Source organism: Ruegeria sp. AP11, assembly GCF_056535865.1.
Genome location: NZ_JBQFJB010000003.1, coordinates 1 through 115,343, shown reverse-complemented (window position 1 = coordinate 115,343; position 115,343 = coordinate 1). Strand labels below are relative to the sequence as shown.

Sequence of the window (115,343 nt, the reverse complement as noted above, 5' to 3'; positions counted from 1 at the left end):
TGTCGCTTGGAAAATCGTCACAGTATTCGTGGCCGCCGAAGGGCAACAAACATGATTGACACGAAATTGGCCGTTGCCGTGAAAGCTCTCGCGCGAGTGGGAGGATTTCGTGAAGCAGCCGCAGCTGCCGGGGTTTCGCCAGCCACATTGTCCCGTCGGATTTCGCAGGCGGAGGATTATGCAGGAAAACGTCTATTCGAACGCAGCCGAAACGGAACCACTCTGACTGATGCGGGTCAAAAATTTCTTCAACTTCTTTCCGATTTGGACACGGCGGGAAATGCCTTTGAACGCGGCGTCGCGGCTTTGCGCAACGAAGGTGGAGACCTTCTTGCAATTGGGTGTGGGCCACTCACGACGCGAACCATTATTTCCCCCAGCCTCGAAAAACTCCTTTCTGAGATGCCAGACCTGCGGGTCCGGATCGATGTGAGGGCCACCAAAGAGCCGCTCGAAGCTCTGCGCGGCGGCCGCATTGACATTGCCGTATGCGACCTTACCCATACACCGGACTTGAGTGACCTTGAGATCCAGGTAGCACACCGCCGGCCCGTTTCATTCTGGGCGCGACCAGAGCATCCTATTCACGCAGAAGCACCGATACCTTTAGACAAACTCTTTCGACAGCCTCTAATGGCACCGTTTTTGCATAAGCATTGGCGGGCAACGTTTGCAGAAATCCTTGGAGGTGATGACCAAGCTTGGGAGCTTGCGGAGCGACTCCCTCAGATCGAATGCGACGATTATGGGATCCTCATCGATTTGGCGTGCCGATGCGACATTGTTTGTGGCGGTATGACAGACGCGTTTGCGGAACATGCAAAACTTGATCGCCTTAAGCAGGTTGCTACTCAGACTGAAATTCAATGGAATATCTGTTTCGCGCGTCGAAGAAACCACCGCTTTGACTCTTTGGATGTGCTTTGGCGGATATTACGGACGGAATTCGGGGAGTGAATCGACTATCCAGATCGATATCTTTGAGACGGACTGCAAGAACCGCACCTTAGCGATCGCCTAACAGATTACACCAGCATGGCGCCAAGAGACGTGAAATTGCCTGGCTGACCGAAACCATGCAAGCTTCTTGTAAGATAAGTTGGAACCGTGCAAACCGCCTAGAACGATATGAGTTTCTATCTTACTAAGCCAAAATCATCTACAGACCTCATCGAAACCAGCGAAACAGTATTTTGAGATTGTTCAAACTCTTCAAAGCAAATCGAGACTGCAATCTGACACGGCTTCTTCCCGTCCGGCGTTTGGATCGTTCGCGCGAGCGTCCAGCCGGGATATCTGAGGCACCCCAATCCGCCATCTTGCTTGAATGTGAGGTCGGCAATTACAACGAAATTCTGAGGGCTCGTCAGGAGCAATTTTGTGAAACCCCTGGATGCTTCGGTGGTCCAAACCAATGAGTGCCGCTACCAGCTACGCTCTGGCGGCCTATTTTTTGGCTCATATCGGCGTTGCTATTTGGGCAAGAGCGAAGCGCCGCCGAACGATCGAGAGCTATTATCTCGCTGACCGCGATATCGGCATGTTTGCCCTGACGGCCACCCTCGTTGCCTCCGCCGTGAATGCGCTCGCAGTCACTGGAACCCCAGCACTATTCTACACTGGCGGTGTTCTGTTCTCGCAGATGTTTGTAGCAGTTTTAGTGACGTCAACACTCGTTTGGTCCTTTGGACCAATGATCGCCAAGCAAGGACGCCAAGGTGGAATTGTCACCCAGGCGGAGTATTTCGGTCGTCACTACGGATCCCGCAATGTTCAATTATTGGCCGCCCTGCTCGGACTTCTGTCGCTGCTCCCGTTCCTGGCCGCGCAGATTGTCGGCGTCGGCAAAATTCTCGCCGGAGTTTCCGGCGGTCAAATACCGTTTGAAACTGGAGTGATAAGTTGTGCGCTCGCTATTGCGATCTACGTTTTTTTTGGCGGTGCAAGAGCCGTTGTCGCGAGCGATGTTCTGCAGGGCATCATCATCCTTATATTCTTACTTGCCGCCGCTTTTGTTTTGATCAGTGCGCAGGGGGGAGTATTTGAGGTGCTCACCCAAATTAGCCTGTCAATGCCTGACAAACTTGTATTCTCCGCAAGCAATTTACCGCCCTTTATAGATAACTGTCTGTCCTGGTCATTTGCGTTCTTTCTCTGGCCGCACATGTTCCAGCGCTTGTTGATGGCGCGAAAGGAAACCCAGATCCAGTACGTCGCTACCATGAGTTGTCTGTCCTACTTCGTTGTCGTACTTTGCATTCTGGCTGCCGCGATGGCCTCGACAGTGCACTTTGGCGATGTTCAAATTGATCCGGATCGCCTGGTACCGGCCGCGTTGAGTGCGCTATGGCCCGTCGGTGGAACTATTCTTATCGTCGCTATTCTTGCTCTCGCCATGAGCACGATTGACAGCATTGTATTGACGTCCGGATCAATCTTGTCGCGCGATTTCCTGTCACAAACAACCCAGTCTGGCGACGAAGTGCATAATACCACGATTTCGCGAGTTCTGGTTTTGCTCATTATGGCCCTGGCGATTTCGATTGCTGTGACTGAGTTCGGTACTCGAACGGTCCTTCCCTTGGTCACCTTAAGCGCATCGATCGCGACACTGGCGCTGTGGCCATTGCTCGGTACCGTTTGGCCAAAAGTGAGCACCACGGGCGTTATCCTCACGCAAGTCAGCGGGCTGCTAGCCATGATCTATGTTTTTGCAACTGGGAACAGTCCGTTTCAGCCGCTTGGTTCGGCATCCACAGCGTTTATTGTCTCGGCTGCGGTGTTTTTGGCGACGACGCTGGTCTTTCCTCGAAAAGGATACACTTAGATGAAAGGGTGTATTGCACCCGCTTTCCTACTTTAGTGAATTTTGCGACAAAGCCTCAATGAGGTGCGGGATTCCCATACTGGCAAAACAGTGGTGCTTGTCTATGCATGGGACAATGGGCAAGTAAATGTTGCATCTGACGGTGGGCTGAAGGTGGTAGAGCTTTCCCCCACAGCGCGCCTTCGTCTTTGAGAAATTGGTCCCGAGGATAGAAAGATTGCCTTGAGATCGCAGAACTCAAGATAATTTAGCCTATACGCGGCTCAAGTATCGTTCACGTCACACGCGGGCTATATCCCGAACCTGGATTGCTTAAGGATGCATCTACCCCTTCAGAACCATATCTGCCGAGTGACCAGTGAAACATCGTATGTGATAGGAAGCATCCCCAAGAAATCGAGGATCGCGTCAACTTGACCGTTGACAGTTCGAATATTCGAAATGGCGGCGCATTTGGTTGAGCATTCAGTTTTCAGATGTTCCGATTCACCGGCCATCTCAACAAATACATGATGCCTACTCAATAGATTGACACCACCCCTGCCCTGCGTTTCGGTCGATGAAGTGTTGATAACGATATCGGCTGCCCGGATGTTGTCAGTACCCACCCGAAATGTCGTAGACAGCCCCTGTTTGGACAATTTGGATACGAGGGTCTCGGCCTTCTCAACCTGACAGTCCGACACCGAGACCTCAGCCGCTCCGGCCTGTGCCACAGCATGTGCAACCGCGGCTCCAGCGCGCCCACATCCGAAAATATGAATTGCGCTCTCTTGTACGATTACACCAGTTCGCCAGAGTTCGCGCACCAACGCTTTGCCATCTGTCACGTCAGCAACCCAAGCCCCGTCAGCTTCGACCCGTACGATATTTGCCGCCCCCACAAATTCCGCAGATTCCGAGATGTGATCGACATACTCCAGCACAGTAGCATCATGCGGCTCCGTGATTACGAGACCCGCCCAATTACGCAAATGCCGAAATCCCTCGAGCACCCTGCGCAGACCGTCGGGATGGACATCCGCTGGAATGAAGAGTGTGTTATGACCAAACTGTGCTGCCCGGTCGCTTAGCAAGACTGGATAGTCGGTCTCGGAGACGGGGTTGCCGAATACCGGCACAATGAGCGTCTCGCTCGAAACACTTAGTCGTGTCGTTTCAGTATCCATTGTCCCCCCACGGACAAGTACTGCCCTCGGAACCTGCTATTTCGGCGGCGCTATACATTTCGTCAGCTGATCGCATTCATTCCGTCCTTTGCGTCAATCTGACTGTCGGTTTGAACGTGAACCGATTTGATCTCCACATGGCGTTTAACGTGGATTTCAATTCCCGTGTTCGTTGCTCGGATGATCAGCACAGACCGGAGTCTTTGACACAATCTGTCACGAAGTTTGCGCCAAAACCGTCGCTTTCAATTACGATCCTTCTACATGTGGATTACGCGCCTATAGGCATCCAGCACGCTTTCATGCATCATTTCAGACAGTGTCGGGTGCGGGAAGACAGTATTCATCAAGTCTTCTTCCGTGGTCTCCAACTGGCGGCCCACCACGTAACCCTGGATCAGTTCCGTCACTTCTGCACCTATCATATGGGCACCCAGCAACTCATCGGTCTTGGCGTCGAAGACTGTTTTGATCAGACCTTCCGGCTCACCCAAAGCAATCGCCTTGCCGTTGCCGATGAAGGGGAAGCGTCCAACCTTTATGTCGTATCCCAGTTCCTTGGCTTTAGCTTCGGTGTAACCCACCGACGCGACCTGTGGCTGACAATAGGTGCAGCCCGCGATACTTTCGGGTTTGACCGGGTGCGCATGCTGGCCCGCGATCAGGTCGGCCACCATCACGCCTTCGTGGCTGGCTTTGTGCGCCAGCCAGGGGGCGCCCGCGATGTCGCCGATAGCGTAGAGACCCTCGACCCCAGTGCGGCAGTATTCATCCGTCACAACATGGGTCCGGTCGATTTTCACGCCCAGAGCCTCGAGCCCAAGGTTTTCGACATTGCCAACGATACCAACGGAGGAAATCACGGTGTCGAAATCGTGTTTCTCGACTTTACCTTTGACCTCGATATGCGCGGTGACTTTGCCTTTGGCGCGGTCTAACTGCTTGACCATCGCCTTTTCCATGATGGTCATGCCCTGCTTGGTGAAAGCCTTCTTGGCAAGCGCACTGATTTCAGCGTCTTCGACCGGAAGCACGCGGTCCATCACTTCAACCACAGTCGTATCAGCGCCCAAAGTGTTGTAGAAGCTGGCGAATTCAATGCCGATTGCACCCGACCCGATGACCAGAAGTTTCTTGGGCATCCGTGACGGCTGTAGCGCGTGTTTATATGTCCAGACCAGATCACCGTCGGCTTCGAGCCCCGGCAGCTCGCGCGCCCTTGCACCGGTGGCCAGAACAATGTTTTTGGCAGTCAGTTCCTCAGAGCCTTTGTCGGTTTTGACGCTGACCTTGCCCTTGGCAGGGATCGTGGCCTCACCCATCACCACGGTTACTTTGTTTTTCTTCAGCAGATGCCCGATGCCAACCGAGAGTTGCCCCGCAATCCCCCGAGAGCGCTTAACCACCGCGTCCAGATCATACCCGATCTTGTCCGCCTTCAGACCGAAATCCTTGGCACGTTCCATCAGGTGAAACACTTCGGAAGAGCGCAGCAGCGCCTTGGTCGGGATACAGCCCCAGTTCAGGCAAATGCCCCCCAGATGCTCGCGTTCGACAACGGCCGTTTTCAGACCCAGCTGTGCCGCGCGGATAGCCGCAACATAGCCGCCCGGACCAGCGCCGATTACGATCAAATCATAGGAATTAGACGACATCTTTGACTCCGTGATGTCTAGGATTGAGCCGCCTAAACAGCCGTACCCAAGTAGTTAGGTGAAAGATTTCAGTTTGCTATGTCGAGCGTGACCTTCACCGCCTGTGTCGGCTCTTTCCCCAACTCATACGCCTCAGCCGCCTGATCCAAATCGAACACATGCGTTTGGATCGGTGACAGGTCCAGCCCCGTCCGACCGAGGAAGCGAATGGCACCGGGCCAGACGCCCGGCGATCCGATGCAGCCGTTTACTTTCAAGTCCTTGATCTGGATGAGTCCAAGCTCTACAGAAAATTTCTGACCAATATTGATACCGACCATGGACACCCGTCCCTCCGGGCGCGCGTAGTCAAACACATTGGCGAGCGACGACGCGTGGCCTGCGGCCTCAATCACCAGATCGGCCCCGCCATTGGTCAGTTCCTGCACTGCCTCAACAGGGTTGCCGTCGGTTGGGTCGACCGCCGCATCCGCACCGAGTTTCAATGCCGTCTCGCGTCGCAACGGAATCGGATCGACAACGATCACGCGCGCGCCCATGCCAATCGCCGCGGCCGCTGAAACCAGACCGATTGTTCCACCACCAGACACGACGACGGTTTCGCTGGCGTTTGTACCGCCTCCCCGCAGGACCGCATAATAGCCGCAGGTGAATGGTTCGATTAGAGCGCCCTTGGCATCGTCAACTTCGTCCGGCAATTTGTGAAGCCACTCGGGGCGGGCTTTGAAATACTCCCGGTCCGCGCCGTTCATCGAGAACCCGAAATGGTGAATGCGCTCCGGCGTATTGATCACACATTCGCCAACGACGCGGTCACCCGGTGCAAATCCTGTTACGTTTTTGCCAACTTCAACTACCTCGCCGACCCACTCATGGCCCGGAACAACGGGATAGCTGATCGGTATGATGTATTGCCCAGCCAAAAGCTCGTAGTCCGAGTGGCAAATGCCGACCTTTCGCGTTTTGACCAGAACCGTGTTGGCGTCAATCTCGGGAACGGGTTGAGAGGAAACGACAAGCTTTTTGGGTTCTTCGAATACAAGTGCTTTCATCGTTGAATTTGTCATGCGATTTCCTCGATCATTCCACTTTGTGCCGATTTGAAAACGCTCTCGAGCAGCGCGATGTTGTTGACCAGATGGTCAGATGTAATTGGGTAGGGTTCTTTACCTTCGACCGCGTGGGCAAAGGCGATCAGGTTGAACTTCACCGCTTCTGCTGTTGGGATTTCCTCCACCGTAATTGGAGAATCCACCAGTCCTTTGGTGACCACCCAACCATCTGGTGCTTCTACATGAGCCTTATCGCGGATTTCGACCCAGCCCTTTGATCCGTAGACCGCAAAACGCGAGACGAATGGATTTGCCAGCGAAGCTGAGACATATGACGTACCGCCATTTTTGAACTTTACGAAGGCCGCCACGGTGTCGCCCTGCGGTAGGTCGGTAGAGAGGTTTTCGCAATGGCACAGAACGCTTTCCGCCTCACCGAGCAGTCGCACCGACAAATCCAGCAGGTGAATACCGGTGGCGGTCATTCCACCAGCTGGGGCCTGATCGGCCTTGAGGCGCCAGTTGTCTCGATCAAGAGACACGAACTTATCGTGGCTGAAATTGGCCTCTATCTGATGGACACGCCCCAAGTCACCTGAATCCGCCATGGCAAGCAATTCCGCCATTGCAGGTTCGAAGCGACGCTCATGGCCCATGCCCAGAACCAAACCCGCATCCTTGCATAGGCGCACGGCCTTTTCAGCCCCAGCTTTCGTGAGGGCCAGCGGCTTTTCACAAAAGATGTGTTTACCGGCAGCGACCGCCTGTTCGATCTGCTGTTCATGCAGCGAATGCGGCGTCGCCAAAACGACCGCCTCGACCTCTGGGTCGTTGAGTGCATCCGCGTAGTCCGTCGTGACAAACAACTCCTTTTCGCGCGCGAATCCTTTCACTGCACTGAGGTTTGGTTCTACCGCGCGCACAATCTCAATCTCATCTGGCGCGGCTTGCAGGACAGAAACCATTTTCTGCCCCCACCAACCCAGTCCGATCATGGCGATTTTGACGGTCATGTTGTTTCCTTTCCAATCGGAGCCGGGATGATCCGATTTTTTACAAGCGCCTCGAAGACGTCAAAGAACGAGCGAGCACTGTTTTGATAAGAACAAAACCCGGCCTGACGGCTATTGCGCATATCGTTGAAGCATTCGATCTCGCGCCCCAGATCAGCGTCCGTGTGCCACCAAGAGGCCAGCTTGACCGCAGAATGATCCTGGAGCGCGTGTTTGCTCACAATCCGGGGCCACACTTCGCCTGCGTCCTCCATTTGGGATTCCAACGGAGTGACATGGTCGGGTGCGCCTGCATCTTCGAGCCCGAACCAGTCCGCGATACGGCCCCACATCCACTCCCACCGGAACAGATCTCCGTTCACTACGTTGTAGACAGTGTTTGCCGCGACCGGTGTTGTCGCAGACCATTCTAGATGTTGGGCCAGCAAGCGGGCATCAGTGATGTCTGCTACAGCATGGTACTGTGCCTTCGATCCGGGGAACAGAAACGGCCGTCCTGTTTCCGCACAGATCGACGCGTAAACCGCCAGCGTAACGGCCATGTTCATTGCATTCCCAAGCGTGTAGCCAATCATCGTGTGCGGGCGATGGACCGACCATGTGAAGCCGCGTTTTTTTGCGGTGTCGAAAATTTCGTCTTCCTGTTCGTAATAAAAGTTCTCACCCGGCAATCTGGGCTGGTCTTCCAGAAACGGGGTGTAAGGTCGACCCTGCGCATAGGCTTCGAATGGCCCCAGATAATGCTTGGTTCCGGTCACCAGAGCGACGTGCTTTAATGGGGATTTCTTTAGCCCGTTCAGCGTGTTGCGCACCATCGCTCGGTTCACCCGACAGTTTTCTGCCTCCGTTTGCTGTCTTGACCATGTGCAGAAAAAGACATGAGTGACATCGGTCAGCTCAGACAGCAGCGCCACACTGGTTGTTTCATCCGTCAAATCCGCGGCGAGGGGCATGTCGACGCCAGACACGTCCTTTCCCCCACGAGACAAACCGTAAACATGCCAGCCTGCGGATTGGCTCAGGCGAGCAGCCAGATTGCTACCGGACAGGCCGGTAGCGCCTATGATCAGGGCTGTCCGGGTCATGTTTCAACGAGTATCTTGAGGTGTTCACCGCCTGGGTCCAAAAGGGCCTCGAACCCTTTTTCAACCACGTCATCTGCATCGATCCGACCAGTGATCACTTTTTCCACGGGCAGCTTTCCGGCGGCGATCAATCCCGCAAGACGAGGCCAGACATAAGTTGGGTAGCACCATGTCGCTTCGACGCTGATATCCTTAAGCGCCCAAAGCATAGCATCAATGCTCGCGGGTTTCATGTGAAGCCCCACCTGAACAACCTTGCCGCCTCTGCGCACCGCGTCGACGCATGTGTTCAGCGATACTTCCAGCCCAACACATTCCAGCGCGACGTCGACGCCAACATGGTCCTCGGTCAAATCTCTGGCGACATCGCCCGCCTTTTCGGCTGCCGGATCAACTACGATCACAGTGGGATCGATCTGTTGGATGATCCGCCGCCGGTTTGGATTCGGTTCAGAGACGATGATCAGGCTTGCTCCGGCAGCGCGGGCACAAATCACCGTCAAGGCACCGATCGGTCCGGCGCCCGAAATCAACACGGTCGATCCCGCGCCGATCTGGCCGCGATCAACCCCATACATTGCGACCGCAGCTGGCTCGATCATGGCGGCTTGATCATCAGACACCGCATCCGGCACAGGCTGTGCGCAATAGCCCGGCAGCACCGCCTGTTCGGCCATACCACCCCAGGCCCAACTGAGGCCGACACATGCCATTTTGTCACTCAGATGGTATTGACCACGCCGACCGAAATAGTCGTCCCGAGGCGAAATCAGTGGCTGAGCGGAAATCCTGTCTCCGGGTTTCACGTGGCTGACATTGCTACCGACGGCTTCGACCACCGCGACGAATTCGTGGCCCAGAATCTGAGGGTTCGTGGCCCCTGTAAACACATGCGGCGTTTCCGGGGTCACAATGGGGCCTGCGATGTATTCGTGCAAATCGGTTCCACAAATCCCGCAGGCCCCTGGTCGCACCAGCACTTCGTCAGCGGCCAGATTGCTGTCGGGCGCGGGCACCTCTTCTACGCGGATATCCTTGGCGTTATGAAAGCGGACGGCACGCATATCTTGTCTCCTTATTGCGCTGTATAGCCGCCATCTACGGCCAGGCTTGCTCCTGTCACAAAGCGGGCCTCGTCTGAGGCGAGGAACAAAACACAGTTGGCCACATCAACCGGCTCTCCCAGACAGAGTGGATGAAGCTTGCCCATCATGTCGAGGTAAGCTTGTTTGCCATCGGGATAGGTTTCCGCCGCCTGCATAAAGATTTCGGTCATGGTCGAGCCGGGATGCACAGTGTTCACCCGGATGCCATGGCGCGCGTAACACATCGCGTCGGTTTTGGTCATCGACAGGATTGCGCCTTTGGTGGCGTGATACGGTGGCAAGTCGTCGTTGCCGATCAGGCCGTAGATCGACGAGAAATTGACGATTGCGCCCTTCTTTTGCTCCATCATCGGTCGAACACCGTACTTGGTGCACAGGAACGAGCCTTTGACGTTCACATCAAAGACCTTATCCCATTCTTCGGCTTCGACCTCATGGGCAAATTTGTTCACGCCGGTGATCGCCGCGCAGTTCACCAAAATGTCGAGCCGTCCATGCTTGGCAATCACCTCATCAATGGCCGATTGCACGTTCTCTTCGTTGGTGACATCAACCTTGATGAAGTCAACATCCAACCCCCTGCCCTGAAGTTTTTCAGCATGGGCCTGCCCGGCTTCCTCGATCACGTCAAAGATCGTGACCTTTGCGCCTTCTTCAGCCAGTCGCGTTACCGTGGCTCCACCTATCCCACGCGAACCACCAGTAACGATGGCGATTTGGTCTTGTGTACGTCCCACTGTCATTTTCCTTCTATTCAGATCAGAACCATGCCGCCGTCGATCATGACGGTTTGGCCGGTCATATAGTCAGAGGCTGAGGAGGCCAGGAACGTTGTCGTTCCCACGATATCGGCTGGAACGGCAGCATGACCCAACAGAATGGATTCCGAGAACCCGTCGATCGCTTCGTTTTCTTTTTCGGTGACGCCCCGTTCGATGAACTCGCGGTCCAGCTGCTCCCACAGCTCGGTTTTGACGACCCCGGGTCCAAATGCATTCACTGTGATTTTGTGCTCGGCGAGAGCACGTGCCGCGGCCTGAGTGAGCGCGGCAACCGCGAATTTCGAGGCACAGTAGTGAGCAAAGAGCGGATAGCCCTGTTTCGCGGCAATCGATGCCGTATTGATGATCTTGCCTGGCGAACCCTGTGCGATGAATTGCCGGGCCGCTTCCTGCGTACCGATCAACACACCCTTGCCGTTCACATCCATGATGCGCTGCCAGTCGTCCTCAACGATTTCCATGAACGGGCAGGTCTGACTGATCCCGGCATTGTTGAAGATGACGTCAAGCTTGCCGAACGCCGCCACTGCTGCGCCGATCATTGCGCGGGTGGATGCCCGGTCGGCCACATTGACGCCGACACCTATGGCCCCATGACCAATCTTGGCGGCTACCTCTTTAGCGGCCTCTTCGTTTAGATCCGCAACGCAGACCTGTGCGCCTTTCTCAGCCAGGTCCTTTGCGATCCCGGCCCCTATTCCACGACCTGCGCCGGTCACGATGATCGATTTACCTGTAACGTCGTTACCCATGTCTTCCTCCTGGCGCTTCAAGCGCCGCGTTTGACGTAGAAGGCGGCCGCGATGACAATCACGATGCCTTTGATGATGATCTGAAACTGAACCGGCATTCCGAACAGCAGAACTGCGTTGAACACGACGATTAGGATAGCGGCACCAACCAGGCCGCCCAGAATGCTGCCGCGTCCGCCAGACAGGGCAATACCTCCCATGACGGCTGCCACGATGGAGTCCAGCTCGAACCCGCGGCCAACCCAGTTGTCCACGATGCCGACGAACCCTGACAGGACCAGTCCGGCAATGGCAGCAAGACCACCCGAGATAACATAGCAGATGATGGTGACCCGGTCGGCATTGATCCCGACCAGCCGCGCGACCTTGGGATTCCCACCGGTGATATAGACCTGCCGGCCAAAGGTCGACTTATGCAGCACGACCGAGAAGATGACGGCGAGGATTGCCAAAATGAGCACGTTGTAGGGCAGCCCTAAGAAGGTCTCGGCACCGATGATACGGAAGAAATGCGGTACATTCCCGGACGGTGCGCCTTGCGTGTAAGCAAACCGTAACCCTTGCAGAACGATCATGGTCGCAAGCGTGGCAAGAAACGGGGATACGTCGCGCTTGGTAACCAACAGGCCATTGATCAAACCAGTGCACAGCCCGATACCCAATGCGATCAGAATGATGGGTATGACATCCCCGGGCTGGCCGTTGAAGGCCGTGGCAACAACTGCCGCGGTCGCCATGATAGAGGCCACTGACAGGTCCAGACCGCGCACAAGGATCACAAAAGCCTGACCAATCACGACGATACCAAGCGGCGCCGCTTGCAAAAGCATGTTCGAGATGTTGTTGCCCGACAGAAAGGCCGGAGACACAATGCCCGACACTACGATCAGGGCGACAAGCGCCAGATGAATACCGTAGCGGGCGCCAAGTTCCTTTATTGCCTTGGATTTCTGGTTTGCGGTCGACATTTCAGCGTTCACGGCTTGTTGCATCACACAGCCCTCTTTTTCTCGACATAAACGGACACGGCCAGAATGATGATCAGACCCTGGATGATAAGCTGATAGTGCGTGGAAATATCCATGAAATTCAGCAGGTTATTTAAAAGCGAGATCAGGTAGACTCCGAACAGAGTCCCGATGACACCACCGCGACCTCCGGTCAGAAGGGTGCCTCCGACCACCACCGGAGTGATCGACGCAAGCGTGTAGTTTTGCCCGGTGTAGACATTGCCTACCCCGAACCGACCAACAAGGTAGATCGCAGTCAGTGCGCAACAGAAGCCGGAAAACGCATAGACAAAGACAAGCACGCGCTTGCGTGGAAGTCCCATCAGGCGGGCACCGGCCTCATCGTCGCCAACGGCATAGATAAACCGGCCAAACGGTACATACCGAAGGAACAGAGCCACCAGAATGAACAGGACAATCGTGAAAACCGCACCTACCGGAAGCCCGGCAACCCGTCCGTAGGCGACAAAGTCAAATTCTAAGGGAACCGAACCTGCCGGTCCCAGAGTATACAGCAGCGTAACCCCCTGCAGCAGTGCACCCATGCCAAGGGTGACGATCAGCGGATGTACCTTCAGCCAGATAACAGTCAGCCCGTTCAGACTTCCGATAGCTGCGCCCAGTACCATGATGCCCAGACACACCGGAAGAACCCGCGTCGCTTCGCCGTCAATCGTGCCGGACAGGAGCACGCTCAGCAGGCTGATCATCGAGCCAACCGACAGATCGATCCCTGCTGTCAGCACCGCCATTGTCTGCCCAAGGCTAACCAATGCCAGCCCGGTTGACTGTTCAAACACGTTCAACAGGTTCGATGCAGAGCTGAATCTGCCGGAAATGAATGCGCCAAACAGGAACAGTAGAACCAACAAGCCAATGACAACCAGCAGGCCAGACTGACGTTTGGTGAAAAAGTTGTAAGAGCGATAAGCAAGTTCCGTCATGTTTCGTCCTCCCTCACGCTGCTTCCTGCTGGGTTGCCAGCTGCATGATTGCTTCTTCTGAGAGTTCCTCTTTCGATAACTCTCCGGTGACGATGCCTTCTCGCATCACAACGACCCGGTCCGACATTCCGACAACTTCGGGCAGCTCGGATGAGATCATCAGGATCGCGATCCCCTTGGCCGCCAGTTCCCGCATAATCCGGTAAATCTCGGTTTTTGCACCGACATCGACACCCCGAGTAGGTTCATCCAGGATCAGGACCTTGGAGCAAGTGCGCGCCCAACGCGCGACGATGACCTTTTGCTGGTTGCCGCCTGACATCGTTGCTACCGGGTTGCGCGGCCCGCGACAGGCAATCTGATACTCTTCGATTTCCTGTTCCGCGATTTTGAATTCTTTGGTGAAATTGATGAGACCGGATTGTGTGACCGAACCCAAATCAGAGGCCGTCACATTCGCGGCGACATCCAGTTGCATTGCCAGCCCCTGCCCTTTGCGATCCTCGGTCACGAGACCGATGCCCATTTTAATCGCCAATGCAGGATTCATCTGAGAATAGGTTTCGCCGTCGATCTCAACGGTCCCGGACTTGAGAGGCAGACCACCAAAGATGCCCATCGCCAACTCCGTACGCCCGGCACCAACCATCCCGGCCAACGCGGTGATCTCACCAGCTCTCAGTTCGATACTGGCATTGTGAACCCGCCCATTCACTGAAATGTTCTGAGCACGCAGAACAACGTCACCGGCAGGCGCATCGTCTTCCTTGATAGGGAACAGTTCGGACATATCACGGCCAACCATCAAGGCGATCAGTTGGTCCCGGTCGATCTCGTCGATTTTCTTACTATCCACGAACTGACCGTCTTTCAGAACGGTGACCCGGTCGCAGATCTCAAAGATTTCTTCCAACCGGTGCGAAATATAGATGATGGCCACGCCATCCGCTTTTAAAGCCTCGAGACGTTTGAACAGCAGCTCAACCTCGTGACCCGAGATCACGGCAGTTGGTTCGTCCAGGATAAGCAATTTAACCTTGTGAACCATCGCCTTGGCAATTTCGACCATCTGTTGGTCAGCGACCGTCAGTTCGGACACAAGCTGATCGGGGTCGATGTCGACGCCAAGGCGTTGCAAAAGCTCACGCGCGTCCCGGCGTGTCTGCGGATAATCAATCAGACCCAGCCCATTCCGGCGTTCATTTCCCAAAAAGATGTTCTCGGCGACCGAGAGATGCGGGAATAGAACAAATTCCTGATAGATGACATGAATTCCGGCGTCTTTGGCATCGCCTGGCGCGGTCCAGTGAATGATTTCCCCGTCGAACTCGATCTGACCTTCATCGGGCTGGTAAACCCCGGCAATCGTTTTGGTCAGCGTCGACTTGCCGGCCCCGTTTTCACCGAGCAGCCCGTGGATCTCACCGGCACGGACATCAAGATCGACTTGGTCCAACGCTTTAACGCCCGGGAATGATTTGGATATGGAAGTGAGTGTCAGCATGTCTGGCCTCAGCTGTGGGTTGGACAGGGTCCTTCAGGACCCCGTCCGGTTTGAGTGGTTAAGGCTTACTTGGGATAGTCGACGGAGTAGGTCGTCGGGTCATAGTCCTGCCCCATACCGCCGGTAACCAGCATGTCCGGTGCGCCGTTCGGCACGACAAGGTCGGTCAGACGCAGGTTGGTTTGAATAGAAGGCGTATTGTGACCTTCGGACACGGCGATCTGAGCGTTGATTTCATAGATGCAAGGCACCGGTGCACCAGCCAGAACGTCCAGTGCGACACCGACCGAAATTCCGCCCATCGCCGGAGGATAACCGACCTCAAGCATCGGGATGCCGTGTTCGATCGCCATTTGCAGCGGCCCGTTCACATCCGCTGTAGTATGTGGGGGAATATTTTCGGGTGCCCACCCCGCTTCGAGGAACGCCTCGACCGAGCCCGGCGTTTGCAGACCATGCGCAGACCACACGGCATGTATGTCATCACCGTACTTGGCAATCATGCCCTGCATGACCTGTTTGCCCTTCACAGGCGACCAGTCGGAGTAGACAGTTTCCAGAATATTGATGCCAGGATACTGCGCGAACACTTCACGCGCGGGTTTTTCGCGGTTTTCCGAAGGGCTGGATCCGGCCTGGCCGGCCAGCATCACAACATTCCCTTCACCATCCAACTTTTCCACAATCCACTGTGCAAAGAGCCGTCCCATCATCGCGTCCGACGCGGTTACGAAGGTCACGAAATTGTCCGAGGCAATCCGGCGGTCCATCATGACCACAGGGATTCCGCGCTGCATGGCGCGGGAAACGGCGGGGTCCAAAGCCTGTTGTGTGTTTGCAGAAACGATCAGCAGATCCACACCCCGAGAAATCAGATCCTGAATATCAGCGACCTGTTTTGCATCGTCATGTCCAGCGTCAGTGATGATAAGTTTTTCGATCTGATCACTATGCTCGGCGGCGGCAGTCATGACCGAGTGCTGCATGACGACGCGCCAGCTGTCCCCAAGACCGGCGTTCGAGAACCCGATCGTGTAGGGACCTTCTTTTTTATATTGCGAGGTATCGTTGAAACATACCTCAACATCGGGATTGTACAGATATGTGCGCGGCGCGCCGGTATAGACATCGGCTGCGACTGCGGTTGCGGCGATAGAAGCCACGGCCATCGCCGCCGCAATTTTAAAGGTTCTCATCGGGTTCTCCTCCAACTTCAGACGTGCCAGGCCGCAATTTTGAAGCCCTCCCCATTCCGCTTTGCCCCAACCTGGGTGGCTCTCAGAATCGGCACATGGGTGCATGAAAAAAGGTTACGACTTGGAAGGGTTCGAATGGCTCCGAAGTTATCCGCATTGGATATTGGCGGCATGTCGCCGGACAGCGCGATTGCCCCGGTATTGTAAGGCATCCACAAAAATCAAAACCGCATCGCGCCGGGAGCGGGCGCGATGCGGTATACCCGTGATCGTAGGCGCAATAACGTCTTCGAACCGGGTGAAAAAAGTCAGGACAGGATAGTCAGCGGCGCTTCGACATAACGTTTGAAAGCTGTAAGAAGCTCTGCGCCAACTGCACCGTCCACCATTCGGTGATCAACGGATAGAGACACCGTCATAACGGTTGCAACCTCTACCTGTTCGCCTCGAACAACCGGGCGGCGCGTGCCTGCGCCGACAGCAAGGATAGTCCCTTGCGGTGGGTTGATCACCGCATCAAACGAGTCCACACCAAACATACCCAGATTGGATACCGAAGTAGTCCCACCCTGGAACTCTTCCGGCGTAAGTTTGCGCGCCCGGGCCCGTGCGGCAAGGTCCTTCATTTCCGACGAAATGGCTGAGATGCTTTTTCCCTGGGCGTCCCGAATGATCGGCGTGATCAACCCGCCGTCGATCGCGACCGCAACGGCGACGTCAACGGCCCGGTGACGCAACACATTGCCGTCTGCCCAAGTGACATTAGCATCCGGTACTTCTGCCAGAGCCAGAGCAAGCGCCTTTATCACCAGATCGTTGACCGAAATCTTAAAGGACGGAGTTTCCTCTACTTTCGGTGCTGCCGCATTGAGTTGCGACCGCAGCGCCAACAACGCATCCAGTTCAACGTCCGCCCGCAAGTAGAAATGGGGAACGGTTTGCTTGGCCTCGGTCAATCGCCGTGCGATCGTTCGGCGCATAGAGTCCAGTTCGACAACGTCATAGCTGCCTTCAGGATATAGGTCTGAAACCTGCGTTGTTTCAGACGTGGCTGGTTCTTTCCGAGGTGGTGCTTGTTTAAGTTGCTTTAACGCATTCTCGACATCCAGCCGAACGATCCGCCCCTTGGGACCTGTGCCTAAGACACCCGAAAGATCCAGCCCACCTTCTGCAGCGATCCGTTTCGCCAGAGGTGACGCAAAAACCCGGCTATTTGATTGAACCGCCTTAGATGCGATGTCTGGATTTGGTTCTGGGGCGTCCGGCAAACTGACAATTTCAGCCTGTGGTTTAGGCTTATTTTGACTTGGCAGTTCAATGCCTGATGCGTCTTCACCGTCTTCGGCGATTATGGCTATCAGTGTACTGACAGCCACGTTTTCAGTCCCTGCGGGCACCAGGATTTTCGCAACGGTCCCAGCATCTGTCGCCTCGAACTCCATCGTCGCTTTGTCAGTTTCGATTTCGGCGAGTATGTCACCTGGGCTCACTTGCTCCCCTTCGGAAACAAGCCAGGAGGCGATCGTTCCTTCTTCCATCGTCGGGGACAGAGACGGCATTGTGATTTCAATGGGCATGGTTTTACCTGTTCATTCGGAAGGGTTTACCGGGTTCCAAAGGCGTCGGTCGGTGGTCATTTCATACCCTTTGCCATCTGGAAAACTCACAAGTTCCAGTTGCATCCCCCAAGGTGCAAGAAAGTACACCCAGGTCTGCCCCGCTGATGGTCCTTGATGGCGCACCACGGGTTCGCCCAATATTTCGACATCGTGGTCGCGCAACCAATTCAACGATTCTTGGAAGTCATCGGTATAAAAGGCCAGATGGTGTCCGCCGATGTCACTGTTTTTTAGTTGGGCCTTCCGTTGGTCCGGTGCTTCGTATTCAAAAATCTCAAAATTCGGCCCATGCCCACAGCGAAAGAAACGGAGTTTCTTCATCACTGTACGGGGGTGGACGTTCAACTGACGCGACATCCAATCGTCATCGAACTGGAACGGACCGAGATCGTAGAATGCCTCGCACCCCAACACGTCGACGAAAAAACGAGTTGCCTGTTCAAGATCCGGCACGGTAAAGCCAACATGCTCAACCCCGCGCAGCCCCGGCATCCTGTTTGGTCTGCCATCAGCCATGTCAAACCCCGACCAAGGCCCCACGGCCCGTATCGATCATCATCTGTTTCAATCTGACTTCGACCTCAGGGGCCATCGCAAAGGCTGCCCGCTCTAGCACCTTTGACACACTGGGAGAGCTTTCGCCGCCATGCACCCGCTGGACGGGTTGATCAAGATGGTCAAAGTACCGACGCTGCAATTCGTCAGTCAACATCGCACCATAAGAAACGGTCAACGGACTTTGCTCGACAACCACCACATTGTTGGTTTTGCGGATGCTTTCACCGATGGTCTCCCAATCGATACCTGCACGATCCAGAGAGCGTAAATCGATGATCTCGGCGTCCAGCCCAAGTGCCTCGGCCGCCTTGCGGGATTCTTCGACCATGGCTGAGTATGTCAGGATGGTCATCGCACTGCCTTCCCGCACCACCTTGGCCTTTCCAAGTGGTATGAAATAGTCATAGTCCTCGACCGGCCCGAGCATCTTTTGCGTGTATAAACCCACATGTTCGATCACCAGAACGGGGTCGTCGCAGCCCAAAGCACTGTTCATCAACCCGACGTAGTCGAACGCGGTGGAGGGCGCGACGATGCGCCAGCCCGGCCACTGAGCAAACAACCCAGCCGGATCCATCGAGTGCTGCGACCCGTATCCGGTTCCGATCGCGATCTTGGTACGGAACACGATTGGCATCGCGGTATCGCCGCCAAACATGTGCCGGGCCTTGCCGATCTGGTTGAACAACTGATCCGCCGCGACCAGCGCAAAATCGGGATACATCAGTTCGACAACCGGACGGTATTTACCAGACATAGCTACGCCACCGGCCAGCCCGCTAAATCCTGCCTCGGCTATGGGAGTTGGAATGATCCGGTCCGGATATTTTTCGGCAAGTCCCTTTGTGGCACCATTGGTTCCACCCTTCAGGCGGTGAATGTCCTCGCCCAGACAAAAGATTCGGTCATCTTCGGCCATGCGCCGGTTCATAACTTCGGCGACGGCATCCACATATCTGACAGGTGCCAACGTACCCGAGAATTCTTCTTGTTCTTCGAAGCGTTTGCCGTCCAATTCACTCAAATCTCCACGCAATCCTGCGTCGCGCATTGCGGTATCTGGCCACAGAGCTTCGATAACAGTGCGTTTATTGCCATCCTCAACCGTCAGCGCCGAGGCCGCCAGTTGCATCGCGGACTTGGCACGCGTGGCCAATGTGGCGTCACCGTCATCGTCCAGCCATCCACGTGTTTTTAAACCGTCCAGCATCACCAAAATTGGATCGCGTTTGCGCCAAGTGGCTTCGTCTTCTTTGCTGCGGTATCCGAAGGCACTGGCTGGAACGCCGCCCCCATGATGGAAAAAGCGATAGAGCACGGCTTCGATAACCGTCGGCCCTTTGCCCGAGCGCATGATATCCAAAGCGCGTTCAGTCGCGACGCGGACCGCGACTGGGTCCATGCCGTCAACCCGGAAGGACGGGATGCCAAAAGCCAAACCGCGAGATGAGACCCGAGTTTCGCGCGTTTCTTCTTCGACCGTGGTCGCCACGGCAAACCCGTTGTTTTCAATGAAAAAGCAGACAGGCAAGTCCCAAAGCGCTGCCAGGTTCATTGCCTCTGGGACCGAGCCGATATGTGCGCTGCCCTCGCCGAAATAGGAAAACACCGCTTCGTCGGTGCCGCAGCGTTTTTTGGTCCACGCGGCCCCGGTTGCAAATGGCACGCCACCACCAACAATAGCGTTGGTGCCCAACGCGCCAGCCTCTTCCCAACGCAAATGCATCGAGCCGCCGCGACCTTTACAATAGCCTTGTGCCAGCCCCATGATTTCAGCCAAGGATTTCTGCAACAACTGCAGAATGTCGCCTGACAAATCGGTCGTCAGCGGATCGACGTGACCGGGATCAAGATATGCCAAAGCCTTAGCGACAAACTGGTGATGGCCTCGATGGGACCCGGTGACCTGATCTCCTGGCTTCAAGGGTGAGATCGATCCGATCGCGCCACCCTCTTGCCCGATCGAGCTGTGTGCAGGACCGTGGATCAACCCCTGTGCATCCATTTCCAGCACCATCTCTTCGAAAGCGCGCACAAGATGCAGATGGTTGTGCATCTTGATCGCTTCGGCTTTGCCGAGCTTGTCCCAGTCGGCTTCGGTGGCGGTGATATCCACCCAGTCGACCATCGGTTTGATTTTCGTTGTTCTCGGCATTGTGCTCTACTCCGCGGGCAAAGGTCAGGCGTTCAGCCCGCCCATGCACAGGTATTTCGTCTCAACAAATTCCTCGATTCCGTAGTGCGCGCCTTCCCGTCCCACGCCGCTTTCCTTGATCCCGCCAAACGGCGCGACCTCGGTCGAGATGATGCCTTCGTTAATCCCGACCATGCCGTATTCAAGCGCTTCGGCGACACGCCAGATCCGGCCGATATCACGGGAATAGAAATAGGCGGCCAGGCCGAATTCAGTGTCGTTGGCCAGCTTGATTGCCTCTTCTTCGCTGTCGAATGTGAAAATCGGTGCCAGCGGCCCAAAAGTCTCTTCCCGCGCGACGGCCATATCCGTTGTGACACCGGTCAAGACTGTCGGTTGAAAGAAAGACCCGCCCAACGTGTGGCGCGCGCCACCTGCGGCGACCGAAGCACCTTTCGAGCGCGCATCGGCAATGTGCTCTTCGACTTTCTCAACCGCCGCCAGATCGATCAATGGCCCCTGCTGCGCACCTTCGGCGAACCCGTCCCCGACAACCAGTTCATTCACACGCGTCACCAAACTTTCGACAAATGCATCATGGACGTTGCGTTGCACCAGGATGCGATTGGTGCAAACACAGGTCTGCCCGGTATTTCGGTATTTCGACGCGATGGCCCCTTCCACAGCAGCGTCGATATCCGCGTCATCAAACACGATAAACGGCGCGTTGCCACCCAGCTCCATCGAGACTTTCTTCACGGTATCGGCGCTTTGCCGCATGAGCACCTTTCCGATGTCCGTCGATCCCGTAAACGTCACCTTTTGTACAGTCGGATTGGCCGTCAGCTCGCCGCCGATTGCGCGTGCTGATCCTGTTACGACATTCAACACGCCATCCGGGACACCAGCCTCTTGTGCAAGTGCCGCAATCGCCAGGGCAGAAAACGGTGTGGCGGAAGCGGGCTTGACGACACAGGTGCAGCCTGCGGCCAAAGCCGGCCCGACTTTGCGCGTGATCATGGCAATGGGAAAGTTCCAAGGTGTAATGGCCGCAACAACCCCAACCGCTTGTTTCACAACAACAATACGCCGGTCTTCCCAAGGGCTAGGGATGACATCGCCATATATGCGCTTACCCTCTTCCGCGAACCATTCGATAAAACTGGCGCCATAAGCCACTTCGCCCCGCGACTCGGCCAGCGGTTTGCCCTGCTCTGCAGTCATGATCGCTGCGAGGTCTTCAGTATGCTCGATGATCAGTTGGTACCAGCGACGCAGGATTGCGGCGCGATCCTTGGCCGTGCGGCCCTGCCAATCCGTCAAAGCCGATTGAGCCGCCGAGACCGCCTCACGCGTTTCCTCGACCCCGAAATTCGGCACCGCGCCCAAAACTGCACCGGTTGACGGGTTGTCTACGGAAACCACTCCACCAGCCCCGGCGGGTCGCCATTGGCCGCCGATCAGACAAGCGTGCTTCATGAGGTCTGGATTCAGGGTCATGCCGCCGTCTCCCTGTCGGCACGAAGGGTTGTGCCTGCGCGTTGCGTGGCCAGTTCGACGTATTTGAAGAAGTCCATCTCGCCATCGCCATCGGCGATTAGTTCGCTCCAACCTTCGCGGACCTGAGCGGCCAGCGGCATTGGAACTGCAGATTGACGGCCGGCCTCCAGTATCAGATCGAAATCCTTAGCCATCTGAGTGACTTCGAATGCTGGTGAGTAATCCCGCGCCTTCAACGCATCCAGCTTGTAGCCAACCAATGGCGACGCAATGGCGCTTGCGCCTATCACATCCAGCATGGTTGCCCGATCGACCCCGTTTTTCAGCCCAAGCGCCAAGGCTTCGCCCATCATGGCAGCAGTGAACCCCACCATCATGTTGATCGACAGCTTCAGAACCCGTGCTTGCTCATGACTTCCAACATAGAACTGACGTGCACTCATCGCCTTCAGGACGTCGAGACAGTCGTGAAAGGCCCCCTTCGGTCCCGACGCCATAACGGTCAGAGTTCCAGCCTCTGCTAGAGCCACCGACCCGGAAACCGGGGCCCGAAGATATCGCACACCGTAGCCTTCCGCCGCGTCGGCAATGTCTTGCGATACGGGCGGAGATACTGTGCTCATATCAACAAGGATAGTTCCTGCGCGCATCTCTTTCAGAGCGCCATTGTCGCCCAATAGCACCTGTTGCAAAGCACAGTCGTCCGACAGCATGGTAAACAGCATGTCCGACTGAGCGGCCAACACGCTGGCCTTGGATGCCAATGCGGCACCCGCGTTCAGAACGGGTTTGCCCTTGTCAGGGCTTCTGTTGAACACGGTCACATTGGCGCCGGCCCGGCACAGGTTGATTGCCATCGGAGCGCCCATTTTACCGAGCCCGATCCAGCCTATTCGCGTTGTCATATTTGCCTCTCGGACCCTGTACCCAATCCCGGGTTCAGGGTTTCATCAGGTGTTAGTCTTCCCAGGTTTTACCGAAACGCGGCTGCGTCGTGTTTTCGGCCTGCGGGAAAACGCGGTGATTGTTGAAATGAGATTCGCTGTGGCGGATACCCGGCAGCATGTCGTGCCCGGACCAATATTGGCGACCACAAACCAAGAGCTCTTCGGCGGGGAATTTCGAGATGACTTCGACCCCGTCTTTGGTTACGACCATTTCTTCTTCAATGCGGGCTGCATGGTGGCTGCCTTTGGCGGGCCAGAAAGTTTCAAGCGCGAAGACCATACCTTCCTGAATAACCTCCGGATGGTCGATCGAGACCAAGCGGCTGATAACCGGTCGTTCCCAGATTCCCAGGCCAAGCCCGTGGCCATATTGCAAGCCGAATGCGGCTTCTTCATTCGGAAACCCGAACTCTTCGGCTTTTGGCCAGACCTTTGCGACTTCTCCGGTGGTCACGCCGGGTTTGATCATTGCGATCGCCTGATCGAGGTAGTCGCGGCATCGCTTATAGGCATCCTGCATTTCACGGCTTGCACTACCCACCGCGAAGGTCCGGTAGTAACAGGTCCGGTATCCCATGTAGCTGTGTAGAATATCGAAGTAAGCCGGGTCGCCTGGGCGCAATGCCCGGTCCGAGAAGACATGCGGGTGTGGGCTGCATCGCTCGCCCGAAATCGCGTTCACTCCCTCGACGTATTCCGATCCGTTATTGTAGAGAAAGTTCGACGCAATCCCGACAAGTTCGTTTTCGCGAACACCGGGGCGGATGGCGCGGTAGATCTCCTCGTAAGTGAAATCCACCATGGCCGAGGCGTGGGTCAGCAGGCTTATCTCATCCCGCGTCTTGATAACGCGCGCATCCTGCATAAGCCATTGGCAATCGACGACTTTCACGCCACGCTCCTGCAGTGCGAACATGATGGGAGGTTCGACAAGGTCGATCCCAAGTGGTTCGTTCTTCAAACCGTGCTTTTCCAGCTCGCGAACAATCTTGTCAGCGGTTTCTTCAGCCCGACCCATGTTTGGCGTCATGGCGCCCCGTAACAAGGGGATACCCGCGCGGGACCGCTCTTCGCCTCCCATCCAGTCGCAATGCAGCGCATGGTGTTTTGCAGCGGATCCGAAGTCCCAAAGGATCGGTTCACCGCCGCGCGGCAGCAGCGTCCAGCGAGACACCTTGTCCTGTGCCCAGGTACCAATATGAGTGCCTGTGATATAGCGCACATTGGTCATGTCGAAACACAACAACGCACCCATTTCCGACTGCTCGAGCTTCTCTTTTACGCGGGCGAGGCGTTCAGTCCTCAACCGATCAAAATTGATGCGGTTTTCCCAATCCACGGCCATGGTGCCATAGGTCTCAATCGCCATTTCGCGCCTCTCTCTCACTATCTTTCATGATGGGATCACAGGTCAGAAACCGAGATCCGCTTTTGGGCGAATGACCCCCGGAACAAACAGACTCTCAGGGATCGTTTTCTATGATTCCCAATATTGCAGAGGGGTGCCGGACGATGTGTGATGATGATATCCAATTTCGATATTCATCACGCCGCGACTGAAAGTGCTGCACCCAAATTTGTGAAAACACAGGAAATCTGCAATACGCGGTCCTGCCCTCAACCTGAGCTCGCCCACATAGTGAAGCCAATCCGACATGGATTTCAGTCAAGACAAAGCACCTGCACGACCGCAAAGCTCTTTGCCTGTGACCACTGATCTTGGTCCGTTCTGTCGCCCGAATAGCCTACGATTTCGGGGACCACATAATTTCGTCGGATGTGGCTTCATAAGCCAGACCGCCCTGATAGCTGACCAGTTCAAGCTGCATGCCCCATGGTGCCAGGAAATAGACCCAGGTCAGACCTTTACTAGGGCCCTGCTCCATGTAACTCGCTTCGCCCTGAAACCGCACACCATGAGATTTGAGATAGGCGACCGCCGCGTCCATATCTTCAACATAAAACGCAAGATGATGCCCGCCATGGTCGCTGTTTTTCGGCAACTCTTCCCGCTGATCGGGCGACGAATATTCAAATATCTCGAAGGCAGGTCCGTTGCGGCATTTGAGCATGCGAAGGGTTTCGATGACCGCGCGCGGATGGACGTTCAGATGCTCCGTCATCCAGTCGTCATCCGCCACAAATGGCCCGACTTCGAACAGTTCAACGCATCCGATCACATCGACAAAGAACCGGGTTGCCTCCTCGATATCGGGAACGGTGAAACCGATATGGTCACTTCCTGCGAGACCTGGAATTCCTTTACTCATGTCACTGCCTTTCCCCTAAACGGTTTCTGCCTTAGCAGGGACCGGGGCCGCATCTGCGATCAGACCCTCGTGCTTCAATTCCACCCACAGATCATCGGGAATGTCTGCTTTCAGAGCGGTAATATTCTGTTCGAACCGTTCGGGGCGTCCGGCCCCGACGGGGATGCTGGAAACGATCGGATGTGCTGCTGAAAACTGGATTGCTGCCGTCGAGAGAGGCACATTGTGCCGGTCACAAACCGCCTTCAACGCCTGCGCCCGCTTCAACCAGTATTCGCCGGTCTCATGATCTGCAGGTGCGCGCACGCCGTGGTCCAGAACATTGGCGCGCCAGTTTTCATCCAGCGGCACGTAGTCAAACGACGCGCCCTCGACTGGAGTGTTCAGGACGCCGGAATTGTAAACGCCGCCAATCAGAATGGTTGTGCCACGCTTTTCGCAGATCGGGAACAGTTCGGTCAGCGCCGAATGATCCAAGAGCGTATATCGCCCAGCCAGCAGAAACACGTCCATATCCACCTCAGCCGCCATCCGCGCCAGCGCTGGGTTTTGGTTCATGCCCGCCCCGATGGCGGACACCGTCCCTTCGGATCTCAGTTTATCGAGAGCCTTGTAGCATCCGCCAAGGGCTTCATCGAGGTGCTCATCGGCGTCATGGATCAGCAACATATCAAACCGGTCCAATCCGGTCCGTTCAAGGCTGTGTTCTACCGAACGCATGACACCGTCATACGAAAAATCGAAATGGTAAATCCGGGGCGGAGCGCCCTTCCAAAACTCGTCATCGCTCGTTGGTTCGCTGTTGTCGGGATCGTCTTCGACGATACGACCGACCTTAGTCGAAATCACAAACGACTCTTTGGGCTTGTAGGCCAGATAGCGTCCCAGCCGTTCTTCCGACATGCCCATGCCATACATCGGTGCCGTATCAAAGGTACGCAGCCCGGCATCCCAGGCGGCATCGAGTACCTTTACGGCGTCCTCTTCCGACAGGCGACGCGGCCAACCGCCGATCTGGACGGTGCCCAGGCCAAGGAGGTTGGTCTTGAGCTTTGTGCGTCCGATCTGGCGCAATTCAGTTGGGTCGAATGGCATGGCGTTGTCCTCCTCAATAAAGAAAGGGCGAGCTCCAAAGGCTCGCCCGAAATGGATTTATTTGGGGTAGTCCGCGTTGAACGTCGTGGGGTCATAATCCGGACCCAGGCCTGTTGACAGGATCAGATCGTTCGGTCGGTCAAGCCGGGCGTAGTCTTCCATCCAGATGTCTGCCTTGACGGACTCGGTTTCGTCACCTTCGGTGATCGAAATCTGTGCGTTCACTTCGTATTGCTTGGGAACTGGTTTGCCGGCCAGCACGTCCAATGCCACATTGACGGATGCGCCCCCCATAGCCGGCGGGTAGTCAAAATTGATTGCCTTGACGTCATGCTCGACCGCCTGCTTTACACAGCCGTTGAGATCCGAGCAGGTGATCGGGGGAATGCTTCCGTCCTCCCACCCGGCTTCGACAAACGCCTCCAACGCCCCCGAGCCTTGCAAACCACTGTCAGACCAGACGCCGTGTATGTCCTTGCCGTATTTCTGGATCAGCGCGGCCATGACCTGCTTGCCCTTTGCCGGGCTCCAGTCGGTGTATTGCAGGTCGATTACATTGATATCTGGGAATTCAGCGAACACCTGTTTGGCAACCGAGATCCGGATTTCGGCCGGGCTGGCCCCCGCGATGCCGCCCAGCATGACGACATTTCCTTTGCCGCCGAGTGTTTCAGCCATCCATTGGGCCTCGAACCGGCCAAGTGCGTGGTCTGAGGCAGTTACGAACGAGATGAAGTTGTCCGAGGTCACCCGGCGATCGACCATAACCACCGGCACACCGCTGCGCATTGCACGGGTCACAACGGGGTCCAATGCTTCGGATTGGGCTGCCGACACGATCAGGATATCGACATCACGTTGCAGCAGATCCTGAATGTCAGACACTTGCTTTGAGGGATCATCGTTTGCGTCGGTGATGATCAGTTTCTCGATCAGATCACTGTTGTCCGCCGCGGCTTGCTGGATCGAATGCAGCATCCCGACCCGCCAGATATTTGAAATCGAAGCATTCGAGAAACCGACGACATAGGGCGGTTCCTTGGCGTATTCTGACGTGTCCACATACTCGATGTCCCGGTTCGACCACAGCAATGTGCGGGGTTTGCCCGCATACCCCGCGCTGTCCTCGGCGACGGCTGTGTTTGCGGCAGGCAAACTCATCAAAAGTGCTAAGGATGCCGTGGCGAGCGTCTTCATGGGCGAATGCGATTTCATGGTGTCTCCTCCTGAGTGGTCACGGCAGCCGAACAAGGCTTTCGTGAAGCTGCGAGTATTGTTGGAGACGTTTGTTGAAACCGGGCGACAAAGATATCCGCATGGGATTTTCTCGTTCCGAAACGACGAGAAACCGAGACACGCGAAGGGCTTGCTGCACCTGCGCTGAACTTGCCTGAAATGGATATATTTGCCGTCCGCGTGACTGGCTTCGACCGGTATCAAGTGTTCAACAGAAGGAGATACCATGACCCGCATCGTGATTCTGGGCGGCGGTTTCGCAGGTTTGTTTGCCGCGAAATCGCTTGCGAAACATCTGGGAAAATCCGCTGAAATCGAACTGATCAGCGACCAGAATTTCTTCGTGTTTCAACCGCTGCTACCCGAGGTTGCGGCGGGTTCAATCACTGCGGCACATGCCATTTCCTCGCTCCGCGGGCTGTTGAAACACGTCAAGACAAGGAAGGCTCGGGTTCATTCCATCGATTTCGAAGCAAAGACTGTGACCGTGTTTCAAGGTGTCCAAAGGCGCCCGACACAAGTAGCTTATGATCAGCTTGTCATAGCCCTCGGGCAATCTACGGACTTGTCCCGAACACCCGGTCTATCGGACCACGCGCTTGCGATGAAAACGCTGGCAGATGCGAGCAGATTGCGGGCGCATGTCATAGAGAAACTGGAGCACGCCGACATCACGCAACTGCCCGAAGTCAAGCAAGACGCCCTTACTTTCTGCGTCATCGGTGGCGGGTTTTCCGGAGTTGAAACCGTAGGCGAGATCAAAGAACTTATTGACCGATCACTGAAATATTACCCCTCTATCGATCCATCAGAGGTTCAAGTCATTTTGCTGGAATATGCAGACAATATTCTCAACGAACTGCCCCCGCGCCTGCGCCAGTACGCGGCCCAAAAGCTGGCCGCGCGCGACATCAAGGTCTGTACGTCAACCGGGGTTGCCAGTGCCACCGGTACGGCAATCGTAACAACAAACAATGACGTTATCGGCACACGGACAGTTATTGCGACCATCGGCAATGCACCTTCTGGCGTCGTTCGTGGAATGAATGTCCGCTGCGAACGCGGCAAGATCGTAGTTGACCGTTCGCTCGCGGTTGCAGGCGTTCCGGATGTCTGGGCCTTGGGCGATTGCGCATTGGTTCCCTTGGTCGAAGATGCGAGCGCGCCGAATGAATTTGCGCCACCTACGGCCCAGTTTGCAGTGCGTGAGGCACGGACAGTGGCGGAAAACATCCGCAGAAAACTGGCCGGACAGCAGCCCAGTCTGTTCCGCTACAAATCAAAGGGGGCAATGGCGTCTTTGGGTGGCAAACGGGGTGTAGCCGAGGTTATGGGCCTGACGCTGACCGGGTTTCCCGCATGGCTGCTGTGGCGCGGCTTCTACCTGTCCTTTCTACCCGGAACATCTGCAAAACTGAAAGTCTTTCTGAATTGGGTATTGGACGGTCTGATGCCTCGAAGCATTGTTCAGGATGTTAAGCCCGAGACCAGCCATACCAAAATTCTACACTACCGGGCCGGCGACCGCATTTTCGAAGCAGGCAATCGGGCGGACGGTTTTTACACCATCATCAGTGGCCGGGTGGAAGTTTGCATGAAAGATGACGAAACCAACGAACTGAACACCCGCGAGATCGCAGCTGGTGGGCATTTCGGCGAAAGATTGATACTTGGAGAAAGCCGCCGCGCTGGTACTGTCCGCGCACTCGACGCCACCGAGGTTTTGGTGATGGATCGCAAGGAATTCCTTAGGCTGGCCTCGGCATTCCCAGCGTTTCAGGATTATTTCCGGTCCTATTTTAAAGACACCTACAACATCGATTGGACCCCAACCGCACCGAATCAATAGCGCCCGTTCTCCTGCATGACGCGGTCCACTTCCTCCTGCGCCAGCGCCAAAGCCTCCTTGTCCGAGAGCTCTCCAGACAGGGCCTCATGTATGCGCTCACCAAGAATATTCTCGATCGAGCGGTACTCAGGAATGGGCGGGCGCTGCCACATGCACAGCATACCCCGTTGCGACAACCTGTCGACAAAACGAACAATGGGTGAGGCTGCAGCGGCTTCTGGGTCAGCGGCCACTGAAAACCGAGGTGCAACCGGCAGCCCGTTTGTGACATGTTTCTTCATGGCTTCGGGCGAGGCCATCCAAGCGATAGCCTCGAACGCTAGTTTGGCACGTGATGTGGAAAGGTTGGCCGGAATGCCTAACAGAAAACCTCCAGTGGGATTGGCGCTCATCCCCATGGGTCCCTTGGGCTGTGGTATCAATTCAGCACGCCTTTTCACCATGGAGCCAATGTCGTATTCGAAACGAGCAGCGCGCATGGTCCAGCAATAGGCCATCGCCACCTCACCTACAAGAAACGCCTCTATCCGGCGGTTCCAATCCATTTCGAGAACATCCGGAGGTGAAATTTCGACCAGCCGATGCATGTAATCAAGAACCAGCTGTCCTTCTTCGCAGTCAATTCTAGGCCGGAAATTGTTGCCCGAGAGGTCAGCCCAATTGTGATATCGACGCGCACGCGGGATGTTGAGAATGGGAGCGTTGCAGCATCCCATCAGGATCATGAAGCTTGAGGCGACGGGCATTCCTTTTGCTGCGTTCCACGCGACACCGTAAAAACCGCGGGATGGGTCCTGTAGCTTCCGGCCGGTTTCGATAACTTGCTCGAACGTTCGGGGGTATTTCAGCTCATACTCGGAGAACAAGTCTTTGCGTACCGCCATCGCTTCAGTCGTGACGTAGATTGGAATGCCATATTGTTTATTTCCCCAAGTCCCAGATGCCCAAACCGCCGGGTGGAAATCCATGACGCGGATGTTGGTTTCTTCAATGAATTCATCCAGTGGCAAGAGTAAATTTTTTTCTGCAAATTCACCCAGCCAGGGCATGTTCAGAGCGACTACATCAAATTCAGATTTGGGCAGAAATTGGTGCAGGCGTTCGTGCAGGTCGGGCAGAAAGTGCAACGAGAAGCTCTTTCTGGACCCCAGATTGTTTCGATAATCCGCCCACATGTTACGCATGGCCGAGAAGTAATTATCGTTGTGCAACAAGAACTTCAGTTCCTGACCACACTCGGCCAGTTGAGATTGCAATGGCGGTGGCGGCAATATGTCCCGCGCAAAATCTGCGCCGCCAAAGTAGAATTCATCCGCATTTCCCACGCCGGTTAGCCCAACTGTTTCGGCCAGCAATGACTTGACCTTGACAACATAGTCGACAAATGCCGAATACATCTCCGGGCTGGGCTGCAGGTAAAAGGATTTGCCTGTTGTCGAGCGCGCGACCTTTACGATCTGCCCATCTTCAATCATAGCGTGAATGCGCCGCTGGGCCGTTCCATAAGGCACTTCCGCCGCATCGATCAGCATTGAAATCGTGACCGGTTCACCCTTTAGGTAAGACGTCACCAAGAAAGAGGTCAGATTCCAGGATGGATCCCCAGGTCCACCCCGTACCAACTCATTGAACGGTGCCCTGGTTCGGGACAGGAACCTGATGATCCTTATAACCTCATGGTCCGTGATATCCGACTTGAGATTCGAGACAGGCACCGCGACTCTCCAAAAAAACGCCAGCAATGCGTCGGCGCCAAGTCCTGGGAGGAATTTTCAGCTGTACGCCGCGTCGCTGTTCACAACATCATATCAAAGTTCTGACGAATTGGGCGCACTGAATATCCATTATGGATTTTCTTGCTTGCAATATGATGCACCGGCAGTGCAGCAGATGATCCGCATTTTGTTGTGAAATGCGTTTGTCCTTCGGCTTACTTTACGAATGCCAAACGAGACCGATCGAGCGTCAATGTTACGGCGATGATGACGATCAGCCCGGTCACAACCGTCTGCCAGTAGTGGTGAACACCAATGACGTTAAGACCGTTCTTGAGCACCGCAATGACGAGAACGCCAAGAATGGTGCGATGAACGCCGCCCGCACCGCCCGACAGGGCTGTGCCGCCCATCACAACGGCCGCAATGGATTCCAGTAGAAGGTCATCGCCCATACGCGCTGTTCCAGTCGATGTTCGCGCGACGAGTAAGGCACCCGCGACGCCACATAGGACCCCGGCCACGACAAAAGCTGTGATCTTTACCCGTGTGACATTTACACCCGACAATTTCGCGGTCGTGCTGCCCGCACCGATTGCATAGAGTTGACGCCCGAAATGGCTTCTGGCTCCGATTATCGATGCGATAGCAAATAGGATGAGCGCCCAGATACCCGCATTGGGAATACGCCAGACCATTTTCCCTGATGACAGCCAGGTGAACTCTGGAACTCTGAACACGATGTTGGCACCGCCGGATAAGGTCACGGCAACGCCGCCAAATATGATCATGGTGCCAAGCGTCACGATGAAACTGGGCAATCGTCCGAATACGACAAGCGAGCCATTGATAAGTCCGCATACCCCGCCAATCACGGCGGCAGCCAGAACGGTTTCAACTGCCCCAAACCCGGCACTTTTGAGCAGTAAGGCGCTGACGATTGCGGTCAGCGTCACAACCGAACCTACAGACAAATCGATCGACCCCATTAGAATGACATAGGTGGCACCGGTCGCAACCAGCAGAAGAACCGCGGACTGGCGCATCAGGTTGAACACGTTAATCCAGGACGCAAATCTTGGATTGACCGTGTAAAAAACAAAAACGAGCAGCAGGAGAAGTACGACCGAGGCGACAATGGATTGTGCCCCGCGGTCGTGTTTCAGATTTTGCCAAAAGTCGGCCAACTGTGCTCTCCTTTTCGTTAAACGCTCAAACCATCTGAGCAACCAAATCGTGTTCGGTCGGTTTCGCGTCGACCGGAGCAGGCGTCTCGGCTACAATCTCACCTTCTCGCAAGATCAGAATCCGGTTCGATAGGCCGATCAATTCCAGCAAGTCATCCGTGACCAGCAGGATCGCCACACCACGTTCCGTCAGATCACGCAACAGAGTGTAGATCTCTTCCTTTGCCCCGACATCCACACCACGGGTGGGGTTATCCAGAACCAGAATATCGACTTCACGCGCCAGCCATTTTGCTAGAACCACCTTTTGCTGATTGCCGCCGGACAGGAATTGAAGAAGCTGCCGAGGCCCGGATGTGCGAATATGCAGCGCCTCGATGAACTTGCGTGCCAGCCGGCGTTCTCGTCGCCAAGACAGAAAGCCCGGCACAGCCGAAATCTTGTCCAGCAACGGCAAAGAGACGTTTGCTTCGACGGACATGTAAGGAATGATGCCTTCGGATTTTCTTTCTTTCGGAACGTAGCCGAGGTTCTTGTTCATCACTGCGCTCAAGCGATTCCGCAGGGGCAGGATGTCACCATGAATCTCCACCTCCCCCTCCGTTGGAAAGGGTTCAAATCCTGTAATCGCGCGCACCACTTGTTCTTTCCCGCATCCGACGATGCCACCAAGACCAACAATCTCACCGGGGCGGACGTCGAAACTGACGCCTGAATTCGTCAGGCCGTGGCCAGATAGGTCCCGAACCGAGATGCAGGGCGCTGCGCTGCCATCAACGTCCCGCTGGAGGTCCTCCTTGTAGTATTCCTCGTCGCGTTCGCGGCCGACCATGATCTGGTGCAGCGTGTCTTCGGTCAGACCGTCATCCCGTGCCTCGCCGACATGGCGGCCATCCTTTAGAACGATCACGCGATCACAGAGTTCCAGATACTCAGACAAGCGATGGGTGATCAGCACAAAAGACGCCCGATCCTTGAACCGCCGAACCGCTTCGAACAGAAGCTTTATTTCAGCTTCGCCAATGGCCGCTGTCGGCTCATCGAGCAGGATGATCGGATGCGCAATGTCAAAATACTCGGCGAGAACGAAGGCCTTTGCAATCTCTATCATCTGCCGGTCGTAGAACCCGAACTCACTGACAGGGCGCCGAGGGTTGATATGCGCCAGGTTCATCCAGCGTAGTTCTTTTTCCGCCAGATGGATCATTCGCTCCGTGTCGACCATGTGCCCAAGGTGTCTAAAATTACGCTCAAGAGACAAAAACATGTTCTCATAGACCGTCAGACCGGGGATTAGAGCTTGCTCTTGAAAAACCATGGAAACTCCAGCCCGAACCGCATCCGTGTAACGTGTCGGCTTGTAGGGTTCGCCAGACAGTGTCATCTGCCCCTGATCAGGCGGATGAATCCCCGCGATCATCTTGAGCGTGGTCGACTTGCCCGCCCCATTCTCACCGGCGATGCCAACAATCTCGTTCTTGTGGATGTCGAAACTCAATCCGCTCAGAACGGTGGTGCCGCTGAAGGTTTTTGAGGCGCCCCGAAGGCTGAAGATGACAGAGTGGTCGCCCATTATTTCACATCCTGCGATGACGTACGTTTCTGCATCAAAAGAACCGCAGCGATGATGATCGTACCGTTGACAATTTCCTGCACATACGGGTGCAACGCGACCACGTTCATGCCATTGCTAAGGATCGAAATGACCGCGACGCCCAGTAGTGTTAGATGGATGCCGCCGACACCACCCGAGATCGCCGTACCGCCAACAACGACGGCGGTGATCGACTCGAGCATCATGAAATTGCCCATGGTTGCGGTGGCCGTGCCCAACCGCGACGCCAGCAAGACGCCTGCAGTACCAGCCAGAAGCGCCGACAGGGTAAAAGCCTGGATCTTCACATGGTCCACCTTGACACCGACCAGCGTCGCCACGGACTCGTCCGAGCCGATGGCCAGCGTCATTCGTCCGAACCGAGTGCGCCGGGCGATATGAACGAGGGCCAGAAAGATTGCGGCGGCCAAGATCAGGAGGTTGGGTACACCCAGGATCAGTGTGCCATTGGCAAGAGCCTGGAAACTTTCGCTGCGGATCGCGATAGAGGTTCCATCCGAAATGAAGAGGATGACACCCACCAGCGATGTTGCCGTGCCCAGAGTCACAAGGATCGAGGGGATGCGTAGATAAACGAAAAACAGCCCATTGATCAAACCGACCACCGCTGCCCCGATGAGCGCAACCGGTATGGCCCAAAACCCAAATGCCGGAAGAAGACTGGCACACAGCATGCCCGAAAGCGTGGCCACGGCACCAACTGACAAGTCGATCGACCCCATTAGGATGACGAAGGCAGCGCCGCCGGACACGACAAGCAAGATCGCGGCAGAAACAAAAATATTCTGGATGTTCGCCGCGCCAAGGAAGTTCGAATTCAGATACCCAAAGACAGCGATCTGGACGCATAGGAACCCCAACGCAGCTACGCGCTGGTACGACAGGTTCGTGGTCAGCCAGTGCGGTGCTGAACGTTTTTCCATTGAGGTGCCATGGGTCATGAGCTTGTTCTACTCTGCGCGATTTGGTGGATTGATCGGCGGGCCCAGTCGGAAGACCGGCCCGCCGAAACTGGCTGAGGGAGGTCAGCCGCCGATCTTGGACTTGTAGTGATCGGCATACATCTGGCGAATCTCGTCGAGATCGCCCGCATTCACAGCGTCTGTGTAAGCCGCTGGCAAGTCGTAACCATCTGGCATCGGATCAGTTTTCCACATGTGATTGACGTCGATGGGCCAGACCTCGTGCTGTGGGTCCCAGTCATCAGGATGCAGAACACGCGACATTCGACGCCAGTCAAAGGGTAGCGGACCGCCGTCATTGGCCAGCCAGTTCTGGTAGGTTTCGACATTCTCGGCCGTCAGAACTGTCGCGCCCGTGAACATCATTCGCTCAAGTGCGGTCGGTTCGAACCCGTTGGCGATGTCCCATGCCCGAACAAGTGCAAACCCCGCTTGCCATTGCGGCGTGAAGGCGGCAGTGGCGAACATGCGGCCTTCTTTGATCAGCTCCAACGTTTCGGCATTACCATCCAATCCTACGATCGGAACCGAGATTCCGGCGTCTTCCAAGGCTTGCATCGCGCCCACGCCGACCGAGTCATTCTGCCCGAAGACTCCGTCAATCTGAGCATGAGCGACCACCAGATCCTCCATGATACGACGGCTGTCGATCTGGTTCCATTGGCCAGGTTCGCGCGCGATCAATTCGATTTCGGGATATTCCGCCAGCGCCATGTCCACGCCGCGTGTCCGCGCGATGTCTGCCGACGATCCGGGTGAGCCTGTCAGGTGGACCAGTTTACCCTTACCGCCCATGGCGTCGAACAGCGCTTTAGCCACCTGATAGGCGTTGTCGACGCCGTCAGGCGCAAAGAATGTGCCGTAGGAATAGTCGTCACCGTTATCCAAAGGATGGAACCACGGAAGCGCGTCCCAAACGCCGACATAAACCGCACCATTTTTCTGAGCCAGTTCAGCGATCTTCGGCACGTTGCCCGTGTTCTGCGCATTACCGAAGAACAGCTTCACGCCCGATGCAAGCTGCGCCTCGTAAACCTCGATTTGCTTGGCTGCATCGCCGCCATCTGTCAGAATGCGGTACTCGAGCCCCAGCGCTTCAGCGGCTTGCTGGGCCCCTTGGTCCCAGTTCGAAAAATACTCGTTTTCCAGACTGGTTACCTCGCTGACAACGACGTCCTGCGCCACAGCGACCGTCGTTGTCAGCGCCACCACCGATGCGGCAGCGTATGTCAGTAGTTTCTTCATGGTCTCCTCCTCGTTGGATTTGTGATCCTCACCAGATCATCTGACCGCCGGACACGTTTGCCGAAACGGCGGTGATGTTTTCAGCCCGATCAGACGCCAGAAACGCGACAGCTTCGCCGATATCCTCTGGCAATTGCGGACGCTTGAAGGGGATGCCTTCTACGAACTCGGCCCAGGCTTCGTCGCGAGTGATGCCTTTGTTTTCCGAAAGCTGTTGCAGAAGCGGGTCCCACAGCGGAGTGCGAACCACGCCGGGGCAGACGCAGTTGACGTTGATGTTGTGCGGTGCAAGCTCTTTCGCCATCGACTGGGTCAACCCGACAACCGCGAATTTCGACGCGCAGTAATGCGCAAAGAACGGGATCGCTTCCTTGCCCACCATCGAGGCGATATTCACGATCTTCCCGTATTTGCGCTCAATCATATGGTCGAGAAACGGCTTGATCGTCAGAAAGACTCCCTTAGCGTTCACGTTGTTCACACGATCCCATTCCTCTGCGTCCAACTCGGTCAGCGGCACGCTTTTGGAAACGCCGGCATTGGTCACGATGATGTCGATATGCCCGTATTCCGTGATCGCCCGTTCGGCGATCTCTTCGCAGGAATTTGGATCTGTGACGTTCTGTGATAGCACCAGAACTGTGCCACCGTCCTTACGGATCAGATCCGCCGTTTCTTCCGCGCCTGCGGTATCCATGTCGGTGAGCACAAGCTTTGCGCCATGCTTTGCCATCGTCACTGCGATCCCCCGACCGATACCTTTGCCCGCGCCGGTGATAACAGCGTGTTTGCCAATCAGATCCATGCCGATTTCCTCCAAAATTGAAAGGACCGCCCTGCCCGGTCCCTGGCTTTCCAAAAGTGTAGAGATCGGAATTTTTCGGATGGAAGATCTTTTGTTCATTTCGAACATTTCGGCATTTCGCAGCGCATGATTAGGTGGCGAAAGCGTAATTTAGAGAAAAATAAATATAAAAATCAGCATTTTATAAAATTGCATCCCTCAAAAAGCATTTGAGCGAAACAGGATTAGTGCCCGTTTCTGTCTAGATAAGACAGGATTTTATCCTGCGCTTGCTTCAACGCTTGCCGATCCGAAATTTCGCCGGTCATGGCGTCGTGAACCACTTCACCTAGGACGCTCTCGATAACCGAATAATGAGTGACCGGCGGGCGCTGCCAGGTGTAGAGCATCCCGCGCTGCGCCATTCGATCCACGAAGCGTACAATAGGTGAACAAGCAGCTGCTTCGGGGTCTGCCGCTACACTGAACCGCGGGGCAACGGGAAACCCGTTCTTCACGTGACGCTTCATGGCTTCGGGAGAGGCCATCCAAGCAATGGCGTCAAAGGCAAGCTGCGCTCGTTCCTCACAAAGGTTCTTAGGTATACTCAGCAGGAATCCACCAATCGGGTTTGCTTGCATTCCACCGGGGCCCTTGGGCATCGGAAGATAAGCAACACGACGCTTGACGTGAGACTTAAGGTCATATTCAAACCGCGCGGCACGCATACTCCACGCATAGGCCATGGACACACGTCCGGACATGAAACAACGAATTCTTTCATTCGGCCCCATAGTCAGAATGTCCGGGGGTGAGTAGGCAATTAAGTCGTGCATATACTCGAGAACCGCATACCCTTCGTCACAATCGATGCTTGGCCAAGCACTTTCGCCGTCAAGATCCCACCATGCGTAATATCGCCGACCTTTAGGAACATTGACGACCGGGCGTCCCATACAGCCCATCAAGTTCATAAAGGTGTGGGCAACCGGCATCCCACGCGCAGCATTCCAGGCGATCCCCCAGAACTCACGATCCGGCGCGTGCAGTTTCTTTGCGGCCTCCAGTGTCCCGGAAAAGGTCGTAGGATAATCCAAGCCGACATCCGAAAAGACGTCGTTGCGCACGGCAAGAACCTCGACTGTGCAGTAGATCGGGACCCCGAATTGCCGGTTTTTCCAGGCACCTGTGGACCACACAGCCGGGTGGTAATCGAAAGAGTTCAGGTTCCCTTCGGATATGAATTCATCCAGAGATATGATCGCGTCTCGCTCAACGAACTCTCCGAGCCAGGGCATGTTTACAACAACGATGTCATAGGGCGCATCCGGCTGCCGTACTGCGCTGTCGAGGCGTGAATACAGCTGAGGCAGCTGCAACAGATCAAAGTCGCCTTTGGATGCAAGTTTGGTTCTGAAGTCAGACCACATATGCTGCATTGACTGGAAATAGTTGTCGTCGTGCAGAAGAAACCGAAGCCCCTTTGTTGTCAGTTCCTCGTTGGTGTGAAGCGATCTAGGCGGCATCAGATCGTTGATTTCCGCTGCGCCACCAAAATAATAGTCGTCCTGATCCTCATCCTTGGCCCTGAAGCCCATCGACGTTGAGATCACGCCCTTCACCGACCGGACATACCTTTCGAACTCTGAAAGGAGCTTTGATGTCGGCAAAAGATAATCGGATTTTGCGCCCTGTGCTTTGGGCCTGCGCTTGATTTGACCCAGAGCTTCCAGCTCTTTTATCCGGCGGTGGCCGGTCGTATAGGGCAGCCCGGAACTGGCGATGAGTTCGGTGGCCGTCATCGGTCGGTTCGACAAATGCGCCATAACCAGATGCGACAGAAGATTCCAAGCCGAGTTTGGCTCTGCGCCCTGCACAGACCCTTCAAAACACTCCCCCAACTCTTTTACGAGTTTCAGAAGCCTTGCTGTTTCATGAGCATTCACGATGCAACCGTTTGTGGTCCAAGAACAGTTTTCTTGCCCGTGGAAGTTTACGCAATCAGTCAGCCGTCAATCCCAAAGACTTATTCAAATTGGACATTCCAAATTGTACAGATGGCCCGTCGTTGGTCCATGTACTGTGGATCGCCGGATATCCTCATTGGATAAAATTGCTGCTCTGCGAACCCCCGGTTTCTGATTGCATGCCTCTGTCGAGACAACAGTTCGACGCGGAGGAGGAAGCAATGAACCCAAAGAAAATGAGTCGTCGCATGCTGCTGAAACACAGCGTTGTGGCAAGTGGTGCAATGCTGGCAGCACCAGCGCTAATGACCAAAACCGCATGGGGATCGGACGACAAGATCACTGTCCTGAACACTTTCCCTACGCTTGCGAATGAATACTGGCAAGGTTGGGACGCGGGTGCCAAACAGGCCTGTGCGCAATTGGGGCTGGACTATATCTCACAGACCTACGCGGACTCGGTTGAAAAGCAGATCGCACAGATCGAACAGGCGCCTTCGCTGGGGGTCAACGCGGTGGTGACCTTTGCGCAGAACGCAGAGATCATGAAGGCGCTGGCGGCCGTAGCTTCAAATGTCGGCATCAAAATTGCCAATGCACACTCGACTGCCGCCTGGGTTCATCCGATGGATGCGCAATTCCACGGAGCCTATCTGCTGTATAGCCAACCAGATAACATTCGGGGCACCGGAGCGATGGCACAGGCCTTGTTCGACCATATGGGGAACGAAGGTCACGTCATGTATGTTGCCGGTCTGCCAGGCAATTTCTCGGCTGACAGCCGCGCCGCCGGCGTCTATTCAGCACTGGCAAACAATCCCGGCATCAACATGATTGCCGAACAAAATGGCGGCGAAAACCGGGTTGCTGCACGACCGGTGGTCGAAAACATGCTGACCGCCAACCCCAATGTCGGGGCAATTGTCTCTTACAACGCAGACACTGCTATAGCTGTGCTGGACGTTCTGCGCGAACGGGGGCTGACGGGCAAGATCGTCACCGGCGGGATTGATGCGACCGGCGAAATGCTGACGCGCGTTCGTGATGATGAAAGCGCACTGGGCTCGGTGTCGATCAACGCACCGTTTATGACCGGTTATTCGGTTGTACGGCTCGTTGACGATCTAGAAGGCGTCGAGACCGATCCGCTGGAACGGATGCAATATTTCGACTCGCTCTTTGTGGACACCCCCGAGGCTGCCTCAAAATATCTCGAACTGATGGATGTGTCCAAGGAGTTGCCCTTCGACTTCAAGTCGATGTCACGGGCAGCAAATGGCGATGACTGGACCATTCCCTGGGGCGTTGAAATCATCGACCCAACTGACTTTTGGAGCAAGATCGACAGTATGAACGCAACCAAGCCCAGCGACTTTTCGGTCCCTGCCGAGGTTCAGGCATCGATTGACGCGGGTAATGTCGGAAAGCTCAACACGATGTATCGTAACCACTTTGCAGCGGGCGCTATCAGCCAGGTCGTGGATTTAACACAATCGAAAAAGACCGTTCTGCAGTCCTGATCACTCAGACGCAGCATCAGGTGGACCGGCCGCGGCCGGTCCCCTTCCCCTGTTAGGAAGTGCCAATGACCAATTCTCTGATAAAGCTGGAAGGCATCACGAAGTCTTACCCCGGCGTTCGTGCCCTCGATTGCGTGAGCTTTGAGATCGGCCTTGGGGAAACACTGGGCTTCGTTGGTGAAAACGGGGCCGGCAAAAGCACGCTGATGGACATTTTGTCCGGGATTCAATCCCCTTCTGCCGGCAAGTACCTTTTGCACGGTGAACCAGTTGAGTTCACCACGCCGACACAAGCTACAAGCGCCGGAGTATTCCGCGTCCATCAAGAGCAGGCGCTGATCTCGGTCTATCCAGTTTTTCAGAACATGTTCCTGGGTCTCGAACAGCATTTCGTACGCCGTGGTGTCATGCAGTTTTCTGAAATGCGGAAACGCGCTGAACACGTTCTGAGAAAACTCGGTGTCGATATCAATGCCTCTGCGATCACCGGCACATTGAACTTCGGCACGCGCCAGATCGTGGAAATTGCCCGCGTGATCGCGCAATCGGAGCTGTTGAATATCAGAAATCCGTTGGTGCTTTTGGATGAGCCGACGGCCTCAATATCCGGGCGCGAGCTTGATGTTTTTTATCGCATCGTTGATCTGCTGAAATCGAAATTCAAAGCCTCAATTCTATTCGTATCGCACCGCTTGGAAGAGGTGTTGCGGATTTCAGATCGCGTGCTCGTGCTAAAGGACGGAAAAGTTGTTGCGGACGATCTGACCAGCCCAACCGAAGGCCAATTGCACAGGTTAATGGTGGGGCGGGAAAGGGTCGAAGACTTTTACTCGACCGACCGGCAGGTTGCGGTGTTTGGTGATATCGTCCTTAAAGTTACGAACTTCAGTTCGGATCGTTTTCGGGACGTGTCCTTCGAATTGAGGTCGGGAGAAATTCTCGGCGTCGGAGGCTTGGTGCAATCCGGAAAAACTGAGCTAGGCCGCGCTATTTTTGGCGTCGAGACTTCAACAGGTTCGATAGCAATCTGCGGCACCGAAGCCTCAGGCCTGACCGCGGATGCGCGTATTGAACTGGGGTCCGGTTACATACCATTAAACCGGCACCTGGACGGCGTGATGCTGGGTCAGTCGATCGAGGCCAACATATTGCTGCCCTCGCTGAATTCGTTCGAATGGTATGGCGCTCTCAATCGCAAGGCCATGCGCGCTGCGGGTCGCAGAGAAAGCAAGCGGTTTCGCGTTAAAGCACCCGAAACTCACTCTTTGGTTAAAAGCCTGAGCGGCGGCAACCAACAGAAGATCGTGTTGGCCAAGTGGTTGGCAAAGAACCCGAAAGTGCTTGTGGTCGACAACCCAACCCGTGGCGTCGATGCCGGCGCCAAAGAAGAAATCTACGGGTTTCTGCGCGACTTCGCGGAGGCCGGAGGCGCAATTCTGATGATTTCCGACGATTTGGTTGAATTGATCGAGATGTCGAACAGCATCCTGTTTCTCGCCGAAGGCCGTCTTTCGAATGCGGTGCCAGCGCCAAAAGAAAACAAGCCCAGTGAACACGACGTAATCCACATGATGTTCTGACCGTGTGCGCCGCGGCAGCCAAGGACCAAAACTATGCAAAACTTCCGAAACATTGGCAGATTTACCCCGATCATCGCCGCCGTCGCCCTGATTGCTTTTTTTGGCGTCATGCATGAGGCATTTCTGACCTGGCCCAACCTATGGAATATCGTGCGGCAGTCATCGGTTCTGCTAGTTGCGGCCATGGGAACAACTTTCGTTATTCTCATCGGTGCAATTGATCTGAGTGTCGGAGCGATCATGACGCTGTCGGCGATCTCAACCATCACGTTGATCCCGGTAATGGGAGAATCCGCTATTCTGGTCGGTCTGGTTGCCGGAGCCACCTGCGGGGCCTTCAATGGAATCCTGAATGCGGTTTTGAAACTGCCCAGCTTTCTGGTGACCCTCGGATCGTTGTTTATTTTCGAAAGTATCGGCCTGATCATTTCCAGTGGTCGCCCTCTTCCCTGGTCCACCCCGATCTCAAGCGCGCTCGCGGGTGGTGTTGTATGGGGGACCATCCCCAAGATCGGCTTCTGGGCGATCGCTATTCTGCTGATTTGCGCCTTTGTCGCCAGGTACACCCGGTTCGGGCAGTATATATACGCGGTCGGCGACAACGAGCGGACCGCAAGGATGTCGGGTATCAACACGGTACGCCTGAAAATACTGGTGTTCGTGGTTGCTGGGATTATTGCCGCGATTGCGGGTATCCTGCTTGGGATTCGCACCTTTTCGGCCTCGCCGGGAATGGGGGACAGCTTTCTTCTGGATACAATCGCTGCCGTGGTTCTGGGCGGGACGCTCTTATCTGGCGGAGTCGGTGGTCCGCTACGTACGGTGTTCGGCGTGCTCGTGATCGTCGTGTTGGCAAACGGAATGACGTTGTTGCAGGTCGACCCCTTTTTCCAAGTGGGCATCCGCGGTGCGGTCGTGATCCTGGCAGTCTTGATTACCATGCAACGCGGTTCCCCAGATGAAGTTGTCAAGTAACCAAATGCAGGCTTGAGTCTGTGCGAACAGAAAGTTCAACCACGATACGGAGGTTAAAATGGTTAAGAACCTGAATATTTTTTCGCTTGAAGGTAGGATCGCAGTCGTCACCGGTGCTGCCCGCGGGATTGGTGAAGCGATCAGCTGCCAACTTGGTGAAATGGGTGCCCATGTCGTCATGGCCGACCTGCTTGATCTCGTCGACGAGACCGCATCGAAACTCGCCGACGAGGGGCTGTCGACCGAAGGCGAGCGGATTGACGTGACCTCCAGTCAGTCGGTGCAGGATCTGGCAGATCGTGTGAAAGCGAAACACGGCAGGGTCGATATCGTCGTTGCCAATGCGGGTGTGGCTTATGAAAGCTCCACCGAAGATCACAGCGATGAGGACTGGCGCCGTGTGATGGCAATTAACCTGGACGGTGTGTTCTTCGTGGCCCGCGCATTCGGAAACATCATGTTGGATCAGGGCAAAGGATCGATTGTCGCGATTTCATCGATCGCCGGGGTCAAGGCCGTGCGTCCAGAGCTTCACATTGGATATGACGTCACAAAGGCTGGTGTCGCACATTTCTGCAAGGTCGCTGGAGTCGAATGGGCAGCGCGCGGTGTTCGGGTGAACGCTGTTGGGCCGGGTTACACCAACACTGAAATGCTTCAAAAGGTTGGGATAGAGCAGCCCGAGGTTATGGCGCGGTGGATCGACGATATTCCGATGAGTCGCCTCCTTGAACCTGCCGAAATCGCCCAAGCGGTTGCCTTCCTAGCCTCAGACGCGGCAAGTGGGATCACCGGTCAGCTTCTTATGGCGGATGCGGGGTATTCTGCAGCTTGAGGCGCAATTGGGATCAAAGCGTGTGAAATACAGAGGCACGCTTGTCAATTGGAGAGTCATGACGATTGCCTGTGCTGCTTGCAAAGGTATTGGGCGCAAAACCGAATCCTGAGGTTGCCTGACAAGAAAATACTCAGCGTCGCACTAGTACCGAGTGACAGAAGTGACGTTTGACGTCTTCTCCAAACCCTCCATGGCACTTCCGAAATTTTTCACTGCGTAGATCGAATACAAAATGTCGATCATCTGAAGTTGCGCAATTTTGGAAACCATAGACTCATGGTAGTCTGCCGTGCCTGTCGCCCCTGTAACCGTTGGTGTGAACAGTTTGATATCTGAGTATTTCACAATGGGGCTATCAGTGAAGCTCGTTATACACAGCGTTCTTGCGCCTTGTTCTCGTGCGGCTTTGAGTGCATCTACAGTCGAAATTGTGCGACCGGAATTAGAAATACCAATCGCCAGGTTGTGGGGGCCAAGCGTTGCTGTCGAAATCTGACGAACACCTAGATCGCGAAAGAACTGACAGCTCTTACCGACGCGCATGAACCGCATCAATGCGTTTTCGACGCAAATCATGGACGAGCCCATGGCGAAAAACGAAAGCGTATCTGCTTCCTCAATTGCCGCAACTGCAGCCTCAAATTGTCCAGAATGCGACCCTGCCATCGTGTCCTGAACAGTCATGGCATAACGCGCGGATACCTTATCGATGATCGCTTTTGAATCGTCCGTTTCGGAGATATCTTCATAGACGTGGCGGTCTGTTCCGGAGGTCTCGGTTGCCTGAGACTGCGACAGTTCTTCTGCAATCAGGATTTTGAACTGCTGGAAACTCGACACATCAATTTCCCGCACGAAACGGGTAACTGTGGATTCCGACACGTCGCAGATTGTCGCCAATTCTTTGATCGACATCGACTTCACTTTTTCCGGTTTTTTCAGAACCTGTTCAGCGATACGGCGCAAGGCCGGGTTGAGATACGCAGACATATAGCGAATCCGGCTCAATATCCCGGTTGAGTGCACACCATCCATGTGATCGTCCTTATTCGGTTCCATTCTTTCCTCATGCCGGACTTTGCTGTCGAACATGTAGCACGAAAGAAAATTTTATTGCATCCTCATTTATTCCAAGGAGAAACAGACAAATCTGCTATCTCCATGTGTGATTTGACAACAGCGTGGGCCGAAGTGGCGGCGTCTTTCGCGTCGAGCCAACCCTTACGCCACAGGCTGACCCCTCCAACCAGGTCGGGGCCGAGGACTTCGGACGAGAAGCTTTCAACGGTAAAATCGCCGGAATAACCCACATCTGCTAGGGCGCGGAAATATACACTCCAATTAAAATTGCCGGTCCCGAGAAGGCCACGATGGTTTTCCGCGACATGGGCGTAACCCAAAAGATCGGCGTTCCGCGAGATAACAGACGGCATATCCGCTTCTTCAATGTTCATGTGGAACGTATCCATATGAATAAACATGTTGGCCGCACCGATTGACCGGATCATATCACCAGCCTGGTCCAGACTGTTGATCATGTTTGATTCATATCGATTTACCGGCTCGAGCCCGAGCTTGACACCCAGGTTGCCCGCCATTTTATCCAGACGTGCCAATGCTGCCATAACAGCGGCTCTTTGCGCATTGGTTGGCGGCGCTGTGTAGTTGTTGAAGGCCGCGTAAGTGATCCCACTGACCGCCGGCACGCAGAGGTCGCTTGCTATTTGCAGGCAGCGTGCAACGGTTGCTTCACCGGCTTTGGCAATTTCTGGATTGGTGCTGGAAATATCCGCACCCTGACTAAGGGCCATACCAAGTCGCAACTCAAGCCCAGCGTCTTTGACGACCTGACCCGTCATTCCGGTATCCAGCGCCTCGGGATCAAAAATCAGCACCTCAAACAGATCATAACCGATCTCGGCCGCAATACCTGTTGCCCGCTGCGCGGTTTCCTCGGTCCAAGTGTCTCCGAAAACAAGACTATGAATGCCAATCTTGCTCATATTTTTCCCTTACCCAAAAATCGACCGGATTGTACCGCCGTCGGCCCGATGGCAGACCCCGTTCATCGCCGCATTTGTGGCCAGTTGCAGAACGCCGCGCCCATGCATTGCTGGGTCAATTAGTTTTTGCGGCAGATTGCCGGGCTGTACATCACGGTAGAAGTCTTTTAAAGCAGCATCGACCGTAGTGCCCTGATCACTAGCCAAACCTTCGAAGTAGCCCATCACCGACTCCGTTGCGGTTGTGCCAGGCATGTAACTCGTCACACGCACATCAGTGCCGCGTGTTAATTCGGATAACGAACGGCTGAGACCAAGCATCGCAGATTTTGTAGTGGAATAGGGCACCATATTACCGATCGACCGGATTGCGGCTTCGGAAGCAATGAAAACGATGCTTCCGGAGTTCCGATCTAGCATATCACTCAGCACCAAACGGCTGATCCGGACAGAGGTCATGATGTTGTGATCAAAATACTCCATCCAACGGTCATCGCTGACCTCGAAAAAGTCGTTCACATCGAACACGCCAATGTTATTCACCAAGAACTCCACAGCTCCATGTGCTTTGGCGAACTCAAATAGATCCGCTGCCCCTTTGGCATTGCGTAAATCGGCAACAACTCCGTGCGCACGTTCACCAATCTCGGCGCAGGCAGAGTCCAGCTTCGACTGCGTCCGACCGTTGATGATGACGATGGCACCCTCGTCGTGGAAGGTCTGGGCGATTGCCCTGCCAATTCCAGTTGCACCGCCTGTCACGATGACGACTTTTCCTTTAACCCCGAAATCCATGGCTTACACTTCCTTTGTCTTGGCATTCAAAAACCCAGCGATCGATGCACCTATTCGACTCCGCCAGACATCTACACCGACGGCGACCAGAATGATCAGACCGATAGTCAAGCTTTGCATCGAGGTGGTAACCGCATTTAGGTTAAGGCCGTTTTGCACCACGATGATGATCAGCGCTCCGATCAAAGTTGAGATCACGCGCCCCCTGCCCCCGGCCAAGCTGGCGCCACCAACCACGGCCGCCGCAATCGCCTGCAATTCAATCAAGGTGCCATAATTCGGTGAGCCTGAGTTCAAACGTGATGAAAGAAGCACTGCACCAACCGCCGCACAGAGCGCCGCAAACACAAATGCGATCAACCGCACACGGGCAACATTGATCCCTGAGAGTCGAGCCGCAGATTCATTCCCACCAACCGCATAGATCTCTCTTCCCAACCGGGTGTGCTCCATGATGATTGTGAAAAGCGCATAGGCGCCGACTACGTAATAGAATGGCAGCGGCAAGCCCAGGAAAGTGCCATAGAATACTTCGCGCAATTCCGGTGACAGTGAGAAGGCTGGAGTGCCACCATTTAGGGTTAGGGCAAGACCCTTGAACGCTGATAGTCCGGCAAGGGTTACAATGAATGCTGGAATACCGACATAGGCCACGAGAATTCCGTTGATGACGCCCAGGCCACAGCCGATCAGCAAAGTAAGAGGAATCGCAACCCAAAGCGAGAGCCCATAGGTCTTGATGAAAACCGCAAGGCACATGGTAAGCAGCGCAATCATCGAGCCAGGTGACAGATCAATACCACCGGTGATGATTACAATGGTCGACCCAATTGCCACAATTGACAGGATGGACACTTGCAACGCGATATTACGAAAGTTTTGCGGCTCTAAAAATGTGGGCGTGGTCGCTGCTACGATCACCACAATCAGTAGCAGTGCGATTAGTGGCCCAACGAACTCCTGACGTGCCAGACGTCCAAGAAAACTTGTCTCACTCATGTCATTCCTCCTTAGGCCGCATCATGGGTCAGTTCCTGTGCGGATGCCTGAACCAGATGGGTGTGTGTCACGCGCGCTGCAGGCATGGTTTCGACGAGGGAACCTTCGCGGATGATGCCGATACGATCGGACATCGCGATCAGCTCGTTATGATCCGAGCTGATAAGGATCACGGCGTATCCACGCGCTGTCAGCGCATTGATCAGATTGTAAACGGCAATTTTGGCACCGATATCGATGCCCTGAGTTGGCTCATCCAGGATTAGCACCCGGCTGTCGGCAAAGAGCCACCGAGCGATGACGATCTTTTGCTGATTGCCACCTGAGAGCAAATTGACGAATTTCCTGGCCGCTGCAGGCGAGATCTCGAGCTGATCGATGTAGTCTTGTGCGACGTCTGCCTCAGTGCGTTTTTTTAACAGAAACTGGCCGCGGATTTTGTCCAGCGCCGCTGCGGTCATATTGGGTCCGCCATTGAAGTTGAAGAAAAGCCCGTCGAACTTGCGGTTCTCCGGTACCAACGCCAATCCTGCGCGAATTGCATCCTGCGGGTTGCGGATCCGCAGTGTCTTCCCGTCGATACTAATCTTGCCGCTTGTCAACGGATCAACGCCAAAGATTGCGCGGGCAATTTCAGTCCGTCCAGATCCGATGACGCCGCCCAATCCATAGACTTCTCCTGCATGCACATCAAAACTGACGTCTCTCACGCCGTTATCCGTCGACAGGTTCCGCGCGGAAAATAGAACGGTGTTGGTCGCATTGTTCTGTTTGGGATAGTGTTCGTCGATATCCTCTCCCACCATCTTGGAAACGATCTCATCGACGTCCAGATTGGTACCATTGGCGGTTGAGACGACCTTGCCATCCTTCAAAATCGTGGCTGAGTCGACCAATGAAACCACCTCATCCAACCTGTGGGAGATATAAAGGATCGACACGCCGCGATCCTTCATGCGCCGTAAAAGGTGATGGAGAGCGACAATCTCTTGCTCGCCGAGCGCGGTGGATGGTTCATCCAGAATGAGCAGCGTTGCATCTATAGAGATCGCTTTGGCGATTTCAACCAATTGCTGCTCGGCCACTGACAATGTTCCAACAGTGCGATCCGGAGCAATTGCGATATCGAGCGAACCCAAGACCTCAGCCGCTTCACGTTTCATGCGTGGCCAGTCGACCAACGGCCCCCGCCGTGGATAACGACCAAGAAATATATTTTCTGCCACTGTCAACATAGGGGCGAGAGAGAACTCTTGAAATACGGTCGCAACGCCTTGCCCCCTTGCTTGGATTGGACTGGTGAGTTGGACCACATCGCCGCGCCTGCGGATCGTACCGGCGTCTGGCTGATGCACGCCGGACAGAATCTTGATCAGCGTCGACTTACCACAGCCGTTTTCGCCTAGTAGCGCATGAATCTCACCTGCATGCAGGCGGATCGAGATTCCGTCATTCGCGCGAACACCCGGAAAAGTTTTGGTGATCCCTTCGAGTTCCCAAAGTGGGGATTGATCTTGCATTGGAAGCCTCCTTCAAAAAACGGGGGCGGTTTCCCGCCCCCGACCCAGTTGGGGAGGTATCAATAATCCTTGGACGGCAGGGGGAAGAGGTCTTCAGGTGCTTGCAGAACCTGAACTGCATTGCCTTCATGCACGATCCGTGTCGGCGTATTCACATATCCGCCCTCGCTCTTCCCTTCGATAAGGTCGAGCACAAAGCAGGCTGCCTTGCGGCCCATGATGACGGGCGAAGTATCAGACGTGGCCGTCATACCTCCCGCCGCAATGTCCTCAAGCGCGCCTGTATCGCCGTCGTAACCCAGAATGGAGATATCATCCCGACCAAGAGCTTGGGTGGCCAAGACAGCGCCCAAAGCCATGTAGTCGTTCGAGGCGTAGATCACTTCGACCCCAGGATTTGCCTGGATCAGGTCCATCGCCGCAGTGTTGCCCTTTTCGACGCTCCAGCCACCATTGATGCGCGCGACGAGCTCCCAGTTAGTGCCTTCGATTCCGTCGGTAAAACCACCGGCCCGTTCAGTCGCCAGATATCCCGGCTCGCCGTCGAGCACACCGACCTTACGCGCTGCGCCATCGGCCTGCTCCATGGCCCAATCGGCCAAGGCGTGATTTACAGCCCGCTGGTTTACACCAACAACGCCATGTACCGGTGTCGGAAAGTCCGGGATGTCAGAGTTTATGATCACGACGGCCTTGCCAGCGTTTACCGCCTCTTCAACCAGCGGCGCCAACGCACTTTCGTCAAAGCTGATCAGGATAATGGCATCGACATCGTCGCGGGCCGTCACATCCTGCAGCATGCCCATTTGACCTGCCAGATCACCTCCGGAATAGGGCGACAACAAGAAGCTATCAACTCCGTCGCGTGTTTCGGTGACGTCAGTGATGCCTTCGCCGAGCGCGATGTGGTAGTTAAATTCGGTTCCCATCGGCAGATAGGCGATCGTAATTCCGTCTTGGTCATTCTGGATCGTACCGGTTGCGGCTTGCGCACCATCGTTCAGGGCCGTGGGGGCCGCATAGTCACACATGTCTTCGGCCCAAGCACCACCTGCGATGCCCACAAAAGCAACACTCGTCAGCAAGGTCTGTCTCAGGTTCATGTCGTTCTCCTCCAGTTGAACTTTGATCTCGCCTTCTGGCGATTCCCTTCACCAGATTTCGTAAAATTCTGTTCCATTAGTCATAGTTTGTAAAGAATTTCTTTCGTTTTAGAGATGAATAAAATCAAATTCTCTTTGCGAGTTGAACACAAGCAGTTGATATTTCTGCGAAACACTTTTCAAACTCTGCCTCGCCAAAATCATATGGGTCGGCAATATCGTGGCGTTGACCTGGGCGGATCAAGTCACCAAGTCTCAAAATACGTGCCGTTGCATCCACAGGTGCGATCTCGGCAAGCGCGGTACAATTGTCCGCGTCCATCGCCAGGATCAGGTCGATGTCACGAAAGTCCGCAGAAGTGATTTGCCGGGCGCGCTGCCTCGTTAGGTCCAACCCATGAGTTTTCGCGATATTGATCGAGCGTTTGTCTGGCGCACACCCCACATTCCAATTCTTGATCGCCGCGCTGTCCACAACCCAGTCCGAACGATGCTTCAACAAATCTGCCAAAATGCCCTCTGCCATCGGCGACCTGCAAATGTTGCCGCGGCAAATCGCCAGGATCTTTCGAGGTGTCCCGGCTGACTTGGAGCTCACAACATAACGTTTCCCCAATTCCACAAGACGCACACGCGAACAGTCAGCGTTTTTGCTCAGCCATTTTTGTCCAACGTCTCGGTCGAGTGTGTTGAAGTCGAACAGATCTAAATGGTGCCCCAGCATGGCCCCTGCCCCAATCTCCTCGGTTAACGCAACAGCCTCTTCCAAAGTGAGGTTTCCGGGCACACCATTGCTTGCGCGGACTTTATCGCGGCCGTTCACAGGTAAGAGGGCAAGATCAACCAAGAGAGGAGCAACCGATTCAACCAGCCCTGGAAAAGGAATGGTATCTCCGGAATGCCAGATCGTCGCGTCTGGACCTCTCAGGGCGTAGCCCAGAAAATGCGCGTTCCCCTGGCCGTCGCGGCTCAACGTTTCATGAGCCGCTGGCGTAGCAAACAACGTCACGCCGCCCAAATCCAACCACTCTCCGTCATTGACGGCAACCAAACGATCTTTCGAAACTCCACGTTCCGTGGCGCGCGCTATGTCCGATCTGGGCACCACGACCTTCGCCTCCGGGTTTGCCGCAAGGAGCGGAGGAATAGTGCCCGGGTCCATATGATCGGTGTGTCCGTGGGTGCAAAGTAGCCAATCAATGCCTTCCAAATCACCCGGTCCAACAGGAGCTTGGGTCATTCGGATATGTGGGAATTTTTTTCCCTTGTATTTTTCTGCCAGCGAATCCGACAGATAAGCGTCGATAACAATCCGCAACCCACCCATTTCGATCAGGAAACCCGCCTGCCCCAACCACCAGACAGCTGCCCCCGAGCTTGGGCTGCCCAGTGTCTCGGGAGAGGGCCAAAGATCGCCACTGACACTCATTGCTTCAAAACTTTCAGCAAATTGTATACGGCGGCTTCTGTGGCGCGCGTAACGCTCTCCTCAGTGAACCCACCGGCATGAGGAGTCATGATCACTCGGTCGTGCGACAAGAGGCTGGATGGCTCTGGAGGTTCTTCCCGGAACACATCCGTCGCAAGACATGAGACTTTCTCGCTCTCTAATCCCGCCAGAACCGCCTCGTCGTCAAGGAGTTCAGCCCGCGCGGTATTGATGATCAGGACGCCGGACTTCAAACGTGCAATGACGCTGGCATCGATCACAGGCTTTTCCGAGGACGGGCAATGCAAAGTAATGGCGTCCGACTTCTCAAAAATTTCATCCTGAGACGCCAGCCGAAAGCCTTCCGGTAAAAAACCTTGTGGAGGATAGGGATCATGTCCCAGGACCTTCATTCCCAAACCGATGGCAATACGCGCCACGGTCTGGCCGATGGCACCGCAGCCAATGACACCCAGCACGCGGCCTTCGGCTTCGACCCCTTTGCGGCGTTCCCACTTGCCCTGATGCAGCATGGCGTCGGACCATGGCACATGACGGAACCCCGCCAACATGAGCGCAATGGCAAGCTCTGCCACGCCGCGCGCATTGGTTCCTGCGGCGCGTTCAATGGCAATCCCGTGGCGTTGGGCAGCGGCCAGGTCGATGTTGTTCACGCCAACTCCGTTGCGGCTGATCACGCGCAATCCGTCTGCCTGATCAAGAACCCGAGCCGGAATCGGCTCCACTCCGGCCAGCCAGCCGACGCAACCCGGCACTGAAGACAACAGCGCATCCTCGGAAGGTGTCTGCCCCGGTGCGGGAAAGACAAGCTCATATCCCTGATCAGTCAGCAAAGACAAAGCGGGATGGCCCGCGTCCGAAAGCGAGCGCGGCGTGATTGCAATTTTAGATGTCATCTGAATACCTTGGAGGCTATCCTTGCCAGCGCGGATTATCGATCAGCGTGGGTTTGCCATCGCGTTCCACCAGCAGTTTACGGAAACCCTTGGTTTCGATCGTCCCATAGTCGTGACCGGCGTGCCCCGGGAAGGCGAAGAACATCACAAGGTCCTCGCTGTCAGAAATGTTGATTGATCGATGCGCCCAGCGACCCGGCACGTAAACCGCATCGCCTTTCTTCATCTCACGCCATTCGACCCTGCCTTCAGGTGTTTCCATCATCATTCCACCATTGCCGGAGAGGCAGTAGTATACTTCCGCAGTGTCCAGCACGGTATGGAAGTGACCCTTGGTCATGTAGTATTCCTCACCGATTTTGCCCGGACGGATACGGGTGGTGCCATAGGCGACATTGCCGCTGGTCTCCGGTACGCCCATGTCAAAATATTCATAGACCATGGCATCATCTTCCGTGACCGCTGCGTTAAAGGCGTCCTCGTCAGCAAAATAGCCCTTGAGGGTCGACAAAGGGCGTGCAATCGGCTCTGCGGTTTTGGACGCGCCAGTCTCGACGTCGAAATCAAACAATGTGGGTGTCATGTTGTTCATGGAATAGTCCTTTCAGGAAGTCGCTTCTTTTGCGATCCGGCTCAGCTCGTCAAAAGCCGGTCCGGACATGGGGATATCGATGTCGAAAACCTCGGCGATGACGCGGGTCCAGCCATGGATGAAATAGACCCAGCCATCGACCACGGTGAGGTTTTTGGCCTTTGCCTGTGCGTTCGCCTGATCAAGGAAAACCAGATCACCGCGATAGTTGAATTCCCAGATCAGAGCGTCCTCGGGGTAGCTCACCGCATCTGAGACAGGTGACCCGGGGCCGTCTTTGCCAAGCCCAGTGGCGTTGATCACCATTGAGCCTTTCGGCAATTCCGAGACAACCAAATCGGCTTCTGATGGGGTCGGAGCCAGCCGGTATTCGATTGGAATGCTGAACCCGATATTGCCATGAACGGTGCGCATTTCATCGAGGCTGGCGTCGCGCCGGGCGGTGACGATGATTTTACCTGGCACATCGCCGCTTTCTGCGGCTTTGTTATGTAGATAAAGCGTTAGAGCCAGCGACGAACCGCCGGACCCAAGTATGAGCATTTCACCACCGGTTTGTACCCAATGACCGTCTGCAACAATCGCTTCATACGCCGCTCCGGCACTGATGGGATCCTTTGCATGGCCCGTCAGCCGGTCACCCCGTTTCGAGATCGATGAAATCTCGTGTAATGTCTGTGCATAAGGATCAAGGTCATCAAACAGATCGCGCGAGGCTTTCAGAAGATTGACCTTATGGGTCGTCACAAGCGCCCCAAGCGACAATGGATCCGACTTGATAAAAGAAACAGCACCGCGATAAGCGTCGTGGTCCGAGTTCGGCGCAAAGTCGATGCCCTTAAGTTCGGCGTTCAACCCCAAATGCTCTGCCCAAGCAGGAAACACCTTCATGATGGACGATTTGGTTGTGGTCACGCCGATGAAGTACATCGTTCGGCGCGTTGCAACGGCGTAGTTGGTCATTGTTTTTCCTATTCGTGTTCGGCCCAGTCGCGCGATCGCTCAACGGCACGGGTCCAACCCGCGTACAGCTTGTCGGCTTGCGTCCGGTCCATCTGTGGATCGAATTGTCTGTCCAGTGTGAATGTCGCGCGTAGATCGTCCTTGGTTTCCCAGAACCCCACTGCGAGCCCTGCCAGAAACGCGGCGCCGCGTGCCGTGGTGTCGACGATTTTGGGTCGGAGCACCGAGACATCCAGCATGTCGGCCTGAAACTGCATGACGAAATTATTCATGGCCGCGCCCCCGTCGACCTTCAGGTCGGCAAGCGTGATCCCTGTGTCCTTCTCCATGCAGGTGATGACGTCTCGGATCTGGTAGGCCATGCTTTCCAGCGACGCCCGCACGATGTGATCGCGGTTGGCCCCTCGAGTGATGCCAACAATCGTGCCCCGCGCATATTGGTCCCAATGCGGCGCCGAAAGGCCTGTGAATGCCGGAACAACATAAACACCATTTGTGTCATCAACGTTGTTTGCCGAGACTTCACTCTCGGCGGCGTTGTGAAGGATTTTCATTTCGTCGCGAAGCCATTGAATGACCGAGCCGACGGTAAAGAGCAGACCTTCGACCGCGTATTGAGTTTTGCCATTCACGCGACAGGCAACTGTCGTCAGCAGGCCGTTCTCGGAGTATTTCACCTCCTCGCCGACGTTCATCATTAGTGAACCACCGGTGCCGTAGGTCGCCTTGACCATGCCCGGCTCAAAACAGGCCTGCCCAAAGAGCGCGCCTTGTTGATCCCCGATGGCAGAGGCAACCGGGATCTCCGCACCGTCAAAGACATTCGGATGTGTGGTTCCATACACTTCAGAGCTGTCTTTTATATCCGGCAATATCGCGCGCGGCACCCGCAATTCGCGCATCAAATCCTCGTCCCATTCACAGGTCCGGATATCCATCAGCTGCGTCCGGGACGCATTCGAGACATCCGTGGCATGCACTCCACCGGTGAGCTTCCAGATCAACCAACTGTCGATGGTGCCTGCAGCCAATTCGCCCCGTTCGGCCCGCTCCCGCGCGCCTTCCACGTTGTCGAGGATCCAGGCAATTTTGGTTCCTGAAAAATAGGCGTCCACAACAAGTCCGGTCTTTTCACGGATTGCTTCCTCAAGCCCCTGCGCCTTGAGCCCGTCACACACGTCTGCCGTGCGGCGATCCTGCCAAACCAGGGCATTGTAAATGGGACGGCTGGTTTTGCGGTCCCAGATCACCACGGTTTCGCGTTGGTTGGTTATCCCAATGGAGGCAATCTCTGCTGGATTGGCATTAGCCGACTTCATGGCTTCCTGAATGACCGCCAGCTGCGTTGTCCAAATCTCGCGAGGATCATGTTCAACCCAACCCGGTTGAGGGTAAATCTGACGAAATTCCTGCTGACCGATGGCCGCGATTTCCCCGGCTTTGTCAAATAGAATGGCGCGGGCGCTTGACGTCCCTTCGTCCAGTGCCAGCACATATTTCTTGTCAGTCATATCGCCCTCCCTCGCTCTTGCCTTCACGTGTTCGGCTTGAACAGAATCTTGTGATAAGGCCCAAAGCTACGATCTTTCAGTTTGCGAAAGATCTCTGGCGCTTCATCCAGAGAAGCTCGATGCGTGATCAGCGGCTCAACATCCAGACGCCCAGCTTCAAGCAAACCCATGATATCGAACCACTCTTTGCCCGGAAACGGCACAGAGTAAGAATTCCACGAGCCAATCACTTCAACCTCTTCGCGCACAACTTTGTCGAACGCCGCTTTGGAGAAAGTTACATCCCCATAGGCCGTCCCATAGAGCACGACTTTGCCCTGTTTCGCGCAGCACAGGATAGACAAGTCTCGCCCTGCGTCATTCCCGGCCGCTTCCAGCGCCAGTGCAACGCCCCGGCCCTTTGTCGCCTGCTTGATTGCCGCAAGCGCATCAGTCTGAGCAGGATTGATGCAGACGTCCGCTCCGACCCGTCGCGCCAGTTCGAGCTTTTCCTCATCAACATCCACGGCAATCAGGGGCTGCGCGCCGGACAGCTTGGCGAACTGAAGGGCAAAATACCCGAGCGCACCGCATCCCACGACAACCACGGCATCGCCCAGACTTAGGTCCACCTTATGGATACCATGAAGGATAATGGCCGCCGGTTCGATGGTCGCAGCGACCTCAAGGCTGACATTGTCCGGAACCTTTAGGACATTTTGTGCAGGGGCCTTAAGATATTGCGCAAAAGCGCCATCGGTACGAGAGCCCAGGAAGTTGTAATTCTCGCACAAGGAGTAGTTCCCACGCGCGCAGTCATCACAGGTCCCGCAGGGCATCAACGGTGCAACGGCAACTTTGTCCCCAGGCTTCAGATGCGAGACCTCGGTACCGATCTCTTCCACGACCCCTGCGAATTCGTGCCCTGGTATCGTTGGGAAACTATATGTCCCCGTGACCATAACGCGACCGATATCTGAGCCGCAGATGCCACAGGCAGCCACCTTGACGAGTACCTCGTTGTCTCCCAAGTCCTTGGGAACCGGAACGTCTTCAACCCGAAGATCAGCCGGGGCGTGGAGAACTGCAGCCTTCATCATGCGCTTGCCTCTTGCGGAAGAATGAGTGTTTTCATGCCCTTGCCGGTCAGTGCGTGATCGAAACCCGCGATGACGTCATTCATGCCGAAACGATGGGACACGATGGATGTCACGTCGATCTGATTACTTTCGACCAGCTTTAACGAGCGTGCGTAGTCCTCGACGCTGGACCCGGTGCTGCCCAGAAGAGTCAGCCCCCAATAGTGCACCTTGTTGGTATCCAGTTCGACTGTGCTGCCTTTGGTCAGCCCAGAGAAGAAGTTCATCCGCCCGTATCGGGCCAGCAATCCCAGGGCGAGGCCCTGAAGCTCTGGCGCGGGCGCGCAGGTCAGCGCCACATCAACACCATGCCCGCCGGTTACACGCATCACCTCATCATGTACATCAACATCGGAAGAGTTCACGGTATCCGTGGCCCCCTGCCCCGCGATTTCCTGCAACCGGCTGTCGCGACGCCCCACGACAATGACTTGCCGGGCACCGTAGGATTTTGCCAGTTGCAAAAAGAGCGCGGCGATCGGCCCGGTGCCCAGGATCAGCACGCGATCTTCAGGTGTGACGTGCAGATCTTTCCAGGCATTGAAACAACATGACAGCGGCTCGACCAAGGCGGCAGCTTCATAGTCAAGACTGCGAGGAATTTCGAAGAGGTTGCCACCGTAAAGCGCGGCCGGCGTCACAATCATGTATTGCTGAAAACCGCCGTCGATGTTGATACCAAAGGCATCGTATTTCGGGCACATATTGTTCAGCCCTTTGCGGCACATGTCGCAACGCCCGCAGCCGATATTGGGCACAACCGAGACACGCTGACCAACCTTCCAATGGGCAACATGATCGCCAACCGCCACAATGTCCCCCGCAAGCTCGTGACCCAGAACGCGTGTTTCATCAGGGCCGACCCGGAAATGGCCACCGCGCACAATCTTCAGATCGGTGCCGCAAATCGATGCGGCATGCACCTTGACCAACACTTCCTCAGTGCTGATTGCAGGCATCTCGCGCTCATCGAGCGTGACCGTGCCGACCCCTTTGAAAACAGCCGCCTTCACTTGTTCAGACCTCCATCCCGTAGCGGTGCACCTTGTGCGTGGGATAGAGCGAGATTGTCGGGATCGTGACGTCGGGTGTACGTGTCGCAACGTAGAGTGCCAACCAGCCTACGTTTTCCACGTCGATGCACGAGGCATGGATGCCTTCCTTCAGCTCTTTCTCGTCCAGCCAACCGTCTGTGTAGGCCTTCAAGTCACCGTCATAGAGACCCTTGTCGATGATCTCGGTCATCGGAGTTTTCACATGGCTCGGGTTCAGTACCGTGACACCGATATTCTTCTTCTCACCATCCAACAGGATGTTCTTCGAGAAACCTATCATACCGTGCTTGGAAGCTCGGTAAGGGCTGTGGCCGGGTCCCGATGCAACTCGGGTTGAAGACGATCCCATGTTAATGATGCGTCCGCCGCCCTGCGGTTCCATGTAGATGAAAGCCTCGCGGCAGCAGAGGAACACGGCCGTCAGGTTTGGCCCGATGGTCTTGTTCCATTCCTCCAGCGTCACTTCGTTCAGCGGAGGCGCCAGGCTGTCGCGCCCGGCCGAATTGACCAGGACATCGATCTTGCCCCACTTTTCATGCACTTGTTTGAAAAACGCGCGGACCGTCTCTTCTTCTGTGACATCAGCGTAGATTGGCAGAACATCCCCGCCTTCGGCTGCGATTTCCTTAGCGACGCGATCAAGACGTTCCTTATCAAAATCCACCATCGCAATTTTGCATCCGGCGTCTGCATAGACGCGGGCCACCTCTTCTCCGATCCCCGAAGCCGCGCCGGTGATGATGCTGACCTTGCCCTCAAGCGTCATTGGAGCGCGTCTGCCATTTCCATTTATCGACATGATGTTTCCTTTTCTTGAAGAACTTGAACTCTGTTCACGCAGCACGAGCAGCGCTTAAGGCTGCGGCCGTCAAATTTTTGATTTCGTCAAATTTCCCGGCGGCGATCAGCTCGGGATCAACCATCCAGGATCCACCGCAAGCAACCACTTGCGATATCCCAAGGTAGTCCGACACATTCCCCGCGTTGACGCCCCCGGTGGGAACGAACCGCATGTCGCCATAGGGCCCCGTCAACGCTTTGAGGAATGGAACTCCGCCCGTTGGTCCGGCGGGGAAGAATTTGACAACTTTCAACCCGTGCGACATTGCCTGCTCGACACCGGTTGGATTGTTGATCCCCGGAACAATCGGAATTCCCTTGGATTGCGCGTGGCGGACAACGTCAGGGTTGAACCCTGGGGTCACGATGAAAGTTGCGCCCGCCTCGGCGGCGGCATCCAACTGATCTACGTTCGTGACCGTACCTGCCCCCAAAAGGATCTCCGGGACGGCTTGTGCGATGGCGTGTATGGAATCCTTAGCCGCTGCTGTTCGAAAAGTGACTTCTGCGACGTCCAACCCACCCGCAAGCAAAGCTTTGGCCAGCGGCACGGCATCTTCAGCTCTCTCCAGGACTACCACAGGCAAAAGCCGTGCTGCGTTGATGCGCTGGATGATGTCTTGCTCTGTCACCGTTCTTGTCTCCATCGAATGAAACGCGATTCTTTTCACAGTCAGTTTATCGCGCAAAATTTTATTCTGCAATAAACTTGAAGAAATTATTTTCCTACCTTGTGTCGGCCTCGAAACTTACTTCCCCCGCCGTGCTCGGCGTACAGAACGCCAACCATCGGAAACAACAACAGAAATCAGAACTGAGCCAACGACAACCTTTTGCCATTCCGCAGCAACCTCAAATAGGTTGAATGCGTTATTGACCAGCGTGATGAACAACACACCCAAAACAGACCCAAGCACCGAGCCGCGCCCTCCGGCGATGCTGGCTCCGCCTACGAGACAGGCAATGATGATCTGCAACTCCACGCCAGAGCCAATATGACGACTGGCCAAACCGGTTCGCGCGGCGATGAACATACCGGCTATCGCGGCCAAAACGCCGCACAAAACGAAACCTGCCAACTGAAGTCGACGCACCGGTATACCCAATGACCGCGCCGCATCCGGATTGTCACCAGCAAGATAGAGGCGGCGCCCAATCGGATGGCGGCGCAATATGACATCTGCGCCAAGCGCCAAGACAATCGCCAGAAGGAGAATAATGTGAAGCGGTCCGATATGCAGCGATCCAAACGCATAAAAGCCTGGATCAACCTCGGGACTTGACACATACATCCAAGGCTGTGGACGACCGCCTCCGATCATCAGGTCAACCAAACCACGCAGTACATACAGCGCCCCAAGGGTCACAATCAAAGGGTTCAACCCGACATAAGACACCAACACGCCGTTGAATACTCCGACAATTGCTCCAACACCGACACCGCCGATCATGGCCATTTGCCAAGGCAGACCCGCAGAAAGAAGCCATGTCGCCACGAGACCGGCCAAAGCCATTGTGGCTCCGATCGACAGGTCGAATGTGCCGGTCACAAAAAGCACTGTCATGCCAATTGCCAGAAGGACCATTGGTCCAATGCTGGTTTGCAGGGAGGCGAGGTTGTTCGCGTTCAGGAAAAAGGGACTGCCAAACACCAAAACCAGAAGAAGCACTGCAACCACAATACCGGCTGTCACCTCGGGCTGTGCAAGCAAGCGGCTTAGCGTTATTGATTGTGCGGGAACAGTCTTGGGTGTCGCCACTGCTTCAGCAGACATCACGCGCCCTCCTTCTTGTTCATGATCATGTCGACCAACACTGCGCAAATAAGCAGCACACCAATGGCGACCTGCTGGGCAAGCGGGTTGACGTTGTACATGACGAGGCCATTCAGGATCAGCGCAAGAAAGAGCAGGCCCAGCACCGAGCCTCCGACACCTCCACGCCCTCCGTACAGACTGGCACCCCCCAAGATGGCTGCCGTGACATAAGTGAATTCCAGGCCAACACCCATATCGGTGCTCGCATGGGTCAAACGAGATGCGGTCAAAACTCCTCCGACCCCGGCGAAGAAGGCCGACGCAACAAACGCCCAAAGCTTGAATGCGTCAGTTCGGATACCATAGATGCGCGCCGTCTCTGGATTTTCACCAACCAGATACATCTTGCGGAACAGCGATGAGCGCAGTTGCAGGAACACTAGGACGGCAAGCGCAAAACCCGCGACAATGATTGTTGCATTTATTCCGAACCAACGGGTCTTTGCCAAGAGCCTAAAGTCTCGCGGATAAACGCCCCCAACCAAATCGGTGGCCAGGACACCGACGACCCCTTGAACAAGGATCAAAGTGCCGATTGTTAACATCAAGGAATTGACTTTGAACCGGGTTACCAGAAAACCATTGGCAAACCCGACAGCGGTTGCAACGCATAGCGCCAGAAAGATCGCGGGATAAAGGTCCAGCCCCCCTACCTTGAGCAGCCAGCCCGTCAGTGTTCCGGCTAGCGCATAGACGGCACCAACCGACAGATCAATCTCCCCCAACACCATCACATAGGTGAACCCAAGAATCGCGATCGCATCGATGGAAAGCGCAAAAGCCAGAGAGTATAGATTATTATAGGCCGAAAACTGAGCCTTTGTGATCGCAAGGAAGACAAACAGCAAAAGCACCACAGCAACAAGGATACCGCCAGAGGCAGCAATTCCTCGAAAATTGAAAGGTACGCTCATCGATTGATCAGTCGCAGCCATGTCTCTTCCTTTCAGTGAACGGCGCTGCCAGCGGCCAGTGTCATCGCGCTATCTTCGGTGATTTCATCGCCAATCAATTCGCCGACTATGCGATTGCTCCGCAAGACGATCACGCGGTCGCAGAGGCTCACGAGTTCTGGAAGTTCGGAGGAAAACACCATCACGCTGGTGCCGTTTTCGGCCAACTCAATCAACTTGCGGTGCATCTCGGCTTTGGCACCAACGTCTACGCCTCTGGTTGGTTCATTGACGATCACCACATCTGGATCCGGCGTCAGACAAGCGGCCATCATCACCTTCTGCTGATTGCCGCCGCTAAGCGATGCAGGCGTGCTGGCCAACCCACCAGACTTGATTTCAAATCGGTCCGAATACGCACGGGATGTATCTTGCACCTTCGCGCGCCGGATCAACCCCATACGGCTGAGCCGAGACAGGACAGGCGCGGTAATGTTGTCCGTCAATGCCCGGTATTTAAACAACCCGGATTCAGAGCGGTCTGGCGATAAGTAGGTGACCCCTGCGTCGATCATCTTGAGCGGCGCAGGGTTGGGAACGACGTTTTCCTTCACGTGCAGAGTTCCCGCGGCTGGAGCATCAAGCCCAAAGAGAAGGCGGGAAAGCTCACTCGCCCCCGAACCTTCCAGACCAAAAACGCCCAAGACCTCTCCCTGGTGCAAATCCAGAGTCACGTCGTTGAGGCCGCCAACACCTGACAACCCTTTGGCGCCAAAGGCGACGATGTCCCGGTTTGCGCCGCTTGACGCACGGCGCCTATGCAGCTCGCCCATGTCACGCCCAACCATGCGTTGCACCAAGTCCGCCTCGGTCAGACCCGCGTTCTCCAGCGTCTCAATGTACTCTCCGTCTCGCAGCACGGTTATCCGATCACTGATCTCGAGGACTTCCGGGATCCGGTGCGAGACAAACAAAACACTTTTACCTTCCGCCCGCAGTGACTTGATGAGATCTAATAGAGTTTCCGTTTCCTGCGCATTCAGGCTGGACGTTGGCTCATCAAGAATGATCAGGCGGCGGCTCTCAGAAATGGTCCGGAGGATCTCTACAATCTGCTTCTGCCCGGTAGTCAGTGAGGACATCAGCTGATCCGGCGCAATATTCAAATTGAAAAGATTGAGCTTGGCGGTTGCAAATTCATTCAGTGCCTTTCGGTTTACAAAACCGGCCCGGTTGCGTGTAGGCAAGTCGGGGGCGAGGTTCTCAGCGACGGTCAAGCCATTGAAGATCGCCAGCTCCTGGTGAACCATCGCGATACCGAGATCATCAGAAACGGCTGGAGAGAACCGCGTCAGCGTTTGACCGGCCACAACCACCTCGCCCTTCGAAGGGGCGGTCTCACCTCGCACCACGCGCATTGTCGTGCTTTTGCCCGCCCCGTTCTCGCCAAGGAGCGCGTGGACTTCACCGGCGCGTATGGAGAAACTCACATCCTTCAGCGCCTGAACCGGCCCGTAGGACTTGGACACATGCCTGAGTTCGACAAGATCTGGCATCTTTTCCTCCGCGAAGCAGGGCTTGGTCCCACGCGCTGGCAACTTCCTGCGCGCAGGACTTGTTCTCCTCAGTCGTACTGGGGGATGTTCTCATGCATGAACGACTCAACGTTCTCTGCATTGATGACCTGGGCACCCATGTAGATGACCTCGGGTGCCGAGGTGACGCCGGATGCTGTATTGTCTGCCGAGATCGGTACACCGGCCAAACCAACATTCGCATCGTTGAAAGCTTCGAGGATTTGGATCGCCATGAAGCTTTCCAATGCGGTCTTGTTAATGATCGAGCTATCGATCACACCATCCGCGATACACTCAAGAACCGGAGCTTCCCGATCGTTGACCACCACCGCGAGGTCAGCGATATCAAGACCAAGTTCCTCTGCCGCCAGACATATTCCGGTGCCCGATGAAGCGTCGAAGCCAACGATGGCGTCGATGTCCTCATAGGTGTTGAAGATCGCCTTGCCAGCTTCAATAGCATCTGCCGTATTGGCTTTGTCGTCAACGCGCCCGGCTTCCTGCCAATTGGAATTGGCGGTGACGTAATCGGTAAAGCCCGTGATCTTTGCGTCAGTGTTGGACGCGCCCCAGTTCCCACTTGCAACATAAGCACCTTCGGTTCCAGCGAGACGGATCAACTCTTTGGCCTGTTCCACACCGGATTGATAGTTGTCCAAACCAATAAAGGTCATCGCGCCGTGGTCGTCGACGGTCGCTTCGATAACAACGACGGGAATGCCTTGGTCCATCGCTCGTTTGATTGCAGGAACCGCACCTGGCTCCCAAAGCGATGTAATGATCCCATCAGGTTCTTTGGCGATCGCTTGCTCGACTGCTTCGGCATGACCTGCAGGATCCCAGCCCTGGGGGCCGGTTGTGCGGATCTCCACACCGAACTTATCGGCCGCATAGCGCATGCCAAGATGGTTATCGAGCAGATAAGGGTGACCCAGAAGTTGGGATGCATAGTAATAGACACGATCTTCAGCAAACGCGGAACTTGCCGCAACAATGACCGTTCCTCCGATCACGGCAGCCTTGAGCAAAGTCGAAAGTTTCATGGACTCCTCCCTTCGAAGAAATTATTTTCACGATTCCTTATTAGCATCGCATGAAATTTTATTGCAAGATAAATCTGTAGAATCTTATGAAATTGCAAGGCTCGCTTTGTGGCATTGATCTGCGGATGAGCCACGGACTGCATTAGCCGATGTCAGTGGCCGACCGCAGCCATGGCGTCAAATATGCGACGACGGTCGCTACTCGAGCGCAATCGAAGAAACGCCCGACTCGGAATTCCTGGCGTACGGGTGAGACTAAAATACAGGTTCGCGGCAAGTGGATGTATCGCTACCGAGCGGTCGACAAGGCAGGAAACACACTTGATTTTATGCTTTCTGAACGACGAAACGGCCCTGCAGCGAATAGATTCTTTGCCAAAGAGCTGTGGTCAAACGGCACTCCAAGCAATACCGTGGTCGATAAGAGCGATGCCAACGCAGCGGGAATTTCCTAGCACCACGACGTCTGGTGTTCGGCTGTATACCGAGATCGTCGGATAAGTGCGCCCGGTAAGACGGTGACTTTTGCCGTTCCAAAAGTTTGCGACAAATCCTCACTCGAATGCGCAACATAAACAAGTGGTTTGGCGACTATCTGTCACTGTACCCTAATTAATCAGATTCTGCGGATTGGGCGCACTATCGTCGGGTTTTGTACCCTTAATTCTAATATATCCACAGATTACACCGCGAGCGATCAGTCGCTGCTCCGCGCTGAATAGTGGGGCTATGCCTGCTGACATGCAACCGAAGAAGTGGAGGTTGTCCACAGGTCCGACAGTCTGGCAATTAAGGGGGCAATATTGGAATTAAGGGTACAATATGAAGAATAAGGGCGCAAAACCCTATTGATATCGTTGGAGAATTTCAGACGAGATTCCGATCAATTAGGGTACAACGACACGACCAGAGGTGCGTATTTGACGATCCATCGGTTTAGCGTGGCGTGATCTACCTTAACGCCACGCTCGGCCAGGATTTCTTCCAAGTCACGGTACGACACCGAATAGCGCAGATAGAAGAACACCGCGTGCAAAATCACGTCCCTTGGGAAATGAGCGCCTTTGAATGTGATTGTCACTGCTCGCCTCGTTCGAAATCCGAGACGCCAGTAACACGGAGGCGACGGGGCCGAAAGTTTGCGACAAAGCCTGTTCGAGTGCGCGCAACCAGAAATGCACTCGACCCGAGAGGTGGAAGCAAAGTTTGCGACAAAACCACCCCTTACCCTCTCTGCGCGCAAAAAACAATGATTTTGCACGTTACTTTTGCTACATACTCAAATTGCTATTATATCCGATAAGTATCCCTTATCATGTCTGATTGATTTTGCCGGGAAATGGGCACAATACTGCAATCGCACCTGTCGGTTTTCCTTAACTACTGGACTCGCGACTGCATTGGTCCAAAACCCGTAGACTCCTGCCCTGCCCGACACTCTGCTTCCGAAGAATCTGATCTGCCCGTCGCCGCAGCGCTTTAGCTGTGACCGGTTGGCCTTGAGCCGTCAAATCTGTGCGGGCTTGCGCAAGGGCCTCCCCTACGCGGTCCTTCAGCCCGTCGAGAACAGAGACCGGCTGCGGAGGTTTTGGTGTCACCATGGCTGTGTGCGCCGGTGCGATACGCACCTTACCCTTGGTCGGAGCCGCCTCGCGCACCGCCAAGACCGGCATATCGGCCAGCACAACGTTTTGTTCCGAGGCCGCGATTGCACAGGCTTCCAAGGCCGCCCGCCAGTCTCGAACAGATGTGCCTGCCGCAAGGTGATGTCCGTATTGCCCGGCCAGTTGCCCCAGCGCGGCCCAATCCAGAGCCCCGGTCATCGCCCGGACCCGTGTCCGATCAGGGTCCGACACGATCTTCACGATACGCCGATGGATCGAGGCCAGGCACGCCATTGCCCTGGGATCGACCGGATCAACCGGGGTGACGCGGTGGGGCGTGGCACAGCGGGCACAACAGGTAAGTGACAGGCCGGTCACAGGCAAGGGCTCCTGGCAGTGGCTGCACGCCCGCTCAAGCCACACGTGATGCGTCAGGCACACCGGACCGCCCATGCGCCAGTGCAGCGGCCATAGCGGCGTGGCCGTGGCCAGGCACAGGGGACAAAAGCGCCGGGTGCCATCTAACAACCGGAATGGCCCGATCCGCCATGGAGCAGCTGTGACCCGAAGCCGATCCGCAAGCCTGGGCGCCTCCTCGACCCACGGCAACACCATCGCAGATAACCGCGCAACATCGATGCCAGTGCACCGGGCCAGCGCCTCCAGATGGGCGTGATCGGGTCGATCGCTATCTGCGGGGCCGTTTTGCTGGCCCATCCACCACCACATGCGCCGTTCCGTCCCAAAATACAGCGCCTCCAGCTGACTCAACCAGCCCGAAAGGCTTTCTCCGGCCCGAGGCGTAGGGACAAATGGCAATTTGTCAGGCAAGGGCCTGCCATTCCCCCGCAGCTGCGGCTTCGAGACCCTGTAACGTAATACGCTCTTCACCCCCGACCGCTGCCGCCGCAGCCGTCGTCAGCAGATGGAACACATCCCCCGTGATACCGCCCGACAGGGCCACAAGCGCCCGCATCACAGCCCTGTCCTGCACCGGGCTTGGGGCGCGCAACGGCATTGCGGCCACTATACTGCACACCAGATCCGCGAATGCCTCATTGTCGCGCCAGACCCGCAGGCCATGCTTGTCAAACCGGCTGTCGACCTGGGTATCCAGCTTCAGAACATGCAAGGAGGCATCGGTGCCAAAGGCGATCACGGGCATTTCGAGCTCATTGGCCAGAAACTTGATCAGGTTCAGCAGCGCCTGAACATCCCGCACCCCCGACGCCCCCACATGCTGGAACTCATCCAGCAGAAGCGCTGCCGGCTGCAGGTGCCGCAACAGCCGAAGGGCGGCAATCTCGATCTGGTCCAGCGTGTCCCGCGGGCGCGCAGGGGCGCCCAGCCGATCCAGAAGATGTGCGTAAAACCGCCGCTCATCAGGTCGGGCCGGCAGTTGCATCGACACCAGCGGATGCGGCCTGTCGCTGCCAGGCACCGCAAAGCCGTCCGCATGATCCCGTTCCAGTTTGCGCCGGATCAGGGTTTTTCCCATGCCGGACGGCCCATGGATCAACAGCGAGCGCATCCGGGACACCCTGGGCCGCTGCAGCAACTCCTCGACTCGCCGCACTGTCTGCATCGCCAACGGGTAGCTCACCCAACGATCAGACCGGATAATCCGCCTGCGCTCCGCGTCGCCCAGAGCCGCCAGCGGGCGTATTGCGGGCGGTAAATGCGAAAAAGATGCGTTCATGTCCTCACCAGAGTTCGGAATCGTAGATTTTCGGCACATAATCCGGGTCCGGCGGATCGGTCTCAGCCCCGGATACTGGCGCGCCCAGCCCTTCATGTGCATCGGTTCGGCGCTGTTCAGCACGCCGCGCCGCCCGGCTCTTTCCGGATGCGGCCGACACCAGGTGGCGACCTGCCTCAATGGCGTCGAACACGGCAGCCTCATTTGCCGTTCCCTGCCCTGCCTCGCGCAACGCAGCAAGGGCCGCCCGGTGCTCCCAAAGGGTGATTGGTGGGCGATCCGCATGTTTGGTGGTTAACCGCTCCAACCGCCCTTCCGGCGTCTCAAGCCAGACACAGGACAAATCCCGGGGATCATAGCGCACCGGCAGTTTGCCGGGCTTTGACGCCGCCCAGACCGCCATTTCCGGATGCCAATAGGCGATATTGAACAACTGCAGGCCGTCGCGGCGTGGTGTGCGGTACGCGAAGGGCAGGAAATCGAGCAACAACCGGTCCGGATCTTTTGGAGTTCTGGGCACCCACCCTGTTGCCTCGGCCGCTCTCCAGGCGCTCAACGGCGTGCGTCCAAGCGCCGTATGTACCCGGTTGTGGTAGACACCGGTGATCCGGCCTGCGAGCCAGGTTTCCAGCTCAGCGCGCGTCATGACGGCTCGGGCCTCGCTTTCATACGCCCCTTTTTCGACCGGGTTAGAGAACGTCGTGCCTGGCAACAGATGGCATTCGGTCATCAATGTGCCCATCAAGCGCTCGATATGGCCACCCCACCAGGGCGCACCCGGCGGGCGGAAATCCAACGCCATACCGTATTGTTCGCACCCCCGTTTCAATGCAACAGCCCGAAACTCTGCCGCATTGTCGAGCTTGATCGTGTCAAAAAGCCCTGTACAGGGCCAAATATGTGCGAGATTGCGCGCGGCCAGCCACTCCGCCTTGTCCCCGACGGCCTGTGCAATGACCAGGGCCACCGACAGGCGGGATGGTGGGTCCAGAGAGACAACAAATCCCAGCACCATGCGGGTGGCAACATCCAGGACCAACGTCAGCCAGGGTCGGCCGATCGGTTTGCGCCGAACATCATCGACCAGTTGGACATCAACAAGCGTGTGATCAATCTGCACGACACTGAGGGGCATAGTGGCCTGGAGAGACCCTCTGGACGGCCCAACCTTTGACTGAGCAGCCCTATACCCCTCCCGTGCCCGTGTCAGTCTGACCTGATTCAGGCACAAGGCACGGGTTCTGACCGCCTTCAAACTCGGTGGTTTCAAACCCTGCGCCCGGCAGAGCCTTGAAATCTCCCGATGTACAGCAGACAGGACAGGCTTTTGTCGCGACCCATAAAACCGGTCCAGCTGATCGGCGATGATGACCTCAACCGCATCCGAGAGCAAACGATGCCCCTTTGGACGACCGCCTTTTGCAGGGACCAGTGACACCGTCCGGGGATCTTCCGAATATCTGTTCAGCAGCCGGTACACCCAGGCCACGGAGAGGTTCAGACGTCGGGCCGCCCGTGCAACCTCGGCCCGGTTGCCCCGTCGCTGACTCAGGGAGCGGATTTCCCGCTCACGGCGCACGGCCTCCGCCCAACGGGCTTCGTCAATCGCCTCAACACCACCCATTCGTCTCCGCCGCGCTGAAATCTGCCATTTTGTAAACAAGTATTGGCACAAATCCAGCGTGAGTCTACACTTAAAGGACCAGCACAGCACAAGGCCAACCATGAAAAATGGTCTCAACAAGCAAGAGCAGTCTACAGGTTTGGGAAAATCGACACATGAAGCCCCCTGCGCCCTATCTCCCCGCCGCCTCCCCTGCCCTGTCCGCAGACGATCAGGAGGCGCTCACCGATCTTTACATCCGCGGCACGCCACCCAATACGTTGCGCGCCTACGAGCGAGATCTGCTCTACATCACCGCCTGGGCCAATGTGGCCTTCAAGAAGCCGCTTGAATGGCCCGAGCGCCAGGATATCGCGTTGGCCTTCATTCTCGATCATGCCCGAGATCTTAATGACGCCGCGCCCGAGGACCGCGCGCGCCAAGCCGCAGAGGCACTGATCGCTAAGGGCTTACGCAAGTCTCTCGCCTGCCCGGCCCCCTCGACGCTGGACCGGCGCATTGCCTCATGGCTGGCCTTTCACCGGATGAAAAACCTCGCCTCCCCGTTTGACGCGCCGCAGGTGAAGCAGGCCCGTGCCAAGGCGCGCCGGGCTGCAGCCCGGCCCCAGGCCCCGAAATCGCAGCACCCGATCACCCGCGATATTCTCGAACAGCTATTGGCCACGTGCCGCGGCTCCCGTCGGGATTGCCGGGATCGGGCGCTGCTGATGTTGGGGTGGGCGTCAGGTGGCCGTCGCCGGTCTGAGATTACCGGGCTGATGCGCGCGGATGTCTCTCTCAAGGAATTCGACAAAACCGGGCTTGTCTGGATTGCGCTGCTGGAAACCAAGAGCACAGCCAAGGGCGAGACGCCGCGGCTGGTGTTGAAGGGCCGCGCAGCCCAGGCGCTGGTGCATTGGATCGAGGTGGGAGGTATCAGCGACGGCCCCTTGTTCCGGCCGATTTCAAAAGCCGACCGGGTATTGAAACGCCGCCTCAGCCCCGATGCGATCGCGCAGATCGTGAAACACCGGCTAAAACTGGCGGGGCTGCCAGAAGACTTTGCCTCGCCCCACGGGCTGCGTTCAGGGTTTCTGACCCAGGCTGCGCTGGATGGCGCACCGGTCCAGGCCGCCATGCGCCTGTCCCTGCACCGCTCGCTCGCACAAGCGCAGAAATACTACGATGATGTCGATATCGCAGAAAACCCGGCGACCGATCTGTTGGGGTGAGAGAACGCGTGGTTTCGCGGCGAAACTAACCGATCTGATCGGCAAGCTTTTCCAGCAATGTCTCGACGGTTCTGCGGTCGAGACTGCGGCCCTCCAACAGAATGCGCACTTCCTCAGGTGCGACTTCAGCGCTTAGCGTTCCGCCCTTTTGAAGCGACACAGGATCAAGGCGCTCAACCAGTCGCGGGCGGCCCCCGCGTGCCTTGTCGCGCGGTTTGTCGAGCGTTGCCTTCACTGCACTTTCCAGCAGCTTCCACTCCGACCGAGCATCAAACACCTCGGCTCGGTCCAACGCGTCTCGCAAACGGGGTTGAGCGCCGTTGCGCAAACCTGCGGCGAGTTGCAGACCGGCTTTTTCTGTCAATTCGGTCGGATACTGAAGCATATCACCCAATGCTTCGTGGACCATTGCAAAGCTGCGCACCTTGGATCGCTTGGCCTTGGAGGCAGTCGAGAACAGCGTGTTGACCGCGTCTTCTACCGAGTCGAAAACCCCCTGCCCTGCGGCCAGCACAGCGATGCGCCCCCTCTCGTAGTGGCTGAGGTTGGAGCGGAGCTCATTCTCTTCCACCATCGAGACATAGGCCGTCTGCCCTGCCCCGGCATCACGCACGAAAGCCGGAATTTCCACAAACCGGGGATCGGTCATGGACAGGCGTCGAAAGGCCTCATACCTGCGATATCCGGAGATCAGGCCATAGCCGTCCTCCAGCCTGGCCACTTCGACCGGCGCGCGCAACCCGTGCACGCGCACGGAATCGATCAGTTCAACCAGTGCCTCTTCTTCGACATCCAGCCGATCACGCCGGATATGATCCGGCTCGATCTGGTCCAGCGGTATCTTCTGCGCCACCAGCCCGTCGCTCCGGGCCGCGCGCCAGCGTTCTGCGTCGCCTTGATCTTGCGCCAATGCTGCGCGGTCGGTGACGGCGGTCATTCCGGACAATGCCGCGGCCTCGCCGGCGACCTGCGCAATTGGCGGCGTAGTGGCACCGGTTTCAAAAGGGTTGGCTTGCGGTTTCGCGGCGAAACCGGCCTCGAGTTCCTTAAGCTCGGACGCATCCGGTGCTGTCAGTCTTCTGCGTTTAGCCATTTGCCTGTTCCTCCATCTGCGCGTCGCGCCACCAGCAGCCGATCAGCAATTCCTTGAACTCGGCATAGGTTCTGTCGAATGTTTCACGGCCGCGCACATAGGTTTCGCGGTTGAACTCGCGATAGTCCGCCTCGTAGATCCCGTTGACCTGTTCGCCCGCCTGCCCGACCAGCGCGGTGTAATCCTGACGGTACGCATTCATGAAATCCCCGAAATAGGCCTGGATGACATTGGCCATATCGGTCTGCTGGCTGGCATCGAAGCGGGTAATGATCGCCCGCACTACATCCCATTCGAACTTCATCTCAGGTAAACCCGCAGCCCGTTGCGCCGCATTTTCACCGTCTTCGATACTGGCGAAGGTCGAATAGAGCATGTCAAAGAATCGCCCTGTCGAGTCGAACTCCAGGAAAGACGCCCCCAAAGGGACCAGCAGGATATCCGCAGCCGCAAGGGCGTTGATGGTCAGGTAGCCGAGGGCAGGGGGCGTATCCAGGAATATGACATCGTACTCGTCCAGAACGCCGTCATCGTTCAGGAAATTGGTCAGCCCGTCCCACAGAGGCCAGCTGCGCAACCCCATGCGCCAGACGGGGATCTGGAATTCGGCCCAATAGAGGTTCAGCTGCGCGCCGATCAGGTCGATATTCGGCCAGTGGGTTTTCTGGATCACGTCCCGGGGCAGGGTGGTCAACGCCTCGCGTAGGGTTTCGTCCAGGGGTATTTCCGGTTGATCCGCAGCCGCGCGAACCGTGTTCTCCTGCTGCACCGCATGGGCGTAATCCTTGGCGATCAGGGGAAACACGGTTTGCCATTCATCCGCAACTTTACCGCCCAGAATCGAGGTCATCGAGCCCTGGCTGTCCAGGTCGATCACCAGCACCTTGTACCCGTCCAAAGCGGCGGACATGGCCAGATGCGCTGCAGTGCTGGTCTTGCCGACCCCGCCTTTGAAATTAGCAACCGAGACCACCTTGGCGGGCAGCCCTTCGGGCCGATAGGGCAGGTACTCTTTGGTGCTGACCCCTTCGCTGGCGAAATACTGACGCAGGGCCAGAACTTCTTCCAGCGTAAACCACTTGGACCCGCCTTCCCCCTCGCCCTGCGGCAGATCCGGGTTGGCTTTCAACACACGCCGGAGATGCGCCGGGGCGACCGGGATGAGGTATTTGGTGATCTCCCATGTGGAAAATCTGCGCAGTCGTTTTTCCCCGTCCGGGGCGTATCCACGCCGGGCCAGATCATCACGCCCCTTGGCGCAAAACGCCGCCGCTTTTGCGAATCGCTGGGTGCCGATAGGGTCGGGCAAACGGCTGGCTGCTGCCTTGGGATCGAGGTTCAGATACGGGGGCAGGCTGGGTTGCGTTGGTTTGTTCACTGTCGATGCCTCAGAGTATGTTCGCCTTATCAGCGTATATTCCTCAAACTAACGTACATTGTTTGGTTCGGCTATCCTTGATCGCAGATTTTATGGGATTTCTGGGCGGTCTGATTCGGTTTCGCGGCGAAACCAATCAAAATCCAAAGAAAATATAGCAACAAAGAGTTTGGAATCTTTAAGAGTCTTTAAAAACTTTGGATCCTATTTATCTCACAAAAACATAAAGGTAACCCTGTTTGGGTGCCTGAATACAGGCTGATAAGGACCCGGATGCAGGATGAAAGGTACCCGTCTGCAGGTTCAATGGAACCCGTCAACAGGAACAAGGGACCCGATTCTCGGGAGGACTCTGGGAGGCTCGAATGGAGTCTAATTCACCGGTTTTTTGCCCGATTGACTCATTTTGACTCCGCTATCTGCGATGTATTGTGGCCATCAAATAGGTAAACGGGCTGTTCTGCCGTTTAAGGTACCTGTCTACGGGACGCGGTATATCCTGTAATTGGGCACCCGATAGGAATTGAAATGCGGGTACCTTTCGTGGCACATATATACAAACGAGCAGTCAGGCAGGGCAATGCCGGAAACCCAGGTCGATATGGATCAGCTCTCGGGCGCGCTTCGCCGCGAGACGGTTAAGAAGAATGTCGCCGCTATTCATATCAGCGGCAAACTCACTCTGTTGCAGCGCAAGCTGTCCAATGTTCTGCTGCTGAATGCCTATGACACCTTAACCTCGGCCACTACCCATACGATCGATGCCCGGACGCTGGCGATGATGGTGGGCTATAACTCGAACGATTTCGACACGCTCCGGTCCAGCCTGCGCGCTTTGGCCGAAACCGTGGCCGAATGGGACATGCTGGATGAAGAAGGGCGGCAGGAATGGGGGGTGTCGTCGCTTCTCAGCTTTGCCAAGCTCAAGAATGGTATCTGCGAATACGCGTATTCTCCGGCGCTGGCGCAAAAGCTGTTCGACCCGAAAATCTATGCGCTGATCAACGTGCATATTCAGCGCAATTTCAGCTCGGGGCATGGGTTAGCGCTCTACGAAAACTGCTATCGCTTTGTGCGCACCGGATCGACCGGTTGGTGGACGTTGGATGTCTTTCGCAAGCTGATGGGTGTGGATGGTAGCGACTATTACGGCAGCTTCAAACACCTGAACGCCAAGATTATCAAACCGGCCGTGACCGAGGTGAACAAAAGCTCGGACATCGTGATCGAGCCTGAATTCCGCAAAAAGGGCAGGGCGGTCGCCGATCTTCGCTTTCTGATCCGCGAGAACCCGCAGATGGCGATGTTCCAGATCGATGACAGTGACGGGGTGCGCAACCTGCAGGTTTACAAAACGCTGCGAAAGCAGGGCGTCGCGGATCGTCTGGCACGGCAATGGATTGCTGAACATGGCGAGGACTATGTGCAGCAAAAGCTCGACTATATGACCGAGCGGCAGCGGGATGTTAAGTCGGCGGTCGGGTATCTGTCTGCGGCACTGCGCGATGATTACCAGGCGCCTGACACGCCCGAGCCGGTGGAGCCAAGCCCTGAAACTCTGGAAGCGGCCCGTAAACGGGCAGAGACCAAGGCGCGCGAGGATCAGGCCTATGCGGCCCGCGTGGCAGAGCGCACCGAGCGGGCTCGGAAACTGGCTGTTGTTGAAGATCTGGTTTCGCGGCGAAACCCGACCCAGCGCGATGCGGACAAGAGGTTGTTTTTGTCTGGCCTGACTGACGATCTGGATCGCGAACACTTCCGCGCGCATGGGTGGAGGTCGGCATTGAACGCAACGGCGATTTTCGCGTTCTGGGAAGAGCTGGAACCGGGTGTATTCGAAGACCATGGATAGTTTGAAACAGCTTTGAAACATGGGCTGTGTTTCAAAGTGGCAACAAAGGCCGATATTCGAAAAAATCTCACCCTGTCTACTGAAAGAACCCACGAAAAAAGTGCATGTGTTGTGATGGTGAAGTTCAAGTATTGCTTTCAGTTTGCAGGGTCTTCGATTTCAGTTGGTCGGATGTTGACTTTCAATTGGTCGGTGCCGTACTTTCAATCGGACGAGAAGAAGTCATTCGAACATGTATCCAAGATTTGCTAAAACCAGAATAGAAGAAGCGTTGTCTGACACGCGTGTTGTTCTGATCTCCGGACCTCGACAGTCTGGCAAAACAACCCTGGCAACAGAAATCGCCTCTGACAAAGCTCCCTTTCTAACATTGGACGATGCGACTGTGTTGCAATCAGCTATAGATGATCCTGCCGGTTTTGTTCGCGGGTTGGACCGGGCGGTTATCGATGAGATTCAGCGAGCCCCAGACCTCCTTCTGGCAATCAAAAAAACGGTGGATGATGACAAAAGGGCAGGGAGGTTTCTGCTGACCGGTTCCGCCAACCTAATGACCATTCCCAAGGTCGCGGACTCTCTTGCCGGGAGAATGGAAATTGTCCGTCTCCTACCTCTCAGCCAGACGGAAATCCTTGAAACGAAATCGGGCTTTATCGACCGGGCATTCGAAGCCAAAGCCCCTGTCGTAGACCAGCCGGTCATTGGCGATGAACTTGTTGAGACAGTTCTTTCCGGTGGCTACCCTGAGGCTCTTGGACGGAAAAGATGGGGGCGAAAGCAGGATTGGTACCATGATTATCTTGATGCGATTGTACAACGAGACGTTCGCGATGTGGCCCAGATCGAACAGCTCGCAATCATGCCAAAACTACTGGCAGTTCTGGCAGAGCATTCTGGTCAACTGGTCAATTACTCAGGGATCGGTGCTGCCATAGGTCTGAATCACGTAACCACTCAGAAATACGTGCGGGTTTTTGAAAACCTTTTTCTCGTGCACAGTTTGCAGCCGTGGTTCACCAATCGCCTGAAGCGGCTGACCAAGTCCCCCAAGTTGCACTTCCTGGATGCAGGCCTTTTGGCGGCCATGCGCAGCATTACGCCGGGCACCGTCAAAAGGACAAGACACCCTTCGGGTCGATCCTCGAAACATTTGTGTTCAGCGAGTTGCGCAAGATTGCCACCTGGAGCGAGCAAAGATGCACGTTCTCGCACTTCCGCGATAAAGACAGAAACGAGGTGGATATCGTTCTCGAAAACAGGCGTGGCGAGATCGTTGGGATTGAGGTGAAGTCATCTGCAACAGTTACTTCCAGCGACTTTTCCGGGATGCGTAGATTGGCACAGGCTTGCGGTGACAAATTCATCCAGGGATTCGTTCTCTTCGACCACGATCAGGTTATACCCTTCGCGGACAACATGTTCGCAGTTCCAATTTCCAGCCTTTGGGCAACGAGTTGATGGACGCGCAAAGCCAAGGAATGGCAGGGGCCTATGAGCAGCCTCATCTGACTGGTCCAAATTGATTGTTAGTGCACGGTTGGCCTTGGTTTCATCAGCACAATTGCTTGCCGCTATGGGCATCAGTTAAGAAGGTTGTTTATGCCTGTGACATAGGTGTGGAGGAAACCCCAAGTCGGTACTGGCACCATATGGTAGACGCCCACTGATAGGTACACAGCTAACAGCGGAAAGTAGACCGAAGTACGAACTTCTCCTCCCACAGTCGGATCACCTTGTTGTTTTGCCAGTGCGAAGACGACGAAAAGCAGCGCAAAGATTTGAATAGATACCCATCGCCCCCAATCCGCGCCTAGCAGATACAAGGGCAGAAATGCAGCGAAGCTCAACGCCAGGGCAAATACCGCACTGGAGTTAGAAACGTGCTTACGCAAAAGCCAAATCAGCGACCCGAAAAGAAATGAAACCCACAGTGCCGCAAGTCCAAAATTCTTAACTCCACCAAATATTGCTACGAGATTCTGTCCTTCATTGACAACGGATCGAAAGTCCAGTTCCAGCCAGGCGATTGCGCCCCCGCAAATTTCTTGTTTCACACCGGTTGCCACTAAACGCTGGCATATCGGGCTCACATCCGAAACGCTCACATTGAGAAGCGAAAAGATTGTTACGGCGGCGGTTATTAGCCCCAATGTGCCAATCCAGACATAAGCCTTACCACGCTCAAGAAGTAACCAAAGAACGACTGCCGCAGGAACAACAAAGGCGGCGTTGGCTTCGTGGAATGAGATAGCAATGCCAAGCAGCAAGGCTGAGGATGCCAGGCAAATATTTGATGGTGGAGCTCTTCTTGGGAGCAGCAATGGTAAGAAAACCAGGTAACCGAGCCACTCCTTTCGAAACGGTGCATCCGGGTCGGTTACCCAAAAAACGACAAGCGCCGGGCTTAGCAACGCAAGCGTTAAGCCATCAGTCAAGCCTCTTGAAACTGCGAGGTAGAGGAGCCCGCACAAAAGTAAGACAAGCATTCCGAATTGAGCGAAGCCGAGCAGATAAACGGGACCGATGCCTGTGAGTTCACTAAGAAACAGAAAGGTCTCACCCGAAATACCGCGTCTGACTGGACCAGCGGCAAAGTTTATCAGCCAATCCCCTTGCAGGTAGTAGTGACCACCATCTCGAATAGTTTTGTAGTGCCGCCACGCAATGTAAACAAAGGATGAGATATATACGCCAAACAGTAGCAGGGCATTGAGTGCTGGCTTTTTCATCTCACACCTTAAAAGGCTTTTCGCCAAGCGCATTTGGGAAAAACCTAAAACCAAATCAAACTGGACGTAACAAAAGCTTGGCTAGTCAAATTGTCAAGTTAGGTCGGATAGTCTGGGGCATTCGAAGTTCGTTGAGACAACAACAGCTTAGATAGTGCATCATTGTTCAAGGAAGTGCGGTATTTCCCGGTATTGATCGGCTTCCAGAAACTCAGATTTGGGCATGACTCCCTGCTAAATCCACTCGATGGAGTTTGGCATGAAGCTCCGTGTGAGGTGGTCAAAATTGACGTGCAATAGAACTGAGAAACATGTTGCCGATGACCGAAGAAGCTCAATCTGGTACCGTATCGACAGGAATCTTTGGTTAATCGATGGACTATTGGACAGATACAATGGAACAGTGGGCTGGAGCCACAATAGGTTTGATTTCAGTTCTTGGCTTGGCATCAACTTCACTCGCGGAAAATGTAACGCTAGACCAACTGCATGTGTCGGACCTGCCCTTTGTATCGTATTCTTGGGGGTCCCATGCTGGCCCGATGCCCGAGGGAAATAGTGTTCTGAGCTTATCTGATATGATGGTCCGCTCAGTTGGCGTCGATGTTTGGTATGGGCAATCCCATGACTTGGTCATTATTTCGGGCAGAATAAATTCACAAACTGATAGCGCAATAGAATTTAGCGTCCCCCTTGATACAGGCGAAGACTTCTCTCCACTCGGATTTGACGGCGTCAACGTCCAGATTGATATCAACGAAGAAACTCGAACTTGCGGGCCGAGTATTGACCCAAAATTACTTGAACCCAGTGATTTCGAGTTTGCAACGGCCCGAGTTACGACAGACACAGGAATAGCAACAGATTTGCGTATTGGTCCACTGTTGGTTGCGCCATTGGGTTCAAGCATCGATCCGGCTTGTAGTCCCTAGCTGTGCACGGTCATCTCGACTTCTATTCTGGATACGCGGGAACTGGCATCGATATTGTTGGGTATTCAGGGGCTAACTACACTCTGCCAGATTCACGCCCCTGCATGCTCCACTTGCCGTGCCAGTGCTATCAGCCGCTTACGCTCAGCCAATAGTGCTTTTGCACCCTCAGATTACCGAGCATAAGAACCGCAGAGGCAAGGTGATCAAGCGCACGCACTCGATCCCTAACTCGTTGCCCGAAGTCCAAAATAACAATTTAGTGGATTAAGGCTTCAACTGGCATAGTCCACACAAATCTGAACTGGAACCCTTGCTCTAAGCGCATGATGCATACCTTCTACATCTTTGAAACTTGCCCGTTCTGTGTGCGTACCCGCATTTTGGCTGGCTGGAAACGGCTGTCGCCTGAGCTCATCTATGTTTCACCGGGCCGTATTCCGCCCGAACTGGAGGGCCGAGTCGATAGGCTGACTGTTCCCATTCTGGTCGATGGTGAAACGCTGATCCAGGACAGCAACGAAATCATTCGTCACTTTGACACGATGGGAACCCGGATACTGCCCTCATATGGCACAAGTCCGGAACTGGAAGAATGGCGCGCATCCTTTGCTGCGCCACTCAACGCGCTCTGTTATCCACGGATGCCACACTTGAACCTGCCGGAGCTGACATCCCCTGAAGTTAAGGCCTTCTTTGAAAGAGCTATGCCAGAGCGGATTGGAATGACGTTTTCGGATGCGTTCGCGGAGACACAGCGGTTCGTGTGTGAAGTCGAGACCGCATTGCCAGAGGCAGAATCTTTTTTGACAGGCATCAACATAAGTTTTGACACTGTGGGGTCGACTCCGGCTCAGTGCAGAATAGGGCGCTAAGAGCTTCTAGCCCCGTTGACCCTTCGCTGCACGATGCTCGAACTTGTGAGATGCGGACAAAGGGTGCTTTCGCGATTGCGGCCCAAAAGGCTGCTTTGAGTTTTCTGGCACTCAGAGATGAGAGTCAGAACGTTCCTTTAACCAAGTCATAACTTCGGCAACGGCCCGGTTCGTTCTCACGGTTCGCGGCATGAGGACGTAGAAGTCTCTTCCACCGGCTTCCCATGTCTTGCCCACCTCTACGAGGCGACTGGTTTCGAGGTCATGAGCCACCAGAAAGCGGCTTACCAACGCTACACCTTGCCCGGCGATGGCCGCATCAACTGCGAGTGACGTCTGGCTCAGGCGAAGGCTACGCGGTGCCTGTTCACTCATCCCCAAATACTCAAGATACCTCGGCCAAAGATGATGGGTGTCATGTATTTTCGGCAGCTTGGGCAGAGCTTCTGGATCGGGAGGGTTGCGTCCATCGCCTGCGAGTGATGGCGCAGCCACTGCGACCAGAGATTGCTTGAACAACAATGTAGCGTCCAGCGACGCGCCAAATGGCGGCGATCCTTGACGCACCGCAAGGTCGATCCCGTCGCTGTGGAAGCTGGACACCTTCTCCGTGGCCAATATCCGCAAATCAATGCTCGGATGAGTTTCAGTGAAGTCCGGAAGATTGGGGATCAGCCATTTCGCCGCAAAGGTAGGGGTGACACTGATGATAACCTTGTGCGGCTCCGGCTTCAGTTCGGCTGTTGCGGATCTCAGGTCCGCGAACACTGCCGCAATCCGGCTGTGAAAGCTGCGCCCGACCGACGTGAACGCCAGACCCTTCGGCACCCGCTCAAACAGGGTTAGTTCCAGATGCGCTTCGAGCTGGCGAACATGCTGCGCAACAGCCCCTTGCGTCACGCCCAACTCATCGGCGGCAGCACGAAAGCTAAGACGACGGCCAGCAGCATCAAAGGCACGTAAACCATTGAGAGGAGGGAGTTCGGTCATATCGCAATAGTATTTCTATTGTCATAAAGCATCAATTCTCAATCGCACTCCAGCCAGTTGTCCACAATAATGGCTCCAAACATAGAAGGATTCCAGAGATGTCAGTAGAAAAAGTAGCTCTCATTACGGCAGGTGGCAGCGGCATGGGAGCAGATGCAGCACGCAAATTGGCGCAGGACGGGTTTAAGGTCGGTATCTTGTCGTCTTCCGGAAAGGGGGAGGCTCTCGGCGTTGAACTCGGCGGCTTTGGCGTTACGGGTTCCAATCTCGACAGCGATGCGCTGACTGCGTTGGTCGAGGGGGCGACGGATCGCTGGGGCCGCGTCGACGTCTTGGTGAACTCTGCTGGTCACGGACCAAAAGGTCCGGTCCTGGAGATAAGCGACGAGGATTGGCACCAAGGCATGGAAGTCTACCTTATGAATGTGATCCGCCCGACCAGGCTGGTCACACCCGTGATGCAAGCGCAGGGCAGCGGGGCAATCATCAACATTTCGACCTTTGCGGCGTTCGAACCTGATCCGCTCTTTCCTACATCTGGTGTCTTCAGGGCCGGGCTTGCTGCATTCACCAAGCTGTATTCTGACAAATATGCGGCAGAAAACATCCGTATAAACAATGTTCTTCCAGGCTTCATCGACAGCCTGCCGGAAACCGAAGATCGCAAAGCGCGTATCCCAATGGGGCGCTATGGATATGCCGCTGAAGTTTCCTCCCTGATTTCATGGCTCGCCTCGGAACAAGGCGGTTACATGACCGGTCAAAACCTGCGCGTCGATGGAGGATTGACCCGTGCCGTCTGACACCATTGTCATTGCGACATCCCGTGAACGCCTCATCTTTGCGGTCAAATGGGGCGCATCGGCCATTCAAATCCTGGGATATACCGCCACAGGATTTGGATGGACGCCTTGGAACCTTTACCTTTTCCTTGTCGGTGTTCTGGGATGGTTTGCCGTTGGCGCACTATGGAATGACAAGGCATTGATGTTGGTTCACCTTGTGGCTCTTGGCGCAATGTTTGCGGGCATGACAAGCAGCTGACGTAGCATAGCGGCCATTGGTTCCCGGCGCAGCATCGGTAAAATGGCTCTCTGGCCGATTTCGCCGCATGCTGGATGAATGTCCGGTGTTGCCGCCGCGCCAGGTTTCATGGGTTTTCCGCTTTCATCTTCCGCCATCTGTATTCGCCGGTCAGGATAATATGCGCCCATCCAAGGGGTGAGATGTGCGCAAGGAGATAGGCGGGTGTTTCCAATCCGGCTTTTTCCCGTGCGATGACCGCAGACCCGAGTTGCTTGGTGTTCCAGTAGATGATGATGGCGGTGAGCAGGTTCAATCCGGCGATCCGGAAGTGTTGGCCCTCTGTGGTGCGATCTCTGATTTCTCCCTGCCTGCCGATCCGAAGAGCACTTTTCAAGGCATGATGCGCCTCGCCTTTGTTAAGGCCAATATTGGCGCGACGCTGCATATCGGTATCGAGCGACCATTCGATGATGAACAGTGTGCGCTCGATACGCCCGATCTCCCGAAGGGCGATGGCCAGATCATGTTGCCGTGGCCGTGCCGCCAGTTTCTTCAAAAGTTGGCTTGGCTGCATCCTGCCAGAGAGCATGGTCGCAATGCAGCGCAGCACATCTGGCCAGTTTGCGATAATCGTATTTTCTCGGATTTTGTCGCCCACCAAGCCCTTCAGCTCAGTCGGGACACTGCGCCGATCAAAGACATGCAACCGTTTAGACGGTAAATCCCTGATGCGCGGGATAAACAGATACCCGAGAAGCGAGGTCGCAGCAAAAACAAGATCTGTGAAGCCGCCCGTGTCGGCATATTGCTCTTTGATCTGTTTTCCCGTTGGGTTCATCAGCAAGCCATCCAGGATGTAGGGTGCTTCGTTCACCGTTGCCGGGATGACCTGCGTGGCGAAGGGGCCATATTGATCTGATACATGGGTATAGGCTTTCAGGCCAGGTTCGTGACCGTACTTCGCATTGATCAGATTCATCGCTTCGCCCTGTCGCGTGGTGGGGAAGAATTGCCCATCACTGGAAGCGGTTTCACCGGCACCCCAGTATTTGGCCATTGGCAACTGTGCCTGCGCTTCGATCACAATGGCCAATGCCCGATTGATGGCCTCGCTTTCCACATGCCAGTTCGAGAGCCGTGCCAACTGAGTAAAGCTGTGCGTGCTGCTGGCCCCGGCCATTTTGCTCAAGCCGAGATTCAGGCCCTCTGCCAGAATGACATTCAAAAGGCCAAGCCTGTCTTTGCACGGTGCCCCGGTGCGCAGATGGGTGAAGGCATCAGTGAACCCGTGTCATTGTCCACGTCCATAAGGATGTCCGTGATCCGCACCTCCGGCAGGCGGCGATAAAGATCAAGGATGAGGCTATCGGCCTCAGCGGGTACATCAGCTTCAAGCCGGTCAACGCGCAATCTGCCATCCTCGATAACACCGCCGGGAAGGCTTCCGTTTTTGACTGCCATCGCAAGCCTGTGCAGCCCGTCTTCCAGGCGTTGTTTTCGATCTGCGATCCAGACTTCCGGTTCCAATGGCATCGACAAGCCCATGGTCTGCGCGGCCTCGACCGGAACCAAAGCCTGTTTCATATCAGAATAGCGGCGCGAGTGGGCAAGCCAAACATCCCCGGATCTGAAGGCTTCGCGCAGATGGAACAATACCGCAACGACCCATAGTCGGTCTCGATTGCTTTCTGGATTCCGCAAGTGACTTCGCCATTTCGACTGTGGCTGAAGAAAGGGCGCAGAGCGGCTTGGAATATCGCGCTTGGCGCGGATCACATCGGTCGCCGCCAGCAACGGCTCAGCCACACTGGCCCCCGCGATGTCCAATGCTGCCAGCATGCGTGGGGCATAGAGCTTGAACCGATGATAGCCCTGCTCGACATAGCCCAGTGCATCCGCCTTGACGGTCTTACCGAGTGCCCCCGCCGTTGCGACGAGGCGTTCCAGAGCATCCCAGCCACAGGATGCATCTACGGCACTGGCGACAGCCACCTCATCACCTTTGGTCAACAACAATGTCGTGCCCAAAGCCTCAAACCCGGCCAAGGTCGCTGCGATCTCCGATTGCGCGTCGGTAACACGGGCGTCGCAAATTCTCTTTGCTTCCCGCCAGATTGATCCAACGATCCGGTCATGGGTTTCGACTACGGTATCAGCGATGGCGGCTGACCATTCCACAATGCAGGTGGCAAGAATGGCCAAACGGCGATCACTGGTGATGTCCCGCAGCCCATCTGTAAAATAGCGCTCCCCCTGACGACGCAATTGCGCGACCCGGTGCGCCGGAATGTCGTCCAGGACAGCTGGTGGCAACCCAATCCGTTGAAGAAACTCCAGCCGGTCAAGCTGACGGTTGATGTCGGCAGAATTTTTTCCGACCTCGAACTGCCGCAGCCAGATGAAACGGCTGACTCGCGCATCCACCTCTTCGCTGAGCAAACAATCAAGGCGTGCGCGCATTTCTGCGTCGAGCTGAGCCGTAATGCGAGCCTCTACCCTGCGTTCAGCTGCAACCAACGCATCCGCGCAGTAACGCTCTATGACCGATATACCGGGCAGAATGATCTGCCGTCTGCGGCATTCTTCCACGAACTCTCTCACCAGAAACTCGCTGGACTGCGCCGCTTCAGCATTCTGATCCAGCCATTTCCGCATTTTCTTGGCGCGCTTGCCGGAGAACATCTTGAACCCGTACATCTTGCGCAGAGCTTCCAGATGTTCCCGGCGGGTCTTCTCCCGTGCGGCATATGGCAGGAGATCATCCGGCTTCAGTCCGAGTTGCGCGGCCACAAAACGGGAAACCGGCTCCGGGATCACCTCGCCAGACTTGAGCAAGCGACCTGGATACCGGAAGGCACAAAGTTGAAGCGCAAAGCCAACTTGGTTTTCTGGCCGTCGCCGTGTGCGGATGTGCTCAATGTCTTCATCATCCAGGGTGTAATGCCGAAGCAACGCCATCTCGTCTGTTGGAAGATCAAAAAGCGCCGCGCGTTGTCGCGCGGTCAGAACCGCTCGGTGTGCCATCGGATTGTACTTTCTTTATGAAATGGGGTCTTTGAAAGTAGACATATTGAGACCGTCCGCTTGCCATGTCTTTTTCAATGTCTCAATATGGCGGTCGCACAATTCCTTAACTTATATGAGACCCAATGGCCAAAGTCGGATATGCCCGTGTCAGCTCAGTCGGACAATCCCTGGACGTGCAGCGGGAAAAGCTGAGTGACTGCGACAAACTGTTTGAAGAAAAGCGCAGCGGCACCACCGACGCCCGACCTCAGCTCAAAGAATGCCTGAATTACGTCCGCGATGGTGACCAGCTCATCGTGACCCGGATCGACCGTCTGGCTCGATCCACCTTGCATCTCTGCCAGATTGCCGAGACCTTGCGGGATAAAGGCGTCGATCTCGTCGTCCTTGATCAGAACATCGACACATCCGATGCCACTGGACGGCTTTTGTTCAATATGCTTGGGGCCATCGGCCAGTTTGAGACCGAGATCCGCGCAGAGCGGCAAATGGACGGGATCAAGAAGGCGAAGGATCGAGGTGTTCAGTTCGGAAAGCGCCCCGCGCTTACTGATGATCAGATCATAGAACTGCGCGACAAACGCGCAAGTGGCACTCTGATCAAGGACCTCATGGCGGAATACAGCCTCTCGAAGGCCACCATCTACCGCTATCTCACCGAAAACGAAGGCTGAGCGCGACGACAGTACCCCGATCCGGGTTTTTCGCCTGTGAGCAAGATGTGCGCCCACCCGAGCGGCGAGATGTGGGCTAGAAGCTCTTAGCGCCCTATTCTGCACTGAGCCGGAGTCGACCCCAACTTGGGTGCAACCGCGATCAAAGATTGCGGATCAGGTATCTCTGAATTGGCTAAAACGTGCTGCTTCGTCTTTGACAAGACCTCAGGCGTAAGTTTCACATAATTTCAACTACGCGCCATTTGGTGGCTGACTTGCAAGCTTCAAGTTAGGTTGAAGCGGATGCGAGTTTCGAAATTGTTTTGCATGTGTGCCGCAAAACAGGATTATGCATGATTTATTTGAAAGGCTGCCACTTCTCGAAAAAAGCGGTTTTTACGCTGTCTACTTCCAATTCCGATATACGGTGTCTTACTGAAGCCTAGAGGAGATTAAAGAATCCAATTCTCAGTATCTCAGCAAAAGCTACCCAATCTTTGATCTAGACTTTGCTCGCCACAAATGCCTGGGCGATGGTGCACATCTTTTCCCTGGCCGCCATTCGGTCCATGTCATTTGGAAAGCTTTGTTCAATCACAGTTTCAATCTGAGTCATTGCTTCGTCCCGGTTGAGCCCGCCAATCTGCAAACCGCAGCGCATCCATAACCCGTCAATCAGCAAGCTGACTGTATGCGCGGTAACATGGGCCTTTGCCGCTTCTGCCCCGGTCTCCTTCAGCGCTGAATAGAGGTTGCTGTGCAGGCGGTGATAAATCGCGTTTTGCAGGCGTTGAAATTGGGGGTTGTGCGGAACCTCGGCACACATGGCAATCCATCCATGCGCGACCTCTGGTCTGAAGGTGGTAGGAGAGAAATTCGCTTCGATAATTGCATAGAAGCGTTCCCAGGGCGTCGCTGCCAAAGACAGGAAGGCGACCGCCTCTTTGCGCAGCGTAGCATTAGCACGGCGCATGGCGGTTTCGATGAGGGCCTGTTTGTTCGAAAAATAGTGCAGCACGCTGGCCTTGGAGGCGCCGGTATGTTCGGCGACACGCTGCAAGGTCGTGCCTTGCATACCGTGTAAGGACAGCACTTCGAATGCTGCGGCAGCGAATTCTTCACGGCGAATTTCGGCAATGCTTTTACGTCCCATTGGGCCCTCTTTTGACCGAGAATAGATTTAGTTGACTCTGCGGTCAATTTAAACGTATGGTCTGTTTATTGACTATAGGGTCAGTATAAAGACCACTGGGAGGAATTACGAATGCAAATGACACTCCGCAGCGCAACCATGGCCTCCGTACTGGCCGTTTGCGCCCATCAAGCCGCCGCCAATTGTGACACTGTGCGTATGGCCGAGCCAGGCTGGACCGATCTGGCCCTGACAACCGGTGTCGCGAGTACCGTGCTGGAGGGTTTGGGATATACGCCGGAAAGCGATGTTCTGGGTATTCCAGTGATCTATGAATCAATGGTCGGCAAGGATCTGGATGTATTCCTGGGCTACTGGGACCCGGCGATGGAAACCTATTATCAGGCCTATCGCGATACCGGCGACATCGAGACGGTGCACCAGAATCTGGAAGGCGCGAAATTCACCTTTGCGGTACCGAAATACGTCTACGAAGCGGGCGTGACCGATTTTTCACATCTGGTGGAAAACGCCGACAAGTTCGACAGCCAGATGTACGGGATCGAACCCGGTTCGAACGACATCATGCTGGACATCGTAGGCAAGGACGCCTTCGGTCTGGGCAGCTGGAAAGTCGTCGAAAGCTCGGAACAGGGCATGCTGGCACAGGTCAAGAAGAACCAGCGCAAAGAAGACTGGATCGTGTTCCTGGCATGGGCGCCGCACCCGATGAACACCCAGTTTGAAATCGAGTACCTGACCGGTGGCGACGAATTCTATGGCCCGAACTTCGGTGGCGCAACCGTGCATACCCAAGTGCGTAAGGGCTATCTGGAAGAGTGCCCGAATATCGGCAAGCTGGTAACCCAGATGACCTTCGACATCCCGATGGAAAGCGAAGGCATGGGCTATATCCTGGAAGATGGCATGGACCCGAACGAGGCTGGTGCCGCGCTTCTGAAGGCGCATCCCGAGTATCTGGACGCTTGGCTTGATGGCGTGACCACCTTGGATGGCAGCAGCGGTCTGGACGCAGTCCGGGCGCATCTGGGCCTGTAATCAAAGCGGGGTGAGCGATGCCTATCCAACAGACAATCGCCGGAAACTGCCCCATCTATGTCGAGATGCACGGCGACAAAGCCGCGCCGTGCATCGTGATGATCCTCGGGCTGGGAATGCAGCTGCCGGAATGGCCCCAGGGCCTGATTGACAGCCTGGCCCGGGACTTTCACGTCGTTTGCGTCGAAAACCGCGATATGGGGCGGTCTGGTCGGGCAGGGCCGGATATCGACCCCGAAGCCTTCAGACTGCTGGAATCGCAGCCAACCGTACACCGCTCCCCCTACACGCTGTTCGACATGCGCGACGATGTCCTGCGCTGCGTCGATGCCCTGGGCGTTGATCAATTTGCCGCGGTTGGGTTTTCCATGGGGGGCATGATCGCCCAGCTGGTCGCAGCCAAGCTTGGTTCGCGCGTCACCGGGTTGGCACAGATCTGCAGCAGCGCAGGCGAGGCAGAAATCCCAGCGCCGCCCGGTGCATGGGACCGTTTTAAGCGCACCGCGCGCCCGTTCGTATCTGAAACCGAATTTGTCGATTGGCTGACCGATGACCTCATCTGGTGGTCCGATCCGACACCGCTGACCAAAGAAGACGCCCGCGCGACGGCGCTGGACATGATCCAGGGCGGGTTCTCGTCCGGGGGATATGCCCGGCAGTTGCTTGCGCTCAATGGGTCCGGCGACCGGACGCCCGAACTAAAGTCGATCACGGCACCAACCCTGATCGTCGCCGGTGCGCAGGACCGCTGCGTGATGCCCGAAAGCTCGTATCAGGCGCATGCGCTTATCGCCAATTCCGAATTCGTACTGTGCGAAGACATGGGCCATGCCCTGGATCCGCAGGCCATCAAATATCTCGAAAACTGGCTGAGGAAGACACTTGACCCTCAGGACCAGCAAACAACGGCACATGCAGGAGGGAGGACCTGAAATGGAGTGGTTGGAATCCTATAAAATTCCGATTGGGAAATGGGCAAAGATCTTTGTCGAATGGCTGACCGATAACTTTTTCTGGTTTTTCGATGGCCTTTCCGCAGTTCTTGAGGGGATCATCCTCGCCCTGCTCTGGTTGCTGCAAGCACCAAACACCTTTGTGGTGATCGCGGTTATAACCGCGCTGTCCTGGCTGGTTCGGAAATCCATCGGCTTTACCCTGTTCACGGCGCTTGGGCTGCTGCTGATCGTCAACCAGGGATACTGGGTCGAAACGACTGAAACTCTGGCGTTGGTCTTTGCTGCTGCCGTGGTCTGCATGGGGCTGGGCGTGCCGCTTGGCATTGCCGCCGCTCGCAAACCCTGGCTGTACCGGATCATGGAACCCATCCTGGACCTGATGCAGACGATCCCCACATTCGTCTACCTGATCCCGGCGCTGATCCTGTTCGGTCTGGGTATGGTGCCCGGCCTGATCGCCACGGTGATCTTTGCCATACCCGCTCCGATCCGTCTGACCCATCTGGGGATCACCTCGACGCCCACGTCACTGATCGAAGCCGGCAAGGCCTTTGGGTCGACCCCGCTGCAGCTGATGTGGAAGGTGGAACTGCCTTATGCGCTGCCACAGATCATGGCCGGTCTGACGCAGACCATCATGCTGTCACTGTCCATGGTGGTGATCGCCGCCCTTGTGGGAGCCGACGGCTTGGGTGTTCCGACGCTGCGGGCGCTGAATTCGGTCAATATCGCCAAAGGGTTCGAAGTCGGCATCGCAATCGTTCTGGTCGCCATCATCTTCGACCGGATGTTCAAAAGAGGGAGCCCGTGACCGATGACTGACACAATGGTACGTTTCGACAACGTGAACATCGTCTTTGGCAATGAACCGAAGACCGCCCTGCCGATGATGGACAAGGGGATGTCGCGCGCGGAAATTCAGGAACAGACCGGACAGGTTCTGGGCGTTCATGATTGCTCAATCGATATCAAGAACGGCGAGATTCTGGTGCTTATGGGCCTGTCGGGATCCGGTAAATCAACCCTGCTGCGGGCGGTAAACGGGTTGAACCCGGTGGTGCGCGGCAAAGTTGAGGTCAACACCGGAAACGGCCTGGTGGATATCGTGCAGGCCAACGAAAAGGCTCTGCGCGGAATTCGCCGGGATCGCGTTGCCATGGTCTTTCAGCAATTCGGGCTGCTGCCCTGGCGCACTGTGATCGACAATGTCGCCTATGGGCTTGAGGTCGCTGGTGTCGACAAAGACGAGCGTCTGCGACGCGCCCGCGAACAGCTGGAACTGGTGCATCTTGAGGATTGGGCCGACCGCAAGGTTCAGGAACTGTCCGGCGGCATGCAACAGCGTGTGGGCCTGGCCCGCGCCTTTGCCACCGAAGCGCCGATCCTGCTGATGGACGAGCCGTTCTCGGCCCTTGATCCGCTGATCCGCAACAAGCTTCAGGATGAATTGCTGGAGTTTCAGCAAAAGCTGGGCCGTACGATTGTTTTCGTCAGCCACGATCTGGATGAGGCGCTGAAAATTGGGTCTCGCATTGCCATCATGGAAGGCGGTCGCATCGTGCAATGTGCGGAACCTCAGGACATCGTCCTGAATCCCGCGACGCCGTATGTCGCCGAGTTTGTGGCCCATATGAACCCGCTGAACGTCTTGCGCGCGATGGAGATCATGATTGAGCATTCCGGCCCCGTTCCTGCGGACGCCCGGGTTATCGCTGACACGACGCCCCTAAAGGACATCATTTCGATGCTCATAGAAGAGCAAAGCGAAATCATTGTTCTGGGGGCGGACGGGCCAATCGGCAAGATTGACGTCAAGGCCGCGCTGAGCTGCCTGTTGCGCACACAACAGGCCGAAGTCGCGGCGTAACAACCGGCGCCGGGGGCTATCTCTCTGGCGTCGCTGACCAATTTGCATCGGAGGTGTCGACCATGATCGCGCAACCCACTGCCAGCCATTTCGTCAATGGGGCTTATGTCGAGGACGAAAGCGGAGAGGCGCTGGATGTCATCTATCCGGCAACCGGCGGGGTGATTGCCAATCTGCACGAAGCATCGGCCGAACTCGTTGATCGCACCATTGCACAGGCGCGGGCAGCACAAAAGGACTGGGCTGCGATGTCCGGCGCCGAGCGCGGGCGCATCCTGCGCCGGGCCGCCGACATCATGCGCACGCGCAATCACGAATTGTCAGTGCTAGAAACCTATGACACTGGCAAGCCGCTGCAGGAAACCACTGTCGCAGATGCCACGTCGGGGGCCGATGCGCTGGAATACTTCGGCGGGCTGGCCGCCAGCCTGACCGGCGAACATATCCAGCTGGGCGAAGACTGGGTCTATACGCGGCGCGAGCCGCTGGGCCTGTGCGTTGGTATCGGCGCCTGGAACTACCCCACCCAGATCGCCTGCTGGAAAGCCGCGCCCGCGCTGGCCTGTGGCAATGCGGTGATCTTCAAACCGTCCGAGGAAACCCCGCTATGCGCGCTGAAAGTGGCCGAAATCCTGATCGAGGCGGGCCTGCCCGCTGGCCTGTTCAACGTGTTGCAGGGCCGGGGCGAGATCGGCGCGGCGCTGGTCACGGATCCCAGGGTGGACAAGGTCTCGCTGACCGGGTCGGTCCCGACCGGGCGCAAAGTCTATGCCGCCGCCGCCGAAGGCATGAAACATGTCACCATGGAGCTGGGCGGCAAGTCACCGATGATCGTTTTCGACGACGCTGATCTGGAAGAGGCCGTCAGCGGTGCCATTCTGGGGAATTTCTATTCCTCAGGTCAGGTCTGTTCCAACGGCACCCGCGTGTTCGTGCAGAACGGCATCAAAGAGGCGTTTCTGGCCCGCCTGCAAGAACGGCTGGCCGGTGCCATCATCGGCGACCCGCAGGATGAGGCGACGAATTTCGGCCCTCTGGTCAGCGCCCGTCAGCTTGAGATTTCGCTCAGCTACATTGCCTCGGGCAAGGAAGAAGGCGCACGGCTGGTCTGTGGCGGCGAGCGGATCGACAAACCGGGCAACTGGATCACGCCTGCGGTTTTCGCCGATGTCAAAGACGACATGAAAATCGCCCGGGAAGAGATTTTCGGACCCGTGATGGCAGTGCTGGATTTCGACACCGAAGACGAGGTGATCACCCGCGCCAACGCCACCGATTTCGGTCTGGCCGCCGGGGTGTTCACCAATGACCTCAAGCGCGGTCACCGTGTGATCGCCCAGCTTGAAGCCGGCAGCTGCTTTCTCAATTCCTATAACGATGCCCCGGTCGAAGCGCCGTTTGGCGGCGTCAAGCAATCAGGCGTGGGCCGGGAAAACTCGAAGGCCGCGATCGAACATTACAGCCAGGTCAAGTCGGTCTATGTCCGCATGACCTCGCTCGAAGCACCGTTCTAAGGAGGATTCCATGGAGGCAGATTTTGTCATAGTTGGTGCAGGGTCGGCGGGATGCGCCATGGCGTACCGCCTGTCCGAGGCCGGATCATCCGTGATCGTCATCGAATATGGTGGCACCGATGCGGGCCCGTTCATCCAGATGCCCGCGGCCCTGTCTTATCCGATGAACATGTCGATCTATGATTGGGGCTTTTCGTCCGAGCCCGAGCCACATCTTGGCGGGCGCGAACTGGCCTGCCCGCGCGGCAAGGTGATCGGGGGATCGTCGTCGATCAACGGGATGGTCTATGTCCGGGGCCATGCCAAGGATTTTGATCACTGGGCCGACAGCGGCGCTGCGGGCTGGAGCTATGCCGACGTCCTGCCCTATTTCAAGCGGATGGAAAACTGGCATGACGGCGGCCATGGCGGCGACCCAGAATGGCGCGGCAATGACGGCCCCTTGCATGTCACCCGCGGCCCGCGAAAGAACCCGCTGTTCCACGCCTTTGTCGATGCCGGGAAGCAGGCCGGGTATCAGGTCACCGGCGACTATAACGGGGAACAACAAGAAGGCTTTGGCCCGATGGAGCAGACCGTCTGGAAAGGACGGCGCTGGTCGGTGGCAAATGCCTATCTGAAACCTGCCCTGCAACGCCCGAACTGCACGCTGGTCAAGGGGCTGGCAAACCGGGTGATCATCGAAGACGGCCGGGCAACCGGTGCCGAGCTGCAACGCGGATCGAAAACCGAGACCATCCGCGCCAAACGCGAGGTGATCATCTCGGCCTCGTCCATCAATTCGCCAAAACTGCTGATGCTGTCGGGCATCGGACCGGCGGCGCATCTGGCCGAACACGGGATTGATGTCGTCGCGGACCGCCCCGGCGTGGGACAGAACCTGCAGGATCATCTGGAACTGTATCTGCAGATGGCGGCCAGCCAACCGATCACGCTGTACAAATACTGGAACTTGTTCTGGAAAGGTGCGCTGGGTGCGCAGTGGTTGTTCACAAAGACTGGCCTGGGGGCATCAAACCAGTTCGAAAGCGCGGCCTTCATCCGGTCGGCAGCGGGCGTCGATTATCCAGATATCCAGTACCACTTCCTGCCGATGGCGGTACGCTATGACGGTCAGGCCGCTGCCGAAGGGCACGGTTTCCAGGCGCATGTGGGGCCCATGCGATCGAAATCGCGCGGCACTGTCACCCTGCGCAGCGCCGACCCCAAAGAGGCCCCCAAGATCCTGTTCAACTACATGAGTCATGAGGATGACTGGGCAGAGTTCCGGACCTGCATCCGTCTGACCAGGGAAATCTTCGCGCAGGACGCGTTCAAGCCTTATGTGAAACACGAGATCCAGCCCGGAAACGCGGTCCAGAGCGACGACGAACTGGACGATTTCATCCGCCATGAGGTCGAAAGCGCCTACCACCCCTGCGGTACCTGCAAAATGGGGGCTGCAGATGATCCGATGGCCGTTGTCGACCCGGATTGCCGCGTGATCGGCGTCGAGGGGCTGCGCGTGGCCGACAGTTCGATCTTCCCGCGCATTACCAACGGCAACCTGAATGCCCCATCGATCATGACCGGTGAAAAAGCGGCGGACCACATCCTTGGCAAGCGTCTGGCACCGTCCAATGCCAAACCCTGGACCCATCCGGATTGGGAGAGCAATCAGCGTTGATCTGGCCTCTCCTGCGGCGCGTCTGATGCTCCTCCCCACATTGCAGGCGCGCCGTTTTTTGGCTCACAGTACACAGTACGCCTGAGGACGGAGGATGTGGGTCCAAAAGCTGGTCGCCCTATGCGATCGGATTTACCTGCGCTCAGAACCACGTATGGTCGGGAACCGACCGGGCCAACACATGGCAAGCCCGGTCCGAGGGATCAGAAATTGAACATCACACCGAATGTAGCGCTGTAGATATTGTCTTCATCCACGATCGGGCTGTTCGAAACATCGCTGGGCAGGAAGTCGGCGCGCAGACCGCCCATCAGGGACCAGCTTTCGTTGATCGGCCGCACCATGCGGGCTTCGACAAACGGGATGATCACATCGCCGGGCGCATATTCCGGGCGCCCCGGGCGTGCCTCATCCGCGGAAACCCCCCAGACATAGCCGCTCAGATCTTCGCTCTGCCAGCCGGCACCGGCGCGCAGTTGCAGCATCGACTTGCCGATCTGCGTGCCATACCCGAAATCAAAGATCACTTCCTGACCATCATGCTCGCCCGTGACTTCCTGACGGAAGCGCAGGCCGGTATTGAAGCCTGCACCAAGATCATAACCAAGGATAAGTGCCAGATCCCCGGTAATCTCACGGTCAATCCCGTCAAGCTCGTCGGCATCGGTGTTGAACAAACCCGAGAAGCGAGGCAACAGGCCGACGGACAGTGTATAGCCGTTGCCCTTGTAAGCTTCATATTCAAGACCCAACGTACCGATGGACAGCGGACCTGTCTTATATGTCACCAGCGGATAGGGTTGGACCTGCGTTCCTTCACCGATATAGGGGTTGTTTGCGACACCGGCGATTACACCGATCTGCCAACCATCTGGCGGACCGCTGTCCTGCGCGGCACCGGAAGAGGCCAAGGCGGCAACGGCCAACGGGGATAGGAACACTGCTCGACAGTTGATCACGGAATCTTTCCTCTGCGTGGGATTCAATTTTGGGCGTTTGTGTTGACCGATCTTCTGTGCCGGCATCGAACGTGGTCCAGACTCAAGCAATCGGTCGAGGGTAGAGAACTCTAAAGTGGTGGGTTTGGCGACATAAATGACAAACGGTCAGATCCAAGTTGAACCACCCGATAAATGCAAAAACTCAGCCCGGGTATTCGAAGACTAATTTTCATCTAGATTAACCTTGTTTTGGCACAAAGACCTGCGAGTGCGCGTCGTCAGCCATCGCCGCGTTGAGTTGTTTAGTTCTTGGCGTCAGCTAGTTGCATCAAATACTCAGTGCACGTGCAAGTTCGTCAAAACGCGCCAAATATACGCGAATGGTCTGTGGTATTCGTAAGCGGTATGTGTGCAACCGTTGGCGATTAGGTGCGTTGTTTTCCTGTTTCGCAACACTTAAATTTTCACGCTGAGACTCTTGATCCAGATCCAGCGATTCCATGACAAAACCCGTTCAACTCTACGGCACTTTACTTCAGACCGTTCAAAACGCGTTGATTTCAATCGTGTCGTTTGAGGGTTTGACAATTTGGAAGCTCATCCACTTCGTGGGCTGGTTCGTGGGCAGCATGGGTCTTCTTTTGACAGTGTTCGAGACTGGGCCCTATTCAGATTTGCCGATGTGGGCGGCATTCCTGATGTGGTCGGCGCTGCTGTTTGCAGGCAGTGCAATTTTGATCGGGGTCGCCGTTGCCAGCATCCTTGCCGGCCTTAGCATGCCCTGGCCTTTAATCTGTGCGGTGCTTTTTCTACCTTTGTTGCTGGCCCCTTTTCTCTGCTGATTGGTCTCATGTCGGGAACAGATCGGCTTTCCGGCTCTCTTTCCAATGGTATTGTGATCAGCCTGCTTGACGAAGCCACCAATCTGGCGCTGCCATCAGTATTCCTGTCCTCAGCGCTTTGTGTGTTTGCTGTCTGGTTCGGCAAACTTCTGCAGGCCAATAGTGACAATAGCGGTGAGAAGTCAGAGGAAATCGTCCAACGACCGCGTCTCAGAGAAGCAATCCCGACTTTGCCAACCCGCCTTGGTGAAGATATTGTTCGGGTCGAAGCGCAGGACCACTATATCAGCGTGTTCACATCATCCGGACAAGCGACGTTAAAAATGTCGTTCTCCGATTGTGTTGACCGATTGCAGGATTTCAGCGGTGCGCAATGTCACAGATCGCATTGGGTCAGTTTCAGCCATATCCAGGAAATCCACCGCTCAGGAAGCGCTTATACCTGTATCCTACGCGACGGAACCAGCATACCGGTCAGCCGCAGACGCCGATCTGCACTAAATGTTTCGCCTTAATTTTGTAAGCTCTCAAAACATCTGTTGTTTGTCGGGCTTGTATGCCGCTTTCTGCGCGGATCCAGGCAGCCCGGTGTGGATTCTGCATCTGGCGCAGGCCGTCGCCATCATCCTCTTTGAAACTCTCTTTCCTTATCGTATGTTGATAGGTAACTACCCACGCTTTGAAAGAAGACAGCGAAGAATGCGAATTTCGCCAGATATACGGACGAAATATCTCCAATCGCTTCGTCGCATTGAAGTAGGCAAAAAAAACTCTTCTTTTGCAGGGGAAATTAGCAATCTTGCCTACATCGTTGAAGAAGGGTGCCTACGTATTTGGCATAACAATGATGGGACGGATGTTACGCTTCAGTTCTTCTTTGAGAATGATATTGTTTCTTCGCTTGAAAGCTTTTTTCACGGTCGCCCGAGCAAATTCGGGATCGAGGCCGTTACGCCGACGGTTGTCAGAGCTATTGAGCGAACCACATTTAATAAACTGATGGCCCACTCGACAGAGTTCAGAGAGTTCATGTTCCGCGCGCTCGTTGATCGCCTTACTGACTACCAAAACCTTTTCCTCAATCGGATTATGGATAACCCAGAAAACCGATATCGCCACCTTTTGGAACACTCTCCTGAGCTTTTGGAAACGGTGCCGCTGCACTATTTGGCATCGTATCTGGGGATCACTCCAGTATCACTCAGCAGAATCAGAAAAAAGGTTGGCTTTCCTTAACAAATGATAACGCGGGTCGGGTTGAAATTTGGCATATTCCCTTAGTCGGAGATTTTAGATCTGACTATTTGGACTTGCACTCACTTGTAAACTGAAGAGCAAAACATGCATGAGCCCATTCAGCATGCGAAGCAGCTAAAGTTCCCGGAAAGAGGCATCTCATTCAGTGCGACAATTAGGATCGTCGCCTGTAGCGCATCGAAGTTGTTCACACGGTATCGCACCGGGGGGCGGGGATACTTGGTATGGTCAGCCTTTTCCTCTGTTTCTCGCGTGAAGCCTGAATCCGTCTCGTGCCAAACGTCATAAAAAATCACACGTGAACTTTCTTGTAGGAGACTTCATAGCATGAACACCATGCATGCATGGGTTGCCCGTTCTTACGGCGAGCCAAAAAATGTTCTTAACCTCGAAGAGGTGACAATACCCGAACCTAAGGGGAACCAGGTTCTTGTGCGAATTCTGGCATCCTCGCTAAACCCTATCGACCTGAGAATGGTACAGGGTTACGGATCACGGTTGCGGCGCCTGGCCGCGCCGGAAGAATTTCCCTTTATCGCCGGTCGTGACATCGTGGGAGAAATCGTTGCCATGGGTCCGGAAGCAATCAAGTTCAAAGTCGGTGACAAGGTCGCTGGGGTAAATGATATCAAGGAATCCGGCGCCCACGCCCAGTTCTCTGCAATCACCGAAACTTGTTTGGCGGCGGCACCGTCCAATGTTTCTCCTACCGAACTGGCTTCAATTCCGTATGTTGCCATGACAACCTGGAGTGCCTTGGTGGATCGGCTGAAACTCGATCCCCAAAACGCATCCGATAAACATCTGTTTGTCCACGCGGGTTCAGGTGGCGTTGGTAGCTTTGCAATACAATGGGAAAATCCCTTGGAATGAAAGTTTCGACGACTTGTGGACCCTCCAACATTGGCTGGGTCAAAGGCCTGGGCGCGGACGTTGTTGTTAACTATCGCACGCAGGACTATCGCGAAATCGTCAAAGACGTAGACTTTGCCTATGACACGCTCGGCGGGTCATATGAAAAGGACACAGCAGCCCTGGTTAAGGAAGGTGGCGGTTATGTTTCCATCGTACACCAGCTTATGCCCTATACAGACCGCAGCGGGCTCGTTATCGGCGGGCTGCATGCTCTAGGGCGAGTTTTGAGCAAGAAAGTTCGCTATGGCCTGTCAGGTAAAAAATACGCTTGGTCCATCGCGCAGCCCAATGAAGAAGGTATCGAGCATATAATGACTAAGGTAGCTAGCGGCCAAATAAAGCCTGTAATTGATCGCGAATTATCGATGGCGGATATCATTGACGGCTACGAGCACCTTGGCACTGGTCGCGCCAAAGGAAAAACCGTTTTGAAATGGCAGTGTGCCTGACGCGGTCCGCTCTGAGCTGACACTCTTTACGCTGCGGACAATGGCTCTTCTCTTCCGCGCGGCCATTCCTATACCGGTGGTCTCCATTCGATGGATAATCCCACCCACCAAAAAGTTTCAGAATGAGCAGTCAAACCCTTAAGGAGCAAAAGACCACCAACTGGTCTTCGTACACCATTGCATAAAAACGGGGATCACTTTCGATACTATTTGATCTTGAAATGATCTCGGTGCCGGAGCCATCGACCGAAGTGAAATCGTCAATGCATCGCGATACGTGGACTGCGATATTTGGCAACGATGGATCGGATAAGACCGCCGACGCCGTGTCGTGCGCCAGATAGACTGTACCATGTCACTCAGGCAGTCGCTTCCGGCGAGAGGCTTTGAAAGGTAAGTTGCAGAAACCCAGATTCGGGATACCCTCATAAACAATTCCCTGATCTTTGGTAAACCTGTCACCTTGGTTTTCGTCTGAGGAAAGAGGCAGTCGGCCGGTCAACGGCTTCGCGCAACAAAGCCGTTTCAGTTGAAAACTCAAGAAATTTACAATTGTTAATGTTGCACTCTTTCATCTCTGCTAGCGCAGTTTTCGAACTGCGACGTTTCAATGCGCTGAAGCGGCCGGGTGAATGCAGCCTGCCCTAATAGAACTTACCGGAGCAGAACAACTGCAACTGCTCACTTACAACACTCAACAAGGGATCACTCATAAAATGGTGCGCTACCTCAAACTTGTACCCATTCTCACCCTTGCCGTTCTGTCTGCCTGTAAAGAAGAGGAAGTGGACCAAAGCGCCATTGTTCGCGGGGTAAAGACCTTTCTGGTCACCGACACACAGTCAACAACCGCACGCCACTATCCCGGTGTTCTCGAACCCGCCACGATCACGACCCTGTCCTTCGAGGTCAGCGGAACGCTTGAAGAGATGAACCTGTCGATCGGTCAAGCGGTCGAAACAGGCGATGTGCTGGTCGAACTGGATCCGACCCTGCTGCGCATTCGGCTTGAAAACGCACAAGCCGCCGTCGAGCAGGCCGAGGCGCAGTTCACCAATGCCGAACGGACACTGAAAAGGCAGCGCAGCCTGCTGGACCGTGGGGCAGTAACGCAGGTCTCGGTGGACAATGCCGAAACTGATTTCCTGGCCTCAAAAGCCTCGCTGGCACAGGCGAAGAAGGTTGTCGAGGCGGCGCAGGAAGACCTGACCAAAACCACGATTCACGCCCCTATTCCGGGAACGTCAACTCGGTCGACGCGGATTCCTGCCACAGTCAGCGCGGGAACACCGGTCGCGTCGATCTATGCTAGCGACAGTTTCGAGGTCTCGTTCTCGGTCAATTTCGATGCTGCCAGCCAGATCGAAATTGGCGGGCCCGCAATCGTCAAACTGGTGGACCGTCCCCGGGTCAAGCTTGAGGCCGTCGTGACAGAAATCGGCAGCAGGGCCGACGTTGTTTCGGCCTATCCGGTCGTCGTTTCCGTGACCGACAATAACCCGATCCTCAAGGCCGGTATGGCCGTTGAAACAACGCTTGAATTCCCGCTGCCCGAAGCCGTTGGATATCTGGTTCCGCTGACGGCGGTCAGCACGGACCTGACCAACCTTGATCACGACGCAAACGAACAGACCGAAACGCTGGTCGCTTTCGTCTATGACGAAGACAGCGGCACGATCCGGCAACAGGAAATCGTTGTTGCGGGCCTTCGGGATAACTCTCTGATCGTCATTTCAGGGCTGCAGCCCGGTGATCGGGTGGCCTCGGCCGGGGTGTCCTTCCTGCGCGACGGGCAGCCCGTCAAACTTATTGACAGCAAAAATTAATTGTAAGGCGAGGGTTTTCCCATGGGGTTCCTGACTCGGTTCGGCATTAAAAAGTCGCGACTGACCGTACTGGTCATGATCGGGGTGCTTTTGCTTGGGGCAATTTCGTATATTCAACTTCCCAAACGCGAAGACCCCGAAATCTCTCTGCGCACGGCGATTGCGGTGGCCCAGTATCCCGGCATGTCGCCGGAACGGGTCGAAGAGCTGATCGCAGAACCGCTGGAACGCGCGGGCCGTGAGATCGAAGAAGTCGAAACCATCGTCACGCTGATCACCCGTGGCCAAGCCGAGCTGAAGTTCGAGGTCTACGACTCGGTCCCCAATTCCGAGCTTGAGCGGGTCTATCAGGACATCCGCAACAAGATGAACGACTCGATGGGTCAGTTGCCGCAAGGCACAATTGGCCCGTTTGTGAACACCGATTTCGACGCGGTGGCCATCGCCACAATCGCCGTTACTGGCGAAGGGTTCACCTATGAAGAGATTTGGGATGCGGTGGAAGACCTGCAAAAGCAGATCTATACCCTTAGCGGGATCACCAAAGTTGCCATTGAAGGCCGTCAGGAAGAACGCATCTGGCTGGAGATTGACACCCGCAAGCTTGCCTCGGTCGGGGTACAACTGGATCGCCTATTGTCGGACCTGAGCGCCCAGAACGTCATCGTTCCTGCGGGCAATCTGGATGCAAATGGCGTCAACATCATGCTTGAGGCCAATGGCGATCTGAAAACCGTTCAGGACATCCGCGAGGTTCTGACCAAGGTTCCTGGGTTAAGCGGGCTGGTCCGTTTGCAGGACCTGCTGACCGTTCGGCGCGGCTATGTCGATCCGCCGGATGCTCCGATCTATTTCAACGGTGAACCGGCGCTATTGCTGTCGGTCGAGATGGATAACAGCCGCGATATCCAGACCATTGGCGATGACCTAAAGCAGCGCCTGCCCGAGTTCGAAGCGACGCAACCCATCGGAATTCAGTTCTCGATCTCGACTTTTCAGGAAACCAACGTCACCCAGGCCATCAACGGCGCGCTGACAAATGTTGGGCAAACCTTTCTGACCGTCTTTGTGGTCATGCTGGTGTTCCTCGGGCTGCGCCCGGCATTTGTGGTGTCCTGCATCGTGCCCTTTTCGGTGATGTTCTCGCTGATCCTGATGTCACAGGCCGGAATTCCGATCGAGCAGGTCTCGATCGCGGCGGTCATCATTTCGTTGGGTCTGCTGGTTGATAACGGCCTTGTCGTGGTCGAAGAGATCCAAAGCAGGCTGGACGCGGGTGAGACCCCAAGAGCCGCCGCTGAACAAGCTGGCAGCCAGTTCTTTATCCCGCTGGCCGTGGCCTCGGTCACCACAGCGTCGGCCTTTATCCCGATGCTGATCCTTGAAGGCGCCGAGGGCGATTACGCCTTCTCGCTGGGTGCCGTCGTCGCCTTTATGCTGCTGGGGTCGTGGATCACCGCCCACTACATCCTGCCCTATCTGGCGACCTATCTTCTGCGCCCGTCGAAAAAGGCGCAGGCCACGGAAGAAACCTGGTTGATCCGCTCCTACGGCAATCTGACCCGTTTCCTGCTGCATAAAGGCCTTTTGGTAGCAGGCGTGATCTACGGGATCATCCTTGCGGGCACGACTGTCTTTGGTTCGCTCAAAGGTGAGATGTTCCCTCTGGCCGAACGGGCCGAGTACCTGATCTATCTTGAGATGCCACGCGGCACAGCGGTCACTGCCACGCGGGATGAGGCGCTGGCGGTCGATGCATGGCTGCGCGACCCGGAACAGAACCCCGAAGTCGTCAGCACCACGCTGTTTGTGGCCAGCGGCGGCCCCAGGTTTTTCCTGACGCTGGACCCGGCGGATTCTGACCCGGCCAATGCCTTCTTCGTGGTCAACACCAAGGATTTCGAAAGCGCCGTCGCTGCGGCCGAACGCGCGCGCAACTATCTGGTCACCCAGCGCCCTGCCGCCAGCTATCGCATCACGCGCCTTGCCATGGGCGGCGAGGAATCGGGCATTGTGGATGTTGAAATCACCGGCCCTAACGCCGATGTTCTGGTCGGCCTTGCGCGCAAGGTTCAGGATGCGTTCGACACGGTGCCCGGCGCAATTCTGAACAAGAATGACTGGGGCAACAAAACCCTCAAATTCACTGTTGAGATCGCCCAGGACAAAGCGCGTGAATTTGGCGTGACCTCTAAAGATGTCTCGGAAGTCATGGAGGTCTATTTCTCGGGCGTTCCCTATTCCGAGTACCGCGATGGCGCCGATTCCATCCCGATTGTTGTACGTGCGCAAGAACCGTTCCGGGACAGTCTGGAAGACCTGGAAAACCTGTCGATCCCGGCGGATGGTCGGTTGATTTCATTGGCGCAGATCGCGGATTTCGCGCCCAAGTTCGAATTCTCTCAGCTGCGCCGGGAAAATCAGATGCGCAAGATCACGGTATCGGGCAAAAGCGCCTATCTGTCCGCCGCCGAGGTCGAAGCATGGGTGGCCGAGGATCTTTCGGAGCTATCACTACCGCCGGGATATCGTCTCAACCTGGGTGGGGAGACAGAGCGTAGCGCCGAGATCAACGGGCTGCTGCTGGCGGGCATGCCTGCGGCTTTGCTTGTGATGCTTGCTGCACTTATGTTCCAGTTCAATTCGGTCCGACGAGTTACGCTGACGTTTCTGACAGTTCCAATGATCCTGATCGGTGCACCTACAGCTTTATTTCTAGCTTCACAGCCGCTGTCATTTTTTGCGATTCTGGGGCTGATCTCTTTGATGGGCATAATAATCAACAACGCAATTGTGTTGATCGACCAGATCGACATTGAACGCGAAACATTGGCTCTGGACGACGCGATTGTGGTCGCTGCAAAGAAAAGGGTCACGCCGGTGATGCTGACATCGCTGACCACAACCCTCGGTCTCGTGCCGATGGCGCTCAATGGCGGCGCCCTGTTCGAACCGATGGCAACACTGATGATCGGCGGCTTGATCGTCGCTTCACCACTGACCCTGATGTTTGTTCCATCTGTCTACCGATTAATGTTCATCATGGATGAGCGGAAAAGTGTAGCCGCAGACAGGTCCACCATTTCCTAAAGGCTCTCCAGATTTATGGCACGACTGCGCTCCTTCATAAGTCGCGGAACCTGTCCGTTTCGTCAGTTCGCGGAACCAACTGCTTAGGTTCTGGACCTAATAATTTGGTTGCCGCCATCTCGGCTGCGTGATTCAAGCCCCTGAGTTTCAGGGGTATATCATGAGCAATCTATTCTGGCTGAGTGACGAACAGATGGCGCACCTTCTGTCTTACTTTCCGAAGAGCCATGGCAAGCCGAGGGTTGATGATCGACGTGTTTTGAGCGGGATTATCTGGTTCCGTTGCAAACTTTTGGCCATTGACGCTTTCGGAATTAACGAGTGAATGACTCGTCGGTCCTATCAAGTCGAAAGCCAGCCCATGATCTCTTTTAAAGGTGCACAGTACCCGAAAGATGTGATCCTATTCGCAGTATTCTTCTACGTTCGATACGGCGTTTCCTACCGCGATCTGGAAGAGATCATGGCAGAGCGAGGTGTTTCCGTCGATCACACCACTCTGAACCGCTGGGTGACACGGTACTCTTGCGCAATCGCTGAAACAGCACGCCGCCGCAAAGGCCCATGCGACCGCTCCTGGCGAATGGACGAAACATATATTAAAGTAAAGGGATCATGGGTTTACCTCTACCGAGCGGTCGACAAACACGGCAAAACTCTCGATTTCATGCGTTCACACCGTCGGAACAAGCCTGCCGCCACTAAATTCTTTGCTCGAATGCTGGAGGTCAACGGCCTTCCACGCAAGATGGGGTCACTGCATAAAAGTGACTATATTGTCCGGCTCGCGCGAACTTTACATGAAAAATGGCGTTTTCAGCCTGTTTTCTGGACCCCGAGGACGATCCGGCTCGCGACATCGATGGCCACCGTCAGATAGGGGCGCGCAAGTGGACGTCGATTGACGTGATCGACCAAGGTGATGTCCGAAGTCGTATGATCGATCTGAACGACTTCCAGCGGGGCTGAAACTTCAAGGCGGCCCGGACGCGCAGCAAAGACCTTGTCAGCCTCCTCTGCCCCGCGCCGTTTCCGGAAGACCTCTCGCTGATCCATAGCATCTAGACGGGCCTTGACCGTTCTCCGGGTCGGGGGCTGAAACCCTTCGCCACGCACTCGGCACGAATCTCGCGCCAGATGCGAAGAAAGCTCGAGCGCTCGCGGATCAGATAGTATTTTCGCAAGCTCTCATAGATGATGATTTCGACGCCTTCGGCAATCCGTTTCGACCCTGGTTTCGGCCCGCGACGGTCCAACTCCAACGCCGTGGCACGTGCATCGTTCTCTCTCAGACGCCGGTAAAGCAACCATGTGTGGCTTTTCGCCAAGCCCAGTTCCCAAGCGGCATCTCCGATCGCCGCGCTGATCGGCTCACCTCTCTTCTCAAGCACCAGGATCGGCCGAAGAACCGCTGCAAGGTGTTTCGCAAGGCGCTCATTTACCACGCAAATCCCCCGCCCCAATAGGCCGACACTCATCCACAGTTCCGACAGTAAGGCAATTAAGGGTACAGTATGGTGGGAGTGGAAAAACCTTGGGGACCTAAATTGATCTCGGTCTATCCTGATGTCTTTGTCGCAGGAGGATTTGGTGTGAAAGTTCGGATCAGGATTGAAACGGAGTTTGGGTGGGGCGAGTGCCGGTCCCATGATATTGGCGTCATTGAGCGGTGTTCTATCGATCCGTCGGAAGACGGCCTTGGTATCAGCCTCGCTGAGGGCAAATCGATCTTGAAAGAAGAACAGCGTGCTGTTCTCCAGGATCAAGTGGAAGAAATCAGCGAAGTCGCGCGGGTATGCCGTCACTGCCATTCGTATTTGCCTGTGCATGATCGTCGCAAGCGACGTGTCGATACTCATTTCGGTCGTGTGACTGTCGAAGCGCCTCGGGTCCGGATGTGTATGTGCGGCTTCCCGGGCTTTCCCGCCTTCAAGGCAGCGTATTCTCCGCTCACGCGGATTTTGAAAGACAATGCCACACCCGAATTTAGGAGGCTTCAAGCCGAGCTGGGTGCCCGGCATAGTTTTCGGGAAGCCGCGCGTCTGTTGAACGAGCTCACACCTTGCGCCACCCAGAACCACGCAACGATCCGGATCCGGCTTGCGTCGGTTGCCAAGGCCCTGGAAGATCGCTGTTGCGAGGAACCGACGGATACGGCCATTCTAGCAAAACCTACCGAGGTTACGGTCTTTCTGGACAGCGCATATCCTGCTCACAGGCGAATACAGATGGAAAACCAGGTGATCTCCGGCCTTAGGGTGTCATTCTGCACTCAGCCGTAGCGGACCCCACGAGATCGAGGAAAGCTCGTCAGGAAAAGTCTCTGGATTGAACAATTGGAGCGCACGGATAGGGCTCGCACAAATTTATCATAATTTAGATTATTAGCCTTGACCGACGGTCTTCAAACCCTGTCGCTGAGGGCTCGGTATATTTCATCGATACCTCGGCCAGCAGCTGTTCTGACTGCACCCTGATTATTTGACGACCGGTCCACATCCTCAAAAGTGTCTCGCGCATCACGCAGCGCACCTTCCAAGAGATCAATTCTGAGCTGAGCTTTCTCAGCCCAGATATGGACCTCCTCAGGGCTCATGTCCGAACTGTAGGCCTTGATCTCATCACTAGAGCTATCTTGATCAGAAATGAAATCAGGAGGTGACCCAACCGCTCCATCCAGCAGACCTATTTGGAATTTCTTGTTTTTCTGGTCAGACATCTTATTGCTTCTACTTTCAAGTTTTCGACTACAATATTGGCCGCTCAGGACGCTGCCTCGACCAGTTCTGCAAACGTATACAGTGCTTTAGCATGCTCCTCGTTGTCAGGGAGCACTGGAAATTCAACCCGTAGGCGACCATACTTGTTTTTACTGATGCATGAGCGCCGACTGCTTTGGCCATGATTTCCATCGCCTCGGTCATTTCATCCCAGTCCAGGCCACTTTCACTCATCTTATTACCCCATGAAAAGCAATTTTAAGGACCAAAGCTCACTTTTTGACACTAAGAGGTGAGCTACATGTTCTTCAAGAAATACCCTAAATCAATCAGCTTGGTCGTCATACTGGCGATTTTTGTAGCCTTGCTGCATCGCCTTACACCGCCTGAGATAAGGCAAATGATAGTCGAGCCTGAGGTCTTTCTCGCGTGTATCTGTGGTGCCATCATTGGCTTCGTCGGCACCTGTAACACCGCTTACCGTCACAAGTTATTTGCCAATCATGTCATGTGTCTCCTGCCTGAACAGCCAGACACCGTGATCGAGAAACTTAGCACGTTATTCTTAGGGTACTTTCTTCCTGTGCTTCTCCCTGGCTCGTACCTAGCTTTCGCTTGCTACTCGATCTCAGTGACAAAAGTAGAACAGCTCGCCAATGGCGGCTTTGCTGTGAACCGGCATGCAAAATTGACCCCTGTACTGGGGTAATCGGCGTCCAAAGTTGACCCCCCTGGTATTTGGTTTCGTTAGCTTCCTCGCAGATTTGAGGGAGCGATTTGGGGATGTTGGTTGTGGAGACGATTGCGAAGATCAGGCGGGCGTATTTCATCCAGAGGAAGTCGATCAAGCAGATTAGCCGGGAGCTTCGGGTATCGCGGAATACGGTGCGCAAAGTGGTGCGATCCGGAGCGACGGAATTCAGTTATGACCGGTCCACGCAGCCCCGCCCCAAGATTGATCCCTGGCGTTCCGATCTGGATGAGATCTTGGCCGAGAACGCCCGGCAACCGAAACGCCAACGTCTGACCCTTGTTCGGATTTACGAGGACCTGCGCAACCGCGGTTATGATGGCAGCTATGATGCGGTGCGGCGCTATGCGGCCCGTTGGTCGAAGGCAACGCGGGAAGCGTCTGCGGCGGCCTATGTGCCGCTCAGCTTCGATCCCGGCGAAGCTTATCAGTTCGACTGGAGCCATGAGATTGTCATACTCGACGGCGCGACCGTGACGGTGAAGGTTGCGCATGTCCGCCTGAGCCACAGCCGGATGCCGTTTGTGCGGGCCTATCCCAGAGAGACACAAGAGATGGTCTTTGATGCCCATGACAAGGCCTTCGCCTTCTTCGGCGGGGCCTGTGCGCGGGGCATCTATGACAACATGAAGACTGCGGTGGATGCGATCTTTGTCGGCAAGGACCGGGCCTATAACCGGCGGTTCCAGAAAATGTGTGGGCATTATCTGGTCGATCCGGTCGCCTGCACCCCGGCTTCAGGCTGGGAGAAGGGACAGGTCGAGAACCAGGTGGGCGTGATCCGGCGGCGCTTCTTCGTGCCGCGCCCAAAGTTCAAATCCTACACCGAGCTGAATGCTTGGCTGGAGGACCGGTGCCTGGCCTATGCCAAGGCAAACAAACACCCGGAGATGCGCGACAAGACCATCTGGGAGGTGTTCAAAGAGGAGCGTCCCAGCCTCGTTCCTTATGTCGGCCCGTTCGATGGATTCCACGCGGTTCCGGCCTCCGTCTCCAAGACCTGCCTCGTGCGCTTCGACAAGAACAGATACTCGGTCGATGCGCGTGCGGTCGGCCGACCTGTCGAGATCCGCGCCTATGCTGATCGGCTGGAATGCTGGCAGGATGGACGGATTGTCGGCCAACACGAGCGTACCTTCGGGCGCGACCACACAGTCTACGATCCCCTGCATTACATACCAGTTCTCGCCCGCAAGCCGGGGGCATTGCGTAATGGTGCACCGTTCAAGGAGTGGGACCTGCCGATTGCGATCCGCCGCGTGCGGCGCAAGCTCGAACGCCAGCCTGGCGGGGATCGGCAGATGGTCGATATCCTGAGTGCTGTGCTGACAGATGGGATCGAAGCGGTAGAGGCGGCCTGCGCCGAGGCGTTATCGCACAACGTTCATTCCGCCGGTGTTGTCCTGAACATCCTGGCTCGACACCGCGAACCGCCACCGCCCCTGACAATTGCGACGCCAGATGCGTTGAAGCTGGCCAGCGAGCCAATTGCCGACTGCAACCGATATGACAGCTTGAGGAGACGGACAAATGGAACGATCAGACGTGATCGACGCGATGGGAAAGCTAAAGCTCTACGGAATGAGAGCCGCCTATGACGAGGTTCTGACGACCGCCGTCAAACGGCAGCACGAGCCGCAGCAGATCATCGGTGACCTGCTGACCGCCGAGATCCGCGAGAAGCAGGCGCGGTCTGTCAAATACCAAATGACTATCGCCAAACTGCCCCTGGCAAAGGAACTGGAAGAGTTCGACTTCGAGACCGCCGAGGCGAACGAGACCCTGATCCGCGACCTGGCCACCGGAGACTTCCTGGATCACCAGCGCAACCTTGTGCTGATCGGCGGCACCGGAACTGGCAAAACCCATCTCGCCGTCAGCATCGCCAGGGCGTGCATCCGGGCCGGACGCCGGGGCCGGTTCTTCAACGTGGTCGATCTGGTGAACAAATTGGACGCTGAGGCCCGCGCAGAACGCCAGGGGCGCACCGCCGATCTGATCTCACGGCTCGACTTCCTGATCTTGGATGAACTGGGTTATCTCCCCTTCGCCCAGACCGGTGGTCAACTCCTATTCCATCTTGTCAGCAAGCTCTACGAACGCACCTCGATCATTGTCACAACAAACCTGGCATTCGGCGAATGGCCAAGTGTCTTCGGTGATGCCAAGATGACCACCGCACTCCTCGACAGGCTCACACACCACTGCGAGATCGTCGAAACCGGAAACGAAAGCTGGCGCTTCAAGAACCGGGCATAACGCCAATCTCAAACCCCGCAGGCCCGTCGCCGCTGCGTTAAATGGAGACTACGCAGCGCCGGGCCTGCTCATCACAAAAGGGGTCAAAGTTGGATGCCGATAGGGGGTTAAAGTTCAATGCCGATTGACATCGTAAGTGCGGCCTAGGCGCATCGGGACAATTTCGAAATCGCAGTTGCAGATCGACTGCGCTGTCAGCTGTTGCCTGATATTTTTTCTGGGTTTGGCCTGAATCCCACAATGACAGCTTCTCACGTGGAATTCACTAGTTTGAATGAAGTCTACAATATAAGTCGCAGGAAAATGGAGCAGTACAAACATGCGCACAACACATAATATCAATGGCGTTACCCCCTTCGCCAATTCCAATCCTGGCAGCGGTCGAGCGCTTGCGGCGACAATCAGTGCTGGTGTTTGGCCGGAACATGATCCTGACATCGACACTCAACTGAACGGCCAAATCGAAGAGAAGGCCTACGAACTACTAGAGGCTCGAGAGATCGAGGCATTTGCCGATTTCAACAGTGACGGTGATCGCACATATTACCAGCTCGAGAACGGAGAAGTCGGGGTTCACTGGGTCGCCGCTCAATTCGTTGAAGCTGGCACGGTCGAAGACCTCGCTGAGCAGGTCGTTAGTGAATTCCGTCGGTGGGCCGAAGAAAATAAAGAGGTTTCCGGCCTGACAATGTGAAAAGACATCCAAGTTTTCACCGAAATCCCGTCACACCCGGCGGGTTTTTTGTTTTTGGCTCCAATCATTAATTGGCTTGAGGGAGCTTTGACTGATAACGCCCTGCCCTTCTCAGATCGCATAAGTCCATTGTTCATTGGCATCTCACATCTGGATTCATGTGAAAAAATATTTTTTATCAGTTAGTTAGTCGCATAGTAACCGAAGTAACGACGCGTCCCAGCATCCTGCCCCGCCTCCTCAAGTTCCATTTTTGGACGCGGCGCGTTGGCCCGTTCAACCGCTAGCGCTCTTTCTTTTGGGTTCTCTACTTAATTAGACAAGATCATCCCACACGACTTATCCACAGGACACTCCGTCCGGGAATTAAGGGCACAGTGACATCTGTAGAAGCGCTTATCTTGTTTTTGCGCCTTGCAAGAAAGAACACCCCGCGCAGTGTGTCGCCATAGACTTGTCCTTTCGGCCCTATGAAGACCAGACGCGTGTGTGGATCTGTCTCTGTCCAACAGTCGCCCTCTCGCATGCTCCATCTGGAACCGACTCTTTGGAAGATCAAACGCTGATCCGGCTTTTGGGCAATGAAAACGAATCCCTTTGCCCTGAGTATCGTATCAGGCAGATCAGAGAAGAATTGCTGCAAAGCTTTTTCGTCGAGCGCGTCGTTGGTTTCCACACTGACGGTTTCAAAACCGTGTCCGGCTACGGGCGCAGGGGATTCATAAGCGGAGACGTCCTGATCTGTGTCTATACCAAGCGCCACATCTGTCGGTATCCGGCCTTCAATAGCCTCAAGTATTGGCGTATCCGCATACAGAGCCCCGACGCGCGACTTTGCTCGAGCGCGGCTTTCATCGGAAAGCAAATCAAGTTTGCTCAGCAAAATCATGTCCGCTGACACGAGTTGGGCGTTGAATAATTCGCGTGTCGCAGGGTCGCTCGCACGTGCTTCAAGTGTTTCCGCGTCGACAACTGTGATGATACCGTCAAGCCGGATCGCTTCATTTGCAAGCGCGATCTGAGCAATCGAGCCGGGTTCGGAAATGCCGCTACATTCCAGAACGATGGCATCTGGGCGATCTCTACGCTGTGCAATGTCGACGAGTGATTTGGACAGGTCACTGCAACAGCACAAGGCGCACCCGTTGGTCAAAGTAATCGTGTCGTCGGTTTGTTCGGCAATAAGTTCCGCATCGATGTTGATCTTGCCGAAGTCGTTCACCAAAACAGCGATTTTGCGGCCTTGCGGGTCCGCCAGTAACCGATTGAGTAGAGTGGTTTCCCCGCGCCGAGAAATCCTCCGATGATTGTTAAAGGCAGCGACCTTGCAGGGGCCGCCAATTCGCGAGGCATCGACATGGCGGCAAAGATCAAGCCAGCAATTGTTTGCCTCTGGTCAAGCGCTCGCATGAATTGATCATGCCGCGACGCGGTGTTTTGAGCATGCGGGCGCTCAGTCATTCGGCGCCTCAATAACGCGTCCACCCAAGACTGTGCCCCAAATACCAATGTCTTTGATTTTATCTGGTTCGACTTCCATCGGGTCTTCCTCCAAGACGCAAAAATCCGCGAACTTGCCAACTTCAAGGCTTCCAATTTCGTTTTCGAGATTGAGAATGTAGGCGGCATCAATAGTAACAGCGCGCAATGCCCGCTCCACACTGATCCGCTCGCCAGGTGCGACGACTGTCTTTTCGTCTTCGGCCAGACGAGTGACGGCTGCATACACGGCTGTCAAAGGATGCATTGGCACGACGACCTGCGGGTAATCGGAGTGCAGCGCAAAAATCACGCCCTCTTTTTCCAAACTTCCAAGGCGGGCTTCGGTCTGCGCGCGGTCTGGGCCATAGGCATTTTCAGAATGCAGGAGAGCGCGGAAATGCGAGAAGTAATTGTTCACACTGGCGTTACCGCCAAGGGCCTTAAGGCGGCGCGCCTGCATCGGGTTGCTCATGGCATAGTGCTCGATGGTAAACCGATGATCGAACCGAGGATGTTCTGCCTGTAATCGAGCAAGCAAGTCCAAAGTAAAGTCTACCGCCTGATCGCCATTGGCATGGCAGTGGATCTGGTGGCCACCTTTCCAAAACGGCACCATGCCTTCATAAGTGGCGTCGCCCGGGAAACCATTTCCACCGTCCAGGTAGCCGGGAAAGTTCAACAGCGCTCCCATGAGTGGGAACGACCCGTCGCTCAGGAATTTAACACCGCCAATAAACAGGTTGTCCTTTTCGTGCTTGGCGAGCTCCCAAACAACGTCCGATGCCTTGTCCCCATGCGCCCCCACAAAGGACATGGCATGCGGTTTCAGACAGAACCGGATAGGCAGGTTCGGGTCTTCTGTTGCAGTTACGTGGTCATTCAGTTCGGCGTCAATGTTCATCACGCCGAACATAAGGTCGGCGACTGTCGTAATGCCTGCCTTTAGAGCAATTTGACCAAAAAACTTCAAGCCGTCCACGCCACCCAATTGGGCGATAATTGGCATGATCGGGGCGATGCCAATCGAAACACCTTCCACCTCCGTGAAAACGCCGTTCAAGCGCCCGTCCGGATACTGCAAAATGTGGGTCGGGTTTGCACCATCCGCCACGTTGGCCATTTCGATGGCAGCTGAGTTCAGATAGGCGAAATGCGGTGCAAAACCCAAAATGTAAATGGGCCGCGTGGCCGTGATCTTGTCGAGCGTGTCACGATCAATCGACCCGCCTTGGTTCGCGGGGTCAAAGCCCCATGCGATGATGGGTTCACCTTCCTTTTTCGTCTCGTGGAGTTCGCCAAGATATTCGATCACATCGTCAAAGTGCGGATGCGCAGGGTTCATGCCCTCGCGTCCCGGCCAAGGCAGCGGCCCGATGTAGTCGACCGCCATGAAGCCTGCGGACATCCAGCAATGCGAATGCGGCTCGATCAAGCCTGGCAAGACGATTTTGTCTTTCAGAGTTTCATCGACCGTCACGTCGTAGCGCGACAGCCAAGGCTGCATCTGATCTATCGTTCCGAGCGAAAGGATACGGCCGTTCAAAACCGCGACGGCATCAGCCTCAGGTCGGCCCGGGTCCATCGTGCAAAATTTCTTAGCGGTGAAAACCGTGACTTTTTCCTTGGTCATCCCAAACTCCTAAAATATCTCCATAACAAGGTTAATGCTCGGGATCGGGCAATCAAAGTAAATTGTGGAGAGTCGGACAATGCACACAACCGCAATCCTCGCCTAAAACGAAAAATAAGCATATTGAGTTACGTGAGTGGGAGGATCCGTGTCAGCATCGTGTATGAGACTGGACACAGATTCTTATGAGCCACTTCGGGCTTATCCCTCGTGATTATGGAAACAAGGATTCTAAAATGTCGTTTTGGACACTTCTCATGATAAAAGTGCCTGCGGAGAAGGCAAAGCAAACCGCAGAAGCATTCATTCACCGCAACATTATCGAGGAATGCGCCGATGCCATTCCAGGCTTTCGCCACGGCGAGTTGATGGTGTCGCATGAAGGCGATGGGCAGCTTTGCGTTATGTGCAACTGGACGGATAAAGCCGCCTACGAGCAATGGGTCGCAAGCCCCATTCGTGACAAGCAGAATGTGGACGCCCTCGGCTTCCTAACAGAAAAAGGTTACGAAGCGACTGACATGCATACACTCATGTTCGACAGTCTGCACACCGTCGCACAAAAATAGCAACAAAATCGCTTTTGCTTCTTGGTTTTTCCCTGCGCCTGAGGGCAGACGCAGGACTCCGTTTTTAGTGCGTCATTTGTAAGACTGCGCCGCTGGGCAGTCATTCCGGCTCTTTCGATGGGTTGAACCGATGCAAAATTTCGCCACTGGCCGGCACCCCGTCACACCCGGCGGGTTTTTTGTTTTTAGCTCCAATCATTTATTGGCTTGAGAGAGCTTTGACTGATACCGCCCTGCCCTTCTCAGATAGCATAAGTCCATTTTTCATTGGCATCTCACATATGCATTTGTATGAAAAGTTTTTTAATCATGCAGTTAGCCGCATAGTCGCCGAAGTCTCAACGCGTTCCAGAAAGCGACCCCAAGCCGGAAAATTTTCGGCCCTCTAAGTTGAGGTTCGCCGCTGCGGTAGTTCGCTGGGTTCGGAACCATAGGACTCTTCCGCGGTCACGGAATCTGGGATTTCATCCCGCTTGAACTTTGTAATTCCAATACCAATCAAAACGACGGGTGTGATCCAGAGCAGGACGGCGTAAGGCGCTATCGAAAGAACGCCTATGCCCATTGTGCCCGCCACAAAGGCGCCATGAACGTTCCACGGAATCAATGGTGAAAAAATGGACCCTGATCCCGCTATTGCTGCTGAGGCGACATATGGTTCCAGACGAGCCTTTATATAGCGTTCTCGATAGGTCGCTGAATTTAGTATTATCGACATGTAAGGATCTGCCGTAGCCGCGTTCAAGCCAATTCCAGTTACTGCTGTAGCGACAATCAGACGTGCGCCGCCAGTGGCCCATGCCAGCAGCGGAGCAAGCAAGCGCCTAAGCATCCCGGTAAACTCGACCAGCGCTCCAAATGCAGCCGCAACGAGTATCAACCAAATAGTCGGCAACATGGACACAACGCCACCGCCTACGAACGTGGAATCGAGTGTTGCACTCCCGCTGTTTAGTGAAAAACCGTTGCCCAATACTTCAAGTGAAAGCTTACCCCAGCCTCCTAACGCTCCAAGGCCCTCGTCGATCATTAATGCGTCAATCAGATCCTGCTGTGTAAATGCAGCGAGTACTGCCGCAGTTATTGCTCCTGCCATCAGCGACAAGAACGCGGTCGTCCGCGCCGACAGCACGAGAACCAAGATGAGTGGCAAGAATGAGATGAAAGACACGGTAAAATGCTCGTCAATAGCCTGGAGTATTTGAGCACTGTCATAATTGTCAGACATACCGTGTCGCCAACCAAGAAAAAGGAAAAGCACTGCGCTAGCAATCCAGCCAGGCGCAAGGACAGTACGTAGCGCGCGTGCGTGGTCCTTAGCTTCGGCACCCACCACCGATGCCGTGAGAATGAAGGTATCCGAAATTCGACCTAGGCTATCACCCGTAAACGCTCCACAAACGGCAGCGGCTGCTGTGACCAGTGGAGAAACTTGCATAGCTGGTGCGAGAGCCACAAACGGCAAACCCACAGCGGCTATCGTGGTGAATGAACTTCCAATTGCATACGAAAGACCAGATGCGACCACAAAGACGATTATGTACAGAAAGCGCGGCGAACCGTATTGAGCTCCGAAATAAATCACTGAAGCAATCGTCCCAGACATAAAAAGTGCTCCAATTAGAGCACCCACCGCAATCAGCACAAAAATTGTTCCCAGAGCTGAATTGATACTATCGGACATGACCGCCGCGAGGTCTTCGGCGGAATTGCCAGTCGTGATGGCGATCACAAGTGCAAGTGTGAGACCAAGTGTCATGGCAATCTGTAATGGACCATCTTCGGCCTTTTCACCGAACAGTAAAACTGATGCGAATATCAGTGCCACCATTCCGCCGACGGTTACGAGCGAGGCGATCAAAGAACTGGTGGTGCGAGATTCCACGTCATCGCTCATAACATCAATCTCCTGAGCCGATTATTTGAAGGTTCAATTGGTTTCCGGTTGTTTGTAGCTAAGTTCCTGAGACCAAATGGGAGTTTGAAAGTAGGACTTCCCACGGCGCTCGTTCATGAGGGTTTGTCATCTCGCGTTTGAGGGAGTGGGCTATTTTCTTCATCGTTAGGTGCACTATCCTCGCCGTTGCTTGTCTCTTCAGCTTCAGGCTCTTCAACGGACAACGGTTCCTCAACACTGCTCTTCTCATCATCCGGGCCATCAAATTCCGGAGATCCTCTTGGGGGGTAACGTAACGTGCCCTCAAGCCTGTCGCGTTCGGCAGTTGAAAAATCCGGGAATGGAAGATCACGTCGGCCGCGCCACTGTTCAACCTGTTCAACAGCATGCTTCGACTTTGCCGCATCAAGCCCTCCGTCCTGAGACATGTAAACAGTTTGGCTGGGAAACGCGAAGCCAGTACCCGAAGCTTCGACAATTTCCTTCGTTCTGAACAAGACATCTTCCTGAATTGCATAAAATGCGTTCCACTCGCGGGTTTGAGCGTAAACACGGATTTCAATATTCAGAGATGAGTCTCCATAACCAATAAACCTTACCCGCGCTGTATCTGAAGTGATACGTGGGTGTGCATACATCATTGAACGAATTTCGGCGAGAACGTACCTCAACTGGTCGGTATCCGTTTCAAGTCGCAAGCCGAGCGTTGTCCGGATCATCATTTCATCACAACGGGCCCAGTTGACGAGCTCCATATTAACAAACTTTGAATTCGGAATGGCTATCGTGGTTCGGTCCAAGCCACGAACGTGGGTTGATCGTACTCCAATGCTTTCAATTGTTCCTTCCTTGTCGAGGAACGAGCAATAATCACCAACCTTCACAGCCTTTTCCATATAGATCACAAAGCCGCTGATCAGGTTCTCAAGGGTCGGGCGGATCGCGAGCGCGACTGCAAGCCCGCCAACGCCAAGTCCTGCGATAATGCTTAAGAGCGGGAACCCGAGGGTTTGCGCACCATAGGCGAGAATCCATGTGGCTCCAACAAGAGCGATAATATGGTTGAGCAACCGCATCATACTTTCATCATACTGACGCACGATGGACGTTTTTTTCTCGGCTACCCTGTCGCTTAAGAGCGACATAAACCGCCAGAAGGTTAAGGCCGCAGCTGCATAGATCGTGATTGTAGCAAAGAAGGTCTCCGTTAGAGCGAAAGAACCTGTCAAAAAGAGTTGGTTGTTAAAGAAATTGTTTAGCGCGAG

At 55.4% G+C, this 115,343-nt stretch carries 96 protein-coding genes and 7 pseudogenes; 37 read left to right on the top strand and 66 right to left on the bottom strand.

Annotation, left to right across the window (positions count from 1 at the left end; genetic code table 11):
* The first annotated feature begins 51 nt into the window (after window positions 1-51).
* Window positions 52-957: a LysR family transcriptional regulator gene (locus tag ACR3E4_RS22055; protein WP_480535084.1), complete on the top strand. Its 906-nt coding sequence runs from the start codon at window positions 52-54 to the stop codon at window positions 955-957.
* A gap of 457 nt (window positions 958-1,414) precedes the next feature.
* Entirely contained in the window at window positions 1,415-2,827 is a 1,413-nt protein-coding gene (locus tag ACR3E4_RS22050) for a sodium:solute symporter family protein (protein ID WP_480535085.1), read from the top strand.
* 332 nt (window positions 2,828-3,159) lie between these two features.
* On the opposite strand, the gene ACR3E4_RS22045 is transcribed toward ACR3E4_RS22050, so the two are convergent.
* From ACR3E4_RS22045 to ACR3E4_RS21945, 21 genes are all read right to left on the bottom strand, one after another.
* Window positions 3,160-3,996: a shikimate dehydrogenase family protein gene (locus tag ACR3E4_RS22045; protein ID WP_480535086.1), complete on the bottom strand. Its 837-nt coding sequence runs from the start codon at window positions 3,994-3,996 to the stop codon at window positions 3,160-3,162.
* Between the two features lie 260 nt (window positions 3,997-4,256).
* On the bottom strand, window positions 4,257-5,651 hold the full coding sequence (gene lpdA / locus ACR3E4_RS22040) for a dihydrolipoyl dehydrogenase (protein WP_480535087.1): 1,395 nt from the start codon (window positions 5,649-5,651) through the stop codon (window positions 4,257-4,259).
* Window positions 5,652-5,719: 68 nt separating this feature from the next.
* Window positions 5,720-6,718, bottom strand: a complete 999-nt coding sequence (locus tag ACR3E4_RS22035; protein WP_480535088.1) for a zinc-dependent alcohol dehydrogenase — start codon at window positions 6,716-6,718, stop codon at window positions 5,720-5,722.
* The gene (locus tag ACR3E4_RS22030) at window positions 6,715-7,716 is read right to left on the bottom strand and encodes a Gfo/Idh/MocA family protein (protein WP_480535089.1); all 1,002 of its coding nucleotides are present in this window, start codon (window positions 7,714-7,716) and stop codon (window positions 6,715-6,717) included. Before ACR3E4_RS22030 ends, ACR3E4_RS22035 begins: the two co-directional genes overlap by 4 nt.
* Window positions 7,713-8,801 (bottom strand): SDR family oxidoreductase, encoded by a 1,089-nt coding sequence (locus ACR3E4_RS22025; protein WP_480535090.1) that lies wholly within the window; start codon window positions 8,799-8,801, stop codon window positions 7,713-7,715. The genes ACR3E4_RS22030 and ACR3E4_RS22025 overlap by 4 nt, the downstream gene beginning before the upstream one ends.
* Complete coding sequence (locus tag ACR3E4_RS22020) at window positions 8,798-9,865, bottom strand: 2,3-butanediol dehydrogenase (protein ID WP_480535091.1); 1,068 nt, start codon at window positions 9,863-9,865, stop codon at window positions 8,798-8,800. Before ACR3E4_RS22020 ends, ACR3E4_RS22025 begins: the two co-directional genes overlap by 4 nt.
* Before the next feature lie 11 nt (window positions 9,866-9,876).
* Window positions 9,877-10,644 carry an SDR family NAD(P)-dependent oxidoreductase gene (locus tag ACR3E4_RS22015; RefSeq protein WP_480535092.1) on the bottom strand — a complete coding sequence of 256 codons (768 nt, stop codon included), beginning with the start codon at window positions 10,642-10,644 and terminating at the stop codon, window positions 9,877-9,879.
* Window positions 10,645-10,661: 17 nt separating this feature from the next.
* The gene (locus ACR3E4_RS22010) at window positions 10,662-11,441 is read right to left on the bottom strand and encodes a glucose 1-dehydrogenase (protein WP_480535093.1); all 780 of its coding nucleotides are present in this window, start codon (window positions 11,439-11,441) and stop codon (window positions 10,662-10,664) included.
* Window positions 11,442-11,458: 17 nt separating this feature from the next.
* Window positions 11,459-12,433 (bottom strand): ABC transporter permease, encoded by a 975-nt coding sequence (locus ACR3E4_RS22005; protein ID WP_480535094.1) that lies wholly within the window; start codon window positions 12,431-12,433, stop codon window positions 11,459-11,461.
* Window positions 12,433-13,395 carry an ABC transporter permease gene (locus ACR3E4_RS22000; protein ID WP_480535095.1) on the bottom strand — a complete coding sequence of 321 codons (963 nt, stop codon included), beginning with the start codon at window positions 13,393-13,395 and terminating at the stop codon, window positions 12,433-12,435. The genes ACR3E4_RS22005 and ACR3E4_RS22000 overlap by 1 nt, the downstream gene beginning before the upstream one ends.
* A 13-nt stretch (window positions 13,396-13,408) precedes the next feature.
* On the bottom strand, window positions 13,409-14,899 hold the full coding sequence (locus ACR3E4_RS21995; protein ID WP_480535096.1) for a sugar ABC transporter ATP-binding protein: 1,491 nt from the start codon (window positions 14,897-14,899) through the stop codon (window positions 13,409-13,411).
* Window positions 14,900-14,964: 65 nt separating this feature from the next.
* The gene (locus ACR3E4_RS21990) at window positions 14,965-16,095 is read right to left on the bottom strand and encodes a substrate-binding domain-containing protein (protein WP_480535097.1); all 1,131 of its coding nucleotides are present in this window, start codon (window positions 16,093-16,095) and stop codon (window positions 14,965-14,967) included.
* A 308-nt stretch (window positions 16,096-16,403) separates the two neighbouring features.
* Window positions 16,404-17,672: a pyruvate dehydrogenase complex dihydrolipoamide acetyltransferase gene (locus ACR3E4_RS21985; RefSeq protein WP_480535098.1), complete on the bottom strand. Its 1,269-nt coding sequence runs from the start codon at window positions 17,670-17,672 to the stop codon at window positions 16,404-16,406.
* Between the two features lie 12 nt (window positions 17,673-17,684).
* Entirely contained in the window at window positions 17,685-18,230 is a 546-nt protein-coding gene (locus tag ACR3E4_RS21980; protein ID WP_480535099.1) for a VOC family protein, read from the bottom strand.
* Window position 18,231: 1 nt separating this feature from the next.
* The gene (locus ACR3E4_RS21975) at window positions 18,232-20,427 is read right to left on the bottom strand and encodes an alpha-ketoacid dehydrogenase subunit alpha/beta (RefSeq protein WP_480535100.1); all 2,196 of its coding nucleotides are present in this window, start codon (window positions 20,425-20,427) and stop codon (window positions 18,232-18,234) included.
* Window positions 20,428-20,451: 24 nt separating this feature from the next.
* Entirely contained in the window at window positions 20,452-21,906 is a 1,455-nt protein-coding gene (locus ACR3E4_RS21970) for an NAD-dependent succinate-semialdehyde dehydrogenase (protein ID WP_480535101.1), read from the bottom strand.
* Entirely contained in the window at window positions 21,903-22,811 is a 909-nt protein-coding gene (locus ACR3E4_RS21965) for an NAD(P)-dependent oxidoreductase (protein WP_480535102.1), read from the bottom strand. The genes ACR3E4_RS21970 and ACR3E4_RS21965 overlap by 4 nt, the downstream gene beginning before the upstream one ends.
* A gap of 52 nt (window positions 22,812-22,863) precedes the next feature.
* Window positions 22,864-24,222: a M24 family metallopeptidase gene (locus ACR3E4_RS21960; protein ID WP_170386229.1), complete on the bottom strand. Its 1,359-nt coding sequence runs from the start codon at window positions 24,220-24,222 to the stop codon at window positions 22,864-22,866.
* A 376-nt stretch (window positions 24,223-24,598) separates the two neighbouring features.
* Entirely contained in the window at window positions 24,599-25,123 is a 525-nt protein-coding gene (locus ACR3E4_RS21955) for a VOC family protein (protein ID WP_480535103.1), read from the bottom strand.
* A 15-nt stretch (window positions 25,124-25,138) separates the two neighbouring features.
* Entirely contained in the window at window positions 25,139-26,218 is a 1,080-nt protein-coding gene (locus ACR3E4_RS21950; protein ID WP_480535104.1) for an aldo/keto reductase, read from the bottom strand.
* Window positions 26,219-26,275: 57 nt separating this feature from the next.
* Complete coding sequence (locus ACR3E4_RS21945; RefSeq protein WP_480535105.1) at window positions 26,276-27,433, bottom strand: substrate-binding domain-containing protein; 1,158 nt, start codon at window positions 27,431-27,433, stop codon at window positions 26,276-26,278.
* Between the two features lie 247 nt (window positions 27,434-27,680).
* Here ACR3E4_RS21945 and ACR3E4_RS21940 point away from each other — a divergent pair, with 247 nt between their 5' ends.
* On the top strand, window positions 27,681-29,303 hold the full coding sequence (locus tag ACR3E4_RS21940; RefSeq protein ID WP_480535106.1) for an FAD-dependent oxidoreductase: 1,623 nt from the start codon (window positions 27,681-27,683) through the stop codon (window positions 29,301-29,303).
* On the opposite strand, the gene ACR3E4_RS21935 is transcribed toward ACR3E4_RS21940, so the two are convergent.
* From ACR3E4_RS21935 to ACR3E4_RS21905, 7 genes are all read right to left on the bottom strand, one after another.
* Window positions 29,297-30,835: an extracellular solute-binding protein gene (locus ACR3E4_RS21935; protein WP_480535107.1), complete on the bottom strand. Its 1,539-nt coding sequence runs from the start codon at window positions 30,833-30,835 to the stop codon at window positions 29,297-29,299. The two genes, ACR3E4_RS21940 and ACR3E4_RS21935, sit on opposite strands and share 7 nt — an antisense overlap.
* 398 nt (window positions 30,836-31,233) lie before the next feature.
* A complete protein-coding gene (locus tag ACR3E4_RS21930) occupies window positions 31,234-32,205 on the bottom strand; it encodes an ABC transporter permease (protein WP_480535108.1) in 972 nt (323 codons plus the stop codon).
* A gap of 25 nt (window positions 32,206-32,230) precedes the next feature.
* Window positions 32,231-33,778 carry a sugar ABC transporter ATP-binding protein gene (locus ACR3E4_RS21925; protein ID WP_480535109.1) on the bottom strand — a complete coding sequence of 516 codons (1,548 nt, stop codon included), beginning with the start codon at window positions 33,776-33,778 and terminating at the stop codon, window positions 32,231-32,233.
* Window positions 33,778-34,743, bottom strand: a complete 966-nt coding sequence (locus ACR3E4_RS21920) for an ABC transporter permease (RefSeq protein WP_480535110.1) — start codon at window positions 34,741-34,743, stop codon at window positions 33,778-33,780. The genes ACR3E4_RS21925 and ACR3E4_RS21920 overlap by 1 nt, the downstream gene beginning before the upstream one ends.
* Before the next feature lie 102 nt (window positions 34,744-34,845).
* Window positions 34,846-36,027, bottom strand: a complete 1,182-nt coding sequence (locus ACR3E4_RS21915) for a sugar ABC transporter substrate-binding protein (RefSeq protein ID WP_480535111.1) — start codon at window positions 36,025-36,027, stop codon at window positions 34,846-34,848.
* 28 nt (window positions 36,028-36,055) lie between these two features.
* A complete protein-coding gene (locus tag ACR3E4_RS21910; protein ID WP_480535112.1) occupies window positions 36,056-36,832 on the bottom strand; it encodes an SDR family NAD(P)-dependent oxidoreductase in 777 nt (258 codons plus the stop codon).
* A gap of 224 nt (window positions 36,833-37,056) precedes the next feature.
* On the bottom strand, window positions 37,057-38,757 hold the full coding sequence (locus ACR3E4_RS21905) for an extracellular solute-binding protein (RefSeq protein WP_480567315.1): 1,701 nt from the start codon (window positions 38,755-38,757) through the stop codon (window positions 37,057-37,059).
* Window positions 38,758-38,999: 242 nt separating this feature from the next.
* Between ACR3E4_RS21905 and ACR3E4_RS21900 the strand changes: the two genes are divergently transcribed.
* The 4 genes from ACR3E4_RS21900 to ACR3E4_RS21885 all read left to right on the top strand — a co-directional run bounded on the left by ACR3E4_RS21900 (window position 39,000) and on the right by ACR3E4_RS21885 (window position 43,688).
* The gene (locus ACR3E4_RS21900; protein ID WP_480567313.1) at window positions 39,000-40,298 is read left to right on the top strand and encodes a sugar ABC transporter substrate-binding protein; all 1,299 of its coding nucleotides are present in this window, start codon (window positions 39,000-39,002) and stop codon (window positions 40,296-40,298) included.
* 65 nt (window positions 40,299-40,363) lie between these two features.
* Window positions 40,364-41,878, top strand: a complete 1,515-nt coding sequence (locus ACR3E4_RS21895) for a sugar ABC transporter ATP-binding protein (protein WP_480535115.1) — start codon at window positions 40,364-40,366, stop codon at window positions 41,876-41,878.
* 33 nt (window positions 41,879-41,911) lie between these two features.
* The gene (locus ACR3E4_RS21890; RefSeq protein WP_480567311.1) at window positions 41,912-42,853 is read left to right on the top strand and encodes an ABC transporter permease; all 942 of its coding nucleotides are present in this window, start codon (window positions 41,912-41,914) and stop codon (window positions 42,851-42,853) included.
* A gap of 58 nt (window positions 42,854-42,911) precedes the next feature.
* Window positions 42,912-43,688 (top strand): SDR family NAD(P)-dependent oxidoreductase, encoded by a 777-nt coding sequence (locus tag ACR3E4_RS21885; protein ID WP_480535116.1) that lies wholly within the window; start codon window positions 42,912-42,914, stop codon window positions 43,686-43,688.
* Window positions 43,689-43,832: 144 nt separating this feature from the next.
* On the opposite strand, the gene ACR3E4_RS21880 is transcribed toward ACR3E4_RS21885, so the two are convergent.
* The 19 genes from ACR3E4_RS21880 to ACR3E4_RS21790 form a co-directional block, all read right to left on the bottom strand.
* Window positions 43,833-44,750 (bottom strand): MurR/RpiR family transcriptional regulator, encoded by a 918-nt coding sequence (locus tag ACR3E4_RS21880; RefSeq protein WP_480535117.1) that lies wholly within the window; start codon window positions 44,748-44,750, stop codon window positions 43,833-43,835.
* A gap of 62 nt (window positions 44,751-44,812) precedes the next feature.
* Window positions 44,813-45,694 (bottom strand): sugar phosphate isomerase/epimerase family protein, encoded by an 882-nt coding sequence (locus ACR3E4_RS21875; protein WP_480535118.1) that lies wholly within the window; start codon window positions 45,692-45,694, stop codon window positions 44,813-44,815.
* Between the two features lie 9 nt (window positions 45,695-45,703).
* Window positions 45,704-46,489: an SDR family NAD(P)-dependent oxidoreductase gene (locus ACR3E4_RS21870; RefSeq protein ID WP_480535119.1), complete on the bottom strand. Its 786-nt coding sequence runs from the start codon at window positions 46,487-46,489 to the stop codon at window positions 45,704-45,706.
* 3 nt (window positions 46,490-46,492) lie between these two features.
* Entirely contained in the window at window positions 46,493-47,488 is a 996-nt protein-coding gene (locus ACR3E4_RS21865) for an ABC transporter permease (protein ID WP_480535120.1), read from the bottom strand.
* A gap of 11 nt (window positions 47,489-47,499) precedes the next feature.
* The gene (locus tag ACR3E4_RS21860; RefSeq protein ID WP_480535121.1) at window positions 47,500-49,008 is read right to left on the bottom strand and encodes a sugar ABC transporter ATP-binding protein; all 1,509 of its coding nucleotides are present in this window, start codon (window positions 49,006-49,008) and stop codon (window positions 47,500-47,502) included.
* 59 nt (window positions 49,009-49,067) lie between these two features.
* Entirely contained in the window at window positions 49,068-50,111 is a 1,044-nt protein-coding gene (locus ACR3E4_RS21855) for a sugar ABC transporter substrate-binding protein (protein WP_170386385.1), read from the bottom strand.
* 124 nt (window positions 50,112-50,235) lie between these two features.
* Complete coding sequence (locus ACR3E4_RS21850) at window positions 50,236-51,540, bottom strand: arsenate reductase/protein-tyrosine-phosphatase family protein (protein WP_480535122.1); 1,305 nt, start codon at window positions 51,538-51,540, stop codon at window positions 50,236-50,238.
* The gene (locus ACR3E4_RS21845; RefSeq protein WP_480535123.1) at window positions 51,537-52,457 is read right to left on the bottom strand and encodes a phosphoglycerate dehydrogenase; all 921 of its coding nucleotides are present in this window, start codon (window positions 52,455-52,457) and stop codon (window positions 51,537-51,539) included. The genes ACR3E4_RS21850 and ACR3E4_RS21845 overlap by 4 nt, the downstream gene beginning before the upstream one ends.
* A 16-nt stretch (window positions 52,458-52,473) precedes the next feature.
* Window positions 52,474-53,049 carry a glucose-6-phosphate isomerase gene (locus tag ACR3E4_RS21840; protein WP_480535124.1) on the bottom strand — a complete coding sequence of 192 codons (576 nt, stop codon included), beginning with the start codon at window positions 53,047-53,049 and terminating at the stop codon, window positions 52,474-52,476.
* 12 nt (window positions 53,050-53,061) lie between these two features.
* The gene (locus tag ACR3E4_RS21835; protein ID WP_480535125.1) at window positions 53,062-54,012 is read right to left on the bottom strand and encodes a shikimate dehydrogenase family protein; all 951 of its coding nucleotides are present in this window, start codon (window positions 54,010-54,012) and stop codon (window positions 53,062-53,064) included.
* A gap of 8 nt (window positions 54,013-54,020) precedes the next feature.
* Entirely contained in the window at window positions 54,021-55,523 is a 1,503-nt protein-coding gene (gene glpK, locus ACR3E4_RS21830) for a glycerol kinase GlpK (protein ID WP_480535126.1), read from the bottom strand.
* Window positions 55,524-55,546: 23 nt separating this feature from the next.
* Complete coding sequence (locus tag ACR3E4_RS21825) at window positions 55,547-56,602, bottom strand: galactitol-1-phosphate 5-dehydrogenase (protein WP_480535127.1); 1,056 nt, start codon at window positions 56,600-56,602, stop codon at window positions 55,547-55,549.
* Window positions 56,599-57,654, bottom strand: coding sequence for an alcohol dehydrogenase catalytic domain-containing protein (locus tag ACR3E4_RS21820; protein ID WP_480535128.1), 1,056 nt, complete (start codon window positions 57,652-57,654; stop codon window positions 56,599-56,601). Before ACR3E4_RS21820 ends, ACR3E4_RS21825 begins: the two co-directional genes overlap by 4 nt.
* Before the next feature lie 4 nt (window positions 57,655-57,658).
* A complete protein-coding gene (locus tag ACR3E4_RS21815) occupies window positions 57,659-58,495 on the bottom strand; it encodes an SDR family oxidoreductase (RefSeq protein ID WP_170386406.1) in 837 nt (278 codons plus the stop codon).
* A gap of 34 nt (window positions 58,496-58,529) precedes the next feature.
* Entirely contained in the window at window positions 58,530-59,225 is a 696-nt protein-coding gene (locus ACR3E4_RS21810; RefSeq protein WP_480535129.1) for a bifunctional 4-hydroxy-2-oxoglutarate aldolase/2-dehydro-3-deoxy-phosphogluconate aldolase, read from the bottom strand.
* A 60-nt stretch (window positions 59,226-59,285) separates the two neighbouring features.
* The gene (locus tag ACR3E4_RS21805; protein WP_480567307.1) at window positions 59,286-60,359 is read right to left on the bottom strand and encodes an ABC transporter permease; all 1,074 of its coding nucleotides are present in this window, start codon (window positions 60,357-60,359) and stop codon (window positions 59,286-59,288) included.
* Window positions 60,311-61,288, bottom strand: coding sequence for an ABC transporter permease (locus ACR3E4_RS21800; protein WP_480535130.1), 978 nt, complete (start codon window positions 61,286-61,288; stop codon window positions 60,311-60,313). Before ACR3E4_RS21800 ends, ACR3E4_RS21805 begins: the two co-directional genes overlap by 49 nt.
* Before the next feature lie 11 nt (window positions 61,289-61,299).
* Window positions 61,300-62,802: a sugar ABC transporter ATP-binding protein gene (locus ACR3E4_RS21795; protein ID WP_480535131.1), complete on the bottom strand. Its 1,503-nt coding sequence runs from the start codon at window positions 62,800-62,802 to the stop codon at window positions 61,300-61,302.
* 68 nt (window positions 62,803-62,870) lie between these two features.
* A complete protein-coding gene (locus tag ACR3E4_RS21790; RefSeq protein ID WP_480535132.1) occupies window positions 62,871-63,866 on the bottom strand; it encodes a substrate-binding domain-containing protein in 996 nt (331 codons plus the stop codon).
* 176 nt (window positions 63,867-64,042) lie between these two features.
* Between ACR3E4_RS21790 and ACR3E4_RS21785 the strand changes: the two are divergent.
* Window positions 64,043-64,312, top strand: a pseudogene (locus tag ACR3E4_RS21785) (DDE-type integrase/transposase/recombinase); the annotation flags it as partial.
* A 458-nt stretch (window positions 64,313-64,770) separates the two neighbouring features.
* Here ACR3E4_RS21785 and ACR3E4_RS21780 read toward each other — a convergent pair.
* The 4 genes and pseudogenes from ACR3E4_RS21780 to ACR3E4_RS21765 all read right to left on the bottom strand — a co-directional run.
* Window positions 64,771-64,947 (bottom strand): annotated as a pseudogene (locus ACR3E4_RS21780) (IS6 family transposase); the annotation flags it as partial.
* A 295-nt stretch (window positions 64,948-65,242) separates the two neighbouring features.
* Window positions 65,243-66,301 (bottom strand): TniQ family protein, encoded by a 1,059-nt coding sequence (locus tag ACR3E4_RS21775; RefSeq protein ID WP_480535133.1) that lies wholly within the window; start codon window positions 66,299-66,301, stop codon window positions 65,243-65,245.
* Window positions 66,294-67,169, bottom strand: a complete 876-nt coding sequence (locus tag ACR3E4_RS21770; RefSeq protein ID WP_480535134.1) for a TniB family NTP-binding protein — start codon at window positions 67,167-67,169, stop codon at window positions 66,294-66,296. Before ACR3E4_RS21770 ends, ACR3E4_RS21775 begins: the two co-directional genes overlap by 8 nt.
* A gap of 4 nt (window positions 67,170-67,173) precedes the next feature.
* Window positions 67,174-68,793 (bottom strand): transposase, encoded by a 1,620-nt coding sequence (locus ACR3E4_RS21765; RefSeq protein WP_480567304.1) that lies wholly within the window; start codon window positions 68,791-68,793, stop codon window positions 67,174-67,176.
* Between the two features lie 155 nt (window positions 68,794-68,948).
* On the opposite strand from ACR3E4_RS21765, the gene ACR3E4_RS21760 reads away from it, so the two are divergent.
* On the top strand, window positions 68,949-70,004 hold the full coding sequence (locus ACR3E4_RS21760; RefSeq protein WP_480535136.1) for a tyrosine-type recombinase/integrase: 1,056 nt from the start codon (window positions 68,949-68,951) through the stop codon (window positions 70,002-70,004).
* A gap of 25 nt (window positions 70,005-70,029) precedes the next feature.
* Here the strand turns inward: ACR3E4_RS21760 and ACR3E4_RS21755 are convergent, their stop codons facing one another.
* Together ACR3E4_RS21755 and ACR3E4_RS21750 are read right to left on the bottom strand one after the other, a co-directional pair.
* Entirely contained in the window at window positions 70,030-71,097 is a 1,068-nt protein-coding gene (locus ACR3E4_RS21755) for a ParB/RepB/Spo0J family partition protein (RefSeq protein ID WP_480535137.1), read from the bottom strand.
* Window positions 71,090-72,475, bottom strand: coding sequence for an AAA family ATPase (locus ACR3E4_RS21750; RefSeq protein ID WP_480535138.1), 1,386 nt, complete (start codon window positions 72,473-72,475; stop codon window positions 71,090-71,092). The genes ACR3E4_RS21755 and ACR3E4_RS21750 overlap by 8 nt, the downstream gene beginning before the upstream one ends.
* 580 nt (window positions 72,476-73,055) lie before the next feature.
* On the opposite strand from ACR3E4_RS21750, the gene ACR3E4_RS21745 reads away from it, so the two are divergent.
* Both ACR3E4_RS21745 and ACR3E4_RS21740 read left to right on the top strand, forming a co-directional pair.
* A complete protein-coding gene (locus ACR3E4_RS21745; RefSeq protein ID WP_480535139.1) occupies window positions 73,056-74,327 on the top strand; it encodes a replication initiation protein in 1,272 nt (423 codons plus the stop codon).
* Between the two features lie 232 nt (window positions 74,328-74,559).
* Window positions 74,560-75,785 (top strand): annotated as a pseudogene (locus tag ACR3E4_RS21740) (ATP-binding protein).
* Window positions 75,786-75,907: 122 nt separating this feature from the next.
* Here the strand turns inward: ACR3E4_RS21740 and ACR3E4_RS21735 are convergent.
* The gene (locus tag ACR3E4_RS21735) at window positions 75,908-77,056 is read right to left on the bottom strand and encodes a hypothetical protein (RefSeq protein WP_480535141.1); all 1,149 of its coding nucleotides are present in this window, start codon (window positions 77,054-77,056) and stop codon (window positions 75,908-75,910) included.
* 374 nt (window positions 77,057-77,430) lie between these two features.
* Between ACR3E4_RS21735 and ACR3E4_RS21730 the strand changes: the two genes are divergently transcribed.
* The gene (locus ACR3E4_RS21730; RefSeq protein WP_480535142.1) at window positions 77,431-77,988 is read left to right on the top strand and encodes a hypothetical protein; all 558 of its coding nucleotides are present in this window, start codon (window positions 77,431-77,433) and stop codon (window positions 77,986-77,988) included.
* Window positions 77,989-78,314: 326 nt separating this feature from the next.
* The gene (locus ACR3E4_RS21725; RefSeq protein ID WP_480535143.1) at window positions 78,315-78,863 is read left to right on the top strand and encodes a glutathione S-transferase N-terminal domain-containing protein; all 549 of its coding nucleotides are present in this window, start codon (window positions 78,315-78,317) and stop codon (window positions 78,861-78,863) included.
* A gap of 111 nt (window positions 78,864-78,974) precedes the next feature.
* Here the strand turns inward: ACR3E4_RS21725 and ACR3E4_RS21720 are convergent, their stop codons facing one another.
* Window positions 78,975-79,853 (bottom strand): LysR substrate-binding domain-containing protein, encoded by an 879-nt coding sequence (locus ACR3E4_RS21720; protein WP_480535144.1) that lies wholly within the window; start codon window positions 79,851-79,853, stop codon window positions 78,975-78,977.
* Between the two features lie 98 nt (window positions 79,854-79,951).
* Here ACR3E4_RS21720 and ACR3E4_RS21715 point away from each other — a divergent pair, with 98 nt between their 5' ends.
* Both ACR3E4_RS21715 and ACR3E4_RS21710 read left to right on the top strand, forming a co-directional pair.
* Window positions 79,952-80,656: an SDR family oxidoreductase gene (locus tag ACR3E4_RS21715; protein ID WP_480535145.1), complete on the top strand. Its 705-nt coding sequence runs from the start codon at window positions 79,952-79,954 to the stop codon at window positions 80,654-80,656.
* Complete coding sequence (locus tag ACR3E4_RS21710) at window positions 80,646-80,897, top strand: DUF6552 family protein (protein WP_480535146.1); 252 nt, start codon at window positions 80,646-80,648, stop codon at window positions 80,895-80,897. The genes ACR3E4_RS21715 and ACR3E4_RS21710 overlap by 11 nt, the downstream gene beginning before the upstream one ends.
* Window positions 80,898-81,003: 106 nt before the next feature.
* On the opposite strand, the pseudogene ACR3E4_RS21705 reads toward ACR3E4_RS21710, so the two are convergent.
* Window positions 81,004-83,903: pseudogene (locus ACR3E4_RS21705) on the bottom strand (Tn3 family transposase).
* A gap of 125 nt (window positions 83,904-84,028) precedes the next feature.
* On the opposite strand from ACR3E4_RS21705, the gene ACR3E4_RS21700 reads away from it, so the two are divergent.
* Window positions 84,029-84,580 carry a recombinase family protein gene (locus ACR3E4_RS21700; RefSeq protein WP_480535148.1) on the top strand — a complete coding sequence of 184 codons (552 nt, stop codon included), beginning with the start codon at window positions 84,029-84,031 and terminating at the stop codon, window positions 84,578-84,580.
* Window positions 84,581-85,064: 484 nt separating this feature from the next.
* On the opposite strand, the gene betI is transcribed toward ACR3E4_RS21700, so the two are convergent.
* Window positions 85,065-85,715, bottom strand: a complete 651-nt coding sequence (gene betI, locus ACR3E4_RS21695; RefSeq protein WP_480535149.1) for a transcriptional regulator BetI — start codon at window positions 85,713-85,715, stop codon at window positions 85,065-85,067.
* Window positions 85,716-85,826: 111 nt separating this feature from the next.
* Here betI and choX point away from each other — a divergent pair, with 111 nt between their 5' ends.
* From choX to betA, 6 genes are all read left to right on the top strand, one after another.
* Complete coding sequence (choX, locus tag ACR3E4_RS21690; protein WP_480535150.1) at window positions 85,827-86,753, top strand: choline ABC transporter substrate-binding protein; 927 nt, start codon at window positions 85,827-85,829, stop codon at window positions 86,751-86,753.
* Between the two features lie 17 nt (window positions 86,754-86,770).
* A complete protein-coding gene (locus ACR3E4_RS21685) occupies window positions 86,771-87,685 on the top strand; it encodes an alpha/beta fold hydrolase (protein ID WP_480535151.1) in 915 nt (304 codons plus the stop codon).
* 1 nt (window position 87,686) lies between these two features.
* Entirely contained in the window at window positions 87,687-88,520 is an 834-nt protein-coding gene (choW, locus tag ACR3E4_RS21680; protein ID WP_480535152.1) for a choline ABC transporter permease subunit, read from the top strand.
* 3 nt (window positions 88,521-88,523) lie between these two features.
* Window positions 88,524-89,576: a choline ABC transporter ATP-binding protein gene (choV, locus tag ACR3E4_RS21675; RefSeq protein WP_480535153.1), complete on the top strand. Its 1,053-nt coding sequence runs from the start codon at window positions 88,524-88,526 to the stop codon at window positions 89,574-89,576.
* 62 nt (window positions 89,577-89,638) lie between these two features.
* Window positions 89,639-91,090: a betaine-aldehyde dehydrogenase gene (gene betB, locus ACR3E4_RS21670; RefSeq protein WP_480535154.1), complete on the top strand. Its 1,452-nt coding sequence runs from the start codon at window positions 89,639-89,641 to the stop codon at window positions 91,088-91,090.
* A 10-nt stretch (window positions 91,091-91,100) separates the two neighbouring features.
* On the top strand, window positions 91,101-92,756 hold the full coding sequence (gene betA / locus ACR3E4_RS21665) for a choline dehydrogenase (RefSeq protein WP_480535155.1): 1,656 nt from the start codon (window positions 91,101-91,103) through the stop codon (window positions 92,754-92,756).
* A 203-nt stretch (window positions 92,757-92,959) separates the two neighbouring features.
* Here the strand turns inward: betA and ACR3E4_RS21660 are convergent, their stop codons facing one another.
* Window positions 92,960-93,715, bottom strand: a complete 756-nt coding sequence (locus ACR3E4_RS21660) for a MipA/OmpV family protein (protein WP_480535156.1) — start codon at window positions 93,713-93,715, stop codon at window positions 92,960-92,962.
* A gap of 482 nt (window positions 93,716-94,197) precedes the next feature.
* On the opposite strand from ACR3E4_RS21660, the gene ACR3E4_RS21655 reads away from it, so the two are divergent.
* From ACR3E4_RS21655 to ACR3E4_RS21615, 9 genes and pseudogenes are all read left to right on the top strand, one after another.
* On the top strand, window positions 94,198-94,539 hold the full coding sequence (locus ACR3E4_RS21655; protein ID WP_480567300.1) for a hypothetical protein: 342 nt from the start codon (window positions 94,198-94,200) through the stop codon (window positions 94,537-94,539).
* 8 nt (window positions 94,540-94,547) lie between these two features.
* Entirely contained in the window at window positions 94,548-95,054 is a 507-nt protein-coding gene (locus ACR3E4_RS21650) for a LytTR family DNA-binding domain-containing protein (protein WP_480567298.1), read from the top strand.
* On the top strand, window positions 95,041-95,775 hold the full coding sequence (locus ACR3E4_RS21645; RefSeq protein ID WP_480567296.1) for a Crp/Fnr family transcriptional regulator: 735 nt from the start codon (window positions 95,041-95,043) through the stop codon (window positions 95,773-95,775). Before ACR3E4_RS21650 ends, ACR3E4_RS21645 begins: the two co-directional genes overlap by 14 nt.
* A 348-nt stretch (window positions 95,776-96,123) precedes the next feature.
* The gene (locus ACR3E4_RS21640; RefSeq protein ID WP_480567294.1) at window positions 96,124-96,669 is read left to right on the top strand and encodes an alcohol dehydrogenase catalytic domain-containing protein; all 546 of its coding nucleotides are present in this window, start codon (window positions 96,124-96,126) and stop codon (window positions 96,667-96,669) included.
* Window positions 96,666-97,160 (top strand): zinc-binding dehydrogenase, encoded by a 495-nt coding sequence (locus tag ACR3E4_RS21635; RefSeq protein WP_480567293.1) that lies wholly within the window; start codon window positions 96,666-96,668, stop codon window positions 97,158-97,160. The genes ACR3E4_RS21640 and ACR3E4_RS21635 overlap by 4 nt, the downstream gene beginning before the upstream one ends.
* A 632-nt stretch (window positions 97,161-97,792) precedes the next feature.
* Window positions 97,793-98,986 carry an efflux RND transporter periplasmic adaptor subunit gene (locus ACR3E4_RS21630; RefSeq protein ID WP_480567291.1) on the top strand — a complete coding sequence of 398 codons (1,194 nt, stop codon included), beginning with the start codon at window positions 97,793-97,795 and terminating at the stop codon, window positions 98,984-98,986.
* Between the two features lie 21 nt (window positions 98,987-99,007).
* The gene (locus ACR3E4_RS21625) at window positions 99,008-102,076 is read left to right on the top strand and encodes an efflux RND transporter permease subunit (RefSeq protein ID WP_480535161.1); all 3,069 of its coding nucleotides are present in this window, start codon (window positions 99,008-99,010) and stop codon (window positions 102,074-102,076) included.
* Between the two features lie 160 nt (window positions 102,077-102,236).
* Window positions 102,237-102,353, top strand: a pseudogene (locus ACR3E4_RS21620) (IS5/IS1182 family transposase); the annotation flags it as partial.
* Window positions 102,354-102,437: 84 nt separating this feature from the next.
* Window positions 102,438-102,827: pseudogene (locus ACR3E4_RS21615) on the top strand (IS6 family transposase); the annotation flags it as partial.
* Between the two features lie 65 nt (window positions 102,828-102,892).
* Here ACR3E4_RS21615 and ACR3E4_RS21610 read toward each other — a convergent pair.
* Both ACR3E4_RS21610 and ACR3E4_RS21605 read right to left on the bottom strand, forming a co-directional pair.
* Window positions 102,893-103,132, bottom strand: a complete 240-nt coding sequence (locus tag ACR3E4_RS21610) for a hypothetical protein (RefSeq protein ID WP_480567342.1) — start codon at window positions 103,130-103,132, stop codon at window positions 102,893-102,895.
* A 5-nt stretch (window positions 103,133-103,137) separates the two neighbouring features.
* Window positions 103,138-103,467 carry a hypothetical protein gene (locus ACR3E4_RS21605; protein WP_480567287.1) on the bottom strand — a complete coding sequence of 110 codons (330 nt, stop codon included), beginning with the start codon at window positions 103,465-103,467 and terminating at the stop codon, window positions 103,138-103,140.
* A 201-nt stretch (window positions 103,468-103,668) separates the two neighbouring features.
* On the opposite strand from ACR3E4_RS21605, the pseudogene ACR3E4_RS21600 reads away from it, so the two are divergent.
* Window positions 103,669-104,295, top strand: a pseudogene (locus ACR3E4_RS21600) (ISKra4 family transposase); the annotation flags it as partial.
* Between the two features lie 185 nt (window positions 104,296-104,480).
* Here ACR3E4_RS21600 and ACR3E4_RS21595 read toward each other — a convergent pair.
* The gene (locus ACR3E4_RS21595; RefSeq protein ID WP_480535163.1) at window positions 104,481-104,795 is read right to left on the bottom strand and encodes a hypothetical protein; all 315 of its coding nucleotides are present in this window, start codon (window positions 104,793-104,795) and stop codon (window positions 104,481-104,483) included.
* Window positions 104,796-105,097: 302 nt separating this feature from the next.
* Here ACR3E4_RS21595 and ACR3E4_RS21590 point away from each other — a divergent pair, with 302 nt between their 5' ends.
* The 4 genes from ACR3E4_RS21590 (at window position 105,098) to ACR3E4_RS21575 (ending at window position 108,500) form a co-directional block, all read left to right on the top strand.
* A complete protein-coding gene (locus ACR3E4_RS21590) occupies window positions 105,098-105,505 on the top strand; it encodes a hypothetical protein (protein WP_480535164.1) in 408 nt (135 codons plus the stop codon).
* Between the two features lie 74 nt (window positions 105,506-105,579).
* A complete protein-coding gene (istA, locus tag ACR3E4_RS21585) occupies window positions 105,580-107,145 on the top strand; it encodes an IS21 family transposase (RefSeq protein ID WP_480535165.1) in 1,566 nt (521 codons plus the stop codon).
* The gene (gene istB / locus ACR3E4_RS21580; RefSeq protein WP_480535166.1) at window positions 107,078-107,806 is read left to right on the top strand and encodes an IS21-like element helper ATPase IstB; all 729 of its coding nucleotides are present in this window, start codon (window positions 107,078-107,080) and stop codon (window positions 107,804-107,806) included. The genes istA and istB overlap by 68 nt, the downstream gene beginning before the upstream one ends.
* 319 nt (window positions 107,807-108,125) lie before the next feature.
* Window positions 108,126-108,500, top strand: coding sequence for a hypothetical protein (locus ACR3E4_RS21575; RefSeq protein WP_480535167.1), 375 nt, complete (start codon window positions 108,126-108,128; stop codon window positions 108,498-108,500).
* A gap of 325 nt (window positions 108,501-108,825) precedes the next feature.
* Here ACR3E4_RS21575 and ACR3E4_RS21570 read toward each other — a convergent pair whose 3' ends face one another.
* From ACR3E4_RS21570 to ACR3E4_RS21560, 3 genes are read right to left on the bottom strand one after another with little or no spacing between them, the layout of a single operon-like run.
* Window positions 108,826-109,725, bottom strand: coding sequence for a CobW family GTP-binding protein (locus tag ACR3E4_RS21570; protein WP_480567284.1), 900 nt, complete (start codon window positions 109,723-109,725; stop codon window positions 108,826-108,828).
* Complete coding sequence (locus ACR3E4_RS21565; protein WP_480567282.1) at window positions 109,719-109,961, bottom strand: hypothetical protein; 243 nt, start codon at window positions 109,959-109,961, stop codon at window positions 109,719-109,721. The genes ACR3E4_RS21570 and ACR3E4_RS21565 overlap by 7 nt, the downstream gene beginning before the upstream one ends.
* On the bottom strand, window positions 109,954-111,612 hold the full coding sequence (locus ACR3E4_RS21560) for an amidohydrolase (RefSeq protein WP_480535169.1): 1,659 nt from the start codon (window positions 111,610-111,612) through the stop codon (window positions 109,954-109,956). Before ACR3E4_RS21560 ends, ACR3E4_RS21565 begins: the two co-directional genes overlap by 8 nt.
* 257 nt (window positions 111,613-111,869) lie before the next feature.
* Between ACR3E4_RS21560 and ACR3E4_RS21555 the strand changes: the two genes are divergently transcribed.
* Window positions 111,870-112,181, top strand: coding sequence for an antibiotic biosynthesis monooxygenase family protein (locus ACR3E4_RS21555; RefSeq protein WP_353392269.1), 312 nt, complete (start codon window positions 111,870-111,872; stop codon window positions 112,179-112,181).
* 385 nt (window positions 112,182-112,566) lie between these two features.
* On the opposite strand, the gene ACR3E4_RS21550 is transcribed toward ACR3E4_RS21555, so the two are convergent.
* Window positions 112,567-114,078 (bottom strand): Na+/H+ antiporter NhaC family protein, encoded by a 1,512-nt coding sequence (locus tag ACR3E4_RS21550; RefSeq protein WP_480535171.1) that lies wholly within the window; start codon window positions 114,076-114,078, stop codon window positions 112,567-112,569.
* Window positions 114,079-114,191: 113 nt separating this feature from the next.
* The coding region (locus ACR3E4_RS21545) for a mechanosensitive ion channel family protein (RefSeq protein ID WP_480567279.1) at window positions 114,192-115,343 on the bottom strand (1,152 nt) is incomplete at its 5' end.

Bases quoted from the DNA above. Each gene is read 5' to 3' on its own strand.
- ACR3E4_RS22055 (WP_480535084.1), top strand. From the start codon at position 52: ATGATTGACACGAAATTGGCCGTTGCCGTGAAAGCTCTCGCGCGAGTG.
- ACR3E4_RS22050 (WP_480535085.1), top strand. From the start codon at position 1,415: ATGAGTGCCGCTACCAGCTACGCTCTGGCGGCCTATTTTTTGGCTCAT.
- ACR3E4_RS22045 (WP_480535086.1), bottom strand. From the start codon at position 3,996: ATGGATACTGAAACGACACGACTAAGTGTTTCGAGCGAGACGCTCATT.
- lpdA (WP_480535087.1), bottom strand. From the start codon at position 5,651: ATGTCGTCTAATTCCTATGATTTGATCGTAATCGGCGCTGGTCCGGGC.
- ACR3E4_RS22035 (WP_480535088.1), bottom strand. From the start codon at position 6,718: ATGACAAATTCAACGATGAAAGCACTTGTATTCGAAGAACCCAAAAAG.
- ACR3E4_RS22030 (WP_480535089.1), bottom strand. From the start codon at position 7,716: ATGACCGTCAAAATCGCCATGATCGGACTGGGTTGGTGGGGGCAGAAA.
- ACR3E4_RS22025 (WP_480535090.1), bottom strand. From the start codon at position 8,801: ATGACCCGGACAGCCCTGATCATAGGCGCTACCGGCCTGTCCGGTAGC.
- ACR3E4_RS22020 (WP_480535091.1), bottom strand. From the start codon at position 9,865: ATGCGTGCCGTCCGCTTTCATAACGCCAAGGATATCCGCGTAGAAGAG.
- ACR3E4_RS22010 (WP_480535093.1), bottom strand. From the start codon at position 11,441: ATGGGTAACGACGTTACAGGTAAATCGATCATCGTGACCGGCGCAGGT.
- ACR3E4_RS22005 (WP_480535094.1), bottom strand. From the start codon at position 12,433: ATGCAACAAGCCGTGAACGCTGAAATGTCGACCGCAAACCAGAAATCC.
- ACR3E4_RS22000 (WP_480535095.1), bottom strand. From the start codon at position 13,395: ATGACGGAACTTGCTTATCGCTCTTACAACTTTTTCACCAAACGTCAG.
- ACR3E4_RS21995 (WP_480535096.1), bottom strand. From the start codon at position 14,899: ATGCTGACACTCACTTCCATATCCAAATCATTCCCGGGCGTTAAAGCG.
- ACR3E4_RS21990 (WP_480535097.1), bottom strand. From the start codon at position 16,095: ATGAGAACCTTTAAAATTGCGGCGGCGATGGCCGTGGCTTCTATCGCC.
- ACR3E4_RS21985 (WP_480535098.1), bottom strand. From the start codon at position 17,672: ATGCCCATTGAAATCACAATGCCGTCTCTGTCCCCGACGATGGAAGAA.
- ACR3E4_RS21980 (WP_480535099.1), bottom strand. From the start codon at position 18,230: ATGGCTGATGGCAGACCAAACAGGATGCCGGGGCTGCGCGGGGTTGAG.
- ACR3E4_RS21975 (WP_480535100.1), bottom strand. From the start codon at position 20,427: ATGCCGAGAACAACGAAAATCAAACCGATGGTCGACTGGGTGGATATC.
- ACR3E4_RS21970 (WP_480535101.1), bottom strand. From the start codon at position 21,906: ATGACCCTGAATCCAGACCTCATGAAGCACGCTTGTCTGATCGGCGGC.
- ACR3E4_RS21965 (WP_480535102.1), bottom strand. From the start codon at position 22,811: ATGACAACGCGAATAGGCTGGATCGGGCTCGGTAAAATGGGCGCTCCG.
- ACR3E4_RS21960 (WP_170386229.1), bottom strand. From the start codon at position 24,222: ATGGCGATTGAGACCTATGGCACCATGGCCGTGGATTGGGAAAACCGC.
- ACR3E4_RS21955 (WP_480535103.1), bottom strand. From the start codon at position 25,123: ATGAGTAAAGGAATTCCAGGTCTCGCAGGAAGTGACCATATCGGTTTC.
- ACR3E4_RS21950 (WP_480535104.1), bottom strand. From the start codon at position 26,218: ATGCCATTCGACCCAACTGAATTGCGCCAGATCGGACGCACAAAGCTC.
- ACR3E4_RS21945 (WP_480535105.1), bottom strand. From the start codon at position 27,433: ATGAAATCGCATTCGCCCATGAAGACGCTCGCCACGGCATCCTTAGCA.
- ACR3E4_RS21940 (WP_480535106.1), top strand. From the start codon at position 27,681: ATGACCCGCATCGTGATTCTGGGCGGCGGTTTCGCAGGTTTGTTTGCC.
- ACR3E4_RS21935 (WP_480535107.1), bottom strand. From the start codon at position 30,835: ATGCTGATCGATGCGGCGGAAGTGCCTTATGGAACGGCCCAGCGGCGC.
- ACR3E4_RS21925 (WP_480535109.1), bottom strand. From the start codon at position 33,778: ATGGGCGACCACTCTGTCATCTTCAGCCTTCGGGGCGCCTCAAAAACC.
- ACR3E4_RS21920 (WP_480535110.1), bottom strand. From the start codon at position 34,743: ATGGAAAAACGTTCAGCACCGCACTGGCTGACCACGAACCTGTCGTAC.
- ACR3E4_RS21915 (WP_480535111.1), bottom strand. From the start codon at position 36,027: ATGAAGAAACTACTGACATACGCTGCCGCATCGGTGGTGGCGCTGACA.
- ACR3E4_RS21910 (WP_480535112.1), bottom strand. From the start codon at position 36,832: ATGGATCTGATTGGCAAACACGCTGTTATCACCGGCGCGGGCAAAGGT.
- ACR3E4_RS21900 (WP_480567313.1), top strand. From the start codon at position 39,000: ATGAACCCAAAGAAAATGAGTCGTCGCATGCTGCTGAAACACAGCGTT.
- ACR3E4_RS21895 (WP_480535115.1), top strand. From the start codon at position 40,364: ATGACCAATTCTCTGATAAAGCTGGAAGGCATCACGAAGTCTTACCCC.
- ACR3E4_RS21890 (WP_480567311.1), top strand. From the start codon at position 41,912: ATGCAAAACTTCCGAAACATTGGCAGATTTACCCCGATCATCGCCGCC.
- ACR3E4_RS21885 (WP_480535116.1), top strand. From the start codon at position 42,912: ATGGTTAAGAACCTGAATATTTTTTCGCTTGAAGGTAGGATCGCAGTC.
- ACR3E4_RS21880 (WP_480535117.1), bottom strand. From the start codon at position 44,750: ATGGAACCGAATAAGGACGATCACATGGATGGTGTGCACTCAACCGGG.
- ACR3E4_RS21875 (WP_480535118.1), bottom strand. From the start codon at position 45,694: ATGAGCAAGATTGGCATTCATAGTCTTGTTTTCGGAGACACTTGGACC.
- ACR3E4_RS21870 (WP_480535119.1), bottom strand. From the start codon at position 46,489: ATGGATTTCGGGGTTAAAGGAAAAGTCGTCATCGTGACAGGCGGTGCA.
- ACR3E4_RS21865 (WP_480535120.1), bottom strand. From the start codon at position 47,488: ATGAGTGAGACAAGTTTTCTTGGACGTCTGGCACGTCAGGAGTTCGTT.
- ACR3E4_RS21860 (WP_480535121.1), bottom strand. From the start codon at position 49,008: ATGCAAGATCAATCCCCACTTTGGGAACTCGAAGGGATCACCAAAACT.
- ACR3E4_RS21855 (WP_170386385.1), bottom strand. From the start codon at position 50,111: ATGAACCTGAGACAGACCTTGCTGACGAGTGTTGCTTTTGTGGGCATC.
- ACR3E4_RS21850 (WP_480535122.1), bottom strand. From the start codon at position 51,540: ATGAGTGTCAGTGGCGATCTTTGGCCCTCTCCCGAGACACTGGGCAGC.
- ACR3E4_RS21845 (WP_480535123.1), bottom strand. From the start codon at position 52,457: ATGACATCTAAAATTGCAATCACGCCGCGCTCGCTTTCGGACGCGGGC.
- ACR3E4_RS21840 (WP_480535124.1), bottom strand. From the start codon at position 53,049: ATGAACAACATGACACCCACATTGTTTGATTTCGACGTCGAGACTGGC.
- ACR3E4_RS21835 (WP_480535125.1), bottom strand. From the start codon at position 54,012: ATGACCAACTACGCCGTTGCAACGCGCCGAACGATGTACTTCATCGGC.
- glpK (WP_480535126.1), bottom strand. From the start codon at position 55,523: ATGACTGACAAGAAATATGTGCTGGCACTGGACGAAGGGACGTCAAGC.
- ACR3E4_RS21825 (WP_480535127.1), bottom strand. From the start codon at position 56,602: ATGATGAAGGCTGCAGTTCTCCACGCCCCGGCTGATCTTCGGGTTGAA.
- ACR3E4_RS21815 (WP_170386406.1), bottom strand. From the start codon at position 58,495: ATGTCGATAAATGGAAATGGCAGACGCGCTCCAATGACGCTTGAGGGC.
- ACR3E4_RS21800 (WP_480535130.1), bottom strand. From the start codon at position 61,288: ATGGCTGCGACTGATCAATCGATGAGCGTACCTTTCAATTTTCGAGGA.
- ACR3E4_RS21795 (WP_480535131.1), bottom strand. From the start codon at position 62,802: ATGCCAGATCTTGTCGAACTCAGGCATGTGTCCAAGTCCTACGGGCCG.
- ACR3E4_RS21790 (WP_480535132.1), bottom strand. From the start codon at position 63,866: ATGAAACTTTCGACTTTGCTCAAGGCTGCCGTGATCGGAGGAACGGTC.
- ACR3E4_RS21770 (WP_480535134.1), bottom strand. From the start codon at position 67,169: ATGAACGCATCTTTTTCGCATTTACCGCCCGCAATACGCCCGCTGGCG.
- ACR3E4_RS21765 (WP_480567304.1), bottom strand. From the start codon at position 68,793: ATGGGTGGTGTTGAGGCGATTGACGAAGCCCGTTGGGCGGAGGCCGTG.
- ACR3E4_RS21760 (WP_480535136.1), top strand. From the start codon at position 68,949: ATGAAGCCCCCTGCGCCCTATCTCCCCGCCGCCTCCCCTGCCCTGTCC.
- ACR3E4_RS21755 (WP_480535137.1), bottom strand. From the start codon at position 71,097: ATGGCTAAACGCAGAAGACTGACAGCACCGGATGCGTCCGAGCTTAAG.
- ACR3E4_RS21745 (WP_480535139.1), top strand. From the start codon at position 73,056: ATGCCGGAAACCCAGGTCGATATGGATCAGCTCTCGGGCGCGCTTCGC.
- ACR3E4_RS21735 (WP_480535141.1), bottom strand. From the start codon at position 77,056: ATGAAAAAGCCAGCACTCAATGCCCTGCTACTGTTTGGCGTATATATC.
- ACR3E4_RS21730 (WP_480535142.1), top strand. From the start codon at position 77,431: ATGGACTATTGGACAGATACAATGGAACAGTGGGCTGGAGCCACAATA.
- ACR3E4_RS21725 (WP_480535143.1), top strand. From the start codon at position 78,315: ATGATGCATACCTTCTACATCTTTGAAACTTGCCCGTTCTGTGTGCGT.
- ACR3E4_RS21720 (WP_480535144.1), bottom strand. From the start codon at position 79,853: ATGACCGAACTCCCTCCTCTCAATGGTTTACGTGCCTTTGATGCTGCT.
- ACR3E4_RS21715 (WP_480535145.1), top strand. From the start codon at position 79,952: ATGTCAGTAGAAAAAGTAGCTCTCATTACGGCAGGTGGCAGCGGCATG.
- ACR3E4_RS21700 (WP_480535148.1), top strand. From the start codon at position 84,029: ATGGCCAAAGTCGGATATGCCCGTGTCAGCTCAGTCGGACAATCCCTG.
- betI (WP_480535149.1), bottom strand. From the start codon at position 85,715: ATGGGACGTAAAAGCATTGCCGAAATTCGCCGTGAAGAATTCGCTGCC.
- choX (WP_480535150.1), top strand. From the start codon at position 85,827: ATGCAAATGACACTCCGCAGCGCAACCATGGCCTCCGTACTGGCCGTT.
- ACR3E4_RS21685 (WP_480535151.1), top strand. From the start codon at position 86,771: ATGCCTATCCAACAGACAATCGCCGGAAACTGCCCCATCTATGTCGAG.
- choW (WP_480535152.1), top strand. From the start codon at position 87,687: ATGGAGTGGTTGGAATCCTATAAAATTCCGATTGGGAAATGGGCAAAG.
- choV (WP_480535153.1), top strand. From the start codon at position 88,524: ATGACTGACACAATGGTACGTTTCGACAACGTGAACATCGTCTTTGGC.
- betB (WP_480535154.1), top strand. From the start codon at position 89,639: ATGATCGCGCAACCCACTGCCAGCCATTTCGTCAATGGGGCTTATGTC.
- betA (WP_480535155.1), top strand. From the start codon at position 91,101: ATGGAGGCAGATTTTGTCATAGTTGGTGCAGGGTCGGCGGGATGCGCC.
- ACR3E4_RS21655 (WP_480567300.1), top strand. From the start codon at position 94,198: ATGACAAAACCCGTTCAACTCTACGGCACTTTACTTCAGACCGTTCAA.
- ACR3E4_RS21650 (WP_480567298.1), top strand. From the start codon at position 94,548: ATGTCGGGAACAGATCGGCTTTCCGGCTCTCTTTCCAATGGTATTGTG.
- ACR3E4_RS21645 (WP_480567296.1), top strand. From the start codon at position 95,041: ATGTTTCGCCTTAATTTTGTAAGCTCTCAAAACATCTGTTGTTTGTCG.
- ACR3E4_RS21640 (WP_480567294.1), top strand. From the start codon at position 96,124: ATGAACACCATGCATGCATGGGTTGCCCGTTCTTACGGCGAGCCAAAA.
- ACR3E4_RS21635 (WP_480567293.1), top strand. From the start codon at position 96,666: ATGAAAGTTTCGACGACTTGTGGACCCTCCAACATTGGCTGGGTCAAA.
- ACR3E4_RS21630 (WP_480567291.1), top strand. From the start codon at position 97,793: ATGCAGCCTGCCCTAATAGAACTTACCGGAGCAGAACAACTGCAACTG.
- ACR3E4_RS21625 (WP_480535161.1), top strand. From the start codon at position 99,008: ATGGGGTTCCTGACTCGGTTCGGCATTAAAAAGTCGCGACTGACCGTA.
- ACR3E4_RS21610 (WP_480567342.1), bottom strand. From the start codon at position 103,132: ATGGATCAGCGAGAGGTCTTCCGGAAACGGCGCGGGGCAGAGGAGGCT.
- ACR3E4_RS21595 (WP_480535163.1), bottom strand. From the start codon at position 104,795: ATGTCTGACCAGAAAAACAAGAAATTCCAAATAGGTCTGCTGGATGGA.
- ACR3E4_RS21590 (WP_480535164.1), top strand. From the start codon at position 105,098: ATGTTCTTCAAGAAATACCCTAAATCAATCAGCTTGGTCGTCATACTG.
- istA (WP_480535165.1), top strand. From the start codon at position 105,580: ATGTTGGTTGTGGAGACGATTGCGAAGATCAGGCGGGCGTATTTCATC.
- istB (WP_480535166.1), top strand. From the start codon at position 107,078: ATGGAACGATCAGACGTGATCGACGCGATGGGAAAGCTAAAGCTCTAC.
- ACR3E4_RS21575 (WP_480535167.1), top strand. From the start codon at position 108,126: ATGCGCACAACACATAATATCAATGGCGTTACCCCCTTCGCCAATTCC.
- ACR3E4_RS21565 (WP_480567282.1), bottom strand. From the start codon at position 109,961: ATGACTGAGCGCCCGCATGCTCAAAACACCGCGTCGCGGCATGATCAA.
- ACR3E4_RS21560 (WP_480535169.1), bottom strand. From the start codon at position 111,612: ATGACCAAGGAAAAAGTCACGGTTTTCACCGCTAAGAAATTTTGCACG.
- ACR3E4_RS21555 (WP_353392269.1), top strand. From the start codon at position 111,870: ATGATAAAAGTGCCTGCGGAGAAGGCAAAGCAAACCGCAGAAGCATTC.
- ACR3E4_RS21550 (WP_480535171.1), bottom strand. From the start codon at position 114,078: ATGAGCGATGACGTGGAATCTCGCACCACCAGTTCTTTGATCGCCTCG.